This is a genomic window from Parviterribacter multiflagellatus (genome assembly GCF_056863265.1).
Genome location: NZ_JBXPIZ010000002.1, coordinates 1 through 112,399, shown reverse-complemented (window position 1 = coordinate 112,399; position 112,399 = coordinate 1). Strand labels below are relative to the sequence as shown.

102 protein-coding genes and 1 tRNA gene (1 of these 103 cut by a window edge) are annotated in these 112,399 nt (G+C 74.0%); 64 read left to right on the top strand and 39 right to left on the bottom strand.

Annotated elements, in window-relative coordinates:
• The 3 genes in view from AC1UE5_RS04025 to AC1UE5_RS04015 are tightly spaced (at most 13 nt apart) and all read right to left on the bottom strand, a layout consistent with a single transcriptional unit that may run on beyond the window.
• A protein-coding gene (locus AC1UE5_RS04025) for an alpha/beta hydrolase (protein ID WP_482920791.1) crosses the window boundary here: on the bottom strand, positions 1-791 show its 5' portion. 253 nt of this gene lie to the left of the window's left edge; only the first 791 of its 1,044 coding nucleotides appear in the window; the start codon lies at positions 789-791; the stop codon falls past the left edge of the window.
• 13 nt (positions 792-804) lie between these two features.
• On the bottom strand, positions 805-1,926 hold the full coding sequence (locus tag AC1UE5_RS04020) for a hypothetical protein (RefSeq protein WP_482920790.1): 1,122 nt from the start codon (positions 1,924-1,926) through the stop codon (positions 805-807).
• Positions 1,923-2,465: an RNA polymerase sigma factor gene (locus tag AC1UE5_RS04015; protein WP_482920789.1), complete on the bottom strand. Its 543-nt coding sequence runs from the start codon at positions 2,463-2,465 to the stop codon at positions 1,923-1,925. Before AC1UE5_RS04015 ends, AC1UE5_RS04020 begins: the two co-directional genes overlap by 4 nt.
• Before the next feature lie 85 nt (positions 2,466-2,550).
• Here AC1UE5_RS04015 and AC1UE5_RS04010 point away from each other — a divergent pair, with 85 nt between their 5' ends.
• Entirely contained in the window at positions 2,551-3,279 is a 729-nt protein-coding gene (locus AC1UE5_RS04010) for a hotdog fold domain-containing protein (RefSeq protein WP_482920788.1), read from the top strand.
• Here AC1UE5_RS04010 and AC1UE5_RS04005 read toward each other — a convergent pair.
• Both AC1UE5_RS04005 and AC1UE5_RS04000 read right to left on the bottom strand, forming a co-directional pair.
• The gene (locus AC1UE5_RS04005; protein ID WP_482920787.1) at positions 3,263-3,682 is read right to left on the bottom strand and encodes a PIN domain-containing protein; all 420 of its coding nucleotides are present in this window, start codon (positions 3,680-3,682) and stop codon (positions 3,263-3,265) included. The genes AC1UE5_RS04010 and AC1UE5_RS04005 overlap by 17 nt on opposite strands.
• On the bottom strand, positions 3,666-3,956 hold the full coding sequence (locus tag AC1UE5_RS04000; RefSeq protein ID WP_482920786.1) for a type II toxin-antitoxin system Phd/YefM family antitoxin: 291 nt from the start codon (positions 3,954-3,956) through the stop codon (positions 3,666-3,668). Before AC1UE5_RS04000 ends, AC1UE5_RS04005 begins: the two co-directional genes overlap by 17 nt.
• Before the next feature lie 54 nt (positions 3,957-4,010).
• Between AC1UE5_RS04000 and recC the strand changes: the two genes are divergently transcribed.
• The 4 genes from recC to AC1UE5_RS03980 are packed head-to-tail and all read left to right on the top strand — an operon-like array spanning position 4,011 to position 13,310.
• Complete coding sequence (recC, locus tag AC1UE5_RS03995; RefSeq protein WP_482920785.1) at positions 4,011-7,490, top strand: exodeoxyribonuclease V subunit gamma; 3,480 nt, start codon at positions 4,011-4,013, stop codon at positions 7,488-7,490.
• Positions 7,487-10,900 (top strand): UvrD-helicase domain-containing protein, encoded by a 3,414-nt coding sequence (locus AC1UE5_RS03990; protein WP_482920784.1) that lies wholly within the window; start codon positions 7,487-7,489, stop codon positions 10,898-10,900. The genes recC and AC1UE5_RS03990 overlap by 4 nt, the downstream gene beginning before the upstream one ends.
• Complete coding sequence (recD, locus tag AC1UE5_RS03985; protein ID WP_482920783.1) at positions 10,897-12,933, top strand: exodeoxyribonuclease V subunit alpha; 2,037 nt, start codon at positions 10,897-10,899, stop codon at positions 12,931-12,933. The genes AC1UE5_RS03990 and recD overlap by 4 nt, the downstream gene beginning before the upstream one ends.
• 32 nt (positions 12,934-12,965) lie before the next feature.
• Positions 12,966-13,310 (top strand): STAS domain-containing protein, encoded by a 345-nt coding sequence (locus AC1UE5_RS03980; protein WP_482920782.1) that lies wholly within the window; start codon positions 12,966-12,968, stop codon positions 13,308-13,310.
• A 40-nt stretch (positions 13,311-13,350) separates the two neighbouring features.
• Here AC1UE5_RS03980 and AC1UE5_RS03975 read toward each other — a convergent pair whose 3' ends face one another.
• The gene (locus AC1UE5_RS03975) at positions 13,351-15,651 is read right to left on the bottom strand and encodes a patatin-like phospholipase family protein (protein WP_482920781.1); all 2,301 of its coding nucleotides are present in this window, start codon (positions 15,649-15,651) and stop codon (positions 13,351-13,353) included.
• 84 nt (positions 15,652-15,735) lie between these two features.
• Complete coding sequence (locus tag AC1UE5_RS03970) at positions 15,736-16,476, bottom strand: MBL fold metallo-hydrolase (protein ID WP_482920780.1); 741 nt, start codon at positions 16,474-16,476, stop codon at positions 15,736-15,738.
• 118 nt (positions 16,477-16,594) lie between these two features.
• Here AC1UE5_RS03970 and AC1UE5_RS03965 point away from each other — a divergent pair, with 118 nt between their 5' ends.
• From AC1UE5_RS03965 to AC1UE5_RS03940, 6 genes are all read left to right on the top strand, one after another.
• Entirely contained in the window at positions 16,595-17,749 is a 1,155-nt protein-coding gene (locus AC1UE5_RS03965; protein WP_482920779.1) for a hypothetical protein, read from the top strand.
• Positions 17,746-19,260 carry a phytoene desaturase family protein gene (locus AC1UE5_RS03960; RefSeq protein ID WP_482920778.1) on the top strand — a complete coding sequence of 505 codons (1,515 nt, stop codon included), beginning with the start codon at positions 17,746-17,748 and terminating at the stop codon, positions 19,258-19,260. The genes AC1UE5_RS03965 and AC1UE5_RS03960 overlap by 4 nt, the downstream gene beginning before the upstream one ends.
• A gap of 98 nt (positions 19,261-19,358) precedes the next feature.
• On the top strand, positions 19,359-19,724 hold the full coding sequence (locus tag AC1UE5_RS03955; protein WP_482920777.1) for a response regulator: 366 nt from the start codon (positions 19,359-19,361) through the stop codon (positions 19,722-19,724).
• Positions 19,725-19,753: 29 nt separating this feature from the next.
• Positions 19,754-20,338, top strand: coding sequence for a hypothetical protein (locus AC1UE5_RS03950; protein WP_482920776.1), 585 nt, complete (start codon positions 19,754-19,756; stop codon positions 20,336-20,338).
• Between the two features lie 18 nt (positions 20,339-20,356).
• The gene (gene ybaK, locus AC1UE5_RS03945) at positions 20,357-20,818 is read left to right on the top strand and encodes a Cys-tRNA(Pro) deacylase (RefSeq protein WP_482920775.1); all 462 of its coding nucleotides are present in this window, start codon (positions 20,357-20,359) and stop codon (positions 20,816-20,818) included.
• Positions 20,818-21,210: a hypothetical protein gene (locus AC1UE5_RS03940; protein ID WP_482920774.1), complete on the top strand. Its 393-nt coding sequence runs from the start codon at positions 20,818-20,820 to the stop codon at positions 21,208-21,210. Before ybaK ends, AC1UE5_RS03940 begins: the two co-directional genes overlap by 1 nt.
• Positions 21,211-21,217: 7 nt before the next feature.
• On the opposite strand, the gene AC1UE5_RS03935 is transcribed toward AC1UE5_RS03940, so the two are convergent.
• The 7 genes from AC1UE5_RS03935 to AC1UE5_RS03905 form a co-directional block, all read right to left on the bottom strand.
• Positions 21,218-22,114 (bottom strand): hypothetical protein, encoded by an 897-nt coding sequence (locus AC1UE5_RS03935; protein ID WP_482920773.1) that lies wholly within the window; start codon positions 22,112-22,114, stop codon positions 21,218-21,220.
• 59 nt (positions 22,115-22,173) lie between these two features.
• Positions 22,174-22,701 (bottom strand): HNH endonuclease, encoded by a 528-nt coding sequence (locus AC1UE5_RS03930; protein WP_482920772.1) that lies wholly within the window; start codon positions 22,699-22,701, stop codon positions 22,174-22,176.
• A 45-nt stretch (positions 22,702-22,746) separates the two neighbouring features.
• Positions 22,747-23,418, bottom strand: coding sequence for a hypothetical protein (locus AC1UE5_RS03925; protein WP_482920771.1), 672 nt, complete (start codon positions 23,416-23,418; stop codon positions 22,747-22,749).
• Between the two features lie 407 nt (positions 23,419-23,825).
• Positions 23,826-24,551 (bottom strand): lysophospholipid acyltransferase family protein, encoded by a 726-nt coding sequence (locus AC1UE5_RS03920; RefSeq protein ID WP_482920770.1) that lies wholly within the window; start codon positions 24,549-24,551, stop codon positions 23,826-23,828.
• A 69-nt stretch (positions 24,552-24,620) separates the two neighbouring features.
• Positions 24,621-24,854 (bottom strand): hypothetical protein, encoded by a 234-nt coding sequence (locus AC1UE5_RS03915; RefSeq protein ID WP_482920769.1) that lies wholly within the window; start codon positions 24,852-24,854, stop codon positions 24,621-24,623.
• Between the two features lie 91 nt (positions 24,855-24,945).
• Positions 24,946-25,662, bottom strand: a complete 717-nt coding sequence (locus tag AC1UE5_RS03910) for a hypothetical protein (protein WP_482920768.1) — start codon at positions 25,660-25,662, stop codon at positions 24,946-24,948.
• 126 nt (positions 25,663-25,788) lie between these two features.
• A tRNA-Met gene (locus AC1UE5_RS03905) sits at positions 25,789-25,862 on the bottom strand.
• A 122-nt stretch (positions 25,863-25,984) separates the two neighbouring features.
• Between AC1UE5_RS03905 and AC1UE5_RS03900 the strand changes: the two genes are divergently transcribed.
• The gene (locus tag AC1UE5_RS03900; RefSeq protein WP_482920767.1) at positions 25,985-27,037 is read left to right on the top strand and encodes a GGDEF domain-containing protein; all 1,053 of its coding nucleotides are present in this window, start codon (positions 25,985-25,987) and stop codon (positions 27,035-27,037) included.
• Positions 27,038-27,049: 12 nt separating this feature from the next.
• Here the strand turns inward: AC1UE5_RS03900 and AC1UE5_RS03895 are convergent, their stop codons facing one another.
• Positions 27,050-27,856, bottom strand: coding sequence for a hypothetical protein (locus AC1UE5_RS03895; protein WP_482920766.1), 807 nt, complete (start codon positions 27,854-27,856; stop codon positions 27,050-27,052).
• A 177-nt stretch (positions 27,857-28,033) separates the two neighbouring features.
• Between AC1UE5_RS03895 and AC1UE5_RS03890 the strand changes: the two genes are divergently transcribed.
• Genes AC1UE5_RS03890 through AC1UE5_RS03880 form a run of 3 tightly spaced genes read left to right on the top strand, consistent with a single transcriptional unit; the run spans position 28,034 to position 31,862 of the window.
• Complete coding sequence (locus tag AC1UE5_RS03890) at positions 28,034-29,833, top strand: GGDEF domain-containing protein (RefSeq protein WP_482920765.1); 1,800 nt, start codon at positions 28,034-28,036, stop codon at positions 29,831-29,833.
• An 11-nt stretch (positions 29,834-29,844) separates the two neighbouring features.
• Entirely contained in the window at positions 29,845-30,798 is a 954-nt protein-coding gene (locus AC1UE5_RS03885; protein WP_482920764.1) for an aminopeptidase, read from the top strand.
• A complete protein-coding gene (locus AC1UE5_RS03880) occupies positions 30,795-31,862 on the top strand; it encodes a serine hydrolase domain-containing protein (protein ID WP_482920763.1) in 1,068 nt (355 codons plus the stop codon). The genes AC1UE5_RS03885 and AC1UE5_RS03880 overlap by 4 nt, the downstream gene beginning before the upstream one ends.
• 1 nt (position 31,863) lies before the next feature.
• Here the strand turns inward: AC1UE5_RS03880 and AC1UE5_RS03875 are convergent, their stop codons facing one another.
• From AC1UE5_RS03875 to AC1UE5_RS03865, 3 genes are read right to left on the bottom strand one after another with little or no spacing between them, the layout of a single operon-like run.
• Entirely contained in the window at positions 31,864-33,270 is a 1,407-nt protein-coding gene (locus AC1UE5_RS03875; RefSeq protein ID WP_482920762.1) for an APC family permease, read from the bottom strand.
• Between the two features lie 30 nt (positions 33,271-33,300).
• Positions 33,301-34,434: a Zn-dependent alcohol dehydrogenase gene (locus tag AC1UE5_RS03870; protein ID WP_482920761.1), complete on the bottom strand. Its 1,134-nt coding sequence runs from the start codon at positions 34,432-34,434 to the stop codon at positions 33,301-33,303.
• A 35-nt stretch (positions 34,435-34,469) separates the two neighbouring features.
• Complete coding sequence (locus tag AC1UE5_RS03865) at positions 34,470-35,801, bottom strand: M20 family metallopeptidase (protein WP_482920760.1); 1,332 nt, start codon at positions 35,799-35,801, stop codon at positions 34,470-34,472.
• Positions 35,802-35,930: 129 nt separating this feature from the next.
• Between AC1UE5_RS03865 and AC1UE5_RS03860 the strand changes: the two genes are divergently transcribed.
• Together AC1UE5_RS03860 and AC1UE5_RS03855 are read left to right on the top strand one after the other, a co-directional pair.
• Positions 35,931-37,172, top strand: a complete 1,242-nt coding sequence (locus AC1UE5_RS03860) for a cytochrome P450 (RefSeq protein WP_482920759.1) — start codon at positions 35,931-35,933, stop codon at positions 37,170-37,172.
• Positions 37,169-38,005 (top strand): glutamate formimidoyltransferase, encoded by an 837-nt coding sequence (locus AC1UE5_RS03855; RefSeq protein WP_482920758.1) that lies wholly within the window; start codon positions 37,169-37,171, stop codon positions 38,003-38,005. The genes AC1UE5_RS03860 and AC1UE5_RS03855 overlap by 4 nt, the downstream gene beginning before the upstream one ends.
• Here the strand turns inward: AC1UE5_RS03855 and AC1UE5_RS03850 are convergent.
• Positions 38,002-38,901, bottom strand: a complete 900-nt coding sequence (locus tag AC1UE5_RS03850) for a helix-turn-helix transcriptional regulator (protein WP_482920757.1) — start codon at positions 38,899-38,901, stop codon at positions 38,002-38,004. The two genes, AC1UE5_RS03855 and AC1UE5_RS03850, sit on opposite strands and share 4 nt — an antisense overlap.
• 73 nt (positions 38,902-38,974) lie before the next feature.
• On the opposite strand from AC1UE5_RS03850, the gene AC1UE5_RS03845 reads away from it, so the two are divergent.
• Genes AC1UE5_RS03845 through aspS form a run of 5 tightly spaced genes read left to right on the top strand, consistent with a single transcriptional unit; the run spans position 38,975 to position 44,455 of the window.
• A complete protein-coding gene (locus AC1UE5_RS03845) occupies positions 38,975-40,429 on the top strand; it encodes an MFS transporter (protein ID WP_482920756.1) in 1,455 nt (484 codons plus the stop codon).
• A 20-nt stretch (positions 40,430-40,449) separates the two neighbouring features.
• Positions 40,450-40,815, top strand: coding sequence for a hypothetical protein (locus tag AC1UE5_RS03840; protein WP_482920755.1), 366 nt, complete (start codon positions 40,450-40,452; stop codon positions 40,813-40,815).
• 3 nt (positions 40,816-40,818) lie between these two features.
• On the top strand, positions 40,819-41,445 hold the full coding sequence (locus AC1UE5_RS03835) for an MBL fold metallo-hydrolase (protein WP_482920754.1): 627 nt from the start codon (positions 40,819-40,821) through the stop codon (positions 41,443-41,445).
• Positions 41,442-42,692 carry a histidine--tRNA ligase gene (gene hisS, locus AC1UE5_RS03830; protein ID WP_482920753.1) on the top strand — a complete coding sequence of 417 codons (1,251 nt, stop codon included), beginning with the start codon at positions 41,442-41,444 and terminating at the stop codon, positions 42,690-42,692. Before AC1UE5_RS03835 ends, hisS begins: the two co-directional genes overlap by 4 nt.
• Entirely contained in the window at positions 42,689-44,455 is a 1,767-nt protein-coding gene (gene aspS / locus AC1UE5_RS03825) for an aspartate--tRNA ligase (RefSeq protein WP_482920752.1), read from the top strand. The genes hisS and aspS overlap by 4 nt, the downstream gene beginning before the upstream one ends.
• A 3-nt stretch (positions 44,456-44,458) precedes the next feature.
• Here the strand turns inward: aspS and AC1UE5_RS03820 are convergent, their stop codons facing one another.
• Positions 44,459-45,037 carry a hypothetical protein gene (locus AC1UE5_RS03820; protein WP_482920751.1) on the bottom strand — a complete coding sequence of 193 codons (579 nt, stop codon included), beginning with the start codon at positions 45,035-45,037 and terminating at the stop codon, positions 44,459-44,461.
• A 146-nt stretch (positions 45,038-45,183) separates the two neighbouring features.
• Here AC1UE5_RS03820 and AC1UE5_RS03815 point away from each other — a divergent pair, with 146 nt between their 5' ends.
• The 8 genes from AC1UE5_RS03815 to AC1UE5_RS03780 all read left to right on the top strand — a co-directional run bounded on the left by AC1UE5_RS03815 (position 45,184) and on the right by AC1UE5_RS03780 (position 56,481).
• Positions 45,184-46,752: a hypothetical protein gene (locus AC1UE5_RS03815; protein WP_482920750.1), complete on the top strand. Its 1,569-nt coding sequence runs from the start codon at positions 45,184-45,186 to the stop codon at positions 46,750-46,752.
• An 84-nt stretch (positions 46,753-46,836) separates the two neighbouring features.
• A complete protein-coding gene (gene mnmA, locus AC1UE5_RS03810) occupies positions 46,837-48,255 on the top strand; it encodes a tRNA 2-thiouridine(34) synthase MnmA (RefSeq protein WP_482920749.1) in 1,419 nt (472 codons plus the stop codon).
• 78 nt (positions 48,256-48,333) lie between these two features.
• Positions 48,334-50,985, top strand: a complete 2,652-nt coding sequence (gene alaS, locus AC1UE5_RS03805) for an alanine--tRNA ligase (protein ID WP_482920748.1) — start codon at positions 48,334-48,336, stop codon at positions 50,983-50,985.
• Positions 50,985-51,398 carry a Holliday junction resolvase RuvX gene (gene ruvX, locus AC1UE5_RS03800; protein WP_482920747.1) on the top strand — a complete coding sequence of 138 codons (414 nt, stop codon included), beginning with the start codon at positions 50,985-50,987 and terminating at the stop codon, positions 51,396-51,398. Before alaS ends, ruvX begins: the two co-directional genes overlap by 1 nt.
• Positions 51,395-51,610, top strand: a complete 216-nt coding sequence (locus tag AC1UE5_RS03795) for a hypothetical protein (RefSeq protein WP_482920746.1) — start codon at positions 51,395-51,397, stop codon at positions 51,608-51,610. Before ruvX ends, AC1UE5_RS03795 begins: the two co-directional genes overlap by 4 nt.
• Before the next feature lie 85 nt (positions 51,611-51,695).
• On the top strand, positions 51,696-53,894 hold the full coding sequence (gene mltG / locus AC1UE5_RS03790; RefSeq protein ID WP_482920745.1) for an endolytic transglycosylase MltG: 2,199 nt from the start codon (positions 51,696-51,698) through the stop codon (positions 53,892-53,894).
• A complete protein-coding gene (aroE, locus tag AC1UE5_RS03785; protein WP_482920744.1) occupies positions 53,894-54,673 on the top strand; it encodes a shikimate dehydrogenase in 780 nt (259 codons plus the stop codon). The genes mltG and aroE overlap by 1 nt, the downstream gene beginning before the upstream one ends.
• 38 nt (positions 54,674-54,711) lie before the next feature.
• Positions 54,712-56,481 carry a GspE/PulE family protein gene (locus AC1UE5_RS03780; protein ID WP_482920743.1) on the top strand — a complete coding sequence of 590 codons (1,770 nt, stop codon included), beginning with the start codon at positions 54,712-54,714 and terminating at the stop codon, positions 56,479-56,481.
• On the opposite strand, the gene AC1UE5_RS03775 is transcribed toward AC1UE5_RS03780, so the two are convergent.
• From AC1UE5_RS03775 to ftsH, 3 genes are read right to left on the bottom strand one after another with little or no spacing between them, the layout of a single operon-like run.
• On the bottom strand, positions 56,478-57,977 hold the full coding sequence (locus AC1UE5_RS03775; RefSeq protein WP_482920742.1) for a hypothetical protein: 1,500 nt from the start codon (positions 57,975-57,977) through the stop codon (positions 56,478-56,480). The genes AC1UE5_RS03780 and AC1UE5_RS03775 overlap by 4 nt on opposite strands.
• Before the next feature lie 43 nt (positions 57,978-58,020).
• Positions 58,021-59,511: a DUF6882 domain-containing protein gene (locus tag AC1UE5_RS03770; protein ID WP_482920741.1), complete on the bottom strand. Its 1,491-nt coding sequence runs from the start codon at positions 59,509-59,511 to the stop codon at positions 58,021-58,023.
• A gap of 8 nt (positions 59,512-59,519) precedes the next feature.
• Positions 59,520-61,595: an ATP-dependent zinc metalloprotease FtsH gene (gene ftsH / locus AC1UE5_RS03765; RefSeq protein ID WP_482920740.1), complete on the bottom strand. Its 2,076-nt coding sequence runs from the start codon at positions 61,593-61,595 to the stop codon at positions 59,520-59,522.
• A 157-nt stretch (positions 61,596-61,752) separates the two neighbouring features.
• On the opposite strand from ftsH, the gene AC1UE5_RS03760 reads away from it, so the two are divergent.
• From AC1UE5_RS03760 to AC1UE5_RS03745, 4 genes are all read left to right on the top strand, one after another.
• Positions 61,753-62,835, top strand: coding sequence for a type IV pilus twitching motility protein PilT (locus AC1UE5_RS03760; RefSeq protein WP_482920739.1), 1,083 nt, complete (start codon positions 61,753-61,755; stop codon positions 62,833-62,835).
• Positions 62,832-64,040: a type II secretion system F family protein gene (locus tag AC1UE5_RS03755; RefSeq protein ID WP_482920738.1), complete on the top strand. Its 1,209-nt coding sequence runs from the start codon at positions 62,832-62,834 to the stop codon at positions 64,038-64,040. The genes AC1UE5_RS03760 and AC1UE5_RS03755 overlap by 4 nt, the downstream gene beginning before the upstream one ends.
• Positions 64,041-64,101: 61 nt before the next feature.
• Positions 64,102-64,353 (top strand): hypothetical protein, encoded by a 252-nt coding sequence (locus AC1UE5_RS03750; RefSeq protein ID WP_482920737.1) that lies wholly within the window; start codon positions 64,102-64,104, stop codon positions 64,351-64,353.
• A complete protein-coding gene (locus AC1UE5_RS03745; protein ID WP_482920736.1) occupies positions 64,344-64,787 on the top strand; it encodes a type II toxin-antitoxin system VapC family toxin in 444 nt (147 codons plus the stop codon). The genes AC1UE5_RS03750 and AC1UE5_RS03745 overlap by 10 nt, the downstream gene beginning before the upstream one ends.
• Here the strand turns inward: AC1UE5_RS03745 and AC1UE5_RS03740 are convergent.
• Positions 64,784-65,491, bottom strand: coding sequence for a hypothetical protein (locus AC1UE5_RS03740; protein WP_482920735.1), 708 nt, complete (start codon positions 65,489-65,491; stop codon positions 64,784-64,786). The two genes, AC1UE5_RS03745 and AC1UE5_RS03740, sit on opposite strands and share 4 nt — an antisense overlap.
• A gap of 137 nt (positions 65,492-65,628) precedes the next feature.
• On the opposite strand from AC1UE5_RS03740, the gene AC1UE5_RS03735 reads away from it, so the two are divergent.
• The 4 genes from AC1UE5_RS03735 to AC1UE5_RS03720 all read left to right on the top strand — a co-directional run bounded on the left by AC1UE5_RS03735 (position 65,629) and on the right by AC1UE5_RS03720 (position 69,585).
• Positions 65,629-66,294, top strand: coding sequence for a cyclase family protein (locus AC1UE5_RS03735; protein WP_482920734.1), 666 nt, complete (start codon positions 65,629-65,631; stop codon positions 66,292-66,294).
• Positions 66,291-66,845 (top strand): helix-turn-helix domain-containing protein, encoded by a 555-nt coding sequence (locus AC1UE5_RS03730; protein ID WP_482920733.1) that lies wholly within the window; start codon positions 66,291-66,293, stop codon positions 66,843-66,845. The genes AC1UE5_RS03735 and AC1UE5_RS03730 overlap by 4 nt, the downstream gene beginning before the upstream one ends.
• 146 nt (positions 66,846-66,991) lie before the next feature.
• A complete protein-coding gene (locus AC1UE5_RS03725) occupies positions 66,992-68,611 on the top strand; it encodes a purine-cytosine permease family protein (protein WP_482920732.1) in 1,620 nt (539 codons plus the stop codon).
• Positions 68,608-69,585 carry a dimethylarginine dimethylaminohydrolase family protein gene (locus AC1UE5_RS03720; protein WP_482920731.1) on the top strand — a complete coding sequence of 326 codons (978 nt, stop codon included), beginning with the start codon at positions 68,608-68,610 and terminating at the stop codon, positions 69,583-69,585. Before AC1UE5_RS03725 ends, AC1UE5_RS03720 begins: the two co-directional genes overlap by 4 nt.
• A 23-nt stretch (positions 69,586-69,608) precedes the next feature.
• On the opposite strand, the gene AC1UE5_RS03715 is transcribed toward AC1UE5_RS03720, so the two are convergent.
• Positions 69,609-71,213 carry a SpoIIE family protein phosphatase gene (locus AC1UE5_RS03715; protein WP_482920730.1) on the bottom strand — a complete coding sequence of 535 codons (1,605 nt, stop codon included), beginning with the start codon at positions 71,211-71,213 and terminating at the stop codon, positions 69,609-69,611.
• 75 nt (positions 71,214-71,288) lie between these two features.
• Between AC1UE5_RS03715 and AC1UE5_RS03710 the strand changes: the two genes are divergently transcribed.
• Positions 71,289-71,789 carry an arsinothricin resistance N-acetyltransferase ArsN1 family A gene (locus tag AC1UE5_RS03710; RefSeq protein ID WP_482920729.1) on the top strand — a complete coding sequence of 167 codons (501 nt, stop codon included), beginning with the start codon at positions 71,289-71,291 and terminating at the stop codon, positions 71,787-71,789.
• Positions 71,790-71,794: 5 nt separating this feature from the next.
• Positions 71,795-72,742 carry a quinone oxidoreductase family protein gene (locus AC1UE5_RS03705; RefSeq protein ID WP_482920728.1) on the top strand — a complete coding sequence of 316 codons (948 nt, stop codon included), beginning with the start codon at positions 71,795-71,797 and terminating at the stop codon, positions 72,740-72,742.
• 7 nt (positions 72,743-72,749) lie between these two features.
• Here the strand turns inward: AC1UE5_RS03705 and AC1UE5_RS03700 are convergent, their stop codons facing one another.
• The 6 genes from AC1UE5_RS03700 to AC1UE5_RS03675 form a co-directional block, all read right to left on the bottom strand.
• A complete protein-coding gene (locus tag AC1UE5_RS03700) occupies positions 72,750-74,231 on the bottom strand; it encodes a sigma-70 family RNA polymerase sigma factor (RefSeq protein ID WP_482920727.1) in 1,482 nt (493 codons plus the stop codon).
• Entirely contained in the window at positions 74,231-74,488 is a 258-nt protein-coding gene (locus tag AC1UE5_RS03695; RefSeq protein WP_482920726.1) for an SH3 domain-containing protein, read from the bottom strand. Before AC1UE5_RS03695 ends, AC1UE5_RS03700 begins: the two co-directional genes overlap by 1 nt.
• 26 nt (positions 74,489-74,514) lie before the next feature.
• The gene (locus tag AC1UE5_RS03690) at positions 74,515-75,360 is read right to left on the bottom strand and encodes a hypothetical protein (protein ID WP_482920725.1); all 846 of its coding nucleotides are present in this window, start codon (positions 75,358-75,360) and stop codon (positions 74,515-74,517) included.
• Positions 75,361-75,458: 98 nt separating this feature from the next.
• Complete coding sequence (locus AC1UE5_RS03685; protein ID WP_482920724.1) at positions 75,459-77,711, bottom strand: heavy metal translocating P-type ATPase; 2,253 nt, start codon at positions 77,709-77,711, stop codon at positions 75,459-75,461.
• Positions 77,708-78,580 (bottom strand): DUF8832 domain-containing protein, encoded by an 873-nt coding sequence (locus tag AC1UE5_RS03680; RefSeq protein WP_482920723.1) that lies wholly within the window; start codon positions 78,578-78,580, stop codon positions 77,708-77,710. The genes AC1UE5_RS03685 and AC1UE5_RS03680 overlap by 4 nt, the downstream gene beginning before the upstream one ends.
• Entirely contained in the window at positions 78,577-78,789 is a 213-nt protein-coding gene (locus AC1UE5_RS03675) for a heavy-metal-associated domain-containing protein (protein ID WP_482920722.1), read from the bottom strand. Before AC1UE5_RS03675 ends, AC1UE5_RS03680 begins: the two co-directional genes overlap by 4 nt.
• A gap of 97 nt (positions 78,790-78,886) precedes the next feature.
• Between AC1UE5_RS03675 and AC1UE5_RS03670 the strand changes: the two genes are divergently transcribed.
• A complete protein-coding gene (locus tag AC1UE5_RS03670; protein ID WP_482920721.1) occupies positions 78,887-79,186 on the top strand; it encodes a metal-sensitive transcriptional regulator in 300 nt (99 codons plus the stop codon).
• Here the strand turns inward: AC1UE5_RS03670 and AC1UE5_RS03665 are convergent.
• Positions 79,183-80,193, bottom strand: a complete 1,011-nt coding sequence (locus AC1UE5_RS03665) for a bifunctional helix-turn-helix transcriptional regulator/GNAT family N-acetyltransferase (RefSeq protein ID WP_482920720.1) — start codon at positions 80,191-80,193, stop codon at positions 79,183-79,185. The two genes, AC1UE5_RS03670 and AC1UE5_RS03665, sit on opposite strands and share 4 nt — an antisense overlap.
• 65 nt (positions 80,194-80,258) lie before the next feature.
• Here AC1UE5_RS03665 and AC1UE5_RS03660 point away from each other — a divergent pair, with 65 nt between their 5' ends.
• Positions 80,259-80,582, top strand: a complete 324-nt coding sequence (locus AC1UE5_RS03660) for a DMT family transporter (protein WP_482920719.1) — start codon at positions 80,259-80,261, stop codon at positions 80,580-80,582.
• A 1-nt stretch (position 80,583) separates the two neighbouring features.
• Here AC1UE5_RS03660 and AC1UE5_RS03655 read toward each other — a convergent pair whose 3' ends face one another.
• On the bottom strand, positions 80,584-81,735 hold the full coding sequence (locus tag AC1UE5_RS03655; RefSeq protein WP_482920718.1) for a PucR family transcriptional regulator: 1,152 nt from the start codon (positions 81,733-81,735) through the stop codon (positions 80,584-80,586).
• A gap of 88 nt (positions 81,736-81,823) precedes the next feature.
• Here AC1UE5_RS03655 and AC1UE5_RS03650 point away from each other — a divergent pair, with 88 nt between their 5' ends.
• Positions 81,824-82,753 (top strand): acyl-CoA desaturase, encoded by a 930-nt coding sequence (locus tag AC1UE5_RS03650; RefSeq protein ID WP_482920717.1) that lies wholly within the window; start codon positions 81,824-81,826, stop codon positions 82,751-82,753.
• 4 nt (positions 82,754-82,757) lie between these two features.
• Here the strand turns inward: AC1UE5_RS03650 and AC1UE5_RS03645 are convergent, their stop codons facing one another.
• Complete coding sequence (locus AC1UE5_RS03645; RefSeq protein ID WP_482920716.1) at positions 82,758-83,513, bottom strand: MerR family transcriptional regulator; 756 nt, start codon at positions 83,511-83,513, stop codon at positions 82,758-82,760.
• Between the two features lie 58 nt (positions 83,514-83,571).
• Here AC1UE5_RS03645 and AC1UE5_RS03640 point away from each other — a divergent pair, with 58 nt between their 5' ends.
• Together AC1UE5_RS03640 and AC1UE5_RS03635 are read left to right on the top strand one after the other, a co-directional pair.
• The gene (locus tag AC1UE5_RS03640; RefSeq protein ID WP_482920715.1) at positions 83,572-85,464 is read left to right on the top strand and encodes a hypothetical protein; all 1,893 of its coding nucleotides are present in this window, start codon (positions 83,572-83,574) and stop codon (positions 85,462-85,464) included.
• Positions 85,465-86,063: 599 nt separating this feature from the next.
• The gene (locus tag AC1UE5_RS03635; protein WP_482920714.1) at positions 86,064-87,026 is read left to right on the top strand and encodes a LysR family transcriptional regulator; all 963 of its coding nucleotides are present in this window, start codon (positions 86,064-86,066) and stop codon (positions 87,024-87,026) included.
• Here the strand turns inward: AC1UE5_RS03635 and AC1UE5_RS03630 are convergent.
• The 3 genes from AC1UE5_RS03630 to gluQRS are packed head-to-tail and all read right to left on the bottom strand — an operon-like array spanning position 86,957 to position 91,563.
• Complete coding sequence (locus AC1UE5_RS03630; protein ID WP_482920713.1) at positions 86,957-89,476, bottom strand: SpoIIE family protein phosphatase; 2,520 nt, start codon at positions 89,474-89,476, stop codon at positions 86,957-86,959. The two genes, AC1UE5_RS03635 and AC1UE5_RS03630, sit on opposite strands and share 70 nt — an antisense overlap.
• A gap of 10 nt (positions 89,477-89,486) precedes the next feature.
• On the bottom strand, positions 89,487-90,653 hold the full coding sequence (locus AC1UE5_RS03625; RefSeq protein ID WP_482920712.1) for a ribonuclease D: 1,167 nt from the start codon (positions 90,651-90,653) through the stop codon (positions 89,487-89,489).
• Between the two features lie 19 nt (positions 90,654-90,672).
• The gene (gene gluQRS, locus AC1UE5_RS03620; protein WP_482920711.1) at positions 90,673-91,563 is read right to left on the bottom strand and encodes a tRNA glutamyl-Q(34) synthetase GluQRS; all 891 of its coding nucleotides are present in this window, start codon (positions 91,561-91,563) and stop codon (positions 90,673-90,675) included.
• A 317-nt stretch (positions 91,564-91,880) separates the two neighbouring features.
• Between gluQRS and AC1UE5_RS03615 the strand changes: the two genes are divergently transcribed.
• From AC1UE5_RS03615 to typA, 14 genes are all read left to right on the top strand, one after another.
• Entirely contained in the window at positions 91,881-92,276 is a 396-nt protein-coding gene (locus AC1UE5_RS03615; RefSeq protein WP_482920710.1) for a type IV pilin protein, read from the top strand.
• A gap of 197 nt (positions 92,277-92,473) precedes the next feature.
• Entirely contained in the window at positions 92,474-93,748 is a 1,275-nt protein-coding gene (locus tag AC1UE5_RS03610; RefSeq protein ID WP_482920709.1) for a hypothetical protein, read from the top strand.
• Positions 93,748-94,395 carry a PilW family protein gene (locus tag AC1UE5_RS03605; protein WP_482920708.1) on the top strand — a complete coding sequence of 216 codons (648 nt, stop codon included), beginning with the start codon at positions 93,748-93,750 and terminating at the stop codon, positions 94,393-94,395. The genes AC1UE5_RS03610 and AC1UE5_RS03605 overlap by 1 nt, the downstream gene beginning before the upstream one ends.
• 2 nt (positions 94,396-94,397) lie before the next feature.
• A complete protein-coding gene (locus AC1UE5_RS03600; protein WP_482920707.1) occupies positions 94,398-96,131 on the top strand; it encodes a hypothetical protein in 1,734 nt (577 codons plus the stop codon).
• The gene (locus AC1UE5_RS03595; RefSeq protein WP_482920706.1) at positions 96,128-96,886 is read left to right on the top strand and encodes a prepilin peptidase; all 759 of its coding nucleotides are present in this window, start codon (positions 96,128-96,130) and stop codon (positions 96,884-96,886) included. Before AC1UE5_RS03600 ends, AC1UE5_RS03595 begins: the two co-directional genes overlap by 4 nt.
• A gap of 61 nt (positions 96,887-96,947) precedes the next feature.
• A complete protein-coding gene (gene pilM / locus AC1UE5_RS03590; RefSeq protein WP_482920705.1) occupies positions 96,948-97,997 on the top strand; it encodes a type IV pilus assembly protein PilM in 1,050 nt (349 codons plus the stop codon).
• Complete coding sequence (locus tag AC1UE5_RS03585; RefSeq protein ID WP_482920704.1) at positions 97,994-98,860, top strand: PilN family protein; 867 nt, start codon at positions 97,994-97,996, stop codon at positions 98,858-98,860. The genes pilM and AC1UE5_RS03585 overlap by 4 nt, the downstream gene beginning before the upstream one ends.
• On the top strand, positions 98,857-99,585 hold the full coding sequence (locus AC1UE5_RS03580; protein ID WP_482920703.1) for a type II secretion system protein GspM: 729 nt from the start codon (positions 98,857-98,859) through the stop codon (positions 99,583-99,585). The genes AC1UE5_RS03585 and AC1UE5_RS03580 overlap by 4 nt, the downstream gene beginning before the upstream one ends.
• The gene (locus AC1UE5_RS03575; protein WP_482920702.1) at positions 99,585-101,054 is read left to right on the top strand and encodes a hypothetical protein; all 1,470 of its coding nucleotides are present in this window, start codon (positions 99,585-99,587) and stop codon (positions 101,052-101,054) included. Before AC1UE5_RS03580 ends, AC1UE5_RS03575 begins: the two co-directional genes overlap by 1 nt.
• Before the next feature lie 31 nt (positions 101,055-101,085).
• Positions 101,086-102,264 (top strand): chorismate synthase, encoded by a 1,179-nt coding sequence (gene aroC, locus AC1UE5_RS03570; RefSeq protein ID WP_482920701.1) that lies wholly within the window; start codon positions 101,086-101,088, stop codon positions 102,262-102,264.
• Positions 102,264-103,751 carry a bifunctional shikimate kinase/3-dehydroquinate synthase gene (locus tag AC1UE5_RS03565; RefSeq protein ID WP_482920700.1) on the top strand — a complete coding sequence of 496 codons (1,488 nt, stop codon included), beginning with the start codon at positions 102,264-102,266 and terminating at the stop codon, positions 103,749-103,751. The genes aroC and AC1UE5_RS03565 overlap by 1 nt, the downstream gene beginning before the upstream one ends.
• Positions 103,748-104,188, top strand: a complete 441-nt coding sequence (locus AC1UE5_RS03560) for a type II 3-dehydroquinate dehydratase (protein ID WP_482920699.1) — start codon at positions 103,748-103,750, stop codon at positions 104,186-104,188. Before AC1UE5_RS03565 ends, AC1UE5_RS03560 begins: the two co-directional genes overlap by 4 nt.
• A complete protein-coding gene (locus tag AC1UE5_RS03555; RefSeq protein WP_482920698.1) occupies positions 104,185-105,249 on the top strand; it encodes a M24 family metallopeptidase in 1,065 nt (354 codons plus the stop codon). The genes AC1UE5_RS03560 and AC1UE5_RS03555 overlap by 4 nt, the downstream gene beginning before the upstream one ends.
• 120 nt (positions 105,250-105,369) lie before the next feature.
• On the top strand, positions 105,370-107,214 hold the full coding sequence (gene typA, locus AC1UE5_RS03550) for a translational GTPase TypA (protein ID WP_482920697.1): 1,845 nt from the start codon (positions 105,370-105,372) through the stop codon (positions 107,212-107,214).
• Positions 107,215-107,226: 12 nt separating this feature from the next.
• Here the strand turns inward: typA and AC1UE5_RS03545 are convergent, their stop codons facing one another.
• Entirely contained in the window at positions 107,227-107,580 is a 354-nt protein-coding gene (locus AC1UE5_RS03545) for a hypothetical protein (RefSeq protein WP_482920696.1), read from the bottom strand.
• Positions 107,581-107,604: 24 nt separating this feature from the next.
• Positions 107,605-108,273, bottom strand: a complete 669-nt coding sequence (locus tag AC1UE5_RS03540) for a GNAT family N-acetyltransferase (RefSeq protein WP_482920695.1) — start codon at positions 108,271-108,273, stop codon at positions 107,605-107,607.
• Between the two features lie 207 nt (positions 108,274-108,480).
• Between AC1UE5_RS03540 and AC1UE5_RS03535 the strand changes: the two genes are divergently transcribed.
• From AC1UE5_RS03535 to AC1UE5_RS03515, 5 genes are all read left to right on the top strand, one after another.
• Positions 108,481-110,040 carry a M20/M25/M40 family metallo-hydrolase gene (locus AC1UE5_RS03535; RefSeq protein WP_482920694.1) on the top strand — a complete coding sequence of 520 codons (1,560 nt, stop codon included), beginning with the start codon at positions 108,481-108,483 and terminating at the stop codon, positions 110,038-110,040.
• A gap of 124 nt (positions 110,041-110,164) precedes the next feature.
• A complete protein-coding gene (locus AC1UE5_RS03530; RefSeq protein WP_482920693.1) occupies positions 110,165-110,992 on the top strand; it encodes an FkbM family methyltransferase in 828 nt (275 codons plus the stop codon).
• 36 nt (positions 110,993-111,028) lie between these two features.
• A complete protein-coding gene (efp, locus tag AC1UE5_RS03525) occupies positions 111,029-111,589 on the top strand; it encodes an elongation factor P (protein WP_482920692.1) in 561 nt (186 codons plus the stop codon).
• On the top strand, positions 111,589-112,005 hold the full coding sequence (locus tag AC1UE5_RS03520; protein ID WP_482920691.1) for a transcription antitermination protein NusB: 417 nt from the start codon (positions 111,589-111,591) through the stop codon (positions 112,003-112,005). The genes efp and AC1UE5_RS03520 overlap by 1 nt, the downstream gene beginning before the upstream one ends.
• A 40-nt stretch (positions 112,006-112,045) precedes the next feature.
• Positions 112,046-112,276 (top strand): hypothetical protein, encoded by a 231-nt coding sequence (locus AC1UE5_RS03515; protein WP_482920690.1) that lies wholly within the window; start codon positions 112,046-112,048, stop codon positions 112,274-112,276.
• Positions 112,277-112,399: the final 123 nt, after the last annotated feature.

Genomic DNA, 112,399 nt, shown 5'->3' with positions numbered 1-112,399 from the left:
GGCGAGGCGGGCTGCTTGTCCTCGGCGCGCGGGACGAACTGCGCCTCGTACCAGTCCATGTTGCGCTTGGTGAGCAGGAAGCCGTCCGCGAAGAGCCCGACGCTGGGCGCGTCGTCGACGAAGTCGGTGGCGGGGTAGATCAGCGCCTGCATCGCGGGGCGGGGCAGGTCCGGCGCGCGGCGGGCGGTGGCCAGCGCGACCATGGCGGAGAGGTGCCCGCCCGCGCTGTCGCCCGCGACGACGACCCGCGGACGCGGGCCGCCGCGGCCCTTCGCGACGTCGTCGAACGCCGCGATCGCGTCCTCGACCGCCGCCGGGTACGGGTGCTCGGGCGCGAGCCGGTAGTCGACGCTGACGATTTCGAGCCCGGTGAGCCGCGCGAGGTGGCGGCACGGCGCGTCGTGCGTGTCGAGGTCGCCCACGACCCAGCCGCCGCCGTGGAAGAACAGGACGAGCGCGCCCCGCGTCGCGTCGCGCGGGACGTAGCGGCGTGCGCGGAGCGCGCCGGCCGCGCCGGCGACCGTCGTCTCCTCGACCCGCTCGAGCGGCAGCTTCGCGCCCCCGACGAGCGACGTCGAACGGCGGATGTCCTGCCGCGCCTGCGGGGGCGTGCGCTCCTCCACCGGCGGCCGCGGGTTGAGCGCGTTGACGCGCAGGACGAGCTGGGCGTCGAGGTCGAGCTCCTGCCCGTCGCGCACGACCGGCGGGCCGGCGAGCGCGCGCTTGGCTCGCGGCGGAAGCGCCCCGAGCAGGCGGACGACGACGGCGGAGAGGCGGTCGGCGAGCGTCATGTGGCGGCGGAGGCTATGGCAGATCCACGCCCCACTGCCCGCACCCGAGGCCCTCGTCGACGTCGCCGAGGAGCGGGCGGCCGAACCAGTCGCCGGTGGGCATCGCGGCGGCGAACGCGACGAGCACCTCCGTGTAGCCGCCCTCGTCGGCCATGTCGCGCAGGACCGGCCAGTCCTCCGCGGTCGCCATCGCGCGCACGGCGGCCTGCTCGGCCTGCGCGTCGCCGCGCTCGCGCGCCTGGCCCCACAGGGCGAACCAGCGGCACGCGACCGTGCCCGCCACGAGCGCGCCGAGCTGATAGCGGTCCTTCGTCAGCGTGTCGCCGCGCAGGTCCGCCGCGGTGAAGCCGGGCGGGAGCGGGACCCCGCGCAGCATCTGCGCGACGACCGGGCCGCGGTCGGCGGCCTTGATGACGCTCGCGGGGAGCGCGCGCAGCCAGGTGTCGGCGTCGACCCGCTTCAGCGCGGCGAGGTGGCGCAGGAACGTCGCGCGGTCGCGGACGCCGTCCATGCGGAGCTCCAGGGTGCGCCCGTCGTAGGGGAGGAGCGCGGTGATCGTGCGGTTCCCGGGGCGGCCGCCCTTGTAGACGAACACCTGCGCGGTCGTCCCGAGCGCGGGCGCCTCGGTCGGCGGCGAGGAGCTGGCCGAGCGATCGCGGGCACGCATCTCGTGCAGCGCCGCCGAGCTCCAGTGGAGCGTCGCGTGGCGCTGCGGGTCGTCGGGCGCGGTGAAGCGCATCTCGCCCTCGTCCGCGCTCTGCTCGTCCGCGTAGTCGACCTTCCAGCCGGGGAGGTCGAGGAGCACGAGCGGCGAGGCCTCGGCGAAGCGGACGAGCTCGGCGGCGAACGCCGAGTCCGGGCCGGCGGGGCGGTCCTCGGCGGCGGGGAGGAGACCGGCCACCGCGACGACGGTCGCGGCCAGCGCCGTGGCGGCGGCGAGCACGAGCGCGGGGCGCCGGCGGCGAAGGAGGGGCGGCGCGACTGCGGGTGCGGTGGGCGCGGCGGGCGCGGGCTCGGCGGTGAGGATCGCGTCGAGGAGGTCGTGCTCGGCGCCGGTCAGCGGAAGACGCTCGGCGTCGGCGCGCGGGAGCGGGTTCGCGGCGCGGAGCGCGTCGTCGAGGGCGGGGCGGGTCATCGGAGCTCCTCGGCGGCCAGGAGGACGGGGATGTCGGCGTCGGCGGACGCGGTGAGCAGCGCGCGCAGGCGGCGGCGCGCGCGGTGCAGGCGGCTGCGTGCGGCGACGCGGCTGATGCCCAGCACGCGGGCGATCTCGACGGGCTCGAGCTCCTCCCAAGCGGCGAGCACGAGGATCTCGCGATCGTCGTCCGCGAGCTGCGCGAGCGCGTCGGTCACGGCGCCCGTGCCCGTCGTCGGCGTGTCCGCGGCGGCCAGCGCGGCGGGCAGCTCGTCGCGCAGGCGCTCGGCGAGGCGGCTCCTGCGCCGCTCGGCCCGCTGCTGGTTGGCGAGCGTGCGGCGCGCGACGCCGTAGAGCCACAGGCGCGCCTCGTCGCCCGGCGGGACGTCGTCCAGGCGCCGCCAGGCGACGAGGAACGTCTCGGCGACGACATCCGCCGCGTCCTGGGCGTCGGCCGTCCGCCGCACCGCGTACGCGAGCACCGCGCGGCCGTGCGCGGCGTGCAGCTCGCGCAGGCGACGTTCGGGGGTCGGGGGCATCTTCACGCTCCATCATGTCCGGCTCGGCGGCGGCTGTTGCACCGGCGGGAAGCGGACCGTAACCGGCGCTCGCTACAAGTTGACCATGGCCACCGACACCCTCACCACCGTCCGGATCCCCGGCCGCTTCAACGGGCCGCCGGCGTCTGCCAACGGCGGCTACGCGTGCGGCTACGTCGCCGCGCTGGTCGACGGGCCCGCTGCCGCGGTGCGGCTCCACGCGCCGCCGCCGGTCGACGTCGACCTTCCCGCGGACGTCGCGGAGGACGGCACGGTGACCGTGCGCAGCCCCGACGGCACGACGGTCGCGACCGCCCGGCCGGCGGAGCCGCTCGACGGGCTCGAGCCGCCGGTCCGTCCGTCGGTCGCCGAGGCGCGCGCGGCGATGCGCGAGCACCTGTGGCTGGGCGAGCGGCACATGCTCTCCGACTGCTTCGTCTGCGGCCCGTACCGCCACGACGGGCTCGGCCTGCACTTCGGCCCGCTCGCGTCGGCGCCCGACGTCAACGGCGCCGTGCTGATCGGCGACGCGACGCTGCCGCACGGCGACGGCGTGCTCGATCCGGTCAACGTCTGGGGCGCGCTGGACTGCCCGAGCTACGTCCCGCGCCTCGCCCGCATGGAGTCGCTGGCGCTGCTCGGCTCGCTCCACGCGGAGATCCTCGCGCCGATCGAGCTGGGCCAAACGGTCGTCGCGGTCGGCTGGCACGAGTCCTCGGAGGGGCGCAAGCACCGCACGGCCTCGGCGCTCCTGACGCCCGACGGCGACGTCCTCGCGCGGGCGCGCGCGATCTGGGTCACGCTTCCGGGCTGAGGACGTCGATGCCGTGCTCGGCGCACGCGCGCGCGAGCTCCGTGTCGTAGGTGAGGACCGCGTGGACGGCGTCGTTGTCGCGGAGGCGGAGGATCGTGGCGAGGTGGAGGGCGTCGAGCGCGCGGACGTACGGCGGCACGACGGTCTCCGCCTCCCGCAGCGTCTCGTAGGTGAGCGGCACGAGCCCGACGCGCGCGAGAAGCGCCTCGGCGATCCTGAGGCTGTCGCCCCCGCGACGCGTCGCCAGGCGGATCAGCTCGACGCGGAGCAGCTCGCTCGACGTCAGCACCTCGAACATGTCGAGCACGTCGAGCACGGGACGCCGCGCCGGGTCGTCCGTCACGATCCGCCCGAGCGCGGACGTGTCCAGGTAGAGGCAGGGATCGTCAGTCGTGGTGCTCACCGCGGACCCACTCCATGAGCTCGTCGGCCTCGCCCGGCCGGCCGTCGGGCCGCGCGAGCAGCTCGTCGCGGATGTCCGAGAACCTGCCCGTCGGCGGGCGCACGCCGAGCGCCGCGACCAGACGCGCGTAGGGGTCGACGGAGTCGCCGTGCGGGGTGAGGCGCGCGACGACGCGGCCGTGCTCGGTGACGTCCAGGCTCTCGCCCGCTTTGACGCGGGTGAGGTACTTGCTGAGGTTCTGCCGCAGCTCGCGGACGCCGACCGTCTGAGCCATGTGCGTCGGAACGTAGCACATTCCGTCCGCGGCCCACCGTAGGCTGCCCGAGGCATGCTCCACCTGCATCGAGCCGAACGTGCGGACCGCCTCGTCGAGGCCCTCAGCGGGCTGCTCGCGGCCGCGCCGGCGGACCCGTTCGCGGAGGACGTCGTGGCGGTGCCGACGCGCGGGATGGAGCGGTGGCTGACGCAGCGGATGTCCGCCCGCCTGGGGGCGACGGCCGGGCGCGCGGACGGCATCTGCGCGAACGTCGCGTTCCCCTCGCCGCGACGGCTGGTCCTCGGCGCGGTGGCGGCCGCGACCGGCATCGACCCTGACGCGGACCCGTGGCTGCCCGAGCGCGCGGTGTGGCCGCTGCTCGAGGTCGTCGAGGCCAACCTCGGCGAGCCGTGGCTGGCGACGCTCGCGACGCACCTGGGCGCGGCGGAGGAGCCCGACATCGGGCGAGACGACGCGCGGTCGACGGTGGGCGAGAGCGTCCGGCGGGCGCGGCGGTTCGGCACCGTGCGCCACGTCGCCGACCTCTACGACCGCTACGCGCTGCACCGGCCGGAGATGGTGCTGGGGTGGGCCGCGGGCGGCGCCGACACCGACGCGGCGTGGCAGGCGGCGCTGTGGCGGCGGCTGCGGGGGCGGATCGGGACGCCGAGCCCGGCGGAGCGGAGTGCCGCGGCGTGCGCAGCGCTGCGCGAGCGGCCCGAGCTGGTCGACCTCCCCGAGCGCGTCGCGCTGTTCGGCCTCACGCGGCTCCCGCGCGCGCAGCTCGACGTGCTGGCGGCGCTCGCTGCGCACCGCGACGTCCACCTCTTCCTCCTGCACCCGTCCCCGGCGCTGTGGGGGCAGGTGGCCGCGACGGCCGACGCCGGCGTGCGCGTGATCCGCCGGCGCGACGACCCGACGGCGGCGTTCGCGCGCAACCGCCTGCTCGCGACGTGGGGCCACGACGCACGGGAGTTGCAGCTCGTGCTGGCCGGCGCGCCGGACGTGCGGGTCGCCGATCACCACCATCCCGGCACCGAGGCGGCCGCGTCGACGCTCCTCGAGCGGGTGCAGGCCGCGGTCCGCGCCGACGAGCCGCCGCCCGTGGAGCGGCCGGTCCTCGATCCTGCCGACCGCTCGATCCAGATCCACGCCTGCCACGGCCGCGCGCGGCAGGTCGAGGTGCTGCGCGACGCGATCCTGCACCTGCTGGAGGAGGACCCGACGCTCGAGCCGCGCGACGTCATCGTCATGTGCCCGGACATCGAGACGTTCGCGCCGCTGATCCACGCGACGTTCGGCGCCGGGCAGGTCGCCGACGAGGACGACGACGCGGCGCCCGACGCGCCGCAGGCCGCCACGCCCGACCTCCGCGTCCGGCTGGCGGACCGCTCGCTCCGCCAGACGAACCCGGTGCTCGGCGTCGTCGCGCAGCTCGTCGACCTGGCCGAGCGCCGCCTGACCGCCTCCGAGGTGCTCGACCTCGCCGATCGCGAGCCCGTCCGCCGCCGGTTCCACCTCGACGACGACGACCTCGCCCGGATGGAGGACTGGGTCGCGACGTCGGGCATCCGCTGGGGCCTGGACGCGCAGCACCGCAAGCCGTTCAAGCTCGACGCGCTCGCCGCGGGGACGTGGCGCGCCGGGCTCGACCGCGTGCTGGCGGGCGTGACGATGACCGAGGACGACCGGCGCCTGTTCGCGGACGCCGTCCTCCCGCACGACGACGTCGACAGCGGCGCCATCGACCTCGCGGGACGGTTCGCGGAGCTGGTCGACCGGCTGCGCGAGGTGCTCGACACCCTCCGCAGGCCGCAGCCGATCGCGCAGTGGGCCGCGGCGCTGGCGACGGCCGCCGACGCGCTCACCGCGACCGCGAGCCGCGACGGGTGGCAGCGGGCCGAGCTGCAGCGCATCCTCGACGACGTGGTGCGCGAGGCGGACGAGGCGCCGACGACGCTCGCGCTCGCCGAGATCCGCGCGCTGCTCGCCCACCGGCTCCAGGGGCGTCCGACGCGCGCGAACTTCCGCACCGGACACCTGACGATCTGCACGTTGATGCCGATGCGATCGGTCCCGCACCGCGTCGTCTGCCTGCTCGGGCTCGACGACGCGGTGTTCCCCCGCAAGGCGCCGCGCGACGGCGACGACCTGATCCTCGACGACCCGCACGTCGGCGACCGCGACGCGCGCAGCGAGGATCGCCAGCTGCTGCTCGACGCGCTGATGGCGGCCGAGGACCGCCTGCTCGTCACGTACACCGGCAACGACGAGCGGACGAACGCCGAGCGCCCGCCGGCCGTGCCGATCGGCGAGCTGCTCGACGTGATCGACCGGACAGTGCGCGTGCCGGAGGAGCCGGAGGGCGCGCGTGTCCGTGCGCCGCGCGAGCACGTCGTCACGCGCCACCCGCTCCAGCCGTTCGACCCGCGCAACTTCGTCGCCGGCGAGCTGGCCCCCGCCCGCCCGTGGTCGTTCGACCGCGTGACGCTCGACGGCGCCCGCGCGCTGGTGGGGCCGCGCGGGCCCAAGCGCGCGTTCCTCGCCGGCCGGCTGGCGCCGCGCGAGGGCGGCCTGGTCGAGATCGAGGAGCTCGTGCGCTTCGCCGAACGGCCGGTGCGCGCGTTCCTCCGGCAGCGGCTCGGCATCTCGCTCGGCGACCTCGAGGACGAGATCGAGGACGCGCTGCCGATCGAGCTCGACGCGCTGGAGCTGTGGGGCGTCGGGGACCGGTTGCTCAAGGCGCGGCTGGACGGCACCGGCGCGGACGTCGCGGTGCGGGCCGAGATCGCGCGCGGCACGCTCCCGCCCGGCGCGCTCGCGCAGCCGGTCCTGGACCGCGTGACGCCGATCGTCGACCAGATCGCCGGTGCGGCGGACGTGGTGCTCGGCCACGGGGACGAGCCGACGTCGGTGGACGTCAAGCTGCGCCTCGCCGACGGCCGTTCGCTCTCCGGCACCGTCCCGGGCGTCTGCGGCTCGGTGCTGCGGTTCGTGACGTACTCGCGCGTGAGCCCGCGCCACCGGCTCGCGGCCTACGTGCGCTGGCTCGCGCTCACGGCCGCCGATCCGGCTCAGTCCTACCAGGCGGTCGTGCTCGGCCGCGCACGCCGCGACGCGGATCGCGGGACGGACGTGACGATCGCGCGGCTCGGTGTCCTCCACGCGGACCCGGACGAGCGGCGGCGGATGGCGCTCGACCAGCTCGAGTCGATCGTCGACGTGTACGACCGCGGGATGCGCGAGCCGCTCCCGCTGCCGTGCCTGGCGGCGGCCGCGTACGCGCACGCCGCGCTCAACGCGACCGGCGACCCGATGGTCGCGGGCAAGGCGGAGTGGGAGTCGGGCTGGCAGTACCCGCGCGAGGACAAGGAGCCCGAGCACGAGCTGGTCTTCGGCGGCGTCCGCTCCTTCGCCTGGCTGCTGGAGCAGGAGCCGTCCGCCGACGAGTGCGGGCCTGGGTGGGATGAGCGGGACACGACGCGCTTCGGCCGCTACGCGCTGAAGCTGTGGGGCGGCCTGCTGCGCTGCGAGGAGCTGATCGACCGGTGAGCGACCTCCTGACCGACAGCGTCGCGTTCAGCGTCACGGGCCCGCTTCCCCGGGGCGGCGTCACCGTGCTGGAGGCGAGCGCGGGCACCGGCAAGACGTTCACGATCGCCGCGCTCGCCGCGCGGTACGTGGCGGAGGGCATCCCGCTCGACCGCATCCTGCTGGTGACGTTCACGCGCATGGCGACCGGGGAGCTGCGCGAGCGCGTCCGCGAGCGGCTCGTGTCCGCCGAGGCGGGGCTGGAGCGCGTGCTCGGCGGCGAGGCGCCGGACGCGGGCGACGCGGTGGTCGCGCTGCTGGCCGAGGGCACCGCGGCGGAGGTCGCTGAGCGCCGCGGGCGGCTGGCCCGCGCGCTCGCGGACTTCGACGCCGCCACGATCGCGACCACCCACGGCTTCTGCCAGGAGGTGCTCGGCGGGCTCGGCGTCCAGGGTGACGCGGAGCCCGACACGCAGCTCGTCGAGGAGTGCGACGACCTCATCGAGGAGGTCGTCGACGACCTCTACGTGCGCCGCTTCCACCGCGGCGGCGCGCTCGACGTCTCCCGCGACGAGGCGCTCGCGATCGCGCGCGCGGCGATCGCCAACCCGACCGCGCCGCTGGAGCCGCGCGACGCGCCGGAGCACACGATCGCCGCGATGCGCGTGCGGCTCGCGAAGGCCGCGCGCGACGAGCTGGAGCGGCGCAAGCGGCGCGCCGGGATCATGACCTACGACGACCTCCTCACCCGGCTCGACGACACGCTCAGCCGCGCCGGGTCGGGGGAGGTCGCCGCGCACCGGCTGCGCGAGCGCTACGCGGTCGTCCTGGTCGACGAGTTCCAGGACACCGACCCGGTGCAGTGGGACATCATGCGCCGCGCGTTCGGCGGCGGGGACGTGACGCTCGTCCTCATCGGCGACCCCAAGCAGGCGATCTACGCGTTCCGCGGCGCGGACGTCTACGCGTACCTCGAGGCGGCGCGGGCGGCCGACGCGCGTGCGACGCTCGACCAGAACTGGCGCACCGACCAGGGCCTGCTCGACGCGTACGACGCGATGTTCGGCGGCGCGCGGCTCGGGCACGAGGGCATCGTCTACCGGCGGGTCGTCGCGGCCGAGGCGAACCACGCCCCGCGGCTGCTCGGCGCGCCCGACCCCGCCCCGCTGCGGATGCGCGTCGTGCACCGCGACGAGCGCACGATCACCCGCACGCGGGCGGGCTACGCGAGCAACGCGTCGGTCCGCGAGCACATCGCCAAGGACCTCGCCGCCGACCTGGTCCGGCTCCTGGAGTCCGGCGCGCGGATCGAGCGGCGCGGCTCGGCGGGGGCGGTGCTCGGCCACGAGCCGGTCCGGCCCGGGCACGTCGCCGTGCTCGTCCGCACGCACCGCAACGCGGCGCTGATCCGCGACGCGCTCGAGGCGGCGGGCATTCCGGCAGTGATCAACGGCGCGGGCTCGGTGTTCGGGACCGAGCCTGCCCGCGACTGGCTGCGGCTGCTGGAGGCGATCGAGCGCCCGAGCGCGACCACGCGCGCGCGGGCCGCCGCGCTCACGCCGTTCCTCGGCTGGACGACGGAGCAGGTCGCCGCGGCCGACGACGACGCGTGGGAGGAGCTCCACCGCCGCCTGCACCAGTGGGCCCGTGTGCTGCGCGAGCGCGGGGTCGCGTCGCTCACCGAGACGATCACGCTCGCCGAAGGACTGCCGGGCCGGGTGCTCGGCACGGTCGAGGGCGAGCGGCGGCTGACCGACCTGCGCCACGTGGGGCAGCTGCTGCACGCGGCGGCGACGACCGAGCACCTCGGCACGGCGGCCCTGACGTCGTGGCTGCGGGCGCGGATCGCGGCGGCGCAGTCGGAGACGAGCGACGAGGAGCGCTCGCGGCGGCTGGACTCCGACCAGGAGGCCGTCCAGGTGCTGACGATCCACCGGTCGAAGGGGCTCGAGTTCCCGATCGTCTACTTCCCGTACCTGTGGGAGCCGGGCTACATCCCGCGCGGGCCGCAGCCGGTGTTCTTCCACGACCCCGACGGCGGCGACCGGCGCACCGTCGACGTCGGGCTCGACGGGCCCGATTTCCCCCGCCACCAGCTCCAGCACCAGGTCGAGCAGCGCGGCGAGGATCTCAGGCTGGCGTACGTCGCCCTGACACGCGCACAGCACCAGGCGATCGTGTGGTGGGCGGGGTCGTGGGACTCGCGCGACTCGCCGCTCGGGCGGCTGCTGTTCGCGCGCGACGAGGACGGAAGCGTGCGGCCCTCCGGCTCCCAGACGCCGGCCGACGACGCGGCGACCGCGCGGCTGGAGGCGCTGGCGGAGGAGGTGCCGGGGTGCATCAGCGTGGCGCCGTCGACGCTCGGCCGGCATGCGGTGTGGTCGGGCTCGCCGCTCCCGCACGCGCAGCTGGAGGCCGCGACGTTCGACCGCGCGCTCGACCGCGGCTGGCGGCGCACGTCGTACTCGGACATCACCGCGGCGGCGCACGAGGTGCGGGTCGGCAGCGAGCCCGAGGAGGAGCTGCTGGCCGACGAGCCGTCGGCGGCTGCCGCGGGCGTCCCGGCCGCGACGGCGGAGGTCCCCGCCGAGGAGGCCGCGCTGCGGGCCGTGCCGTCGCTGCTGGCGGGGATGCCGTTCGGGCCGCAGGTCGGCACGTTCGTGCACGGCGTCCTGGAGGCGGCGGACTTCGCGGCGCCCGACCTCGACGCCGAGCTGGCCGCCCAGGTCGAGCTCGTGCGCGCGCGGCGGGCGGTCGACATCGGCGACGCCGACGCGACGATCGCGGGGCTGCGTGCGGCTCTGGAGACGCCGCTCGGGCCGCTTGTCGATGGTGCGCGGCTGTGCGACGTCGCGCGGGCGGATCGCCTCGACGAGCTGACGTTCGAGCTGCCGCTGGCGGGCGGCGAGTCGCCGCTCGGGACGGTCACGCCGGCCGTGCTCGCGGCGACCCTGCGCGCGCACCTGCCCGCCGGCGACCCGCTCGCGTCGTACGCCGACCGGCTCGAGGACCCGGCGCTGCGCGCGGAGGTCCACGGCTACCTGACGGGGTCGATCGACCTCGTGCTGCGGCGTGGCGGGCGGTTCCTGGTCGTCGACTACAAGACGAACTGGCTCGGCGCGCCGGGGGAGGAGCTGACCGCGTGGCACCACCGGCCGGCCGCGCTCGAGGCCGAGATGGAGCGTGCGCACTACGCGCTGCAGGCGCTGCTCTACGTCACCGCGCTGCACCGGTTCCTGCGCTGGCGGCTGGCCGGCTACGACCCCGACGTCCACCTCGGCGGGGTGCTCTACCTGTTCCTGCGCGGGATGGTCGGCGCGGACACGCCGCGCGTGGACGGTGTGCCGTGCGGCGTCTTCTCGTGGCGGCCGCCGGGTGCGCTCGTCGTGGCGCTGAGCGACGCGCTCGACGCGAGCGGAGGCGCCGCGTGAGCGCGCTGGCCGACGACCTCCACGACGTCCGCCGCGCGCACCACGCGCCCGGGCTCCTGCGCCCGTTCAACGACGCGGGCGTGCTCGCGGCGGCCGACGTCCACGTCGCCGTGCGGCTGACGGAGCTCGCGGCGGTCGAGGATCCGGACGGCTTCGTCGCGCTCGGGGTCGCCTTCGCCGTGCGCGCGCCGCGGCTCGGCCACGTCTGCGTCGACCTGCGCACGATCCACGAGCGCGCGACGACGGGCGAGGAGGAGAGCGAGGTCGACCTGACCGGTCTCCCGTGGCCCGACCCCGACGCCTGGCTTGCCGCCCTGCGCCGCAGCCCGCTCGTCGCCGACGGCGAGGACGACCCCGCCACCGCCCGCCCGCTCCGCCTCCTCGCCGCGGGCGGCGGCCCCGCGCTCCTCTACCTCGACCGGTACTGGCGGGAAGAGCGGGAGGTCGCGCGCGACCTGGTCGCCCTCGGCGCGAGCGGGCACGGCGACCCCGACGAGCTGCTCGCGCGCGGGCCGTCCGCGCCCGGCGGGACGCTCGACCTCGACCGCTTCGCCGACGGCCTCCAGCGGCTGTTCCCCGGCCAGACCGACAGCCGGCAGACGCTGGCGGCGGCGTCGGCGGTGCTGCGGCGGTTCGCGGTGATCGCGGGCGGGCCGGGCACCGGCAAGACCTGGACGGTCGCGCGGGTGCTCGCGCTGCTGATGGAGCAGGCCGCGGGGGCCGGCGCGCCGCCGCCGCTCGTCGCGCTCGCGGCCCCGACCGGCAAGGCGGCCGCGCGGCTCGAGGAGGTCGTGCACCAGGAGGCGCGCGAGCTGGGCGAGGGCGGGGCGATCGACGGCGCGACCCGCGAGCACCTGCTCGGGCTCAGCGCCTCGACGCTCCACCGGCTGCTCGGGTGGCGGCCCGACAGCCACAGCCGCTTCCGCCACGCACGCGGCAACCGGCTCCCGCACGACGTCGTCATCGTCGATGAGACGTCGATGGTGTCGCTGTCGCTGATGGCGCGGCTGGTCGAGGCCGTGCGGCCGGAGGCGCGGCTCGTGCTCGTGGGCGATCCCGGCCAGCTCACGTCGATCGAGGCGGGGGCGGTGCTCGGGGACATCGTCGGGCCGGCGACCGAGCAGCCCTACATGAGCGAGCCGGCGCGCGCGGTGCTCGGCGCGGCGACGTCGTCGCTCGTCCTCGCGGCCGACCCGCCGCCGGGCGCACGGGTGGCCGACGGCATCGTCGTGCTCGACCGCGTGCACCGGCACGGCGTCGAGATCGCGCGCGTGGCCGAGGCGATCCGGCGCGGCGACGCCGACGGCGCGGTGGAGGCGCTGCGCGCGCCGACGAAGGAGATCACGTGGATCGAGGTCGACGCCGGCGACCCCGACGTCGCCGGCAGCGCGGCGCTCGCGCCGGTCCGGGCAGCGGCGGTCGAGGCGGCGCGCGCGGTGACGCGGCACGCGCGGTCGCGCCGCGAGGACGCGCCGAAGAAGGCGCTCGACGCGCTCACCCGCTTCCGCCTGCTGTGCGCGCATCGCGAGGGGCCGCACGGCGTCGCGTCGTGGATGGCGCGGGTCGAGCGCTGGCTCGCGGACGAGCTCGACGGGTTCGGTGCGGGCGGCGCCTGGTACCCGGGCCGGCCGCTGCTCGTCACCGAGAACGACTACGGGCTGCGCCTCTACAACGGCGACACGGGCGTGGTCGTCGCCGGCACGGGCGGGCGCGTCACGGCGGCGTTCGAGCGGCGCGGCCAGGTCGTCACGTTCCGGCCGGCACGGCTCGGGCCGGTCGACACCGTCTACGCGATGACCGTCCACAAGTCGCAGGGCTCGCAGTTCCACACCGCCGCCGTGCTGCTGCCGGACCCCTCGTCGCAGATCCTCACGCGCGAGCTGCTCTACACCGCGGTCACCCGCGTGCGCGAGCGGCTCGTCCTCGTCGGCACCGAGGCGACCGTTCGCGCGGCGGTCGAGAGGCCGGTCGCGCGGGCGTCGGGACTGCGGGCGCGGCTTTGGGGCGCCGTTCCTTCTCAACAGGGGGACTGACGGAGAGTCACCGCGGCGACGATGCTGTCCACATGGCGATCGACCTTCCCCCGCACCACGACGAGCTCCGGGTGCATGTCGTGCCGGCGCGGGAGGAGGTCGTCGTCGCTCCGGTCGGCGAGATCGACCTTCACACGGCCGGTCTCGTCGAACTGGAGGTGGCCGAGCTGCGGGCGGCCGGGTTCGAGCGCGTCGTGGTCGACCTCTCGCGCGTCGGGTTCATCGATTCGTCCGGGCTGCGGATGCTGCTCAACCTGCGCAACGCCGCACGCCGCGACGGCCACCGCCTCGCGATCGTGCCCGGGCCGCGGACGGTGCAGCGCGTGTTCGAGCTGACCGCGACCGACGCGCTGTTCGACTGGCGTCCCACGCGCTGAACGCGCGGCGGCACGGGCGGCGCGGCGGTGCCGCGGCCCGCTAAGGCTCGACGCGGCCGATCGCGCTCCACCGCCGCCACGGCGCGCGGGCGTGGAGCGGCTTGAGGAACCGCTGGGCACCGACACGCAGCACGCGCTCCAGCTCCTGCTCGCGCGCGCCGCCGTCGAGGTGCGCGCGGATCTGGGCGAACCGCCACCGCGCGCCCGGGTCGACGTCGTCGAGGTCGGTGGCGAGCGGCAGGCCCTCGACCGGCGTCTCGCGCAGCTCGTCGGCGATCATCCGGTAGCCGCTCCACATCAGCGCGAACGACTCCATCTGGTTGAACGCGTCGAGGTCCGTGCGCAGCAGCGCCAGCCGCTCCTGGATGCGGGCCGGCAGCGGCGACGTCTCGGTCGGCGGCGCCGTCCCGGGCAGCGGCGTGGGGAGGCCGTCGGCGTCGAAGCCCGGCTCGGGCGGCGGCGTGCCGGTGGCCGTCGTCGGCGCGGCGAGCAGCCCGCGCCGCAGGTGCACCACGTCGAGCGCCCGCAGCGCGCTGGTCGCGCGCCGCACGGCCAGCTCGCGGAACTGCGACTGCCGCACGCGCGCGCCCTGGATCGACGAGGAGCGCTTGGGCACCGCGAGCAGCGCCGCCTTCGGGCGCGCCTGGGTGACCATCTGGCCGCTCGCGTCGCTGACGAGCACCGCGGTGCACTCCTGCTCGGCGAGGCTCGCGACGCCCTGGTTGTCGTGCACGCCGCCGTCGACCAGCCGCACCGTGTGGTCGGCGTACAGCCCGTCCACCACCAGCGGCTCGAAGATGCCCGGCACGCACGCCGACGCGGCGACCGCGTGGCCGAGGGGCATCCGCCGCTCCGCCCGCGACGGGTCGTAGTCGACCGGCGCGAGCCACGTCCCGCCGTCGACCTCGCGCAGGTCCGACGGCGCGGGCTCGCCCATCCGCCGCGCGGTGAACTGCCAGTTGCGGCCGGTGTTGAGCGACGTCGCGTTCAGGACGAGGATCGGGACCTTGTGCGCGCGCGGCCAGTTGTCGCGCCGCGGCGAGAACGTCGCGGCTCCGTCCGGATGGCCGTGCGGCGTGACGAGCAGCTCGTCCATGAACGCCGGGACGCGCGGGCCGGTCTGCGCGTAGAGGTACCGTGCGTACAGCTCGCCGGCGCGCAGCGTGCGGGTGTAGCCGCGGCTGACGAGCGCGCGGGCCGTCGCGACCGGGTTCGCCAGCACCCGCATGCGGATGTTCTTCGCGACGCCGGCGAGCAGCTCGCTCTCCAGCTCCCGCACGAGCTGCACGTAGCTGTCGCGCGACAGGTCCTCCTCCGGATGCTCCTCGAGCAGGCGCTTGAGCTTGAGGTAGTAGTGCGCGCCGACGATCGAGCCGCCCGACACGCACGAGAGCACCTGCACGTGGCGGAGCACGTCGAGCTCGGCGAGCCGGGCGAGGACGCCGACGTGGAAGAACGACGCGCGGAAGCCGCCGCCGGAGAGCGCGAGCCCGAGCCGCCCGGCGTACGCCGCGCCGATCGCCGCCTCGTCCTCGGTGCCGAGCAGCGCGCCGACGACGTCCTCCGGCGCGACCTCCGAGCCCCCGGCCGCCGCCTCGGACTCCACGCGGGCGAGCGCGCTGAGCTGCAGCGCGCTCGTCCGCCGCAGCCACGCCGGAGCGCCCGCAGCCACCGCCTCCTCCACCACCCGCTTGGCCGTCGCGTGGTCGCCGCGGCCGAAGTACGCCTGGGCGAGCGTCGCGACCCGCCACCACCGCGCGCCGCTGTCGCCGTCCCCGTCGCCAGGTGGGATCCGCTCCAGCCGCTCGATCAGCTCCGCGCGGATCGCGTCCGCTCGGTCGCTCAGCGCCCGGCACTGCGCGCGCAGCGTGGGGGAGCGGGGCGCCTCGCGCGCGTTGAGGTCCGCGAGCACGTCGAGCAGCAGCGCGGCGCCCGCGCCGCACTCGCCGTCGAGGTCGGGATCAGGGCTGGCGTGGCCGAGCTCGTACAGCTCGATCGCGCGCAGCAGCTCGACGGACTGCCCGGTCAGCTCCCACCCGCGCTTGTGGATCGCGCCGCCCAGCGCGAGCGCGTCGCGGCCGCTGTCGCCGTCGAGCGGGCCGGCCTCCTGGAGGATCGTGAGCGCCCGGTCGAGCGCGCGCCGCGTCGGCAGCTCGGCGTCCTTGTAGGTCGCGGCAGCGAGGAGGACCCGCGCGCGGCGCGTGAAGGCGGGGTCGAGCGCGCCGGCGCGCAGGCCGACGAGGACCCGCCGCGCCTCGCGGAAGCGGTCGCTCCGGACCAGCGCCTCGGCCTGGGCGAGCGCGGCGGCGGCGTCGGTCGGCGGTGGAGGGGCGATGCTCACGCTGGCGCAACGCTAACCGAGCGCGGACCCGCCGGTCCACCCCGCTCGATTGCGCAGCCCAGGTACGCCGGCGATCGCGCCCGATCAGGCCACCGGCGTCGCCTGCGCCAGCTCCACCGCCGCCGCGGCGCCCGCGCGCCAGGGCTCGCCGTGGCCGGTCAGCACCGTCTCCGCCCCGGTCGCCGCCAGCGCCGCCAGCGTGCGGCGGTTGCGGTCCACGTCCGCCGTCGCGGCGCGCGCGACCATCCGCGGGCCGGTGCGCGCCGTGTACGGGTCGAGCATCACGAACGCGTCGCCCGCGAACAGCACCCCGCGGTCCTCCAGCCACAGCGCGCAGTGGCCCTGCGTGTGGCCGGGGCAGGGCACCACGCGCGGACGTCCCGGCACGTCCAGCACGCCCTCCTCGTACCGGCGGACCTCCCGCACCGCCGGCGGGAAGAACGCACGGCTGCGGGCGAGCGCGAGGACGATCGGCAGCGCGCGCGGCTGCGTCGCCAGGTACGCGGAGCGCGGCCGCTCGTGGTCGTAGCGCCATGGGTGCATCGTCAGCGCCGCGTCGCTCTCGTGCACCCACACGGGCACGCCCAGCTCCTGCCGCGCGCGTTCCGCGAACCCGACGTGGTCGAAGTGCGCGTGCGTCAGCACCACCGCGTCGACGTCCGAGGCGGACCGGCCCAGCGCGGCCAGCGCCGCACCCAGCGACGCCCACGACGTCGGCACCCCCGCGTCCACGATCGTCAGCCGGCCGCCGTCCTCGACGAGGTACCAGTTCGTGAACGCGTCCTCGATCCGGTGGACGCCATGTGCGACGTTGGAGTGGAGCATGCAGAGGGCTACCCGGCCTGCGGTGGACTACCGATACGGTCGGGTAGGGAACGCCGAGGGGCGCGAGGGCACGGGCGCCGATCCTGATCGTGAGCCCACCGAAGGAGCAAGCGAACCGATGACCGACAACGATCCCACCACCACCACCCTCGACGTCGAGCAGCTCCCCGAGTTCATCGAGGAGGACGAGGCCGTCGACGAGGCCAAGCACGCCAAGCCGGGCGGCCCGCTCCGGTTCGCGCGGATGGCCGGCTCCTCGATCGCCGGCCGCGACGCCGCGCCGTGGGTCACCGACTTCCTCAACGCCGCGTACTACCGGCGCGCGGTCCCCGAGCGCGACGTGGACGACCTGCGGCTCGCGTTCTCGATCCTCACCACCTACTGGTACCGGAAGGCGCCCGACCGCCGGCTCCACCTGACCGACCTGCCCGCGTTCCACAAGGCGTTCGGCAGCGAGCGCTTCGCGACCGACCGCTCGGCCCGCGGCACGCTCAGCCGCGAGCAGCTCCTCGAGGGCGCGTCCCAGCTGCTCGGCGACTGGTTCCCGTCCGCGTACGCGGACGACGCCCGCCGCGGTTGGGGCATCGCGTTCGCGACGCCGGAGGACAAGGCCGCCTACGACCACGCCAAGCGGATGAAGCTCGCCAGGCTCGGCAAGCTCACGCCCGAGCAGGCGCCGCTCGACGAGCAGACCTGGCACACGTACCCGCCGGTTGCGATGCCCTCGGCCGAGGCCGTCATCGCCGCGCTGACCAAGCCCGAGACCTGGCCGGACTACGCGTCGGAGATCGGCCGCTTCACGCCGCTGCGGCCGGGCGGCCTGCCGGACCAGACGTTCGAGATCGAGGTCGCCGCCGGCACCGAGTCCGGGCGCCCGATCTTCACCCGCGGCTACGTGACGATCACCAAGCTCGTCACGCCCGACGACCCCGAGGCGCTCGCCGCGTGGTTCGCGGCGCTCGAGGACGGCATGGCCAAGTACGGCGAGGAGGAGCCGCGGGTCGTGCCGGAGGGCGCGACGCCGCTGGTGGGGTTCGACCTCACCACGCACCAGGGCCACTTCATGGGCGCCAGCCACAACCGGCTCGTCCTCTACACCGATGCCGACGGAAAGGCGTGGGTGCGGGCCGCGGGCACGTGGGACCCGATGCCGTGGCACATCGACAAGGCCTACAAGGCGGCCGGCCGCGACGCGCAGCACGCGTTCTGGGGCCAGGGCGAGGTCGAGCGGCTGAGCATGCTGCACCAGCTCGCCAAGCGGATCGCCGCGTGAGCCGCCGCGCCGTCGTCATCGGGAGCGGGCCGAACGGGCTCGCCGCGGGCATCCGGCTCGCCGAGAGCGGCTGGGCCGTGACGGTGCTGGAGGCCGCGCCGGTGTACGGCGGCGCTGTGCAGTCGGCGGAGCTGACGCTGCCGGGCTTCACGCACGACGTGTTCAGCGCCGTGTACCCGGCCGGCGCGGCGTCGCCGGTGTTCGGCCGGATGCCGCTGGCCGAGCACGGGCTGCAGTGGTCGCAGCCCGACGTCGCGTACGCGCACCCGCTCCCAGGCGGGCGCAGCGCCGGGCTCTACCCGTCGGTCGAGGAGACGGCGCGGTCGCTGGACCGCGCCGGCCAGCCCGGCGACGGCGAGCGGTGGCGGGCGTTCGCGCAGCCGTTCCTCGACGAGTTCGAGGCCATCCGCCACGTGATGCTCGGGCCGTTCCCGCCGATCGGGACCGGCCTGAAGCTGCTCGCGGCGCTCGGCCCGCTCAAGACGCTCGACTTCGCGCGCCTGGTGCCGGGCAGCGCGGTCGCGCTCGGGACGCGGCTGTTCCGCGGGGGCGACGCGCGGGCGTGGCTGTACTCGTCGGCGGGCCACGGCGACGCGGCGCCCGGCGACCCCGGCAGCGGCATCGCGGTGGCGTACCTGAACCTGCTCGGCCATGCGGTCGGCTGGCCGTCGCCGGTCGGCGGCGCGGGCAAGCTCGCCGACGCGCTCGTCGGCTACCTGCGGTCGCTCGGCGGCGAGGTGCGCTGCAACGCGCGCGTGACCGGTGTGACGACGTCCGGCAAGGGCGTCGTCGGCGTGACGCTCGCGGACGGCGACAAGGTCGGCGCCGACGTCGTGGTCGCCGACGTGATGCCGCACGCGCTGGCGCAGCTCGCCGACGACGCGCTCCCGGCGACGTACCGCTCGCTCCTGCTCCGCTACCGCTACGGCCCCGCGACGATCAAGGTCGACTGGGCGCTCGACGGGCCGATCCCGTGGCAGACCGAGGAGCTGCGCCGGGCCGGCACGGTCCACGTCGGCGGCGACGAGCACGAGCTGCTCGACACGATCGGGACCTCGCACTTCGACCTGCCGTCGCGCCCGTTCATGCTGCTCGGCCAGCAGACGGTCGCGGATCCCACGCGCGCGCCCGAGGGCAAGCACACGGCCTGGGCGTACACGCACGGCCCGCGGCTCGGCATCGACTACACGGCCACGCAGCAGGCCCACGTCGAGCGGATGGAGGCGCACATCGAGTCGTACGCGCCGGGCTTCCGCGAGCGGATCGTCGGGCGCCACGTGATGGGCCCGGCCGACCTGCAGGCGCGCAACGCGTCGCTCGTCGGCGGCGACGTCGGCGGGGGAACGTACGCGCTGCGCCAGGTCGTGTTCCGCCCGATGCCCAAGATCTCGCCGTACCGGACGCCGGTCCGCGGCCTCTACCTCGGGAGCGCGGCCGCGTTCCCGGGCGGTGCGGTGCACGGGGTACCCGGGGACGCGGCAGCGCGCGCGGCGCTGAAGGACTGCGGTTAGACGACGAGCTGCTTCGCGGACAGGGCCGGCGCGCCCTGCCCGCGATCGCGGTCGACGAGACCGCGCCGCGCCCGTCGGTGTACTAGCGTGCCAGGCCGATGTTGAGGGTCGTGCTGTGCGACGACGCGGTCGGGTTCCCGGATCTCGTCGCGGGGTGGCTGCAGGGAGACGCCGGCCTGGAGCTCGTGGCGACGACCGGCAGCGCGACGGAGCTGCTGGAGACGCTGCCAGGGCAGGACGGCGTGGACGTGGTGCTGCTCGACCTGATGCTCCCGGAGGGCACCACCTCGCCCGACCTCGTGGCGCGGGTGCGGGAGCTCGCCCCGGGCGCGCGGGTCGTCCTCGTCTCGAGCCTGCCGGTCGACCTGCTCCAGGGCGAGGTGCTCCGCACGGGCGCGGACGCCGCCGGGCCGAAGGCGACGACCGCCGAGCAGCTCCGCGCCGTCATCCGCGGGGAGGCGTAGGGCGCCGGGCGATCGGGGAGTGCCCCCGCATGGCCTCCCTGCTTCCTCCGAACCTCCCCGCGAGCCAGGCCGGCCGCGCCGCGCAGGACCTGGGCGTCGCGTTCCTGCTCGGCGGCAACCTCTTCGCGCGCTTCGCGCTGCACCCGGCGGTGACCGGGATCGCGGACGAGCGCGAGCGCGGCAAGCTCGTCAACGCCGCGTGGCGCCGGTACGGCGCGGTCAACTCGCTGTCGCTCGCCGCGATCGTCGGCGGGTGGGTCGGCGCACGCCTCGACGAGGCGCAGAACGGCAAGCTCTCCCTGCGCGAGCGTCAGCTCGCCCGCGCGAAGGACGTGCTCGTCGCGGCCGTCACGGTGACGGGCCTGGCCTCGGCCGCCGAGGGCGTGCGGTTCTCGCGCCTGGCGCCCGACGGCGCGGTGCCGCTGCGCGACGGCGACCACGCGTCGAACGTGGCGACGCCGGAGCAACGGGCGTCCAAGCGGCGTGTCCAGCGGCTCGGGACGGCGTCGCTGCTCGCCCAGACCGGGCTGGTCGCGGTGAACGCGGCGCTCGCGCAGCAGAACTTCCGCCGCCCGCCGGCGCGGCGCCTGATCCCGCACGTCGGCCGCGTCTGACAACCTTGCCGGCCGCAGATGGCCGGCCGCGAGACCCCAGCGACGAAGGCCGCCCGCGCCGCGGGCGTGCCGTTCACCGTGCACGAGTACGCGCACGACCCGAAGGCCGAGTCGTACGCGGGCGAGGCCGCGGACGCGCTCGGGCTGGAGCTGGAGCGCGTGTTCAAGACGCTGGTCGTCGACGTCGCGGGCGAGCTCGTCGTGTGCGTCGTGCCGGCCTCTGCGCGGCTCGACCTGAAGGCGGTGGGCAAGCGCGCGGCGATGGCCGACCCGGGACGCGCGCAGAAGGTCACCGGCTACGTGACGGGCGGGATCTCGCCGCTCGGCCAGCGCAAGCGGCTGCGGACGCTGGTGGACGCGAGCGCGCCGGCGCTGGAGACGGTGTACGTGAGCGCCGGGCGGCGCGGGCTGGAGATCGAGCTGGCGCCCGCCGACCTCGTCGCGCTGACCGGCGCCGACGTCCGGCCGCTGCAGGGCTGATGGGGCTCCGCCGCGCCGCCTCGCACGCGGTCGCGCGCCGCCTCTCGCCCGAGCGCACGCGCCGCGCGTCGTGGTTCGAGCGGCGCACCGTCGGCCGGCTCTCGTGGGACCGGCTGACGCGGCTCAACACGACGCTCGAGCTGGCGGGCAGGGCCGCGACGTTCATCTGGTGCGCGGTGATCGCGGCGGCGGTGATCGGCTTCGACTGGCGCGACGCGGTGGAGGACACGGTCAACTCCGGCAAGCCGATCGAGGCCGCCGCGGCGGTGGCGATCCTCGTCTCCGTCGTCGTCCTCGTCGCCGTCCGCTCGCTGCTCGGCTTCCTGCGCTGGCGGGTGCAGCGCGAGCTGTGGCGGCGGGACGTCGACCGGCTGCGGGAGGTGGCGCGCTGAGGCCGCCTCAGCCGGACGCCGCCGTCCAGCGCAGGCCGCCGGTCGCGCAGCGGGACTCGTCGGGGAACGTGACGCGGGCCGAGAACCGGCCCGACGCGGTCCGCGCCCCGATGCGGCCGCGCAGCGTGTAGGCGAAGACGTTCTCGCCGCCCGCCTCGGACGGGAAGGCATGGGTGAACGCGGCGCCGAAGCGACCGCCGCGGATGGGGAAGCGGGTGAACGCCTCGGGGTAGTCGACGTAGCCCCCCGGGCGGCACCGGGCGTGCCAGCCGACGGCGACGCGAGCGACGCGCGTGCGGTCGGGCGAGAGGCGCAGCACGAGCGGCTCGTTCTGGCCGGTGCTGCCGCCGTAGACGATGCCGGGCTCGCTGCGGAGCGTGAACCGGACGGCGCCGGTGCGGCAGCGGTCGAGCAGCGGGTCGGCGGGCGCCGCCTCGTCGCCGGGGCGCGTGCGGGCGGTGAGCGTGACCGCGCCGTGGAGCGTCCCGCGCGCGACCGGCCCGTCGAGCCGGCCCTCGAGCCGCATCGTCACCACGGCGTCGCCCTCCGGCAGGCGTAGGTGCTCCTCGTACGTACCGGCGAAGGCGGCGGCCTCGTTGCGCTCCATCCGCAGCCGGCGCAGCGGGGCGGCCGGGCCGGTGGCGGCCATCCGGTGGTGGAACGCGTAGAGCGAGCCGGACTCGCAGCTGCCCGTCCACGACGCGACGGCGCCGAGGATGCGGCCGGTCGGGTCGGTGGTGAGGACGAGCGGGTCGTGCACGCCGTGCAGCGCGCCGCCGTAGACCGCCGCGCTCGCGGGCGTCGTCGCGGCCAGCGCGAGCGTGGCGGCGGCGGCGAGCGTGGCCATGGCGATGGCGCGGCTGCCGTGCGGCGGCGGGCGCGGGGTGGCGCGGCGGCGGTGCACAGGCCGATGCTCCTCCTTTGGCGCAGCGCCGGTGCCGGTCGCGGGCGAACCTGGCGCGGCTAGAGGGTCGCGCCCTTCGCCTGGTTGCAGGGCGCGCAGAGGATCTGGAGGTTCTCGGCGGTGTTCGCGCCGCCGAGCGCGAGCGGGATGACGTGGTCGTACTGGAGGTCGAACGCCGAGCCGCACTCGACGCAGCGCCCGCCGTCGCGCTCGAACACCGCGGCGCGCACCTCGCGGGGGATCGTGTCGCGCCGCGGGCGGGGCGGGAGGTCGTCCGTCGCGACCACCGCGCGCGCCCGCTCAAGCTGCCGCGCACGGCGCCGCTCCCGCTCGTAGGCGAGCGCGAAGACGTCCTCCGGCTCGAGGTCCTCGTCCTCCCACCAGAACCTCCCGCGGGCCCACCAGTACCGCCGCTCGTCGGCCTCCAGCACGCAGACCGCCTCGCGCTCCTGCCGCGCCTCACCGGCGGCGAGCTGCGCGGGCCGCAGCCCGCGCTCCGCGCGGTACCTGCCCGCCTCGAACACGTACCGCTTCCACACCCACGCGCCCTGCGCGACGAACCCGGCGTTCTTCGCCTCTCTCAGCACGCGCGCGATGCTGGCAGCGCGCGCCGACGGCATGCACGCGACGTTTCACTCGCAGCCGACGCCGTTGCCGTCCCGGTCGAGGTCGTGCGGGTCATCGCCCACGACGTAGACCTCGCCCGTGTAGTCGGGGCCGTCGCCGCTCCCGCCCTCGCAGTCGTAGTCGGGCGAGTACGGGTCGAGGCACGCGCCCTCGTAGTTCGGGTCGCAGTCGTCGGTGGGCGCAGGCTCGGGCTCCGGCTCCTCCTCGCACCCGACGCCTACGCCGGCCCCGGTGACGTCGTGCGTGGCGCAGTAAGCCGCGGCCTGCTCACGGTCGTAGGCGTCGATCGCCGCCATGGGGAACCGGATCTCCGCCCCGTCGCCGGCCGTGCACACGACGGTGTCGCCGGCGGCGCAGTCGAGGTCGTACGTGCTCCCGCTCGCCCGGCTGTACGCGCTGACGACGTCGTCTCCTCGGTCGGTCGCGCGCCAGAACGCGTAGAAGACGTTCTGCGCGAACGCGCACGTGGTCGAGCCGCGGCGGGCGCGGATGTTCGCGTCGCACCGCTTGAACGGCGACGCGGCGCGTGGGGTGGTCGCGGCGCGCGACGTGGAGGTCACGACCGTCTCCGTCACGGTCACGGTCCGGGCGGGCGCGGCGGCTCGGTCGGGCGTGGTCGTGCCGCAGCCGATCAGGGCGACCGCGGCGAGGAGCGGAAGGTTTCGTGCGCCGTGCATGGCCGTTGACCCCAAACCCTCGCCGGGTGGACGTCCGACGCGCCATCCGACAACCGTCCACGCGGCTGAGCACGATCTCTGGCCTGAACGGCGCGGGCGTCTTCGTCCAGAGCTCGCCCGCCGACCGGGCCGCGGGCCACCGCGTGGTCGGCGACAGGCGCGAAGCGCTGAGCCGGGCAAGGTGGTCCTCGGGAGCGGCGCCCGCGACCTAGCCGTGTCGGGGCGATGGCCGCGCGCGGCCGCCGCCGCGTTCGCGCTCGGCTACCGGCACTGGGCGTTCCTGGCTCAGCCGGCGACGCTTCCCGAGCGGATGATCGGCGCGGATCCCGACGCGTTCTGGATCGCCGCCGCGCGGATGGGGCTGATGGCGGGCGATCCGCGGTTCTCGCCGGACGTGCTCGCGGCCTCTAGGCCGAGCCGGCGAGCGCGGCGTCGATGCGGGCGCGCGCCTCGTCGCGGAGCGCCTGCGGGGTGGCGAAGCCGGCCGGGTCGATCGGCTCGAGGATCTCGACCGTCGCCCGGACGTGCTCGCGCAGCACGAACGTGCCCTTCGCCAGCGCCCGCCCGGTCCCGTGCACGGCGATCGGGATGAGCGGCACGCCGTGCTCCACGGCCAGCTCGAACGCCCCGTCCTTGAACGCCTTCAGCTTGCCGTCGTGCGAGCGCGTCCCCTCGGGGAACATGAGGATCGGGCTCCCGCCGCGCAGCAGCTCCCCCGACCGCGCGAGCATCTTCACGACCGACGCGCGGTCGCCGCGGACGAGCGGCACGTACCCGTTGAGGTGCATGTTCCAGCCGATGAACGGGAGCTTGAAGTTCTCCGCCTTCGACACCCACTTGAACGGCCGCAGCAGCCCGAACAGGACGATGATGTCGATCAGCGACGCGTGGTTCGCCACCAGCACCGCCCCGCCGCGCCACGGCAGCCGCTCCCGCCCGACGACGTCCAGCCGCCACAGCGGGTTGATGACGACGAAGAACATCGCCCACCAGCACGAGTACAGGTGCAGCACGACCTTCCGCCGGTCGAACGGCGCGGTCACCGCCCACGTGACCACCGCCCCGGCGAAGAAGATCGGGCACGTGACGACGATCGACGCCCAGTAGGCGGCGGACCACAGACGGAGGAGCACGGCGGGTGAACCTACGACGGCCGCCCGCGCCACTTCGTGCGCGGAAGCGCAACCGCGCGCTGCGCGGCGCTACCCCTGCGGGGACGCGGGCTGCTCGAGCGCCGCGCAGCGGCGCTCGGCGTCAGCGATCTTCGCCTCGTCCATCGCCGTGAGGGCGTTGAGCGTGCGGATGTTGCAGGCGATGCGGCGGCCCTTGTCGTACTGCGAGGCCTTGATGTCGTCGACCTCCGCGCGCAGCGCGTCGCCGGCGGGGGAGAGCGACCCCGCAACGACGGCGGCAAGGGCAAGGAACCTGAAGCGCATGCGGCGCGGGACCGTACCGGTCGACCGGACATCTGTCCACCCGTGCGGTCCCGGGCTCAAGCCGCTCGTCAGGCGGCTGACATGGCGCGGCTCAGTGCCAGAGGTAGGTGCGGAAGTTCTCGATGTCGCACGCCGTGCCGGTGAGCTCGATGTCCGCCAGCGTGCGGAGGACCTCGCCGGTGGGTGCCCAGGCCTCGAAGGACGAGGGGTCGTTGGTCCGGTCGTAGACCAGGTCCGCGACGGGTGGGTCGGCGTCCATCGCGTGCGCGTTGTAGAGCGCGAAGTCGGGGACGCCGGGAGCGGACGCCGTGATCACGAGGCGGGTGTACCAGTGGAAGCCGGCGCCAGGCTCCTCGATGCACCGGGCCTTCACGGTGAATCCGCCGACCGTGCCGAGGGTGACTTCCGCGTCGCCGGGTGCGGGGGAGACGTTGGGGAGCGTGCCCGGCGTGACCTCTGCCGGCCCCGCGGGGCCCTCGGCGCCGGTGTCACCGGTGTCGCCCTTCGCCCCGGCCGGGCCCGCCGGGCCCGCCGGCCCGGCAACGCCGGCGGCCCCGGTCGCACCGGTCGCGCCCGTCGCGCCGGCGGGTCCCGCGGCTCCGCGCGCTCCGGCGGCGCCGCCCTGCAGCGCATCCGCACGGAAGTCCTTGGCCGTCAGGCTCCGGTCCTTGACGTCGGCGCCGGTCAGCGAGCCGTCCTTGACGTTCTTGCCGGTCACCACGAGCGCCGCGTACGCGCCTCCGGTGAGCGACAGGAACAGCGCGATCAGCGCGACGACCATCGGCGGGCTCTTCAACTGGCGCAACATGGGGTCCTCCGGAGACGGGAAACGGGACGAGCGCGTTCGCGCGAGAACGATAGTGACTCTTGCGCGAACAGGGGTCCCGACCTGCCCCAGAACGACGAGAGCCCCGCACGGGCGGGGCTCCAGAAGTGCCGAGGGGGAGACTCGAACTCCCGACCTCACGATTATGAGTCGTGCGCTCTAGCCAGCTGAGCTACCCCGGCGGGGTTCGCAGGAGGATAGCGGTGCGGCAGGCGGACGCGACCCCAGGCGCACCTGGCGCGACATGAGTCCTCTGGACACGTGAACGGTCAAGTCCGCGGGCGTCCACGCCGACGCTTCCGGCATGGCCGTCGCTCCCGCGCACTTCTCCGCATTCGTGCGCGTGCGTCGCGACATCCGGACGTTCGCCGGCAGCCTGTTCTTCCTCACGGGCGGCGCGGTGACGCTGCTCGGGCTCGCGGCGCCGCATCCGCCGGAGATGAACGAACGCGGGTACCTGGTGCTGGCCGCGGCGATGATCGCGATCGGGCTGTTCCTCGCGTTGTTCCTCCCGACGCGGCTCATCCCGACCGCCACACGGGCCGGGGTCCTGGTCGGGATCCTGGCTGCGACGCTCGCGACGTACTTCAACGGCGAGGTCGACGGCGGTCCGCCGCTGCTCAACGAGCTGTTCTACCTCTGGCCGGTGCTGTACGTCGGGTACTTCCTCACGCGCGCGCTGATCGTCGCGGCGCTCACGTTCACCGGCGTCGCGTACGCGACGGCGCTGCACTTCATGCACCTCCCTTTCGAGCATGCGATCTCGCGGTGGGTCGTCGTCGTGCTCGCGCTCACCGCCGGCGCGGCGGCCGCGCACGTGCTGCGCAACCAGGTCGACGCGCTCGTCACGCGGCTCCACCAGCTCGCGCGGACCGACGCGCTCACCGACCTGCTCAACCGCCGCGCGTTCGACGAGCAGCTCCAGCGGGAGATCAAGCGGACGATCCGCAGCGGGGAGCCGTTCGCGCTCCTGCTCGGCGACGTCGACCACTTCAAGGCGATCAACGACCGCGAGGGCCACGCGGCGGGCGACTGCGCGCTCGTGCGCGTCGCGGAGGTGCTGCGCGGGACGGCGCGCACCGTCGACACGGTCGCGCGGGTGGGGGGAGAGGAGTTCGCGCTCCTCCTGCCCGGCACCGACCTGGCCGGCGCGCTGGAGGCGGCGGAGCGCCTGCGGAGGGCGCTGAGCGACGGGCCGACGGACCTCACCATGTCCTTCGGCGTCGTCGAAGCCCCGCGCCACGGGCACACCCCTGACGACCTGCTGCGCGCCGCCGACCGCTCCCTCTACACGGCCAAGCAGCGCGGTCGCGACCGCGCCGTCGCCCCCGAGGACGCGACGGCGCGGACCGCGTGAGCCACTAGGCGATCAGCACATCACCTGGACGTTGACCGACGTGCGGGCGCCGCCTGCGAACGTGATGTCCACGGCACGCGCGTTGCCGTCGACCGGCGCGGCCGAGACCGCCACCGCGGACCCGATCGGGGTCGCCGTCACCGAGCAGGTCGCGACGTCGGCGCCGAACGTCACGCGGGTGACGTCGCCGCCGATGGCGGCCGCCGAGGTGCCGGACGGCCGGGCGCCCGCGAGGACGTCGGTGCCGTTCGACGAGATGCGGGCCTGCAGGAAGTTCGCGGTGCGGGCGAGGTCGGCGCCGTCGACGCCATCGACCTTGTCCGCGTCCGCGGCCTTCTCGGTCTTCTGCAGGAGGTTCGCGCCCTCGATGCCGTCGACGCGGTCGGCGTTGAGGCCGGTCGCCACGCCGGTGGCGTTCGTGGTGAACGGCTTGGTGCCGTCGCCGCCCTTGCCGACCGTGATGAGGCCGCCGAGGATGCCCGCGTTCGTGTTGAACTCGAACGCGAAGCCGTCGGCGAGGTTCGTGCCGCGCAGGCACGGCTCGTTGCCGGCGGCGGAGCCCCCGGCCTTCGAGCGGCAGCCGTACACGGCGCCACCACCGTTGTCGGACTTGTTCGACTGACGCGTGCCGTACGTGTTGACGTTCGCGATGACCTCGGTCTCGCGCGTGTACGACTGACGGGTGTCGTTCGACGGGTTGCGGCCGCCGCCGTCGAGCGGCTGACCCTCACCGGCCGCGCCTGCGACCGGGGCCGCGAGGATGGCGACGGCACCGCCGCCGAGGAGGATCTTCCGGGTCCTGGAGCCGAGCTTCGGCATGTGGACAGCTCTCCTTCGCTTCTGGGGTATCGCTCGTCCAACTCCCCGGCCGGCCGAGCGGAGCGCACGTTCCGGCCAACGTGTCAGCAGACGTACACGAAGGACGCAAGATCGGCTGCAGCGCCGGTTGCCATAAAGCGCACGACACGAGGGCCGATCAGTGGGTGAACCACCGTCATGCGCTCGCTCCTGCATCTCCACATCCGCGCCCGGTTCGCGCTGCAGCTCGCCGCGGCCGTCCTGCTCATGGGCCTCCTCGGCTTCTTCGCCCTCCAGGGCCTGAGCGACCTGCGCTCCGCCAAGGACCAGCTGCGCGTCGCCGTGCAGGAGACCGCGCTCGACGGGGACACCCGCACGAAGGTGCAGGACTTCAAGGGCCGCGTGATGCTGTGGATCCACGCGCCCGACGGCTACACGCGCGGCCGGATGCGGCCCGAGATGGCCGATCTCGCCGAGCGCATCGAGACGAACTTCGAGGAGATGCACCGGCGCTACCACCATCGGCCGGTCGACCACGCCCTCACCGTCGCGTTGCAGCGCCCGTACGAGCGCCTGCGCGACGTCTGGCGCTCGCGGGACGCCGACATCGACGGGATGAACCGGACCGCGGAGCTCAAGCGGCTGGATCTGATCGAGCAGCTCGAGCCCGTCGCCGCCGCGGCTGGGGCGGCCGGGATGCAGTTCGCCGTCCGCGACACCGAGCTCGGCAGCGAGGCGGCGCTCGCCGCCCAGCACCGCTACCAGGTCACCCACGACCGGCTCGTCCGCGGCGGCCTGCTCGCGTTCGTCCTCCTGGTCCTCGTGACGTGGATCCTCTTCCGCTCGGTCGTCCGCCGTCTGCGCACGTACGCCGCCTTCGGCCGCGACGTCGTCGAGGGCCGGCAGGGCGGGTCCCTAGCGGTCAGCGGCGGTGACGAGCTCGCCCGCCTCGGCCGCACGCTCCAGCGGATGGTCGACAAGTACGTCGCCGAGCGTGGCTACGACGAGCAGCAGGCCGAGCTGGCCGAGGCGCTCCAGATGGCCGGCGGCGAGCGCGAGGCCCACGCGATCCTCCACACGCATCTGGAGCGGTCGATCGACCACGCCGAGATCGTCGTCGTCACCCGCAACAACAGCGCCGACCGGCTCGAGGCGCGCACGCCGATCACGCCCGGCTCGCCGCTCGCGCCGCGGCTCGAGGCCGCCACGCCCCGCGACTGCATCGCGCTGCGCCAGGCGCGCGAGTACCGCCGCGAGGACGATGGGCGCCAGCCGCTGCTCGACTGCACGATCTGCGGCGGCACGCCCGGCACGTCGAGCTGCAACCCGCTCGTCGTCGGCGGCGAGGTGATCGGCTCGGTCCTGGTGCGCAGCGACGAGGGGATCGACGGCGGCGAGCAGGAGCGCGTCCGCGACTCGGTCAGCCACGCCGCGCCGGTGCTCGCCAACCTGCGGACGCTCGCGATCGCCGAGCTGCGGGCGGCCACCGACGCCCTCACCGGCCTGTCGAACACCCGCGCCGCGCAGGACACCGGCAAGCGGATGGTCGCCCAGTCGCACCGCACCGAGCAGCCGCTCGCGGCGCTGGCGCTCGACCTCGACCACTTCAAGCAGATCAACGACACGTACGGCCACGGGCGCGGCGATGAGGTGCTCGCGTCGGTCGGCGCGATCCTGCGCGGCGAGCTGCGCAGCAGCGACTTCGCGGGGCGGCTCGGCGGCGAGGAGTTCCTCGTCATGCTCCCCAACACCGACGTCGAGGGCGCGCTGGTCGCCGCGGAGAAGCTGCGCGCGACGATCGCCGAGATCTACGTGCCCGGCGTCGACCGCGACATCACCGCGAGCATCGGCGTCGGCGTGATCCCCGATCACGCGAGCGACTACGAGGGCCTGCTCCGCGTCGCGGACCGGGCGCTGTACGCGGCGAAGGGCGCCGGCCGCAACCGGGTCGAGCTGGCCGTGCCGAGCGAGGCGGGGGCCGCACGCGCGACGGCGTAGCCTCTCGCGTCGTGTCCTCCGATCTCACCACGGCCGCTCGTACCGTCGTCGAGCGCTGCCTCGCCGTGCAGCCCGACGAGAACGTCCTCGTCGTGTGCGACCCGACGCGCCTCGACATCGCCGAGGCGCTGCACGCCGCAGCGCTCGAGGCCGGCGGCGACTCCGTCATCCAGATCCTGCCCGCCAAGCCCGAGCGCGGGACCGAGCCGCCGCCCACCGTCGCCGCCGCGTTCGCCGCCTGCGACGTCTTCCTCGCGCCGTCCGAGCCGTCGCTCTCGCACACCAAGGCGCGCAAGGGCGCGAGCGAGAAGGGGGCCCGCGGTGCGACGCTCCCCGGCGTCGAGCGCAACATGCTCGCCCGCCTGATGAGCGCCGACTTCGCGCTGATGGCGGACCGCTCCAAGCGCGTCGCCGAGCTGCTCAGCGCCGCCAGCACCGCGCGCTTCACGTGCCCGCGCGGCAGCGACTTCACCTTCGACCTCACCGGCCGCGAGGGCATCCCCGACGACGGCTCGCTCACCGCCAAGGGCGCGTTCGGCAACCTGCCGTGCGGCGAGGGGTTCATCTCGCCGACGACCGGCAGCGGGACGATGGTCCTCAAGACGGTCGGGCACCTCGGGCTCGCCGACGACGACGGGGAGCTCGTCACGCTCACCACCGAGGACGGCCGCCTCGTCAGCGCGACCGGCGCGCTGGGCGAGCAGCTCCTCGCGCACCTGGACCGCTACGGCCCCGACGGGCGTCACCTCGCCGAGCTGGGCGTCGGGACGAACGAGCGCGCGCAGCTCACCGGCAACCTGCTCGAGGACGAGAAGATCCTCGGCACGGTCCACGTCGCCTTCGGCGCGTCCGCGGGCATCGGCGGGACGGTCAACGTCCCCGTCCACGAGGACTCCGTCGTCGTGGAGCCGACGCTCCACATCGGCGACACGCTCGTGATCGACGCCGGCCGCTTCGTGCTGTGACGCAGGCGGCGGTCCCGCTCGACGCCTGGCAGGTCGGGCCGCACAACCGCTGGGCGTACGTCCACGTCGACGAGGTGGTGCCGACGGCGCCGGTGCCGCGTGGGAGCGGGCCGGTGCGCGAGCTGCCGCGCGGCGACGCCCCCGCGGCCGTCACGGCGGCGGCGCGGCGCGCGCTGGAGGAGCTGGAGACCGACGGGCTCGCGATCCTCCACGACGGCGCGCTCGTCTTCGAGGCGTACGGCGGCGAGATGGACGTGCGCTCGCTGCACCTCTCGCAGTCGGTCGGCAAGTCGGTGCTCGGCCTGCTCGTGGGGGCGCTGGAGCTCGACGCCGACACGCCGGTCACCGACCTCGTCCCCGAGGTGCGCGGGAGCGGGTGGGAGGGCGCGACGCTCCGCCACCTGCTCGACATGCGCGCGGCGATCGGGTTCGTCGAGGACTACGCCGTCGACTTCTGGCGCTACGACGTCGCCTGCGCGTGGCACCCGCCGCACGGCGGGGCGGAGGAGACCGTGCTCGAGTTCCTCCCGACGGTGAAGCCCGCGGAGGGGTGGCGGCACGGCGAACGCTTCCACTACGCGACGCCGAACACCGACCTGCTCGGGATCGCGACCGCGCGCGCGGCCGGGGCACCGCTGCAGGACCTGATCGCGCGGGAGCTGTGGGCGCCGCTGGGCGCCGAGGCGGACGCGCTCCTCACCGTCGACCACGCCGGCACGGGCACGCCCGGCGGGGGGTTCTGCGCGACGCTGCGCGACTACGCGCGGCTCGGCCAGCTCGTGCTCGAGCGCGGCGCGGGCATCGTCCCCGAGGCGTACGTCGCGGAGCTGGGCCAGCGCGACATCGAGCGCAGCGACGTCAGCTCGGGCGCCGACGGCTACCGCGCGAAGTGGTGGCGCCGCGACGGGCGCGCGATGGCGCGCGGCATCCACGGCCAGATGATCGCGGTCGACCAGCCCACGCGGACCGTCGTCGCGGTCTTCAGCTCGTGGCCGGAGGCGACCGACGCGCGGCGCGAGGCGGCGCACCGCGAGCTGGTGACCCGCGTGTGCGCCGCGCTCTGAGCTAGGCCCGCGCGGGCTCCAGCTCGATGTCCTCCTCGCCGTCGTACATCGCCGGCGGGGCCTTGGTGAACATCCGCGTGAGGATGAGCAGGTAGACCAAGCCGACGGCCAGCCACGGCAGGCCGATCTCGAAGGTGTCGCGCGAGAGCTTGGTCCACAGGTAGATCGTGAACACGAAGCCCGCGAGCGGGATCAGCGCGTACTTGATCAGCGCCGCGCCGCTGCGCTCGCCGCGGTCGATGACGTAGGTCTTGACGACCGACAGGTTCACGAACGAGAACGCTGCCAGCGCGCCGAACGAGATCATCGACGAGACGGTCGCCAGCGAGATGAACAGCGCGGTGAGGCCGACGGCGCCGACGAGGATGTTCGCCACGACCGGCGTGCGGTAGGTCGGGTGCAGGCGGGCGAAGATCGGCTTCGGCAGCGAGCCGTCGCGGCCCATCGCGAACAGGATGCGCGACACCGACGCCTGCGCCGCCATCGCACACGCGAACGCGCCCGCGACGTACGCGGCGGTGAAGAACGAGTTGAGGAAGTCGTCGCCGATCTCCTTCATGACGTCCGCGCTCGCGACGTCGACGTTCTCCGCGAACGACTGCCAGTTCGGGAAGGCCAGGTGGCCCAGGTAGGACTGGAAGATGTAGACGGCGCCGCCGGCGAGGGCGCACAGCAGGATCGCCTTCGGGATCACCGACTTGGGATCACGCGTCTCCTCAGACAGGGTCGAGACCGCGTCGAAGCCCAGGAACGAGAGCGCGAGCACCGCGGCGCCCGCGAAGATCAGCCCCGTGTCGCCGCCGATGATCGGCTCGGTCCAGGACTGCACCTCGACGTCGTTGCCCGCGATGTGGACGATCGCCATCACCGCGAACACCGCGACGAACACGAACTGCACGGCGACGAACAGCAGGTTCATGTTCGCCAGCAGCTTGATGCCGAGGATGTTGAGCCCGGTCACCAGGACCACCGCCACGACGACCCACACGTTCGCGTGGATGTCGGGGAAGTAGTCGTTCATGTACAGCCCGATGACCAGGTAGTTGATCATCGGCAGGAAGATGTAGTCGAGCAGCAGCGCCCAGCCGACCATGAAGCCGAGCGGGCGGCCGAACGCGCGCGACGCGTACGAGTAGGCCGAGCCGGCGGTGGGCTGCGCGACGACCATGCGGCCGTACGACCAGGCGGTGAGCAGCATCGCGACCGTCGTGACCAGGTACGCGGCCGGCAGGTGGCCCTCGGTCGACGACGTGACGACGCCGTACGTGGTCCACACCGTGAGCGGGACCATGTAGGCGAGGCCGAAGAAGACGAGCGCGGGCAGGCCGAGGACGCGCTTGAAGTGCGTCTCCGGTCCGTCGGTCGTGGTGCCGGGGGCGGTGCCGGCGGAGTCCAGCGTGGCGGACATGGGTGGGGTCTCCTCCTCCAGGAGTGGGTGCTAAGCGGTGGTGGTGAGCAGCGTGCGGAGCGCGCGCCCGGCGGCGAGGTCGTCGAGCGCCTGCGCCGCCTCCTCGAGCGGACGGCGGCCCGAGACGAGGGCGTCGAGGTCCAGCTCGCCCTCCATGTAGAGGTCGACCAGGCGCGGGATGTCGCGCTGGGGGTCGACCGAGCCGTAGTTGGACCCGAGGATGCGCTGGTTCGCCTCGGCGAACGCGAGCGGGTCGAACCGGGCGGTCATGCCGGTCGGGGGGAGGCCGACGATGACGGCGGCGCCGCCGAGACCGAGCGCGGCGATCGCCTGCTCGGTCGTCTCGATGCGGCCGATGGCGTCGAAGACGAAGTCGAGGCCCTCGGGCACGGCGGCCTTGAGCTGCTCGACCGGGTCGCCGCTGGACGCGTCGACGGTGTCGGTGGCGCCGAGCCGGCGCGCGACCTCGAGCTTGTCGGCCTGGACGTCGACCGCGACGATGCGGCTCGCCTTGGCCAGCCGGGCGCCCTGGACGACGGAGAGCCCGACGCCGCCGCAGCCGATGACCGCGACCGTCGCGCCCTCGGGCACCTCGGCGGTGTTCTGCACGGCGCCGACGCCGGTGGCGACCGCGCAGCCGACGACCGCGACGACGTCGAGCGGCGCGTCGGGGCGGATCCTGATCGCGCCCGACTCGGGGACGACGACGCGCTCGGCGAAGCTGCTGACGCCGAGGTAGTGGTGCATCGGCGCGTCGTCGCCGGGCGTGGACCAGCGCGAGGTGCCGTCGTGCAGCACGCCGCCGGGGGCGACGACGCTCGCCACCAGCTCGCACTGCCACGGCCGGCCGAGTCTGCACTGGCGGCACTCGCCGCACTGCGGGACCCAGGAGAGCACGACGTGGTCGCCGGGCGCGAGCGACGTGACGCCCTCGCCGACCCGCTCCACCACGCCCGCGCCCTCGTGCCCGAGCACGACCGGCATGGGGAGCTCCCACTCGCCCTTGACGACGTGCAGGTCCGAGCCGCACACGCCGGCGGCGGTGATCTTCACCTCGACCTCGCCCGCGCGCGGCGGCGCGAGCTCCAGCTCGGCGATCTCGACCGGCGTGCCCGGCCCGTTGAACACGGCCCCGCGCACGCGCGTGGCCTCCTTGCCCGACATGTCTCCTCCTCGTCCTCCGGCTCGTGCGCCGCCGGTCACCGGCACAGCCGCCAGGCGGCGAGCGCGATGCCCTGTGCGGTGGCGACCAGGTCGTCGATCGGCACGTGCTCGCCGACCGTGTGGGCCCAGTCGATGTGGCGCGGCCCGTACATCACCGCGGGCGTCTTGGCCTCCAGCGCGTAGGTCGCGCCGTCGTACCAGCTGCCCAGGCCGCCGAGGTTCAGCGGGAGCCCGAGCGCGCCGTTCGCGGCCAGCAGCTCCTGCACGACCGGCGCGTCGGACGGCGTCTCCGACGGGTTGACCTCGGTGTGCCAGCGGAACGTGGGCGGGTTGGCGGCGAGCCACGGATCCGCGTCGCACCAGCGCCGCAGGAACTGCTCGACCTCGCGCTGCGCGTCGGTCGTCCAGCCGTTCGCGTCGGCCTGCGCGGGGAGGATCAGGACGGCGAGCGTGAGCGTCGCGCGGTCCGGGATCGTCACGTTCCAGCCGCTGTCGGCGTGCAGCTGGGTGCACAGGACGTCGGGCGGGTCGAGGAGCGGGTGGGAGGTGAGCGCGTGGCGCGAGCGCCAGTCGTCGCGCAGGGCGCGGACGCCCGCGAGGAGGTGGTGCGCCTTCTCGATCGCGTTGACGGCGCCGCCCTCGGTGAAGTGCGCGTGCTCCTGCTCGGCGTGGCCGGCGCGGCCGGCGATCGTGATCTCGCAGTAGACGCTGCCGCGGCAGGCCGGCCAGACCTCCAGGCCGGTCGGCTCGGGGACGATCGCGAAGTCGGCGCTCACGCCGTGGCGCGCGCACGCCAGGCCGCCGGCGCCGCCGGACTCCTCGTCGGTGTTCGTGCAGATGACGAGGTCACCGTTCAGCTGCCCGGTCGCGGCGAGCGTCTCCGCGGCGACGACCATCGCCGCGATGCCGCCCTTCATGTCGCACGCGCCGCGGCCGACGATGCGGTCGGCGGTGACCTGCGGGTCGAACGGGTCCTGCTCCCAGCCGTCCTCGATGGCCGCCGGGACGACGTCGATGTGGCCGTTCAGCAGCAGCGAGCGCGCGTCGGCGGGAGCGTTCCCGCGCAGGCGCGCAGAGAGCTGCGGCCGGCCCGCGAAGCCGATCCCCGGCGGGGCGAGCGGGTGGCCGGCGACGTCCTCGGGAGCAGGCTCCCACACGTCGACCTCGGCGCCCGCGGCGCGCAGCCGGTCGGCCAGCAGGCCCTGCAGCTTCGCTTCCTCGCGCGCGGGAGCGAGCGGGTCGAACCGACCCGTCGTGTCGCAGCGGATCAGGTCGCACGCGAGCGCGACGATGTCCTCGCGGCGTTCCGCGATCCGTTCGACGAGCGACCGCTCTTCGGCGGCCAGATCCGATCTCTCCGGCACCATCGCGGCGGGAGGGTACGGCGGATGTGCACGGACGCACAGATGTTCTTCGGATCGCGTTGTCCACATCGGTGCGCGCGCGCAGGCGCGGCCTGCCGATGCGGCGCGACGGTGGCGTGGGAGGATGGCGCGGTGGAGCTTCCGGCGGGTCCGCAGGCGCCGCGCGCGTGGCAGACGGTCGAGTGGATCGTGCGGCCGACCGCGTTCCTGCGCCGGTGCGCGGCGGCGTACGGCGAGGTGTTCACGCTGCGGACCCACTGGTCGGACGCGCCGACCGTGCTCGTCTCGCACCCCGAGGACGTGCGGCGGATCTTCACCGCGCCGGCGGGGACGCTGACGGCGGCCGGGGGCGGGTCGATCCTCGAGCCGTTCGCGGGGCCGCACTCGATCCTCGTCCTCGACGGCGAGGCGCACCTGGAGCAGCGGCGGCGGATGCTGCCCGCGTTCCACGGCGAGCGGATGCGCGCGCGGCGGGCGCTGATCGCCGAGCTGGCGCGGGCTGAGCTGGCGACGTGGCCGCGCGGGCGGCCGGTGGCGACGCACCGGCGGATGCAGGCGCTGACGCTCGACATCATGCTGCGGCTCGTCTTCGGCAGCGCGGACCCGCGCCTGCGCGCGGCGATCGAGCACGCGCTCGCGCTCACGCGCAACGCGCCGCGGCTGGTCGCGATGTCGCTGGGGGTGGACCGCGGGGCGTTCGCGCGGGCCGTCCGCGCGGTGGACGACCAGCTCTACGCGCTCATCTCGCGCGGGCCGCAGGACGAGGACGCGATCCTCACCGACCTCCTCGCCACGTCGTCGTCGGCGCAGGAGGTGCGCGATCAGCTCGTCACGCTCCTCGCCGCGGGCCACGAGACGACCGCGACCGCGCTCGCGTGGGGGTTCGAGCGGCTCGGCCGGCGGCCGGACGTCGTCGACCGGTTCCGCGAGGATGACGAGTACCGGGGCGCGACGGCGAAGGAGCTGTTGCGCGTGCGGCCCGTGCTGTCCGTGGCCGAGCGGCGTGTCGCGGCGCCGGCGGGGTTCGCGACGGCGAACGGGACGCGCGTGCCGCCGGGCGCGAACGTCGCCGCCTGCCTGTACCTCACGCATCGCCGCGCCGACGTGTGGGGCGACCCGCACGCGTTCCGACCCGAGCGCTTCCTCGGGGCCGAAGCTGCGGCGCTCCCGCCGTACGCGTGGATCCCGTTCGGTGGCGGGACGCGGCGCTGCCTCGGCGCGCCGTTCGCGCTGATGGAGCTGGAGACCGTCCTCCACGAGGCGGCCCGCGCCGGCCACCTCGAGCCCCCACCGGGCGCGCGCCCCGAGCGCGTCCGCCGCCGCGCGGTCACGCTCTCGCCTGCCCGAGGTGGCAGGGTGGTGCTCCGCCGATGACGCTCCTGCTCGCCGTCCCCAACGTCTCCGAAGGCCGCGACCCCGCCGCCATCGCCGCGATCGGCGCCGCGTTCGCGTCGACCGGTGCGCGCCTGCTCGACACGCACGCCGACCCCGACCACCACCGCGCCGTCTACACGCTCGCGGCGGCGCCGGGGGAGCTGGCGCCCGCGCTGGCGGCGGGCGTGGCGGAGGCGGTCCGGCGCGTGGATCTGCGCACCGAGCGCGGCAGCCACCCGCACGTCGGCGTGGTCGACGTCGCGCCGATCGTGCACCTCGACGACGTGCGGCGGGGCGCGGCCATCGCGGAGGCGCTGCTGACGGCGGACCTGCTGGGGGAGCAGGGCGTGCCGGTCTACCTCTACGGGCTGCTCGCGGGCGGGCGCACGCGCGCGGAGCTGCGCCGCGGCGGCGTTTCGGGGCTGATCGAGCGCGGGACGCCGCCCGACTTCGGCCCGCGGGCGCTCGACCCCGCCCGCGGCGCGACGCTCGTGGCCGCCCGGCCGCCGCTGATCGCGTTCAACTTCGAGCTCGCCCCGCCCGCGACGCTCGACGACGCCAAGCGCATCGCCGCGCGCGTCCGCGAGGGCGGCGCCGACGGCCTTCCGGGCGTCCGCGCGCTCGGCATCGCGCTGGCCGGGGGCGTCGCGCAGGTCTCCACCAACGTCGAGGACCACCGCGCGGTCCCGCTCGCCCGCCTCCTCGCGGCGGTCGAGGCCCACGCGCCGGTCGCGCGCGCCGAGCTCGTCGGCGTCCCGCCGGCCGCGGCGTTCGACGGGTGGCCGGAGCGCGTCCCGGTGCTCAACCGGACGACGCTCGAACAGCGCCTCTAGGCGCGCGCCGCGCGCCAGTCCGCGATGAGGCGCTCCACCTTCGCCGGCGTGTCGTGCTCGCCCGGCACCGGCGTGTAGAGCACGAGGCGGTGGTCGGTCGTGTCCGCGTGCCAGAACGACGCGTGCTCGAACTCCATCCGCCCGAGCCGCGGGTGGACGATGACCTTCTTGCCGTCGCCGTCGCCACGGACCTCGTGCTGCTTCCACCACGCGCGGAACTCGGGGCTCGTCGCGCGCAGGTCCTCGATGAGGTCCTCGAACCACGGGTCGCCGACGTGCCGGGCCGAGTACGCGCGGAAGCGGGCGAGCACGTTGCGCGCGCCGGTCTCCCAGTCGGGCGAGAGGACGCGCGGGTTGGGGTCGACGAAGACGCGCCACACGTGGTTGCGGCGGTGGGGCGGCAGGTCGGAGGGGTCGCCGAACACCGCGCTCAGCGCGTCGTTCCACGCGAGGTAGTCGCACCGGCGACCGAGGACGTACGCGGGGTTCGGGCCGAGGCCCTCGACGAGGCGCCGCACGGCGGGGGAGACCTGCTCGACGGGCGCGGGCGGCGGCGGCCCTTCGGCCCGCCCGAGCAGGATCAGGTGCTCGCGCTCGGCGTCCGTGAGCTGCAGCGCCGACGCCAGCGCCTCGAGCACCTCGCGGCTCGCGCGCACGTCGCGTGCCTGCTCGAGCCACGTGTACCAGGTGGTGCCGACCCCGGCGAGGAGCGCGACCTCCTCGCGCCGCAGGCCCGGTGTGCGCCGGCGCCCGCCCGCGGGCAGCCCGACGTCGCCGGGCTGCAGCGCGGCGCGGCGCTGCTTGAGGAAGTCGGCCAGCTCGCGCCGGCGGCGCTCGTCGTCGCCGGCGGGCGCGCGGCCGATGGCGTCGGTGGCGGTCGTCGCGAGGTCGAGCATGGTGGGTGGTGGTGCTGGTACCAGGATGAGCCCCTCTCTTGTACCTGGATCTCCACTGTCGCACCGTCGGGCTGTGACTTCAACCGCCCAGCCCACCGCCGCGCCGCCGTGGCGCGCCCTCCCGGTCGTCCTCACCGCCACCTTCATGGCGCTGCTCGACGTCTTCGTCGTGAACGTCGCCGCGCCCGCGATCCAGGCCGACCTCGACCTCTCGCCCGGCGCCGTCCAGTGGCTCGTCGCCGCCTACGTGCTCCCGTACGCCGTCCTGCTCGTCACCGGCGGGCGGGTCGGGGACGCGATCGGCCGGCGCCGCACGCTGCAGCTCGGCCTCGGCCTGTTCACGCTCGCCTCCGTCGCCTGCGGCGCCGCCCCGACGGAGGCGACGCTCATCGGCGCCCGCGCGCTGCAGGGCGCCGGCGCGGCGTTGATGGCCCCGCAGGTGCTCACGATCATCCAGGTGGAGTTCCCGCCGGTCGACCGCGCCCGCTGCATGGCGTGGTACGGCGTCGTCGCCGGTGTCGGCTCGGTGGCCGGCCAGCTCGTGGGCGGCGGGCTCATCGCGCTCGACGTGCTCGGCCTCGGCTGGCGCGCGGTCTTCCTCGTCAACGTGCCGGTCGGGATCGCCGCGATCGTCGCGGCCGCCCGGCTCGTGCCCGAGTCGCGCGCCGCGGACGCGCGGCGGATCGACCACGGCGGCGTCGCGCTCAGCGCCGCCACGCTGCTGCTCGTCGTGCTCCCGATCGTCCAGGGCCGCGAGGCCGGCTGGCCGTGGTGGGTCCCGGCGATGCTCGCGGCGGCCGTGGCCACCGGCGCGCTGTGGTGGCGCCACGAGGAGCGCGTCACGGCGCGCGGCCAGGCGCCGCTCGTCGACCTGCGCCTGCTGCGCCTCGCCGGCTTCCGCGACGGGATCGGCCTCGTCACCGCGATGTACTGCGCGATGCCGTGCGTCTTCCTCGTGCTGGCGTTCTACCTGCAGAGCGGGCACGGCCTGACGGCGCTCGAGTCGGCGGCCGTCTTCACGCCGCTGTGCGTGTCGTTCGTGGGCGCCTCGTTCGTCGCGCCACGGCTGCTCGCCGCCCACGGCCCACGCGCGCTCGTCGCCGGCGCCGCGTACACGGCGATCGCGGCCGCCGTCGTCGGCGCTGTCGTCCTCAGCGACCCGGACGGGCTGCCGACCGTCCCGCTGTGCGTTGCGCTGTTCGCGCTCGGCTTCGGGCCCGGCATGATGATGCCGAGCTCCGTCCGCGCGGCGCTGGAGACCGTTCCGCCGGCGCTGGCCGGCTCGGCTGCGGGTGTCGTGACGACGATCCAGCAGGTCGGGAACGTGCTCGGCGTCGCCGTCGCCGGCGTCATCTTCTTCGGCGTCGTCGGCGACGCGCCGACGACGGCCGACTACGCGCACGGCTTCGCCGCCGCGCTGGTGTGGACCGTCGCCGCCGCCGTCGGCGCCGCGACGCTCGCCGCCAGGATGGCGGGGGCGCCCGCGCGCGCGAGGGAGGCGCTCGCACCGGAGGGCCAGCGGACCTGACGAGCTTCTAGTCTCTGGCCATGGCCCAGACCCGCAAGCGCCGCAGCACCAAGCACCGAGGCAACGCGGCCGGCATGGTCGAGACCCGCGGACGCACGGGCCGCAAGCCGACGGAGGCCGAGCGCAAGCTCAGCGCCAAGGACGAGGCCCGCGCGCGGCGGATGGAGCGCCTCGACAAGCCGCCGACGTGGAAGGGCGCGATGAACCGCGCCGCCGTCGCCGCCGCGCTCTTCGTCGTCATCATCGCGATCATGCAGGGCAACATCGCCACGGCGGTGTCGCTCGGCGCGGTGATGCTCCTCATCTACATCCCGATGAGCTACTACACCGACCTCTTCATCTACCGCCGGCGGCAGAAGAAGAAGGCCGTCGGCAAGGCGGTCTGAGCCATGGAGGTCCGCGGGCTCACCGTCGGGATGCTGCAGGAGAACTGCTACGTCGCGCGCGCCGAGGGCTCCGAGAGCGTGATCGTCGTGGACCCGGGCGACGAGGCCGCGCGGATCCTCGCCACCGTCGAGGAGATGGGCGCCCGCGTCGAGGCGATCCTCCTCACGCACACGCACTTCGACCACGTCGGCGCCGTCGCGGAGATCGCGCGCACGACCGGCGCGCCGGTCACGTGCCCGAAGCTCGAGACGCAGGTCCTCGCGGACATCAACTCGTACACGTTCCCCGGCTTCGGCCCGTACGAGAGCTACGACGCGGACGCGACCGTCGAGGGCGGCGAGACGCTCCACCTCGCCGGCCTGGAGCTCGAGGTCGTCTTCACGCCCGGCCACAGCCCCGGCCACGTCACCTACGCGGCGTCCGGCGGGCTGCTGGTGGGCGACGTGCTGTTCCAGGGCTCGGTCGGCCGCACCGACCTGCCGGGCGGCGACTGGCCGACGCTCGCGCGCTCGATCCAGACGCTGCTGGAGCGGTACCCGGACGAGACGACGGTCTTCCCCGGCCACATGGGCGTCACGACCCTGGGGCAGGAGCGGGCCACCAACCCCTTCCTGGCCGAGCTGGTTTGAGCAACAAGATCACCGTCCCGAAGGGCACGTACGACGTGCTCCCGGATCAGCAGGCTGCGCGCGACCGGCTCGAGGCCGCCGCGCGGAAGATCCTCGAAGGCGCGGGCTACCGCCGCATCGAGACCCCGACGTTCGAGGCGACCGAGCTGTTCGCCCGCGGCGTCGGCGCGTCGACCGACATCGTCCAGAAGGAGATGTACTCGTTCGACGACGGCGGCGGACGCTCGCTGACGCTCCGGCCCGAGGGCACCGCGCCGGTCGCACGGGCCTACATGGAACACGGGATGCACAAGGCGCCGCAGCCGGTGAAGCTCTGGTACCTGTCGTCGTTCTTCCGCGCCGAGAAGCCGCAGGCCGGCCGCTACCGCCAGTTCTGGCAGGTGGGAGCGGAGGCGATCGGCTCGGACGACCCCGCCGTGGACGCCGAGGCGATCGTGCTGCTGCGCGATCTGCTCGACGAGCTGGGGGTGGAAGGAACGCGGCTGCGGCTCGGCTCGCTCGGGACGCCCGAGACCCGCGCGCGCTACCGCGAGCACCTCACCGCCCACCTGCGCGCGCACGAGGCGCAGCTGTCCGACGACGTCCGCGCGCGGATCGACCTCAACCCGCTGCGCGCGTTCGACTCCTCGCACCCCGGGACGCAGGAGGTCATGCGCGACGCGCCGCGGCTCCTCGACGAGCTGTCGCCCGAGGACGCCGAGCACTTCGCCACCGTGCGGGAGCTGCTCGACCTCGCCGAGGTGGACTACGAGATCGACACGACGCTCGTGCGCGGGATGGACTACTACACGCGCACGGTGTTCGAGTTCACGTCCGATGCCCTCGGCGCGCAGTCCGGCGTCGGCGGCGGCGGACGCTACGACGGGCTCATCGAGATGCTCGGCGGGCCCGCGACCCCCGGCATCGGCTGGGCGGCGGGGGTGGAGCGCATCCTCCTCGCGTCCGGCGACGACCAGCGCCACCCCGACCCGATCGTGGACCTGTTCGTGGCCTACGAGCCCGAGGCGAAGGCCGCGGCGTTCGGCATCGCGAACGGCGCGCGGCACGCGGGCATGACGGCGCAGCTGGAGCTGGCGGGCCGCTCGCTCAAGGGCCAGCGCAAGCAGGCCGACCGACTGCGCGCCCGCTGGCTCGCGGTCGTCACCCCCGAAGGCGCGACGTTGCGCGACATGCAGACGCAAGATGAGCTGGACGTGGCGCACGACGCGGTCGTGGCCCGTGCCCTGCGCGAAGGAGGACGCGGATGAACACGCCGCCCGCACCGAACGAGTACCGCGACACCTGGGCCGGGGAGCTGCGCGCGAGCGACGTGGATCGCACCGTCCGCGTGGCCGGCTGGGTCCACCGCCGCCGCGACCACGGCGGGCTCATCTTCATCGACCTGCGGGACCGGAGCGGGCTCGTGCAGCTCGTGCTCCATCCCGAGTCGGCCGACTTCGCGGTGGCCGAGTCGCTGCGCAGCGAGCACGTCATCAGCGCGTCCGGCAAGGTCGTCGCGCGCGAGGCCGGCACGGTCAACCCGAAGCTCGCGACGGGCGAGATCGAGCTGGCCGTCGAGTCGCTCACGCGGCTGGCCGAGGCGGAGACGCCGCCGTTCCCGCTCGACGAGGACTCCGACACCGACGAGCTGCTGCGCCTGACGCACCGCGCGCTGGACCTGCGCCGGGAGCCGATGCAGCGCAACATCGCCCTGCGCGCGAAGGTCGTCTCCACCATGCGACGCGTCCTGGAATCGCGCGACTTCCTGGAGATCGAGACGCCGATCCTCGGCAAGTCCACGCCCGAGGGCGCGCGCGACTTCCTCGTCCCGAACCGGCGTGAGGCGGGCACGTGGTACGCGCTCCCGCAGTCGCCCCAGCTCTTCAAGCAGCTGCTGATGTTCTCGGGCTTCGAGCGCTACTACCAGATCGCCCGCTGCTTCCGGGACGAGGACCTGCGCGCCGACCGCCAGCCCGAGTTCACCCAGCTCGACGTCGAGATGGCCTTCGTGACCGAGGAGGAGGTTATCGAGGCGATGGAGGCGGTCATCAGCGAGGTGCTCAAGCTCGCGCCCGACATGGAGCTGCCGGCGCCGCCGTACGAGCGCATCTCGTACGCCGACGCGGTCGCGACGTACGGGACCGACCGGCCGGACCGGCGGTTCGGGCTGGAGCTGCGCGACGTGAGCGACGCGTTCCGCGGGACGGAGTTCAAGGCGTTCAGCGGGGTGCTGGAGTCCGAGACCGGGGCCGTGCTCGCGATCAACGTCGGGCCGCGCGAGATGTCCCGCAAGGACCTCGACGGGCTCAACGACCTCGCCAAGCGCTACGGCGGCAAGGCGGTCGCGTGGGCGTTCGTCGAGGAGCTGGGCACCTGGCGCTCGCCGATCGCCAAGTTCTTCTCCGAGGAGCAGATCGGCGCGGCGACCGCGACGCTCGAGGGCAAGACGGGCGACCTGCTGCTGTTCGCCGCCGACGACCGGAAGGTCGCGCAGGGCGCGCTCGGCGGGCTGCGGCTCGAGCTTGCCGACCGGTTCGGCCTCCGGCCCGAGGGCGTCCACGACATCCACTGGGTCGTCGACTTCCCGATGGTCGAGTGGAACGCGGACGAGCAGCGCTGGGACGCGCTGCACCACCCGTTCACCGCGCCGTCCGGCGACCTCGACGGGGACCCCGGCGCGCTGATGTCGCGCGCCTACGACATCGTGCTCGACGGCACCGAGATCGGCGGCGGCTCGATCCGCATCAACACCGCCGAGGTCCAGACGAAGGTGCTGGAGATCATCGGGATGAGCGCAGAGGAAGCGCAGGAGCGCTTCGGCTTCCTCCTCGACGCCCTGAAGTACGGCGCGCCGCCGCACGGCGGGCTGGCGTTCGGCCTCGACCGCATCGTCGCGATGATGGCCGGCACCGACTCGATCCGCGACGTCATGGCGTTCCCCAAGACGGCGTCCGGGGCGGACCCGATGACGGGCGCACCGTCCGCGGTCGACCCCAAGCAGCTCCGCGAGCTGGGGATCCGGGTCGGCTGACGGCTACTTGACGGCGAGGGCGCGGTCGACGGCGTCGTCGATCTCGCCCTTGACCGTGAGGCCGCTGATGACGCGCGCCTGACGCTGGCTGTCGATCACGAGGACCGTGGGGGACTCGGTGATCGGCACGCCCTTGGTGATCGCCTCGTAGCTGGAGAGCTTGGCGAGCGAGACGACGTGGGTGCGGACCTTGCCGTCGTGGCGGTCGACGCGGCTGACGGCGCGGCGGACCGAGCGGTCGTCAGCGGACTTGCCGTCCCACACGAGGAGGACGACGGTGCGACCGGCGTCGAGGTCGGCGAGGACCTTGTCGGCGCCGGTCTTGGCCTTGGTCTCGGGCTTGGCGGTCTCGGCCTGCTTCTCGGCCTTGGGCTCCGCCTTCGCCGTCTCCGCGGGCTTCGCGGCGGGCGCCGGGGTCTCCGTCGCGGCCGACGACTGGGCAGGGGTGGAGGACTCGGCAGCAGGCGTCGCGGACTCGGCGGCCGGGGTCGGCGCGGCGGCGACCTCCTCGACCGGCTTCGGCTTCAGCGCGACGAACCAGAGCGCGGCGAAGACGAGCACCGCGCCGAGCGCGATTCGCATGGGAAGGCTGACCTGGTCCACGCCCCTTCTTTCGGCTGCACGCACCGGATCTTGAGAACCGGCGCATCCTCGTCGGCGGTCTGCCAACGTTGCGCTCGCTTCATCTCCAAAGGGACTTCAGGGGAAGGGAACGGGGAAGGGACAGGGTGCAGAACCGGAGACTCACTACCTCACTGGTCGTCGCGGGAGCGACGATCGGCGGCCTCGCCGCAGCGGCGCCAGGCGCGCACGCGGCGGGCTTCACGTGCTCGGCGACCGCCGTCAAGGGCTCCGTGCTCGGGCAGCAGCTGCCCGCGCCGGTGAGCGCGAACGTCGGCGAGACGAGCTGCAAGGCGGCCAGCGCCGGCGGCGACTCGATCATCCCCGAGCCGCTCGGCGTGTCGGCCGTCTTCGCGCGCACGGCGTTCAGCGGGACGACGCCGCAGACCAACGTCGCGACGGCCGAGGGCGGCCTGGCGGACCTGCGGCTCCTGCCGCTGCCCGACCTGCCGATCCAGGCCCAGCTCGACCAGCTGGCCGCCTCGATCCCGAAGATCGAGATCCCGCTTGGCCCGCTCGCCGTCCTGCTCCCGCAGGCACCGAACGGCGCGCTGACGATCGACGTCTCGCAGGCGCTCCGTCCGCTGCTGCAGCCCAAGGGCGAGCTGCTGCGGATCAAGGGCGGCACGGCGAGCGCGGTCGCGCGGTGCGACGCGGGCAAGATGGACTTCACGGGCACCTCGCGGGTCCTCGGAGTCAGCCTGCTCGGCACCGAGCTGCCGGTCGACGAGCTCGTCAAGCAGACCGTCAGCATCGTCGGCGGCGGGTCGGTCAGCCTCGCCGACCTCGACATCACCAAGCTCGTGCCGCAGGGCATCGCGCCGGAGCTGTTCGTCGCGCTGCAGGCGCAGCTCAAGCCGCTGCTGCAGGCGGTGCGGATCCCGATCCCGAAGCTCCTCGCCGACGTCCGGATCACCCCGGGCAAGCAGGTGCGGACGGCGACGGGCCTGACCCAGACCGCGCTCGACGTGAAGATCGCGCTCGGCGGGCAGCCGATCCTGGACGCCCAGATCGGTGAGGCGAGCGTCGGCGCCGAGGGCATCGACTGCGCCGGCACGCCGCCGCAGTCGGTCAGCGCCGCGGCGCTGCAGTGCACGACGCGCCGGCTCACGCTGATCGACGTGTTCCAGCGCAACGGCCGCGTGCAGCTGTACGGCGCGGCCGACAAGCGGTACGTCGGGCGGACCGTGGACATCTTCTTCAAGGACACGAACAAGCGCGTGGCCCGGGCGAAGGTGCTCCAGAACGGCACGTTCAAGACGACCGCGGCGCTCCCGAAGCGCAGCGTCCGCGGCACGAACCGCGCGCGCTACCAGGCGCGGCTGGCGGCCGACAACAACAAGACCGAGGAGTCGCTGGACCTCAAGCTCCAGCGCCGGATGGTCGTGGAGTCGGTCCGCGTCGGCTCCGGCAAGGTCCGGATCTCCGGCACCGTGGTCAAGCCGCTCGCCAACCCGACCAGGACGATCGAGGTCCGCCAGCGGGTCTCCTGCTCGAAGACCAAGGTCGTCGCGCGCGTCAAGCCCAACTCCAAGGGCCAGTTCAGCGTGACCGTCGACGCGCCGCCGTCGCAGCTCGCGGCCGTCTACCGCTTCGCGACGTTCGTGCGGAAGAACACGGACAACCCGAAGACCTACCCGACGTTCACGCTGCCGCGGTACGTCGATCTCTCCTAGGTCCCTCTAGGAACCACGCCGTCGCTCCGTCGCCCCGGCCCCTTTCCGGCCGGGGCGGCGGAGGGCGGCGTACTCTCGGAGCCGATGGCGGACGAGCGCTTCGAGGAGCACCTGCTCTCCCCGCAGGGCCGTGGCCGGGACGTCCCGGGCGCGCGTGACGGCAGCGCTGGCGGCGCCGCGTGCGGGGACCTCGTCCGCATCTCGGTGCGGGTGTCCGAGGACCGCGTCGTCGATGCGGGCTTCGAGGCGAGCGGCTGCGGCGCGGTGATCGCCGCGGGCTCCGCGGCCGTGACGCTCGTGCTCGGCGAGACGGTGCTCGACGCCGCGCGCGTGGGCGTGCGCGCGATCTCCGAGGAGCTCGGCGGGCTGTCGCCGGGCAAGCTCCACGCGGCCGAGCTGGCGTCCGACGCGCTGGCGCGGGCGCTGGGGGAGGCCGCGGCGCGGGACGCCGCTGCCGAGCTCGTGCCCGGACGGGTGCTCGTCGCGACGAGCGGCGGGGTGGACTCGAGCGTCGCCGCGCTGCTGCTCGCGCGCGAGGGCCGCGACGTCGCGTGCGTGACGCTGGAGCTGTGGCGGGACCCGGAGAACGACGGGGAGCGCTCGTGCTGCAGCGCCGGTGCGGTGCGGATGGCGCGGATGGTCGCGCACGACGCCGGGCTCCCGCACCTGACGCTCGACCTGCGCGACGCGTTCCGCGCGGGCGTCGTGGATCCGTACGTCGCCGACCACGCCGGCGGCCTGACGCCCAACCCGTGCATCCGCTGCAACGGCCACGTGCGGCTCGACGCGATGCTCGACCTGGCGACGCGGCTCGGCGCCCGCGAGCTGGCGACCGGCCACTACGCGCGCGTGGGGGAGGACGGCCTGCTGCGGCCGGCGGTCGACGTGCGCAAGGACCAGACGTACATGCTCGCCGCGCTCAAGCGCGAGTCGCTGGCGCGGATGCGGTTCCCGCTGGGGTCGTTGACGAAGCCCGAGGTGCGCGAGATCGCCGCGGAGGCCGGGCTGGCGGTCGCGTCCAAGCCCGATTCGCAGGACCTCTGCTTCCTCGCGGGGACGGGGCGGAGCGCGTTCCTCGCCCGCCACGGCGGGCTGCGCGAGCGGCCGGGGGACGTGGTCGACCTCGGCGGGCGCGTGCTGGGCCAGCACCGCGGTGCGCACGAGTTCACCGTCGGCCAGCGCCGCGGCCTCGGCGTCAACGCCGGCGACGGGACGCCGCTCTTCGTCGTCGCGACCGACGCGCGCGCGAACACGGTGACGGTCGGGCCGCGCGAGGCGCTGGCGACGTCGCGCGTGCCCGTGCGCGGCGTGCGGCTCCACGCGCACGAGGACGACGTCGCGCGCGTGAAGCTCCGCTACAAGTCGACGCCCGTGCCCTGCCGCCTGCGGGACGGGGAGCTGCAGCTGCTCGAGCCGTTCGAAGGCGCCGCGCCGGGTCAGACCGCGGTCTTCCTGCGCGCCGACGACGCGATCGTGGGCTCGGCCACGATCGCGCGCGCCTAGCTCGCTCCACGAAGGTCCGAGCCGCCAGTTCGAACCGCCGCGGCAGGACTTCCGGGCCGCGTGCGCCATCATCTAGGGGTGACCTCGGACCAGATCCGCGAGCTGTTCCTGAACTTCATGGTGGAGCGCGATCACAAGCGCATCCCCTCGGGGTCGCTCGTCCCCGCCGACTACGACCCGTCCGTCCTGCTGACGACGGCGGGCATGCACCCGCTCAAGCCGTACTTCCTCGGCCAGGAGAAGCCGCCGCACCACCGGCTGACCTCGGTCCAGAAGTGCTTCCGCACGCCGGACATCGAGGAGGTCGGGAGCACGACCCGGCACCTCACGTTCTTCGAGATGCTCGGCAACTTCTCGATCGGCGACTACTTCAAGGACGGCGCGGTCGAGTTCGCGTGGGACCTGTCGCTGAACGGGTTCGGGTTCGACCCCGAGAAGATCTGGATCACGGTCTTCGAGGGCGACGACGAGCTGGGGCTCGGGCCGGACGAGGAGGCGATCGAGGCGTGGCTGAAGGTCGGCGTGCCGCGCGAGCGCATCGTCGGCTGCCCGCGCAGCGAGAACTTCTGGCAGGCCGGCCCGATCGGGCCGTGCGGGCCGTGCAGCGAGCTGTACTTCGACCGCGGGCTGGAGTTCGGCAAGCCGGACGACCTGCCGGGCGGCGAGAACGAGCGGTTCCTGGAGTACTGGAACCTCGTCTTCATGCAGTTCAAGCAGGACCCGGAGAACGTCCTGACGCCGCTGCCGGCGCAGAACATCGACACCGGCATGGGCCTCAACCGCATGGCCGCGCTCCTGCAGGGCGTCGAGTCGGTGTTCGACACCGACCAGTTCGTGCCGCTGATCCAGCTCGGCGAGCAGCTCTCGGGCAAGCAGTACGGCGCCGGCGACGCCGAGGTCGACCGCTCCCTGCGCATCCTCGCGGACCACACACGCGGCTCGTCGTTCCTCATCGCCGACGGCGTCGTGCCCTCCAACGAGGACCGCGGCTACGTCCTGCGCCGTGTCATGCGCCGCGCGATCCAGCACGGCCGCCGGCTCGGCATGGAGCCCGGCTTCCTCGCGACGTACTCCGAGGTCGTCCGCGAGACGATGGGCGACGCGTACGGCGAGCTCGGCCGCGAGTGGGACGCGATCCAGCGCTGGCTGAAGGCGGAGGAGGAGCTGTTCGGCCGCACGCTCGAGCGCGGCACCAAGCTGCTCGACGAGCTCATCGCGCGTGCGAAGGAGAGCGGCGACGAGGGCATCCCCGACGAGGCGGCGTTCCAGCTGCACGACACGTTCGGCTTCCCCATCGAGATGACGATGGAGATCGCCGCGGAGCAGGGCGTCGGCGTCTCGCAGGAGGGCTTCGAGCTGCTGATGTCCGAGCAGCGCAAGAAGTCGCGCGGCGGCTTCGCGGAGGCGGGCCCCGGCAACGGCGGGCCGAACCTGCGCGATCGCGCGCTGGCGGTGGCCAAGTCCGTCCCGGCCGAGACCGAGTTCACCGGCTACGAGACGCTCGAGCAGCACACGACGGTCGGCGCCGTCGAGGAGCTGGGCGAGGGCACCTACATCGCCAAGCTCGCCGAGTCGCCGTTCTACGCGACCGGCGGCGGCCAGATCGCCGACAGCGGCGAGATCGAGTGCGAGGGCGGCGACTGCCGCGCGCGGGTGACCGACGTCGTGCGGCTCGGCTCCGACCAGGCGGTCGTCCTCGAGGTCGAGCAGGGCGTGCTGAAGCAGGGGGAGCGGATCGTCGCGCGGGTGTCGTCCGACGCCCGTCACGCGACGCAGGCCAACCACACCGCGACGCACCTGCTCCACGCGGCGCTGCGCGAGCGGCTCGGCACGCACGTCCGCCAGGCAGGCTCGTACGTCGGCCCGGACAAGCTGCGGTTCGACTTCACGCACGGCGAGGGCATGTCCGCCGAGGACCTCGCGTGGGTCGAGGAGAAGGTCAACGCGGAGATCCTCCGCGCCCAGCCCGTCCGCGCGCTGACGATGCCGCTCGAGGAGGCGCGCGCGCTCGGCGCGATGGCGCTGTTCGGCGAGAAGTACGGCGACGTCGTGCGGATGGTGCAGATCGGCGACGGCTCGTACTCGCGCGAGCTGTGCGGCGGCACGCACGTGCGCACGACGGCGGAGATCGGCGTCTTCAAGATCACGTCCGAGACCTCGTCGGCGGCGAACGTCCGGCGCATCGAGGCGCTCACCGGCCCCGGCGCCGTCGCGCTGCTGCGCGAGCACGACCGGCTCCTGTCGGAGGCCGCGACGCTCGTGCGCAAGCGCCCGGAGGAGGTCCCGGCGGCGGTCGCGGACCTGCAGGCCAAGGCGAAGGCGGCCAAGAAGGCGGCGGCCGCGGACGCCAGCACCGCGTTCGACGTCGACAAGCTCGTCGACGACGCGGTGCAGGTCGACGGCATCAAGGTCCTCACGGCGGAGCTGCCGCCGACCGACCCGAAGGCGCTGCCGGACCTGGCGGACAAGCTCAAGGGCAAGATCGGCGAGGGCGTCGTGGTGCTCGGCACGGTCAACGACGGTCGCGTCGGGCTGATCGTCACCGTCAGCCAGGAGCTGGTCGGCCGCGGCGTGAAGGCGGGCGACATCGTCAAGCAGGCGGCGCAGGTCGTCGGCGGCGGCGGTGGCGGGCGCCCGACGATGGCGCAGGCCGGCGGCAAGGACCCGGAGAAGCTCGGCGACGCGCTCGCCACCGCGCGCAAGGCCGTCGAGGCCGCGCTCGGGGCGTAGTGGCGCGCGTCCTCGCCCTCGACTACGGCAGCGCCCGGTGTGGGGTCGCGCTCAGCGACCCCACCGGGACGCTCGCGTCGCCGCTGCCGGTGGTCGAGCGGCCGGGCACGCGCCGCGGCTTCAACGCCGTTCTCGGGCTGGTGCGCGAGCACGGCGTCAGGACGGTCGTCGTCGGGCTCCCGCTCGGGCTGTCCGGCCACGACACCGACCAGACGCGCGAGACCCGCGAGTTCGCCGCCAGGCTGCAGGAGCGGGTCGGCAAGCGCGTGCGGGTGGTGCTCCACGACGAGCGGTTCACCACGCGGATGGCGGAGCGGTTCGGGGGCGCGGGCGACGAGGACTCGCGCGCGGCCGCGCACCTGCTGGAAGGCTGGCTCGCGGGACAGCCTGCGTCCCCTACCCTGGAGCCATGAGCCTCCACCAGCGCACCACGCGGGAGCAGCAGGTTCAGCCGGGCGGCGCACCGCCGCGCGTGACGTTCAGGCGCGACGCCGACGGCAACCTCGTCGCGGACGAGCCCAAGCCGGAGCTGAAGACGGCGGTCGAGGCGGCCGAGCGGCCGGTCACGCCGGACGATCCGCGCACCGGCCCGCTGCGCGACGTCCCACCGGTCGGGCCCGCCTGACCGGGCGCCGCCGGGCAGCCCGTTAGCCTCTGGGAGGCTTCGCGCCCCGGCTCCTGCCGCCGCCGCGCGCGAGCATCGCTTCTGCATGAGCCTCTTCGGACGACGAGACACCGGACCCCGCACGGCCGCGGATCGCGAGCGCGCACGGCGCGAGCGTGAGATCGCGCGCGCGGAGCGCGAGGGCCGTCCGATCCCCACGTTCGACGACGACCTCGACGCGGTCGACGCCGCGCCGGCGCTGCCGGAGTGGGAGACGCCGCCGCCCGCGGAGGCGCCGTACGAGCCGGTCGCCGAGGAGCCTGTCGCGCCGGAGCCCGAGGTCGCGCACGAGCCCGCGCCGCCCGCGGCGGACCTCGACTGGGATCCGTACGCCGCCGAGTGGGACCAGCCCGCGCCGCTCGACGCCGGGCACGACGCTCCGGCGCCGGCGCATGACCAGCACGACCCGTTCGCTCCTGAGCCGGCCGCGCCGCACGATCCGCACGAGCGCCCGGCGTGGGACCGCACCGATGCGTGGGACGTGATCCCGCCCACGCAGCCGCCCGCGAGCCGCGAGCCGCGGCCGACGCTGGGGGAGGAGCTGGGCGCCGTCGACCGCGGCGACGTCCCGCCGCCGCCTGCGGAGGAGCCGCGCGAGGAGGAGCCGCCCGCGTCCGCCGAGCCGCCCGCGCCCGCGCCGCCCGCGTCGCAGAGCTGGTTCGACGAGGACCCGCCGAGCGAGCGGCTCGCCGACGAGCCGGGCCAGGAGACCGTCGAGTGGGACGTCCTCGCCAACCGGCCGAAGGAGCGCCCGCAGCCGCCGACCGGCCCGGGCGACGCCGACCAGCCGACCGTCGAGTGGGACGTCACGAAGCACCTCGCGCGCGAGCCCGCGCCCGAGGCGCAGCAGCCGCCCGTGCCGAACGGCCGCAACGGCGCCGCGCACGACCACGAGGAGGCCGGCGAGCCCGCCGTCGCCCGCGGCCGCGAGCTCGAAGCGCCCGACCCCGTCGAGTCCGTCGGCCGCGCGACGCCGCGCGGCGACGCGTCCGCAGGCCCGTCGGCGGGTGCCGCGGGCGCAGCAGCCGGAGCCGGAGCCGCCGCGGGCGCCGCCGGCCGTCCCTCCGCCCGCGCCGCCGCGTCCGGTGGCGGCCGCTTCGGTGACGAGCACGTCCGCCCGACCCCGGCCCGCAAGGGCAACCGCGCGCGCACGCTCCCGCCGATCCCGCCCGGGCCCGGCGAGCGTCGCCGCCGCGCCGTCGGCCGCCCGCGCCGCGGGGCCATCGCCGCGGTGCTGCTGCTCGTGATCGTCGCGATCCTCCTGTACTTCGTCAACGCGATCTTCCAGCCGTTCAAGGGCGCCGGCACGGGCAGCGTCACGGTCACGGTCCCCGAGAACTCGAGCGTCGGCGACGTCGGCGAGCTGCTGGAGAAGGAGGGCGTGGTCGAGTCCGCGTCGTTCTTCACGCTCCGCGCGCGCCTCGACGGCGCGAGCCTCCAGGCGGGCGAGTACGAGCTCAAGCAGGACATGCCGTACGACGACGCGATCACCGTCCTGAAGGCGGGCGCGAAGGAGCCGGAGACGATCCGGGTCGCGATCCCCGAGGGGCGCGCGCGGCGCGAGGTCGTCCCGATCGTCGACCAGGCCGGGCTGCGCGGCTCGTACCTGCAGGCCAGCGAGAGGTCCAAGGACTTCAACGTGCGCAAGTACGGCGCGCCGAAGAGCACGAAGTCCCTGGAGGGCTTCCTCTTCCCGGCGACCTACGAGCTCGAGCCCAACTCCACCAGCCGCCAGCTCGTCGCCCAGCAGCTCCGGCAGTTCCGCACGGAGATCGAGAAGGTGTCGATGAAGCGGGCCCGCGCGCGCAACCTCGACACGTACGACGTGCTCATCATCGCGTCGATGATCGACCGCGAGGCGACGCTGGCCAAGGAGCGGCGGACCATCTCGGCCGTCATCCACAACCGGCTCCGGCAGAACATGCCGCTCGGCATCGACGCGACGATCCGCTACGCGACGCGCAACTGGAGCAAGCCGCTCAAGCAGTCCGAACTCGACATCGACTCGCCGTACAACACGCGCCGCCGCACCGGGCTGCCGCCGACGCCGATCGGCTCGCCGGGCCTGGCGTCGATCAAGGCCGCCGCGAACCCCAGCGACTCGGACGCGCTCTTCTACGTGGTCAAGCCGTGCGGCAAGGGCGCGCACAGCTTCTCCTCGACCTCGGAGGAGTTCGAGCGCGACGTCGCCGCGTACAACAAGAAGCGCGACGAGCTGGGCGGCAAGTCGCCGGTCGACTGCTAGTGGCGCGCTACGGCGTGCTCGGCTGGCCGGTCGCGCACAGCCGGTCGCCGGCGATGCACCAGGCCGCCTACGCCGCGCTCGGCCTCGACGGCTGGCGCTACCAGCGGCTGCCGGTCCCGCCCGAGGCGTTCGCCGAGACGGTCCGTGCGCTGCCCGGCGCGGGCTTCAGCGGCGCGAACGTCACGATCCCGCACAAGGAGGCGGCGCTCGCGCTGGCCGACGACGAGACGGAAGCCGCGCGCGCGATCGGCGCCGCGAACACGCTCACGTTCCGCTCCGACGGCACGATCCACGCCGACAACACCGACGCGCCTGGCCTGATCGCCGCACTCCCGGAGCCGCCGCGCCCCGGCCAGACCGCGCTGGTGCTGGGGGCGGGGGGAAGCGCACGCGCCGCGGTGTGGGCGCTCCGCGAGGCCGGCCTGCACGTCCGCGTGCACAACCGGACGCGCGCCCGGGCGGAAGAGCTCGCGGCCGATCTGGGGGCGGAGGTGGCAGGTGAGATCGTGCCCTGCGACCTGCTCGTCAACTGCACGAGCGTCGGCCTGCACGACCCCGACGCGAGCCCGCTCGCCGGCGCCCCGCAGGCCCCGATCGTCGTGGATCTGGTGTATCGGGAGGGTGGAACGCGGCTCGAGCGCGACGCGCGGGCCGCGGGCGCGCAGGTCGTGGACGGGCTGGAGATCCTCGTCCAGCAGGGCGCGCTCAGCCTCCGCGCGTGGTCCGGCCGCGAACCTCCCGTGGACGCCATGCGACGAGCTGCGCGGTCGTCCAGCTAAGGATCCGGCGCGAGCTGCCGATCAGCACGGGCAGTCGCATGCAGTACTCCCCCGCCGACATCTCCTCCCCGGACGCCGCCCAGTGGGACGGCGTCACGCCGCCGACGCGCCGCGGCGGGTCGGGCCGCCACGTCGTCGACGTGCTCGTCGAGCTCGGCTACGTCGACCGCATGAGCGCCGACCTCGCCATGGAGCAGGGCCGGGCGCAGGGGATCGGCCCGGAGAAGCTGCTGCTCGACCAGGGCCGCATCACGCAGGACCAGCTCGCCCGCGCGATCGCCGAGCGCCACGGCCTCGACCACGTCGACCTGACGCGCTTCCCGGTCGACATGGCCGCCGCGAACCTGCTCGGCACGACCGCCGCCAAGCGCTATGAGGCCGTGCCCGTCGCCTACGTGGACGAGCGCACGCTGCTCGTCGCGATGGCCGACCCGGCGAACGTCCTGGCGATCGACGACATCGCGATCATGACCGGCCTCGAGGTGCGCGCCGCCGTGGCGAGCCGCGAGGACATCACCGGCCTGGTCTCCCGCTTCACCCGCCTCGACGACGTCGTCGACGCGGTCTCGCTCGGCGATGACGACCCGCTCGGCAGCGACACCGCGGGCCCTGCGGACACGATGGACCTGCGCGAGTCGGCCGACGACCAGCCGGTCATCAAGCTCGTCAACCAGGTCATCGCCCAGGCCGTCGAGCAGGGCGCGTCCGACATCCACCTCGAGCCCGACGGCAAGGACCTGCGCGTCCGCTTCCGCGTCGACGGCGTGCTCCTGGAGTCGGCGACGATCCCCAAGCGGATGGTCAACGGCGTGATCTCCCGCGTGAAGATCATGGCCGACCTCGACATCGCCGAGCGCCGCGTGCCGCAGGACGGCCGCGTCGGCCTCACGATCGACGGGCACAAGATCGACCTGCGCGTCGTGACGCTCCCGTCCGTGCACGGCGAGTCCGCCGTCATGCGCATCCTGGACAAGGGCTCCGTGATCATGGAGCTCGACAAGCTCGGGATGGGGCCGGACGACCACAAGCGCTTCAGCCGCGCGTTCTCCCAGGCCTACGGCGCGGTGCTCGTCACCGGCCCGACCGGCTCCGGCAAGTCGACCACGCTCTACGCCGCGCTGGGCGTCATCAACACGCCCGAGAAGAACATCATCACGATCGAGGACCCGGTCGAGTACCAGGTCGGCGGCATCACCCAGGTGCAGGTGAACTCCAAGGCGGGCCTGACGTTCGCCGGCGGCCTGCGCGCGATGATGCGCGCCGATCCGGACGTGATCATGGTCGGCGAGATCCGGGACCGCGAGACCGCGCAGATCGCGATCGAGTCCGCGCTGACCGGCCACCTCGTCCTCTCCACGCTCCACACGAACGACGCGCCGGGCGCGATCACCCGCCTGATCGAGATGGGCACCGAGCCCTTCCTCGTGTCGTCGGCCATCGACTGCGTCGTCGCCCAGCGCCTCGCGCGGACGCTCTGCGAGCACTGCAAGCGCCCGACGACCGTGAGCGCCGAGGCGCTGCGCGAGAGCGGCTTCCAGATCCACGACGAGCACGAGGTGCACGTCCACGAGCCGGTCGGCTGCCCGCGCTGCGGCGGCTCCGGCTACAAGGGCCGCCTCGGCCTCTACGAGGTCATGACGGTGACGGACGAGATCCGCCGCCTGGCCATCGAGCGCGCCTCCGCCGACCAGATCGGCGCCGTCGCGGTCGCCCAGGGCATGCGCCGCCTGCGCGAGGACGGCCTCGAGAAGGTCCGCCAGGGCCGCACCTCGATCGCCGAGGTCGCGCGCGTCACCGGCACGTCCTAGCGCGGCGGCCCGCGGCGGACCGCCGGGTCCTCGCCGTCCGGCGGCAGCGTCAGCCGCTCGCCCGGCGCCACGCGGACGCAGCTCGAGCGCGCGAGCGACGAGGCCGAGTCATCCGGCGCGACTCGCCCTCCGCCGCGCCACAGGGGCATCCCCACCAGCGGGTCGGGGAGCACGACGTCGGCGCACTTGGGGACGCCGACCGCCGCGATGCCGTACGTCGTCCCGTCCGGCGCGAAGGCCGGTGGGTAGCGCTCGACCACGGTGATGCGCAGGCCCTGTGGCGTCGCTGCCGCGTCGACTCCGACGAACGGCGGCGGGCCGCCCAGCCACGCCACGCGCACGACGCGTCCGCCCTCGCGCGGCACCGCCACCTCGACGTCGTCGGAGTGGTCCTGGTCGCCGGTCGCGACCGGGACGACCAGCGGCCGTCCCCGATCGCGGGCGATCGTCAGCGTCGCCCGCTCGTTGGCGGTGCGCGCCACCGGCACGGCGGCGAGGAAGAGCCGGCCGCGGACCGCGACGCGCAGGGCAGCGCCGTCGGGACCGGTGAGTGTGACGCCCGCCTCGTCCGGTCGCAGCACGCCGGCGAGGACGTTCAGCCGCGGGCCGAGCTCGCGCATCACCAGCGCCCGCGGGTGCCGGCGCGAGTCGTCGTACCGGTTCGTGCACCCGTTCGTCCCGTCCGGCGGCGGGGCGAACGGCTGCCAGTCGCCGTCGTCGGGTGCGGGCGTGCCGATCAGCGTCGGGCCGTCGGTGAACGTGCCCCACGCCGGCGACCAGCTCCCGGTCTCTCCGGCCACGCGCCGCCCGGGCTCGACGCACAGCTCGCCGTCGATCCGGTAGGCGGTGAGTGCGACCGGCGGACCGCTGCCGGTCTGATCCGGCAGCGTCAGCGGGGCGCGGATCGAGCCCGGGACGACCGGGCGGAACGGTCCGTCGTTCGCGACCCGGCCGGTCGAGAAGTCGACGAGCCGGTCGCGGCCGCGCGCGTTGCGGAAGCGCAGCACGACGTCGCGCCGGCGGACCGCGCCGGACAGCACCGCCAGGTACGTCCGCGGGCTGCCCTGCACGGGCACGGGCCGCGGCGCCTGGCCGCGGATGGCGATCCGCACGCTCACCATCCCCTGGGGCATCACGCCGGCGACCACCGTCCGCGTCAGCCGCGTGGGGGCGGCGGCGCTGTCGGCGTACCGCTCGACGAGCAGCGGCGTCCAGGCGAACGAGCCGCGCAGCCGGCCGCAGATCACGCGGTCGCGCGGGCCGAGGGGGCGGGCGGACCCGTCGGCGAACCGCCGCACCAGGTGGCCGGCGTCGACCTGCCCGATCTGAATGCATCGGGCGGCGTCGTTGCCATCGCGCGGTTTGGGCGGCCGGACCCATGCGCGCGCCGCCCAGTCCGGTCCCCCGGCCGGGTCGGGGACGCGGGCAGTGAAGGCGTGCGCAGGCGCGGGCGCGACGGCGAGGGGCAGCAGGGTGGAGAGGACGAGGCGGCGCATGCGCAGGGCCTCCTTCCCGGCGGAGGCGCCTCTCACGCGCGGGTCAGGCGGGCGGGGCGACGGCGATCGTCACGTCGAACGGGTCCGGCCCGTCGGCCGCGACGACGCGGATGCGCGACGGGACGTAGGACGGGTCGTCGTACTCGGGCGTGACCTGACCGGTGACGTCGGTGCCCGACGCGGCGGTGGCGGCGAGCAGGCGACGATCGAGGCGCGCGAGGGCGCGGTTGGCCACGGGAGGGAGGAGGACCACGTTGTCCTCGTCCGGGCCGCCGCCCAGGGCGCCCGCGAGGAGCAGCGCGCGCTGCAGGCCCGGGCCGGGCGTGTCGCCCGGGGACGCCTCGTCGGACGGCTCCAGGTCGTCGAGCTCGTCGAGCTCCCAGCCGCTCAGGCAGTCGATCCCGACACGGACGAGCCGGTCCTCGCGGTCGTAGCCGAAGAGCACCCGCGCCTCGCCGTCGCCGAGCCCTGACGAGAACGCCACGACGCCGCCCTCGACCGCCGCGTGCTCCCACGTCTGGCGGGTGCTGGCGGCCAGCGCGGCGTCGAGCGGGCCGAGCACCGCCTCGTCGCCCGCCTCCAGCCGCGCGGCCATCGGCCCCGTCGCGAACGCGATCACCCCGCTGTCGACGAGCACGTCGCCGACCGGCTGCCAGGTCACCGGCTCGGCGTCCGGGTCGAGCAGCACGTAGGCCAGCTCGATGCGCTCGCCGCCGGCCGGGTCGTCGTGGAGCGTCACCGCGACGCGGCGCTGCCCCGCGAACGCGTCGCCCGGCAGCGTCCCGGCGCTGAAACCCCGGACGGCGACGAACGGGTCCAGCACCGCCAGGCGCCCGTCCGCCGGCACCTGCAGGACACCGACGTCGACGAGCCGCTCGGCCTCCTCGGCGCCCTCGTGCGCCACGAGGTCCGGCGGTGGTACCGCGTCGTCGGCCTCGAACGCGACCCGCTTGACGCGCCCGCGCCGGTCCAGCTCGACCACCGCGACGCCGCCGGGGCCCGCGATCTCGGCCGCCCGCCGGCCCAGCTCCACCGCGAACTCGTCCAGCCCGCCCTCGGCGAACGCCTCCAGCGCCGCTTCGGCGTCGAGACCGTCGAGCGCGCGCAGCGCCTCCAGCCCCGCGAGCAGGTCGGCGGCGACGAACGGCGCGTCCGCGATGTCGACGTGCCGGATGAGCCGCACCGTCCCGTCGGGCGCGTGGCGGAAGCCCTCGGCGCTCGCCTCGCCCGCGCCGGCGATCGCCAGCCACGCCGCCGGGACGTCCGCGACCTCCTCGGCCGTCAGCTCGTCGATCCCGTACCGCGTGCCGAGCTGCCACAGCAGGGCCGCGCTCAGGGTCTCGTGCCCGCGCCAGCGCTCCTCCGCCCACGCCCAGCGCCACCGCCCGTCGAGCGCGGCGTGGCCGAGCACGTCGATGCGGTAGCGCAGCTCGCCGCCCGCGGCCGCGGCGACCCGCTCGGCACGGGCCTGCCGGACGAGCATGGCGACCGCGTGCTGCTCGACCAGCTCGCGGAACGCGTCGGAGGGCGGCAACGGCGGTGCTAGAGGTCGCTCGGGGGCGCGACGTCGGCGGAGGACACGCCGTCCAGGTCGGGCGCGTCCCCCGACTCCAGCGCCGGCGGCTTGCGCTCGAACCCGGCCGCCTTGTAGGCGTCCTCCTCGTCGAGCGTCTCGCGCTCCAGCAGCTCGCGCGCCAGCGACTCCAGCTGGTCGCGGTGCTCGCGCAGCTCCTCGAGCGCCTTGACGTAGCAGTCGTCGATGATCCGCCGCACCTCGCGGTCGATCAGCTCGCGCGTCGCCTCCGACGGCCCGCCGTTCGTCCCCGGGAAGAACATCTGGTCGTCCTGCGGCCCGGGCAGCACCGAGACGAGGCCGATCTCCTCGTTCATGCCCCAGCGGCCGACCATCTGGCGCGCGATCCGCGTGACCTGCTCGAGGTCGGACTCCGCGCCGGTGGTGACGTTGCCGTAGATGATCTCCTCCGCCGCGCGGCCGCCGAGCGCGCCGACGATCCGCCCGCGCAGGTACTTGGCGTCGTAGCCGTAGCGGTCGGACTCGGGCGACTGGAACGTCACGCCGAGCGCGCGCCCGCGGGGGACGATCGAGACCTTGCGGACCGGGTCGGCGCCGGGCTCGAGCATGCCGAGCAGCGCGTGGCCGGACTCGTGGTACGCCGTCCGCTCGCGCTCCTCCTGGGAGAGCGTGATGCGGCGCTCGGCGCCGAGCAGGATGCGCTCCAGCGAGTTCGTGAAGTCCGCCAGGTTGGCCGACTGCGCGCCGCGCCGCGCCGCCGACAGCGCGGCCTCGTTGACGAGGTTGCGCAGGTCCGCGCCGACCATGCCCGGGGTGGAGGAGGCGATCGCCTCCAGGTCCACGTCCTTGTCGATCGGCTTGCCGCGCGAGTGGACCTCGAGGATCTTCTTGCGCCCGTCGCGGTCCGGCGGGTTCACCGTCACGCGCCGGTCGAAGCGGCCCGGGCGCAGCAGCGCCTGGTCGAGGATCTCGGGACGGTTCGTCGCGGCGAGGACGATGACGCCCTCCGAGCCGGTGAAGCCGTCCATCTCGGTGAGGATCTGGTTGAGCGTCTGCTCGCGCTCGTCGTGGCCGCCGAGGCCGCCGCCCGGGCCGCCGCGGGCCCGCCCGATCGCGTCGAGCTCGTCGATGAAGATGATCGCGGGCGCGGCCTTCTTGGCCTGCTCGAACAGGTCGCGCACCCGCGAGGCGCCGACGCCGACGACCATCTCGATGAACTCGGAGGCCGACAGGGAGAAGAACGGCACGTCCGCCTCGCCCGCGACCGCGCGCGCCAGCAGCGTCTTGCCGGTGCCGGGAGGGCCGCTCAGCAGCACGCCCTTGGGGATCATCGCGCCGAGCCGCCGGTACTTGTCCGGGTTCTTGAGGAAGTCGACGATCTCGACGAGCTCCTCCTCGGCCTCGTCGATGCCCGCGACGTCCTGGAACGTCGTGCGCTGCGCGTCGGCCTCGTAGCGCTTGGCCTTCGACCGGCCGAGGCCCGTCAGGGCGCCGCCGGCGCCGCCGGCCGCACGCCGCATGAGGAAGATGAACAGGCCGACGAGCAGGATCGTCGGGCCGAAGAAGAGGAGGAAGTCGAGGAAGACGCTGCGGCCGGAGTCGATCGGCTTCGCGTTGACCTCGATGTCCTTCGCGTCCAGCTCGTCCGACAGCTTGTCGCTGTTGACGAACGCCGGGAGCGTCGTCTCGAACTCCTTCTTGGCCTCGGTGTCCTCGTCGGCCGTCGGCGGCTTGAGCGCGCGCGTGAACTCGCCCTGGACGATGTCGCCCTGGGAGGTGACCTCCTTGACCGTGCCCGCGCGGACCTGGTCCTGGAAGTACGAGAACGGCACGTCGATCCGGTTGTCGTCGGGCACCTGGCGAGCGACGAGGATGTTGAGGAGGAGCAGGCCGAGGGTCAGCCAGAGCAACCACCGCGGGAACTTGAACCGGCCGAAGCGGCCGCCGCCGTTGCCGCCGCCTCCGGACGTCTTCTGCTGGGGCTCACGCCCGCCCTCGACCCGCCACGGCGTCTGGTCGGGGGCCTCCGGCCGCTTGGGCGGGCCGGGGGTGCGGGGGGTGGAGCGCGTGTTGGGCTCGGCCATGTGGGTCGGACCAGTGTGCCACGCCCACCGGCGATGGGCCTTAGCGGGCCTTTACCCGTGCACCCCCGGCCGCCGCGGCCCGCCCGTCCAACATCCGTCCAGCGCTTCTCGCGGGCCGGTCCAGGGCCCCCGCGCGCGTCCGATCAACCCGGGAGCCATGCACTTCGATTTCGCCGATCTCCTGCTGGAGGTCCTCGAGCGCCGCGCCTCGGACCTGCACCTCGCCGCCGGCTCCAAGCCGATGGTCCGCGTCCGCGGGCGCCTGACGCCGATCGAGGAGTACCCGGTGCTCTCGCCGACGGAGACCCGCGAGGTCGTGTACTCGATCCTCACGAACGACCAGCGGCAGCGGCTGGAGACCGACTGGCAGATCGACTTCGCGTACGCGGTGCCGGGCATCGCCCGCTTCCGTGTCAACGCCTACTTCCAGCGCGGCGCGCTCGGCGCGGCCTTCCGCCTGATCCCGCACGAGATCAAGTCGATCGACGAGCTAGGCCTGCCCGCAGCGGTGCACGAGCTCGTCCACAAGCCGCGCGGCTTCGTCCTCGTCACGGGCCCGACCGGCTCGGGCAAGTCGACGTCGCTCGCGGCGATGATCGACGCGATCAACCGGTCGCGCAACGACCACATCCTCACCGTCGAGGACCCGATCGAGTTCCTGCACCCGCACAAGTCGTGCTTGGTCAACCAGCGCGAGATCGGCTCGGACGCGCAGTCGTTCGCCCACGGCCTGAAGGCCGCGCTGCGTCAGGACCCCGACGTCATCCTCGTGGGCGAGATGCGCGACCTGGAGACGATCCAGACCGCGCTGACCGCCGCCGAGACCGGCCACCTCGTCTTCGCGACGCTCCACACCCAGGACGCGCCGCAGACGATCGACCGCATCATCGACGTCTTCCCGTCCTCCCAGCAGCAGCAGGTCCGCGTGCAGCTGTCGGTCGCGCTCCAGGGCGTCATCACCCAGCAGCTCCTGCCGACCGCCGACGGCCAGGGCCGCGTCGCCGCGTGCGAGGTCATGATCCCCACGCCCGCCGTGCGGAACCTGATCCGCGAGGGCAAGACGCACCAGATCCTCAGCTCGATGCAGACCGGCGCCGCAGCCGGCATGCAGACGATGGACGCCGCGCTGGCGACGCTCGTGCGGCAGGGCAAGATCACGCAGAAGCTGGCCGAGCAGCGCTCCTCGCACCCGGACGAGCTCCGCCGGCTCCTCGGCGCAGGCGGGCTCGTGGCCGCATGAGCACCTTCGCGTTCAAGGCGATCGACCTCGCGGGGCGCCAGTCGACCGGCGAGGTCGAGGCGGAGTCCAAGCAGGTCGTCGCCGACCAGCTGAAGGCCCGTGGCCTCGTCGTCCTGGACATCGCCGACAAGTCCGGGTCGAAGGAGATCAAGCTCCCCTGGTCGGACCGGATCAAGGCCGCCGACCTCACCGTGATGACCCGCCAGCTCGCGACGATGGTGAGCTCGGGCATGACGATCCTCAAGGCGCTGTACGTGCTGGAGGCGCAGACCGAGTGCAAGCCGCTCGGCGAGGTGCTCGTGAAGGTCCGCAAGGACGTCGAGGCCGGCCTGCCGTTCAGCGACGCGCTCGAGCGCCATCCGAAGGTCTTCAACCAGCTCTACGTGAGCATGGTCCGCGCCGGCGAGACCGGCGGCGTCCTGGAGTCGTCGCTGCTGCGCACGGCCGAGCAGCTCGAGGCCGACGACTCGCTGCGCCGCCAGGTCAAGGGCGCGATGGTCTACCCGGGCGTGATCATGACGTTCGCGTTCACGGTGCTGATCGCGCTGGTCGTCTTCATCGTCCCGGTCTTCGAGGGCATCTTCGAGGACTTCGGCGGCGAGCTGCCGGTCGTCACGAAGATCACCGTCTCGCTGTCGGACCTGCTGACGTCGCGCTGGTACGTCTTCATCGCCGCCGCCGTCGGCACCGTGTACGGCTTCCGCCGCTGGAAGGGGAGCGAGAAGGGCCGCCAGCAGTGGGACACGCTGCGGCTCAAGATCCCCTTCAAGATCGGCGACATCGTGCAGAAGGTCGCGCTGGCCCGCTGGTCGCGCACGTTGTCCGCGCTGACGTCCGCGGGCGTCCCGCTGATGCAGGCGCTGGAGGTGACCGGCAAGACCTCCGGCAACTGGCAGGTCGAGAAGGCGATGACCGAGGTCATCGAGTCGGTCCGCAGCGGCGGCACGCTCGCCGGCCCGCTGAAGGACTCCCCGGTCTTCCCGTCGATGGTCACGCACATGATCGGCGTCGGCGAGGAGACGGGCGCGCTCGACACGATGCTCGACAAGGTCGCGGACTTCTACGAGGACCAGGTCGCCGCGGCGGTCAAGGCCCTCACCTCGATCCTCGAGCCGGTGATGATCGTCCTCGTCGGTGCGATCGTCGGCTTCATCGTCGTCGCGATGTACATGCCGCTCTTCAAGGTCTACGACCAGATCCAGTAGCGCCTCGGGGCGCTCGGCCGAGCGCCCTGACGACGTCCTGCTGCTCGCGTAGGCTTTACGCATGGCTGTGGACGTAAAGCGGGAGCCGGTCGCGCGGACGCGGATCTCCTCCAAGCACCAGGTCACGATCGCCAAGCCGGTGTTCGAGGCCGCCGGGTTCAAGGCCGGCGACACCCTCGTCGTGCGGGCAGTGGGTCCGGGGCGGGTGGAGCTCACGCGGCTCGACGAGCTGATCGCCAAGTACTCCGGGTGCGTGGACACCGGTGGTGCCTGGCGGGCGGAGGTCGAGCGGCTCCGCGACGAATGGGACTGACGCTCCTCGACACCTCCGCGGTGATCGCGTTCCTCGACATGGGGGACACGTTGCGCCCGAAGGCGATCACGGCCGTGGAGGACTCGCTGCGCCGCGGCGACCACTTGGGGATCTTGGCCGTGACGTGGACGGAGACGCTGCTCGGAGCGCACCTCGGACACGTGGCGGAGCCTGTGCTGCGCGAGTTCGTCGTGGACTTCTCCGTCCGGATCTTCGCCGTCGAGATCGAGACAGCCGAGCGTGCGGCCGCCCTCCAGCACGCGTACCGGCGGACGCGGAAGCGCGCGCCCTGGCCGCGGCTGCGCACGCCCGACGCCCTGATCCTCGCCACTGCGCAGGTCCGCCCCGACGTCGAGCGGATCGTCTGCGGCGACGAGCAGTGGACGAAGGTGCCGGGCGTCGAGGCGGAGGTCGTGCTCCTGAGCGCTCGCTAGCGAGAGCCGCGCACGCGTGCGTCGAACGCGACGCGGACCTTGCCGCTGGTGAGCGTGATGCGCGAGAGGCCGCCGGAGCCGGGCGGGCCGGTGATGCGCATGCGGGCGGTGTAGGTGCGGCCGCCGGAGGTGAACCGGCAGGGGCGTGTGCCCCCGGGGACCCACTGCTCGACGTAGCAGGCGCGGGCCCAGCGGGTCGCGGCGGTGCGGGCGGCGGTGCAGGAGATCGCCGCTGCCCGCAGGCGATCGAGCGTGAGGCTGGCCGTCGAGCGCGGGTCGGGGCAGGAGCGTGCGCGTGCGGGCGCCGGTGCGGCGTTCTCTGGCTGCGCGCGCCAGGTCGCCTCGACGGACTTGCACTCGGTGCTGCGCAGCTCGACGGTGCCGGTCCGCTCGCCCTCCGTGGGCGCGTTCCCCTCGATGCGATAGGTCGCGCTCCCGCTGGCGAACTCGCCCTCGTCGAGGAACGCGCCGGTCTCGGTCAGCGTCGCCGTGCCCTCGATCGGGATTCGCAGCGGCTCGCCGCCGCACGTGGTGGAGAACGCGAACGCGAACCGCACGGTCCGCTCGCCGACGGTCAGCGTCAGCTTCGCGTCCTGCGACGTCATGCCGGTGAACCGCTGCTGCTGCGCGTGGGCGGGCGCGGGCGCCGCCGCGAGCACGAGCGCGAACGCGGCGGACAGGAGCAGGACGACGGCACGGCGCATGCGGACCTCCTCGAACGGACGACGACTCTCGCGCAGGCGATACCCGGCGGTTCGAACAATAACCGTGCGGGTGGGGACCCTGGCTCCCGGGCGCGCTGGAACGGGACGGTGGCGCCGGGCCGTAGGCTGTGCGCGCCGTGGAGCTGATCGACCTCTCCATCGCGATCGACGCGCGCACGCCGTACTACCCGGGCGATCCGGTGCCGCGCGTGTGCCCGGCGACGACGATCGCGGGGGAGGGCTACGCGGTGTCGCGGCTCGACCTCGGGTCGCACACCGGGACGCACTGCGACGCGCCGAGCCACTTCCTCGCGGACGGACTGACGCTCGACGAGCTGCCGCTGGAGCGGTTCGTCGGGCCGGCCGTGTACGTCGACGCGACCGGGCTCGGGCCGCGTGGACGCATCACCTGGGAGGCGTTCGTTCCTACCGAACCGGCGCTCAGGCCCGGCGCGATCGTGCTCCTCCACACCGGCTGGGACGCGCGGCTGCACGAGGACGACTACTTCGACCATCCGTTCCTCGACGGCGATGCGTGCGAGGCGCTCGTCGCGCGGGGCGTCCGGACGGTGGGCATCGACGCGATCAACCTCGACGAGACGCCGCGCGAGCACTTCGACCGTGCGACGTTCCGCTGCCACCACGCGCTGTCGAGCGCGGGCGGCGTGATCGTCGAGAACCTGACGAACCTCGGCGCGCTGCGTGGCCGCGACGGCGCCACGGTGTCCGTCCTCCCGCTGAAGGTCCCCGGCTGCGACGGCGCCCCGACGCGCGCGGTGGCGATGGTCGGAGGCGAGCGGTGACCGAGGCGCCGCACATCGGGCCGACGCTCCGCGCCGCGCGCGGGCGCAGGAACCTCAGCCTCGCCGCGCTGGCGGAGAAGGTCGGCGTGACCAAGGGCTTCCTGTCTGAGGTGGAGCGCGATCTGGTGTCGCCGTCGGTCGGCACGCTGATCCGGATCTGCCATGCGCTGGAGCTCCCGATCGCGCAGCTGTTCGAGGGTGCCGACCAGCCGCTCGTCCGCGCGGGGGAGCGGCCGCCGATCGCGTTCGGCGGCATCGGCGTCACCGAGTACCGGCTGACGCCCGCCAGCGAGCAGCGCGTGCTCGTGCTGCAGTCGGAGATCGCGCCCGGCGGCGGCAGCGGCGACGAGCCGTACGCGCTGGCCAACGAGGTCGAGGTCGCGCACGTCCTGGACGGGACGCTCGAGATCGACCTCGACGGCGTCGCCCACACCCTCGCCGCCGGCGACTCGCTGACGTTCGGCGGCGGCACCCCGCGGCAGTGGCGCAACCCCTCCGCCGCGCTCCCCGCGCGCGTCCTCTGGGTCCTCGTGCCCGGCGCACTCGAGTAACGCGCCGTCTGCCACGAAGATTCGCCGCTGGCGAACAGGCGACCGCTTGACAGGCCCAGCGACACGGCGTACCTTGCGCCGCGCGTTCGGCATCACCGAACGCCGGGCTGGGTCGCCGGGAACGACAGCGAGGATGGAGGAGCACGATGGCGACGGTGAACACGACGCCTGGGGCGGGCGGCGACGGCGGCATCACGAGCGCGCTTGCGGGCGCACCCGGCGCAGCGGCGCCGGCGGACGCGCCGCCGCCGATCACGGAGATCGAGCGGCACGGCATCGAGCCGATCCCCGACGCGGAGCGCACCGCCACCCCGTTCGACCTCTTCCGGATCGCGTTCGGCGGCGCGAACACGTTCGCGACGGTCGTCCTCGGCGCGTTCCCGATCCTGATCTTCGGCCTCAGCTTCTGGCAGGGCTTCCTCGCCGTCGTGCTCGGCATCGTCCTCGGCGGCCTCGTGCTCATGCCGATGGCGCTCTTCGCCCCGCTCACCGGCACGAACAACGCGGTCTCCAGCGGCGCGCACTTCGGCGTCGTCGGCCGCATCGTCGGCTCGTTCCTGAGCCTGCTGACGGCGGTCACGTTCTTCGCGATCTCCGTCTACACGTCCGGCGACATCCTCGTCGGCGCGCTCGACGAGCTGGCCGGGACCGGCCAGCCCGAGTGGCTGCTCGGCATCGCGTACGCGTTCTTCGCGGTCGTCGTGCTCGTGATCTGCCTGTACGGCTTCCGCTTCATGCTCGCGGTGAACAAGGTCGCGGTGCTCACCGCCACGGCGCTGTACGTCCTGGGTGCGGCGGCCTTCGCGGGCGACTTCGACGCGGGCTACGAGGGCGCGGTGGGCAGCGAGACCGCCGTGCTGATCCCGGCGCTCGTCGGGGCGACGCTGCTGGTGATGTCGAACCCGCTGAGCTTCGGCGCGTTCCTCGGCGACTGGGCGCGCTACATCCCGCGTACGGCGAGCCGCCGCTCGCTCCTCACCGCCGCCTTCGCGTCGCAGGCCGCGACGATCATCCCGTTCACGTTCGGCCTCGCCACCGCGAGCGTCATCGCCACCGACGCGCCCGACTTCGCGGAGGCCGGCAACTACGCAGGCGGTCTCGTCGCGGTGACGCCCGGCTGGTTCCTGCTGCCGGTCTGCGTCATCGCGATCATCGGCGGCCTGTCGACGGGCACGACGTCGCTCTACGGCACCGGCCTGGACTTCAGCAGCGTCTTCCCGAAGCTCTCGCGCCTGCGCTCGACGGCGTTGATCGGCGTGCTCGCGATCGGGATCATCTTCTTCGGCCGCTTCGTGCTCGACTTCGTCCAGACGATCACGACGTTCGCCACGCTGATCATCGTCTGCACCACGCCCTGGGTCGTGATCATGACCATCGGCTTCATCACCCGCCGCGGCCACTACCTGCCGGACGCGCTGCAGGTGTTCAACCGCGGCCAGCGCGGCGGCGCGTACTGGTTCACCGGCGGGGTGAACTGGCGCGGCATCGTGCCGTGGGTCACCGCCGCCGTCGCGGGCCTGCTGTTCGTCAACCTGCCGGGCCAGTTCGAGGGCCCGCTCCGCAACACCGCCGAGGACCTCGGCATCGAGCGCCTCGCCGCCGTCGACGTCTCGCTCGTCGTCGCGATCGGCCTCGCCGCGGTGCTCTACCCGCTGCTGCTCGCGCTCTTCCCCGAGCCGCGCGCGCTGTACGGCGACGACGGCCCGCGCGGCGTCCGCGCGGCCGACACGCCGCTCGCCCCAGTCACCACCCCGGAGACCGCATGACCACCGACCTGCACCAGACCCTCATGACCCCGGCGGCCGAGCCGCCGTTCCACGACGAGCTCGCCGCCGTGTGGGGCCGGCCGTGGGGTGCCTGGGACGAGGTCGGCACGCTCCGGAGCGTGCTCGTGCGGCCGCCCGGCCCGGCGCTGCGGCGCGTGCGCGCGGACGCGTGGGACGAGGACGCGCAGGCGCTGGTCGACCCCGAGGGCGGGTGGTACTGGACCGACCGCACGCCGCCCGACCTCGACAAGGTCGCCGAGCAGCACACCGGGCTCGTGGAGACCCTGCGCCGCGAGGGCGTCGAGGTGGTGGAGGCCCCGCCGCTCGGCGACACGTACACGAAGGCGATGTACATCCGCGACCCGCTCGTGACGATCCCCGGCGGTGCGGTGATCGGCCGCACGGCGGTGAAGATGCGGCGCGGGGAGGAGGCGGACGTCACGAAGGCGGTCGCCAACGCGGGCATGCCGATCCTCTCCACGATCACCGGCACGGGCACGCTGGAGGGCGGCTCGTTCGCGAAGCTGCGCGACGGCATCGCGGTGCTGGGCACGACCATCCGCTGCAACCCCGAGGGCGCCGAGCAGCTGCGCGAGGTGCTCGCCCGGCTCGGCTGGCGGCTGCACGTGATCGCACTGCCGGGCTACACGATCCACCTGGACCTGCACCTCGCGATGCTCGACCTCGACCTCGCGCTCGTCCACGCCGCCGGCCTGCCGTACACCTTCCTCGAGCTGCTGCAGAAGCAGCTGGGGATCGAGCTCGTGCACGTCCACGAGGACGAGGTCTGGGGGATCAACCTGCTGGCGCTCGGCCCGCGGAAGGTGCTGATGGCGGAGGGCAGCCCGCGGACGGTCGAGCGGCTGGAGCGCGCGGGCGTCACGGTCGTCACGACGCCGTACGACGAGCTGCACAAGAACGGCGGCGGCATCCACTGCTCGACGATGGAGCTCGTGCGGGACCGCGCGGGCTGACGCGCGCGGCGGCGGCGGTGCGGTCAGGCCGCCGCGGGCACGGCGGTCGTCCGTGCCTCGGCGTGGCAGACCGCGAGGAGCGCGAGGTCGTCGCGCGGCTCGCCCTCGCCGGTGACCACGGAGTCGCGCATCGCCGCGACGAGGCCCGCCGGGTCGGCGGCGAAGCGCGCGTGCTCGGCGGCCATCGTGGACGGCTCGATGAAGCGCGCCGGCGCGTGGGCGTCAGGGAGGCCGTCGGAGTAGAGGAGGAGCGTCTGGCCGGGGAGCAGCGTGCCGGTCGTGCGGGCGAACACCGGCGCGCCGCTCGCGCCCAGCATCGTCCCCGGCTCCCCGAGGTACGCCGCGCCACGGCGGTCGAGCACGACCGGCGGCGGGTGGCCCGCGAGCGCCACCTCGAGCGCCGTTGCGTCGTCGGCCACGTCGAGCGCGACGAGCGCCAGCGTCGACATCGAGTCCGGCGCGCCGGGCTGGCGGTCGTCGAGCAGGACGCGGTTCACCGTCCGCATCAGGTCGGCGATGTCGTCCTGCACGACCGCCGCGCCGCGCAGCGCGTGCCGCACCAGCGCGGTCACCCGCGACGCCGCGACGCCCTTGCCGCACACGTCGCCGAGGACCACGAGCCAGCGCTCGCCGTGCCAGCGGATCACGTCGTAGAAGTCGCCGCCCACGAGCGTCCGCGGGCCGGCCGGCCGCAGCACCGCCGACAGCGCCAGGCCGGGGATCTGGGGGAGCGCGCGCGGCACGAGCGACGCCTGGAGCTGCAGCGCGACCTGGTGCTCGTCGGCCAGCTCCCGCTCGAGCCGGACGCGCCGGCGCACGGTGTCCGTGACCTCGACGTACACGCCGAGCACGCCCAGCTCCCCCTCGCCGGCGTCCATGCGGGTGAACGTCACGTCGTAGTAGCGGTGCGCCTCGAACGCCTCCGGCCCGCTCCAGGGCAGCGCGAGCGAGGTCAGCGTCACGGGCTCGCCCTCGCCGTAGACGCGCGCGTAGATCTGGCGGCCGAGCTCGACCGTCTCCGGCGACCCGGCGAACACCTCCTCGACCGTGCGCCCGACCAGCGGTCCGGCCGCGGGGAGCGTGTCCAGCGCCGCCGCGTTCGCCAGGACGTACTCGTGGCGCGGCCCGCGGGTGAGCGCGATGCCGACCGGGACGAGGTCGACGAGCGCCTGCAGCAGCGCCTGCTGGCCGGAGAGGCGCCGCGCGAGCTGGCCGAGCTCGTCGTGCGCGCGGATGCCCTCGGTGATGTCGCGCGCGACGACCGCGAGCCCGATCACGTCGCCGGCCGAGCCCGCGATCGGCAGGTACGACGCGCGGAAGTGGCGGACGCCCTCGCCGCCCTGCATCGTCCCCGACGGCCGCGCGTCGACGACCGGCGCGCCCGCGCCCATGATCTCCAGCAGCCGCTCGGTCAGCCCTGGGATGCCCGGGATCGCCTCCGACGGCCGCTTCCCGGCGAGCGTGTGCGGCGGGACGCCGTGCCACGACGCGAGGACGGGGTTCGCGTGGACGTACCGCGCCTCGCGGTCCAGGACGGCGAACCCCAGCGGGCTCGCGTCGAACAGCGATCCCAGGAGGGCGGCGATCTCGGCGGGATCGTCGCTCGGCCACACGGGCGGCGTGGACATGATCGTCAATCGTAAGGAGCGAGATGGTCGTCCAACAAGCGGTGACCGCCGCCGCGGAGGTCATCATGTTGAGGAGTGACCGTCACTCGCCCCGCCCAGCCCGCCGACGCCGAGGCCGTCTGCGCGATCTACAACGAGGGCATCGAGGGGCGGCAGGCGACGTTCGAGACGCGGCTGCGCGAACCGCACGAGATCCTCGGCTGGCTGGACGATCGGCTGCCGTTCCTCGTCGCGGTCGACGAGGCAGACGGCGCGGTGCTCGGGTTCGCCCGCCTCACCAAGTACTCGGACCGCTGCGTCTACGCGGGCGTCGGCGACCACGGCGTCTACGTGGGGCGGGCGGCGCGCGGGCGCGGGGTCGGCCGGCTCCTGCTCGAGGCCCTCTGCGACGCGGCCGCCGCCGAGGGCTACTACAAGGTCACGTCGCGGATCTTCACCGAGAACGCGGCCAGCCGGGCAGCCCACCGGGCGGCGGGATTCGTGGAGGTTGGTATCCAACGGCACCACGGCCAGCTCGACGGCCGCTGGCTCGACTGCGTGCTGGTGGAACGTCTGTTGGGCGACGCGGCAGACTGACGCGCATGCGTGCCATCCAGATCACCGAGTTCGGTGGACCGGACGTCCTCGAGGTCGAGGAGATCGACGAGCCGACGGCTCCCGACGGGTTCCACCTCGTCGCCGTCAGCGCCGCCGGGGTCAACTTCGCCGACACCCACCAGGCGGAGAACACCTACCTCGCGCCGGCCGAGCTGCCGCTCGTCCCGGGCGCGGAGATCGTCGGCACCACCGCGGACGGCCGGCGGGTCGTCGCGATCGTCGCCAACGGCGGCTACGCCGAGAAGGCGGTCTGCCACCCGGCGCTGACGTTCGACGTGCCGGACGGGGTGAGCGACGGCCAGGCCCTCGCGCTCGTCCTGCAGGGCACGACCGCGTGGCACCTGCTGCGGACCGCCGCACAGCTCCGCCAGGGCGGGAGCGTCGTCGTCTTCGCCGCGGCCGGCGGCACCGGCACGCTGGCGATCCAGCTCGCCAAGCGGTTCGGCGCGGGCCGCGTGATCGGCGTCGCGTCGTCGGACGACAAGCGCGAGCTGGTCGAGCGCCTGGGCGCGGACGCCACGGTCGACTCGCGCGCGGAGGACCTCAACGCCGCGATCCGCGAGGCGAACGGCGGCAAGAAGGTCGACGTGATCCTGGAGATGGTCGGCGGCGACACGTTCGCGCAGGCGCTGCGGGCGCTCGCGCCGTTCGGACGGCTCGTCCACTTCGGCCAGGCCGGCCGCGAAGGCGCACCGAAGGTCGACCCCGGCCAGCTCATGGGCCGCAGCCAGGGCGTCATCGGCTTCTGGCTCGCGCACATGATGCAGCGCCCCGACCTCATGCGCGAGGCGGTCGAGGACCTGTTCGCCGCGGTGCTCGCGGGGGAGCTGGAGCCGATCGTCGGCGCGACGTACGCGCTCGAGGACGCGCGCAAGGCCCATGAGGACCTGCGCGCGCGCTCGACCGTCGGCAAGCTCGTCCTGACGCCCTAGCCCCGGGTCAGCACAGCACCGACGCGCGGACCCACCCGACCGCGCCGGTGTCGGCCGTGACCTTCCGCCAGCCCTCGCGCTCCGCCGTGACCGCGACCGGCTGGCGGCGGGTGAGCGAGCCCACGACGGCGCGGGCCCCGGGCCGCGCGCGCAGGTACGTCCGCGCCACGCAGACGGCGCTCGTGTCCCCGGCCGCGGCGGCACGCGCCCGCACCGGGTCCGCGAGCACCGAGCCGTCCGGCCCCGGCTGCTTGCACACGATCGCCAGCTCCAACGTCGCGCGCGACGACGTCGGCTCGGTGAGCACCGTCGCGCGCGTGCTCGCGCCGACGATGGTCTCGGGCGCCAGCGCATGCGAGGCGTGGCTCGTCGTCGGCGCGAGGCCGGCGACGCGCAGCCCCGGCGGGCAGTCGATCGCGTAGCGGCTGACCGGCAGCGCCGGATCCGGCGCGACCGTCCGCGTGACGACCGCGGTGCGCGGCGGCAGCGGCGCGCCGAACGGGATCTCGCCGCCGGGCACCGCCGGCCCGCTCACGGTCACGGGCGCGGGGTCGCCGGGGCCGAACACCCGGTCGATCCCGAGCGTTCCGCCGGCCACCGCCGCGGTCACCGCGCCCGCCGTCGCGAGCTTCGCGCCGGCACCGGCGCCCGCGCCTGCGGACCCGCCGCCGGGGAGCAGCGCGGCGCCCGCGGCCTTCAGCCCGACGAGCCCGCCGAGCACGAAGGGCACCGGCGAGAGCACGCGCAGGTCGTGGCGGCGGTGCTTGAGCGACGCGCGGAAGTCGCGGCACGCGCCGCACGTCGCCAGGTGCCGGTAGGCGTGGGCGGACGCGCGGCGGCCGGCGTCGTCGGCGAGCAGCAGCTCGTCGCGGATGTCGTCGCAGCGCGCGTCGCGGCCGGCGCGGGCCTTCACGAGGTTGGCCCGCGCGCGCAGCACGAGCAGGCGTGAGGCGGGCTCGGTGATGCCCAGCTCGCCCGCGACGTCGGCATGCGTCGCGCCCTCGACCTCGCGGCGCAGCAGCGCGTGCCGTTGGAGGTCGGGCAGCGCGGCGACGTCGGCGAGCGTGTCGCGGACCTTGGAGCGCGCGGCGCTCACGTCGGCCGGGTCGGAGCCGTGCGCGGCGGGCTCGGGCACCGCGTCGAGCGGCCCGACCTCGGCGCGGACGCGGGCCAGCTCGTCCAGCGCGCAGTTGCGGACGAGCTTGTAGAGCCACGGCCCGAGGTCGATCGCGCGGTCGCCGCGCCGGAGGACGAGCGAGGTGCGGAGCATCGCCTCCTGGACGACGTCCTCGGCGTTGGGCGAGCGGCTCCCGAGGATGCGCCGCGCGAACCGCAGCAGCTTGCGCTCGTGGCGCCGAAGGGCGACGTCCAGCGCGGCCTCGTCACCGGCGCGGAAGCGGGCGATGAGCTGCTGGTCGGTGAGCCGGTCCAAACCACGCGGAGCGGAGGAGAGGTCGAGCCGGGCGTCCGGCTGGGTGTCGACGGCCATCACTTGCCCTCGTCGCACAGCTGCGCGGCCTTGACCCAGCCGCGCGCGCCGATCGTCGTCTTCACGCGCACCCACTTGCCGCTCGCCGTCCGCTTGAGCACGAAGACCGTCCGGCCGCCGGCGACGAGCCCGATCGGGAGCCCGTTCGGGCTCTCGTACAGCCGCGCGCTGGGCGCGCAGACCTCGTCGACGTTCGTGCGGTCGGCCGCCGCCGCGGGCGGCGCGGCCGCGACGGCCGCCACCAGGGCGGTCGCCACGGCCGCTGCAGCGCCCGAGCGGTGCATCAGCGGCGGCCCTTGCGCGCGGCCTTCGTGGTCGCGCGGGCCTTCTTCGCGATCTTCGCGCGGGTCTTGGCCTTGAAGCCGGCCTTCCGGGCGGCGGCGCCGATGACCTCGTCCTCGCCCACGACCTCCTTGACCGTGATGCCGGGCTTGTCGGCGAACACCAGCAGCGCCTCGTTCTCGGCGGTGCGCGGCAGCGTCTCCACCGACACGAGCGTGTCGGTCGCGTCGAGCGTGTCGCGCGCGCCGGTGCGCGGGTTCGGCGGGGTCACCGCGTGGAGCTTGCGCTCGAGCGTGGCGTAGGTCGTGGGGTCGACGAAGAGCTCGGTCTGCGTGTTGTCCTTCGGGCTCAGCTCGGTCTCGACGAGGACGACACCGGCGCGGCCGCCGCGGGTCTCGTTGCGCTCCACGCGGTACCAGCCGCGGGCGACGGCCTCGCGGTTCATCGCGCCCTCGGCCTCGAACGTGATGTTCGACACCGGCCGCTTCGCCTTGCCGACGGTGAGCGTGTTGCTCTTCGAGGTCCACGAGAAGATCGTGCGGTCGACGGTCGCGTTCTCGGCGACGAGCGTGCCGGCCTGGTCGCGCCACACCTCGTGGTCGCGGTCGCCCGTGATGTACACGTGGGCGGTGAGGCAGCCCTGGTGCGACGTGCTGGCGTACCAGCCGGTGCCGCTCGCGCAGTGCTGGACCACGCGGTGCTCGATCGTGTCGGCAGGGAACGGGATCTCCGGCGGCGTGATGCGCGGCACGTCCGACGCGCCGTTCGCGACGGCGGCGGGCGCGCCGGCCAGCGCCGCGGTCACGCCGAGGGCGGCTGCGGCGGTGAGGGTCTTGGTCTTGTTCACGGTGCTCCTGTCTCGTGCGGTTTCGGTGCGGCGTCCGGGCCCTCGGACGCTCGTTCAACCGCACGAGACGGAGCATGTAACGGACTATGCGGCCGGGGTCACGCCTGTCGACCTTCGGACGACGCGCGACCGAAGCGCCGCAGGCGCAGCGCGTTCGCCACGACGGAGACGCTGGAGAGCGCCATCGCCGCGCCGGCGATGAGCGGGTTGAGCAGGCCCGCGGCGGCGAGCGGCAGGGCGGCGACGTTGTAGCCGAACGCCCAGCCGAGGTTCTGGCGGATCGTCCGGAGCGTCGCGCGGGAGAGGCGGATCGCGTCCGCCGCCGCCCGCAGGTCGCCGCTGACGAGCGTGAGGTCGGAGGCCTCGATCGCCACGTCGGTGCCGGTGCCGATCGCCAGGCCCAGGTCGGCCTGCGCGAGCGCGGGGGCGTCGTTGACGCCGTCCCCGACCATCGCGACGACCTTGCCCTCGGCCTGGAGGCGCTGCACGACGTCCGCCTTGTCGGCCGGGAGCACCTCCGCGATCACCTCGTCGATGCCGACCTCGGCCGCCACCGCGCGCGCGGTGCGCTCGTTGTCGCCGGTGAGGAGGATCGGGGTGAGCCCGAGCCCCTTCAGCCGCTCGACCGCCTCGCGCGACGTGGGCTTGACCGTGTCGGAGACCGTCAGGACCCCGCGCACCGCGCCGTCCCACGCGACCATGACGGCCGTCTCGCCGCGCCCCTCGGCGGCCTCGCGGGCGGCGGTGAGGCCGGCGGGGATCTGCAGCGACCACTCCGCCATCAGCGACGGCCGACCGACCTGCACGCCGTGGCCGTCGACGACGCCCTCGACGCCGAGGCCCTCGCGGTTGGTGAACGACTCCACCGGGGCATCGGAGCCCGCGGCCGCCGCGATCGCGCGGGCGACGGGGTGCTCGGAGGCGTCCTCCAGCGCGCCGGCCAGACGCAGGATCTCGTCCCGCGTCTCGCCGTCCGCCGGCACGACGCCGGTGAGCGCCATCCGCCCGGTGGTCACCGTGCCGGTCTTGTCGAGCACGATCGTGTCGACCTTGCGGGTGGACTCGAGCACCTCCGGCCCCTTGATGAGCAGGCCGAGCTGCGCGCCGCGGCCGGTGCCCACGAGGAGCGCGGTCGGCGTCGCGAGGCCCAGCGCGCACGGGCAGGCGATGATGAGCACGGCGACGGCGGCGGTCAGCGCGACCGACGTGTCCTCGCCGGCGCCGAGCCAGAAGCCCAGCGTCGCGACGGCGATCGCGATGACGACCGGGACGAACACGGCCGAGACGCGGTCCGCGAGCCGCTGCACGGGCGCCTTGCCCGACTGCGCGTCGGTCACGAGCCGCGCGATCTGCGCGAGCGCCGTGTCCGCGCCGACCTTCGTCGCCTCGACGACCAGCCGGCCGCCGGCGTTGACCGTCGCGCCCGCCACGGTGTCGCCCGGCGCCTTCTCGACCGGCACGGACTCGCCGGTGAGCAGCGACTGGTCGACGGCGCTGCGGCCCTCGACGACGGTGCCGTCGGTCGCGACCTTCTCGCCGGGGCGGACGACGAACCGGTCGCCGACCCGCAGCTCCTCGATCGGGACGCGTGTCTCGGTTCCGGTCCGCGGATCAAGCCGGGCGACGTCCTTCGCGCCGAGCTCGAGCAGCGCCTTCAGCGCCGCGCCGGCCCGCCGCTTGGCGCGCGCCTCGAAGTAGCGGCCCGCCAGCAGGAACGTCGTCACGGCGGCGGCGACCTCGAGGTACAGCTCGTCCATCCCGGTCTCACCGGGGAAGAGGTCGAGCTCCATCTTCATGCCGGGCTCGCCGGCGTTGCCGATGAACAGCGCGTAGAGCGACCACACGTACGCCGCGAGGACGCCGAGCGACACGAGCGTGTCCATCGTCGCCGTCGCGTGCTTGAGGTTCGCCCACGCGGCGCGGTGGAACGGCAGCGCGCCCCACACGACGACCGGGCTGGCGAGGGTGAGCGCGGCCCACTGCCAGTTCTCGAACTGGAGCGCGGGGATCATCGAGACGACGAACACCGGCAGCGTGAGCAGCGCGGAGACGATCAGACGCTCGCGCAGCGCGCGGGTCGGGTCGTCCTCCGCGGCACCCTCCGCCTCCGGGCTGGCCGGACCCGCGCTCTCGGGCGCGGGCAGCGTGGCGGTGTAGCCCGCCGACTCGACGGCGCCGACCAGCGCCTCGGGCGCGACCTGCGCGGGGTCGTAGTCGACCGTCGCCTTCTCGGTCGCGTAGTTGACCGACGCGCTGACGCCGTCGAGCTTGTTCAGCCGCTTCTCGATGCGCGCCGCGCACGACGCGCACGTCATGCCGGTGATCGGGAGATCCAGGTGCGTCGTGCTCATCGGACCACCTGCGTGAACTCGGCGGTGCGGACCTTGCCCTCGTGCTGGAACTGGAGGAAGAGCCGCGACTTGCCGGCCTTCGGGAAGGTCGCCATGAACGCGCCGTCGACGGGGTGGACGTGGAGGAACTCCAGCTCGCCCTCGCTGATCGCGACGAGGTGGCCGTCGGCGCCGAGGTACGGCTCCGGGGTGACCTTCTCGCCGTCGCGCGTGATGGCGAACGCCAGCCGCGCCTCCTGGCCCGGACGCGCGTCCTGGCCGCCGGTGCGGGTGACCGTGTAGCCGGCGCCGGCGTCCGCGGTGTCGGTCGCCGCGGGGAGCGGGTGGGCGTGCGTGTCGCCGGGGACGGTGACGTCGCCGTGCAGCGTGCCCTCGGCGAAGTCCGCGTAGACGCGGTACTGGCCCGCCTCGGCCAGCGTGAGCGGCACCGACCACGTGCCGTCCTCGCTCATGCGCGGGTGCAGGTGCAGGAAGCCGGTGAGGTCCTTGCGCACGACGATCACGTGCATCTTGCGCTCGTGCTCGACCGCGAAGTCGGTGACCGGCGTGCCGCCGGCGTCGAGGATGCGGAACCGCAGCGGCTCGCGCTCGCCGGCGGTGAAGGTGGTGTCGTCGAGATCGAGCCGGAGCGCGTGCTCGCTGTCGCCGGAGGCGTGCTCGTCCTCGTGGGCCGGCGCCGCGGCTGCGTCGCTCTCGGCGTGCTCGTCGTCGTGGGGCGTGGTGGTCGGCGTGGTCGACATGGCGTGCTTCTCCGCGGGCGCGTCGGCGCCCGGTGCGTCGGGATCGATGGCGTCGCCGGCCACCGCCGCGCCCCCGCCCACGAGGGCGAGGAGGGCGGCGAAGGCGGCGAGCTTCGCGGCGGCGTTCACGGCGTCACCGCGTATCCGGCCTCGTCCACGGCGGCGCGGACGGCCTCGTCGCTGAACCCTGCGCCGGCGACGGTGAGCAGGCCCGCGTCCAGGTTCACCGACGCCACCTCGACGCCGTCGACCCCGGAGACCTCCTCCTGCACCGACGCGACGCAGTGCGCGCAGGTCATGCCCTCGACGCGGTACTCGCGGATGTCGCTGTAGCTCATGTGTGCCTCCGGTGTCAGGTGGGAACGAATACGGGTGGGGGGTACCCGCTGAAGAGACCGTAGCATACCCCTGGGGGGTAGTGATAGACTTCTCGGCATGGCCAGTGAGACGTCGAACCCCAGCCGCGGCTACTCCGCTACGAAGGAGCAGCTCCTCAAGCGCCTCAAGCGCGTGGAGGGCCAGGTCCGCGGCATCGAGGGCATGGTCGAGGACGACCGGTACTGCATCGACGTCCTCACGCAGATCTCCGCCGTGCAGGCGGCGCTCGACAAGGTCGCGCTCGGCCTGATGGACGAGCACGCGCGCCACTGCGTCATGGGCGCGGAGGGCGAGGCGAAGGTCGAGAAGACCGAGGAGCTGATGGCCGCGGTCGGCCGGCTGATGCGGCGCGGCTAGCCGCGCGCGCCCGCGGCGGCGCCGAGCGGGCGGCGCCAGATCTGACCCTCGAGCTCGACGCCCCAGTCGGCGTGCCGCTCGGTCGCCTCGAGCGTGAACCCCGCGCGCTCGTAGATGCGGCGCGCATCGACGAGCGGGTGGTTCGTCCACAGGACCATCTCGCGGTAGCCGGCGCGCTCGGCGAAGCGGAGGCACGTCTCGACCAGGCGCGAGCCGAGACCGAGGCCGCGCGCGAAGGGCTCGACGAGCAGGAGGCGCAGCTGCGCGGTCGCCTCGTCCTTCGGGACGCAGAGGATGCAGCCGGCGCGCCGGCCGTCGACCTCCGCGATCCACGCGCGCGCCCGGGCCGGGTCCGGCTCGTCGAGGAAGTCCGCGCAGACGCGCGCGACGAGCGCCTCGAAGCCCGCGCCCCAGCCGTACTCGCGCGCGTACAGACGGCCATGCGCCTCGACGACCCAGCCGAGGTCGCCGGCCTCCGCGTCACGGATGAGGACCGCGCGGGAGCGAGCGGCCGCCCCGCCGCTCGCCCCGTTCGCGCCGTGCTCCGGTCCCGGGTCCGACGTGGGGTCCGAGGCAGGCGTGAGGTGCTCGTCGCCGAGCAGCGCGCGCACCGTCCGCAGCGCGCGGACGAGGTCGCTGCGGGCGTCGGCGGGGAGATGTTCGACCATCGCGCCGGCCGCGGCGACGGCGCGCGCGTCGAGGAGCGCGTAGGTCTCGTGACCGGCCTCGGTCAGGCGCGCGATCTGGCGCCGGCGGTCCTGCTCTGAGCGCACGCGCTCGACGAGGCCGTTGCCCTGCAGGCGCGCGAGCAGCCGGCTCAGGTGGCCGGCGTCGAGGGAGAGCCGGCGGCGCAGATCCGCGACGTCCGTCGCGGGCTGGCGCGACAGCTCGAGCAGGACGCGCGCCTCGGTCAGCGACCACGGCGTGTCGTGCAGGCCGCCGTCCAGCACGCCGATCGCGTGCGTGTAGAAGCGGTTGAACTCCCGGATCTCCGTCACCTCGTCCACGACCTTTGACAGCGTCAACGATTCCGTTGCGTCTGTCAACGGTGTCGGTGGGCATCCTGCCGGAGGTGTCCTGGTTGCTGCTCGTCCTCGCCGGTCTGCTGGAGATCGTCTGGGCCTTGGCCCTGAAGTCGTCGGACGGCTTCTCGAAGCTCGCTCCAACCGCGCTGTTCGCCGTCGCGGCCGTCGGCTCGATGATCCTGCTCGCTATGGCGCTCCGCTCGCTGCCGGTCGGCACCGCGTACGCCGTGTGGACGGGCATCGGCGCGGTCGGCGCGGCGCTTGCCGGGATCGTGCTGCTGGGGGAGGCGGCGACGCTCGCGCGGCTCGTCCCGATCGCGCTGATCGCGGTCGGGATCGTCTGGCTCGCGCTGGGCGAGAGCGCGACGTAGATCAGGCGCCGTCGCGGGCGCGGAGCGCGAGGGCGAGCGCGAGGCGCCCGTCGGGGTCCTCGAGGCGGTCGCCGAGCAGCTCGCGGAGCTGGCCGAGGCGATAGCGCACCGTCTGCGGGTGCACGCCGAGGTGGTGTGCGACCTCCTCGACCCGCGCGCGGTGGTCGAGCCACGCCCGCAACGTCGACAGCAGCTTCGCCCGTGGGCCGGGGGAGAGCGCGAGCAGCGGCGCGAGCTCATGCGCCGCAAGCTCCTCCGCCAGCGCCGGGTCGGCGTGGAGGACCAGCGCCGCGAGGTGCTCGGTCGCCACGACCAGCCCGTCGCCCGGTGCGACCTGCCCGCTCGTCGCGAGCCGGTGCGCGAGTCGCGCACGTCCGATCGACCGCGACGCCTCCGCCCACGGCACGCACGGCCCGAGCGCGACGACCTGGTCGGCGAGCGCCCGCTCGACCTGGCGCCGCCGGCCCGGAGCCTCGGGGTCCGGCACGAGCGCGACCACGACCCCATCGAACGACGCCGCGATGACGTCCGCGCCGAGCCGCGTCGCGAGCTGCCCGGGGTCGGCCGGCGTCGTCACCGCGCGCGGCGTGGCGGCGAGCGCAGCGAGCTCGGCGGGCAGCTCCCATCCGGCGGCCTGGGCCGCGCCGCGGACGGCGGGCTCGTCGACCGGGTCGGCGTCGAGCAGCACGACCAGGCGGCGCCGCGCCCGCTGGCGCTCGCCCGCGGCGTCGGACTGCGCGTCGGCCCAGCCCTCCGCGGACTCCGCCGAGATCGCGTCGATGTAGGCGAACAGCGCCTCGCCGAGCGCGTACAGCGCCGGCGGCTCGACCCCCGCCGCCTCGCCCGCCAGGTGCGCGCGCCGCCACGCCACCCGCGCGCCCACGCGGTAGGCCGCGAGCAGCGACTCGAGCGAGCGGCCCTCGCGGAACTCGCCGCGGCCCAGCTCCACGTACGCCCGCCGGCCGCGCTCGTCCGCCCCGTCCAGGAAGCGCGACAGCGCCACCTCGACGCCCATCCGCACGTTGCGGCCGAACACGCCCGCGAGCGGCCGGCGATACGCGTCGACCTCGTCCCGGATCGCGTCGATGATCTCGTCGGCCAGCGACGGAATCTCCGGGCGAAGTGCGTCAGCGGCGTCGCGGTAGGGCTCCATCTTTGTCAGAAAGCTACAAGAAGCCGTGCGACATCCGACAAGGATCCGTGCTCACCGGCGGGCAACCTCAACGACCATGGAACACGAGATGACTCGTGGCGAGAAGATCGTCAACATGATCGGGGTGGTGGTGCCCTTCCTCGGGTTCCTCACCGCCGTCGTCCTCCTCTGGAACCGCGCCATCGACTGGATCGACGTCGGGATCATGGTCTCGACGTACCTCGCGATCGGGCTCGGCGTCACCGTGGGCTACCACCGGATGCTCACCCATCGCTCGTTCCAGACGAGCAAACCCGTCGAGTACACGTTCGCGATCCTCGGCTCGATGTCGCTCCAGGGCCCGGTCCTCGACTGGGTCGCCGACCACCGCAAGCACCACGCGCACACCGACCAGGAGGGCGACCCGCACTCCCCGCACGTCGGGCACGGCCACGGCCTTCGCGGCCTGATCCACGCGCACGTCGGGTGGATCTTCGAGAACCAGGGCCAGGCGGACTGGAAGAAGTACGCCCGCGACCTCTACGAGGACGAGGGCATGAAGCGGATCAACCGCCTCTTCCCGCTCTGGGTCTTCCTCTCCGTCGGGATCCCGGCGCTGCTCGGTTTCCTGCTGCACGGCATGACCCTCGAGGGCGCGCTGCGCGGCTTCGTCTGGGGCGGCCTCGTGCGGATCTTCTTCCTCCACCACATCACGTGGTCGATCAACTCCGTCTGCCACTTCTTCGGCGCGCGCCGCTTCGACGTCGAGGACCACTCGACCAACGTCGCCCTGCTCGCGCTGCCGTCGCTCGGCGAGGCGTGGCACCACAACCACCACGCGTTCCCGCGCTCGGCCTCGCACGGCATGAAGCGCTGGGAGGCCGCGATGGACCCGTCCGCGTGGGTCATCAAGGCGATGGAGAAGACAGGCCTCGTGTGGAACGTCGTCCGCATCACGCCCGAGCGCCAGGCGCAGAAGGCCATCGGCGCGACCGCGCGCATCACGCGCGAGGACGAGCGCGAGAAGGTCCCGGCCTAGCGGCTCAGGCCGCGTCGGATGCGCCGCCGGCGAGGCGGTGCATCTGATCGCCGAGCGCCTGCTCGACGCGCTCGGTCATCGCGATCTGGAACAGCGCGAGGAGCGACTCCGCCGCCAGCGGCCGGAGTCGTTCCAGCGCGTCGAAGACCTCGGGCCAGCGGTCGGACGGCTGGCCGGCCGCCTCGAACGGCTCCCACACCTCGTCGAGGAAGAGCTGCACGAACGCCTCGGCGATGCCGTCCGCGTGGTGGCGCACCTGCTCGGCGACGTTGAGCGTCCGCTCCGGCGCCACGCCGAGCGCCGTCAGCTCCTGCGACGCCCGCGACAGGCGCGGTGAGCGCTCCTCGAACGAGTCCGGCCCCAGCGGCCGCAGCAGGCCCAGCTCCACCGCGCGGGTGAGCAGCTCGGGCCGTGGGCCCCACTGCTCGCGCAGCGATGCGAGGTCCGTGACCTCGGCCTGCTCCTCCTCGAACGACGCGGCCACGGCGCGCGTGAAGCGGAGCACCTGATCGGTCGAACCTCCCGCCGACTCGAGCAGCCGGCGGATCGACTCGAGGTTGAACCCCTCGGCCTGCAGCTCCTTGATGAGCTCGATGCGCGCGACGTGCTCGGCGCCGTAGTAGCCCGTCCGGCCGCGGACGTCAGGGGGCGGCAGCAGGCCCCGCGACTGGTGCGCGCGGATGTTGCGCACCGTCATTCCGGTGCGTCGGGCCAGCTCGTCGATCGTGAGGTCAGGTGCGCCAGGTGTGGGGTCCGTCACTTAGGGGGAGGATAGGGGTTGTCGTGTTCCACGGGTCTATGTGACACTGGGTGATGTCATGGTTTTCGAGCTCGTAGCCGCCAAGCCGGCGGGCGGGGCCGCGCTGGACCAGGTCGCGATCGCGACCGTCGGTGCGTCGGTCGTGACCGTCCTCCTCCTCTGGCTGATCAACGGACACCGCAACGGGAAGGTCGCGTACCTGACCCGGGCGTCGGACTTCGCCGGCAACCGCATGGGGTTGCCCGGCTGGGCCGCGCTGCCGAACGCCATCGGCGCGGCGTCCCTGCTGACCGCGCTCCTGGGCATGTACTGGGACATCGCGCTGCACATCGGCGTCGGCCGCGACGAGGGGCCGCTGGCCAACCCGGCGCACTACCTGATCCTCATCGGCCTGTACGGCATCTTCGCCGCGGGCATCCTCGCGGTCGCGCTGCCGCGCAAGGGCGAGCGTCCCGGCCCGGCCGCCGTGAAGATCCAGCGCGGCTGGTACGCGCCGGTCGGCGGCATCCTGATGGCCTCCGCGGGCGCGTTCGCGCTGATCGGCTTCCCGCTCGACGACGTGTGGCACCGGCTGTTCGGCCAGGACGTCACGCTGTGGGGCCCGACGCACCTGATGCTGATCGGCGGCGCGGGCATGACGCTCGTCGGCCAGGCCGTGCTGCTCACCGAGGGCATGCGCGCGCGGGCCGCAGCGGGCGGGTCGACCGACGACGGGCGCTCCTCGTCGCCGACGTTCATGACGACGCTGCGCCGCGCGTCGATCGCGGGCGGCTTCCTCATCGGCCTGTCGACGTTCCAGGCCGAGTTCGACTTCGGCGTGCCGCAGTACGCGGCCGTCCTGCAGCCGTTCCTGATCGCGCTCGCCGCGGGCGTCGCGCTGACCTGCGCGCGCATCTGGATCGGGCCGGGCGGTGCGGTCTTCGCGGCCGTCTTCTTCCTGATCGTGCGCGGCATCGTCGACGTCATCACCGGCCCGGCGGTGTTCGACGAGCCGTTCCCGGTGCTGCCGCTGTACATCGCCGAGGCGGCCGTGGTGGAGATCGCGGCGCTCGCGCTCCTGCGGCGCAACGCGCTGGCGTTCGGCGCGGTGAGCGGCGTGCTCATCGGCACCGTCGGCTTCGCGGCCGAGTACGCGTGGACGCAGGTCGCGTTCAAGCTCCCCTGGGAGGCCGACCTGCTGCCCGAGGGCGTGATCTTCGCGCTGATCGGCGGTGTCGCCGGCGGCGTGGTGGGCACGCTGATGGCGCTCGGCCTGCGGGGCGAGCTGCCCAGTCCGCGCGTGGCGCGGACCGGCGTCGTGCTGTCCGGCCTGGCCATCGCGGTCGCCGCGTTCGTCGGCCTGCAGACGACCGTGCCGGACGGCGTCCGCGCCCAGATCACGCTCACCGGCGAGCAGGGCGGGCCCGAGCGGCGCGAGGCCAACGCGCGCGTCCAGATCACGCCGGCGAGCGCGGTCGAGTCGACGAAGTGGGTCACGATCACGAGCTGGCAGGGCGGTGGCCTGCACGTCGACCGCCTCCGGAAGGTGAGCGACGGCGTCTACGAGACGACCGAGCCGATGCCGCTGCACGGTGACTGGAAGACGCTCGTCCGCGTCCACGCCGGCCGCGACCTCACCGCGGCGCCGATCTTCCTGCCGGAGGACCCGGCGATCCCGGCGCCGCTCATCCCCGCGACGCAGCAGATCGACCGGCCGTTCGTGGCGGAGATCGACCTGCTCCAGCGCGAGCGCAAGGACGACGTGGCCGGCTGGCTGTGGGCCGCGGCGTCGGCGACCGTGCTCTTCCTCTACGTCGTCTTCCTGGGCGCGCTGGCCTGGGGTGTCGGGCGGCTCTCGCGCCGCTGGGACGACGAGATCCCGCCGCCGTCGGCGTCGGTGGGCGCGGACGCGGGCGACGACCGGCGCTTCGAGCGCCCGCCGGCCACGCGCCCCGTCGCCACCGGCTGGTAGTCCCTTCCACGGAGCTGAGCGGTCCGGCGCCACGTCCGGGCCGCTCGGCCTGTGTGCGGAAGTCCGCTACGAGCGGGCGGAACGTGACGCTGACGTCCGGTCATGTACCAACGTCTTGATTTGCCACAAACCGCACGATCTGGTTATCTCTTCCGAGTCGAAATCTGCTCGGGGAGGGCGAGCGTGGATTCAGAGTTGGTCCAGGACCGGCGCAAGCCGGGGAGCGCTCCGCTGCGTGCGGGCGCGCTTCGTTGCGAGGACTGTGGGACGACGTGGTTCGACCAGCTGGCCGAGTACGTCGTGCGCACCGGGCGGCGCTGCAGGCGCTGCGGCGGGGCGCTCCACACGGAACGGCGCGACCGCGCCGGGCGGTCCTTCCGGGCCGCGTGACGCCGCGGTAGCGCGGCGCGAGGAGCGCGGAGGGCGCGCTCCTGCCACAGGGGCGTGCGGCCGAGCCGATGGGAGCCCGGCTCGGCCGCACGGATCACGCCCGGTGCGTTGGGGAGCACGGGGCGGCCGCCGGTCCGGAGGTCCCGGCGGTGACGGGGACGCGGAGCGGCGACACGTTGGAGGGTCGCCGCGAGGCGTACGCTGGCGCGGTGCTCGACCTCCGCAAGCTCCTGCTGCTCCGCGAGCTGCACGCGCGGGGGACCGTCGCGGCGGTCGCCGAGGCGCTGGCGTACACGCCGAGCGCCGTCTCGCAGCAGCTGTCGCAGCTCCAGAAGGAGGCCGGGGTCGCGCTGACCGAGCGCGTCGGGCGGCGGCTCCAGCTGACGGACGCGGGGCTGCGGCTGGTGGAGCACGCGGACGCGCTGCTCGCGCGGATCGAGCAGGCCGAGGCCGAGCTGCAGGCGACGGCGGGCGCGATCCACGGGCGGCTGCGGCTGTCGGGGCTGCAGACGCCGATGCTGTCGCTCGTGCCGCCCGCGGTGGCGCGCCTCGCGCGCGAGCACCCGAGGCTGCGCATCGAGGTCGTCGAGCGCGAGCCCGAGCAGGCGCTGCCCGACCTCGCGCTCGGGCAGCTCGACCTGGTGGTGGCCGAGGAGTACGACGACGCGCCGCGCCGTCCGATCCCCGCCCTCACCCGTGAGGAGCTGTGCCGCGACGGGATCGTGGTCGCGCTCCCGCTCGGCCACCCGCTGGCGGGCGCGGGGACGGTGCGGGTGGAGGCGCTGGCGCACGAGCCGTGGGTTGCGCCGCACCGCGGGACCGCGTTCACCGACGCGTTCGTCCGCACCTGCCGCCGGCTGGGCGGCTTCGAGCCGGACGTGCAGCACCGCGCGAACGACATCGCGGTGATCCTCGAGCTCGTGGCGTTCGGCGGCGGCGTGGCGATGGTGCCCGGCCTCGCGCGCGCCGACCGCGACCCGCGCGTCCATGTCAGCGAGATCGCCGGCGCGCAGCTCGGCCGCACGATCTACGCGTACGCGCGCGAGGCGGGCGCGCCTCGGCCCGCGGTGCGCGCGACGATCGACGCGCTCCAGGAGGCGGCCTACGCCATGTCCGAGGTGACGCGGACGGCGAGGAGCGCCTTGTCGTCGCGCGGCGGCCCGGACGCGTAGCCGCGCACCGCGCCGTCGACCGCGTCCAGCGCGCCCGTCGCGTCGCGGCCCGCCGCCGCGCCGAGCGCCGCACGGAGGCGCGCGTCGCCGAACTGCTCGCCGGACTCCGCCCGCGCATCGACGACGCCGTCGGTGTAGAGCAGGAGCAGGTCGCCGTCGGCGAGCTGCAGGTCCACGACGTCGAGCTCGGGCTCGGGCTCGACGCCGAGCATCGGCCCGCCTGCCGCGAGGACCTCGACCGTGCCGGACGACTTCAGCAGCAGCGCCGGCGGGTGGCCTCCCGCGACGATCCGCGCGGAGAAGCCGTCGCCGGCGGGGTGGAGCGCGGCGCACGCCATCGTCGCCAGCGCCTGCGGGGACGCCTCGCGCCGCAGCGCCTCGTTGACGCCGCGCAGCAGCGCCTCGGGCCGGTGCTCGAGGAGCGCCAGCGCGCGGATCGTCGTCCGCATGACGCCGGTGAGCATCGCCGCGGCGGTGCCCTTGCCGCAGATGTCGCCGACGACGACGAGCCAGCCGCCGTCGTCGAGCGGGACGACGTCGTAGAAGTCGCCGCCAACCTCGCTGCCGTCGCCCAGCGGCCGGTAGCGCACCGCGAGGTCGAGCCCGGGGATCCACGGCAGCGCGCGGGGGAGGAGGCCGTCCTGGAGCGTCCGCGCGACGTACGCGCGCTCCTCGTACAGCTCGGCCCGCTCCAGCGCCTGCGCGCCCTGGCGGGCCATCGCGAGGAGCATGTCGACGTCGGCCTCCTCGAACGCGCGGCGGTCCGCGAAGCCGAGCCCCATCACGCCCGCGACGCCGCCCTCGAACAGCAGCGGCAGCGCGGCGAACGCCTCGAAGTCGCCGCGCGGCGGGACGTCGGGGAACCGCTCCAGCCACGCTTCGCGCGAGTGCAGCAGGACCGGCGCGGCGTCGCGGGCGGCGGCCGGCATCGGCGCGTTGGCGTCGACCGGCAGCACGCGCGGCCCGTCGGGCGGCATCCCGAACCGGTGGCCGAGCAGCAGCGTCCGGCCGTCGCGGTCGGGCAGCGCGAGCACGCCGCAGCGGGCGGCGGTCGCGGCCATGCCCTCGGTGACGATGATCGTCGCGACCTCGTCCTTGGTCAGCGCCGCCGACAGCCGCTCGGTCACGGCCTGCAGCCGCGCGGTCCGGTCCAGCAGCCGCTCGCGCAGCCGGTCGGCGGCCTTGCGCTCGGTCTGGTCGACCACGAACGCGTTCCACTCGCCGTCGCCGACCGACGCGAGCCCGACGAGCACGGGCACCGTATGGCCGTCGCGGTGCAGGTACTCCTGCTCGAACGGCCCGGCCTTGCCGCGCTCGACCGACTCGCGGCCGCGCTCCCACGCGACGTCCGACCACCGCCGCGGGGTCAGCCGCGTCCAGGCCAGGCGGCCGCTGGCGACGTCCTCCTGCGTGTAGCCGAGCATCGACAGGAACGCGTCGTTGGCCTCGACGATCTGCTCGAACCGGCCGCGGACGATGCCGATCATGCCGGTGTCCAGCAGCGCCCGGTAGCGCGCCTCGCTCTCGGCGATCGCCCGCTGCGCGCGGTGGCGCTCGGTCGTCTCGATCACCGCGCCGATGACGCCGAGGATGCGGTCCTCGATCTCGACGGGCGCGTAGGAGACGAGGAACGCGCGGTCGCCGACGACCGTCTCCAGGTCCTCCGCGGCGCGGCCGGTCTCCAGCACCTGGCGGACGAGCCGGTCCAGGCCCGCGGCCTCGCTGCCCAGCACGTCGAGCACGCGCCTGCCGAGGTGGTCGGAGATCGAGCGGCCGTTCATCTCCGCCAGCCGCTCGTTGATGAGCACGTAGCGCAGCTCGGTGTCGACGAGCGTCAGCCCGACCGGCGCCGTCTCGAAGAGCGTGTCGAGCAGCGCGCGCGCCGACTCGGCCTCCTCGAACAGCTTCGCGTTGAAGATCGCCTGGGCGCAGCGGTCGACCAGCTCCAGCGCGACCGGCAGGTCCTGCTCGCCGTAGACGCGGTCGGGGTCGCAGGAGAGGAACGTGACCGCGCCGAGCGTCACCTCGCCGACGTGGAGCGGCACCGCGAGCCACGACACAGGGCCGATCTCCTCCCACAGCGTGCGCTCCTCGGCCGTGCGCAGCGGGGCTCCGCCAGGCGGCAGGGCGGGGAAGAACGTGGGCCGGCCGAGCGCGATCGCCTCCAGCGCGCCGAACGGCGGGGCGTCCTGGTCGGCCTGGGCGCGGCGCCGGCGGCGGACCTCGACGAGCAGCGCGTCCTTGGCGGGGTCGTCGTGGCCGGAGGAGATCTGGCGGATGGCGCCCGGGCCCTCGACGAGGTCGACGACCGCCCAGTCGGCGACCTCGGGCACCGCCAGGCGCGCGACCGTGCGCAGCGTCTCCTCCAGGTGGAGGGACGACGCGAGCAGGCGACCGGCCTCTGCGAGGAGCCCTTCGAACAGCGCGGCAGAAGCGGGACGGACCGCCACGCTGCGTACGCTACTCGGCCAGCTCGACGGCCAGGCGATGATCGGGCCGGAGGGAGAGTCGGCGGCGGCCCTGGAGGAGCTCCAGCAGCTCCGCCCCGACCAGCTCCCGGCGCCAGCCCTGGAGCGTGCGGACGGGCGGCTCGTCGGCGCCGGTGCGCAGCGCGCGGACGATGCGCTCCAGGTCGGCGCGCGCGGCGACCAGCTCGTACGCCAGCTCGGCCTCCAGCGTGCGCGTGCGGACGAGCGCCTCGGACAGCGCGACCGCGGGCGCGTCGAGCGGGTCGGAGCCGATCGGCTTCTCGCCGTCGCGGGGGATCGGCTCGCGCTCGCGCCCGCGCGCGACGGCGGCGAGGATGTCCTTGCCGCGCCGGCGCAGGACCGACTCGTTGAGGCCGCGGATCTGCCGCAGCCGCTCGGTGTCCTTGGGACGGCGGCGCGCGATCTCGATCAGCGGTGCGTCGGGCAGCACCGACGAGATCGGCTTGTCCTGCGTGCGCGCGGTGTCCTCGCGCCACTCGACCAGCTCGCGCGCGACGGCGCGGATCGACGGGTCCAGGCCGCCGACGCGGGGGAGGCGGTTGAAGACCGTGTCGAGGTCGCGCGTGTCGGTGACGCCCTCCAGCGCCTTGCACTCCTCACGCGCCCAGTCCAGCCGGCCGGACTTCTCCAGCTCCTGCTGCAGCGCGTCGGCGAGCTGGATGATGTGGAGCACGTCCTCGCGCGCGTAGACGATCTGCTCGTCGGTCAGCGGGCGCTTGTCCCACTTGGTGAAGCTCGCGGTCTTCTTCAGCCGCACGCCGAGCACGTCGCCGAGCAGCGGCTCGTAGCCCATCTGCGCGCCCCGCCCGGTGAAGCCGGCCGCCATCTGGGTGTCGAAGATGTTGACCAGCTCGGTGTTCCACGTGCGGCGCAGGATCGCGACGTCCTGGCGGCCGGCGTGGAGGATCGTCTCGACCTCGGGGTCGGCGAGCAGGTCGGCGATGGGCTGGGGGTCCCAGCTGTCCTCCAGCGCGTCGAGGACGTGGACCTCGATGTCGTCGGGGTCGTCGGAGCGCTCGACCGCGATCTGGACGACGCAGAGGAGCGAGCGGTAGCGCCCCTCGCCCATGAACTCCGTGTCGATCCCGAACCGCCCGGTCTCGCGGGCGCGGTCGGCGAAGGCCTCGAGGTCCGGCATCGCGCGGGGAGTCTAGGGGTCAGGCCGCCGTGAAGGTCGTGGGGGCTTGCGGGAGCATGGCCGGATCGAACGTGCGGGCGAGGTCCGCGAGGGGCTGCGGGTCGAGGCCGACGCTCGCGAGGAGCTCGTTCCGGACCTCCTCGGGTGTCTGGCCCTGGGTGGCGCGGTCCTGGAGGGTGACCGAGCCGTGGCGCTTGGCCAGGCGGGCGCCGTCGGGGCCGAGCATCAGCGGCACGTGGGCGTAGCTCGGGGTGGGGAGGCCGAGGACCCGCTGGAGGTGGATCTGGCGCGGGGTGCCCTCGAGCAGGTCTGCTCCGCGGACGACCTCCTCGACGCCCTGGGCCGCGTCGTCGACGACGACGGCGAGGTTGTAGGCGGGGGCGCCGTCGTTGCGGCGGATGACGAGGTCGTCGACGACGCCCTCCGCGTCGCCCATGACGCGGTCGTGGAAGCGGACGACGGCCGCTTGGGCGTCGAGGCGCAGGGCGGGGGCGCGGCCTTCGGCCTCCTTGGCCGCCCGCTCCGTCGCGGTGAGGCGGCGGCAGGTGCCGGGGTACGCGCCCTCAGGCAGCGGGCCGTGCGGCGCGGAGGCGGCCTCCTTGATCTCGCGCCTGGTGCAGTAGCAGGGGTAGAGGAGGCCTTGCTCATCGAGCTGCGCGATCGCGCGCGCGTAGAGGTCGTGGCGCTGCGACTGGCGGACCGGAGCGCCGTCCCAGTCGACGCCGATCGCGCGCAGGTCGTCGAGCTGCTCGGTGACGAACTGCTCGCGCACGCGGCCGGTGTCGAGGTCCTCCACCCGCATGAGGAAGGCCGATCCGGCCGACCGCGCGAACAGCCACGCGAGCAGCGCGGTGCGCAGGTTGCCAAGGTGCAGCGTGCCCGTGGGGGAGGGCGCGTAACGGCCGATCACCCGATTGACGGTACCCTCGCGCCCTCGATGAGCACGGACACCCCGGACGATCGACTCGAGTGCCGCGCGTGCCGCGGCACGGGCAAGGTCATCAGCAACCTCGGCGGCACGCCGCACGAGGTCACCTGCCCCTGGTGCGAGGGAACGGGCCGCTTCATACCCGGCCACACCGCTCAGACCTCTGAAGATCGGACAGACGTCCAGGCGCAATAGCGCTCCTCAAAGTTCCGGCGCGGCGGACGATGACCTGGGCGAGCCAGGACCCTCGGGGCCCGGCAGACCACATCATCAGCCATCCCCGAGGAGGGGCCAGCACAATGCTTCACAAGCTGCGCACGCGCATGCAGGAGGAGAAGGGCTTCACGCTCATCGAGCTCCTCGTCGTCATCCTGATCATCGGCATCCTCGCCGCGATCGCTCTTCCGGCGTTCCTCAACCAGCGCGAGAAGGGCTGGGACGCGGACGCGAAGACCAACGCCCGTAACCTCGTCACGCACGTCGAGGCCTGCTCGGTCGACGACGGCGGCCAGTACGACCAGTGTGGTTCGGTGGAGGGCTCCGGCGTTCCGGCCGACAAGGTGACGCTCACCGTCACGCAGGACACCTTCACGATCACGTCCGAGTCGGATTCCGGCAAGGTCTACACCTACGCCCGCAACGCGGAGGGCCAGGTCACGCGGTCCTACACCGGCGACGGCGGTGGCAACTGGTAGGCACGTCGGCTGACGACACCTCCGTCTGACCGAAGGGCGGGCCGAACGGCCCGCCCTTCGTCGTTCTTGTGTGGAGAACCTCCTGCACAAGCTCAAGTTCGTTCGCGCCAAGCCGACCCTGTGGACGAATGGTCCGAACGTTCCGACACGCCAGCGCGCGACTGCGCGCCGAGGAGGGGGCCTTCCTCGTTGAGGTGATGATCACGTGCCTCGTCCTCGCGGTCGCGAGCGTGAGCCTCCTGAAGGTCATGAACGCGTCCGGCAAGGCGTCTGGCATCGAGCGCCAGCGGAGCGTCGCCGCCGACCTGGCGCAGACCAAGCTGGACGAGCTGCGCGGCTCCAGCTACGAGACGCTCCGGATGCTGGGGACCGTCGTCGACCCGGTGAGGACCATCGGCGGGACCGCCTACACCGTCAAGACCGTTGCCACCCAGCACCCGGCGACGGAGAGCTCGACCGAGTGCACGGCGAGCCGCGGACGCGACCTCGTCCAGCTTGAGACGTCCGTCAGCTGGACGGGCATGGGAAGCGTCAAGCCGGTGCGGGTGGACACGTTCGTGGCGGCGCCGGTCGGCGGGTCGGGCGCGGTGCGCGCCTCGGTCGTCGATCGCAACGGCAAGGGCGTCCCCGACGCCACGGTCTCGTCCGGCGGTCGCGTCGCGACGACCGACCTCAACGGTTGCGCGCTGCTCTACCTCACTCCGGGCCAGCACGAGATCACCGCGCGCAAGCTCGACCACATCGCCCCGAGCGGCACGGACGCGCCGAAGGCGGCCGCGACCGTCGAGGCCGAGAAGACCGCCACCGTCTCCTTCACGCTCGATCGCCCCGGCGGGGTGAAGCTGCGCTTCCGCTACTGGCGGCCGGGCGAGCCGACCACGACGCACCACACCGGCGGCGATCCGAAGCGGCTGAGCATCAACAACTCCGGGATGGAGCTCCCGACCCGGGTTGCGATCGACAGCCTCGCGGCGGACGGCACGCTCGTGGTCAAGGGGCTCTTCCCGTTCACCGGCCAGTACTCGTTCTGGGCCGGTGGCTGCGACGACCGGATCCCGCCGCTCCCGAACCCTGGGTTCGTCGTCACTCCGGGCGTGATCCCGACGACGTCTGTCGACGTCAACCTCTACCCGCTGAACATCTCGGTCCGCAACGGCAGCCTCTCGACCTTCCCGGGGGACATGCGGATCAGGGTGCAGAACACGACGTGCGAGCCGGGCGTGACGTGGACGCCCGACATCATCCCGTTGCCCACCAACGCCAACCGGCGGACCATCGCGCAGAACGGTTTCCCGTACGGCGGCGGCTACCGCGTCTGCGTGTCGAGCGCGAGTCAAAGCCGCTACCACCTCGTCTCGAACCTCTCGACGGCGACGATCGCCTCCAACGGCACGTGGCCGCCGAACGCCGGCACCGCGACCGAGCTCAACCTGCAGACGTCGACCGGTTCGAACTGCCCCGGGTTCCCCTGATGCGCCGGGAGGACGGATACAGCCTGGTCGAGCTGCTCGCGGCGATCCTCGTCGGGATGGTCGTGCTGCTCGCCATGTTCGCGATGTTCGACGCGGGCACGAAGAACCACGCGCGCGTCGTCGACCGCGCGGAGACGACCCAGCGGCTCCGGACCGGGCTCGAGCGCATCACGACGTCGCTCAAGTCGGCGGTCTGCACCGACTCGGGCGAGCGGCCGGTGCTGACCGCGACGCCGACCGAGATCGCGTTCGTGTCCCGCACCGCGTCGCGACCCACCGGCGTCGCGTACACGGACGCCGCGCTCGAGAAGGTCTCGCTGGCGCTCGACGGCACGAACGTGCGGCGCCGCGTGTACCCGCTCAGCCCGACCGCCAACGGGACGCTGACGTTCGTCACGACGCCGTCGCGGAACGAGATCCTCCTGTCGAACGTCCGAGTTCCCGCGGGTGCGGACCTGTTCACCTACCAGGATCCCGCCGGCAACCCCATCGCCGTCGCGGCATCGAGGATCGACGCCGCGCGCGTGCGCGTCCGCCTGATCGCCAACGCCCGCGGCCGGGACCGCAACGTCGACGCGGCGGCCGACACCACCGTGCTGCTGCGGACCGACGACCCGACCGACCCCGACAACGTCCCGGAGTGCTGAGCATGGGTCGCTTCCGAGAGCTCGTCCGCGGCGAGCGCGGCTTCACGATGGCGCCGATGATGGCGTCCCTGCTCGCGCTGCTCATCATCGGCGGCGCGACTGCGGCGGCCGTCAGCCGGAGCAGCGGCCCGACGACGCACGACCGCGAGCGCAAGCAGGCGCTCGCGGCCGCCGAGGCCGGCGTCTCTGACTACCTCGCCCGCCTGCGCGTCAACGCGAACTACTGGTCGCTGTGCGCCGACCCGGCCAACAAGGCGCTGAACCAGCCGCGTCCGGCGACGCGCGGATGGTCCGACCCCCTGCCGGGGACGACCGCGCGCTACTCGCTCGAGCTGCTCCCGGTGAAGGACAGCAGCGGCAAGCAGTGGACGCAGTGCAGCACCGCCGAGCCGGACAAGAGCATGCTCGACGCCTTCGGATCGTTTCGCATCCGCGCGACGGGCGAGGCGGCGCCCGGCGGCGCACGGCGGTCGCTCATCGCGACCTACCGCCCGGGCGGCTTCCTGAACTACGTCTACTACACCGAGTACGAGACGTCAGATCCGGCCTGGTACGTGAAGGACTCGTGGGGCCACCCGACCAGCGGCCGCGGCAACACCACTGGCAGCACCTACTACAACATCAAGGACTGGGCGACGCTCGCCTGCAAGCGGCACTACTTCGAGAACCGCGCCGGGCAGACCTGGGCAGGTTCCGGCAGCAACCGCGGCATCTTCGGCGTCCGCGACTACTACGGCTCGGTCGTCGCTGACCCGGGCAAGTGGAACCCCTGGGACGCCAACTGCACGGAGATCCAGTTCGCCGACGGCGACAAGGTGCTCGGGCCGCTCCACACGAACGACTCGATCCTCCTGTGTGGCTCGCCGCAGTTCGGCGAGAAGTCGACCGACCGCATCGAGGTCAACGGCCCGGGGCAGGGCTGGCGCGGCTGCAACGGCAACGCGTCGCCGAACAAGGTGGGGCAGTGGGTGCCGAACAGCGGCTCCATCACGCTCCCTGACTCGAACTCGACGCTCAAGCAGGACGCCCCCGCGCGGCTGCGATTCCGCGGCAAGACGACGATCGAGTTCAAGGCCGGCGGCATGGTCGTCAACGGCTACCAGGACGACGGCACGAAGCTCGAGAACGTCACCGTCAACCTGAACGACGGCGAGGTCATCTACGTCGACGACGATCCGACGCGCCCGTGCGGGGAGACCTACGACCCGCTCGAGCCGTACAACGAGCCCGCGGGCTGCGGCAACGTCTACGTCAAGGGGACCTACGACCGGTCGCTCACCGTCGGCGCCAAGAACGACATCATCGTCAACGGCAACCTCAAGCGCGCGAACGACGGCGTCGTCTTCGGGCTGATCTCCGACAACTGGATCCGCGTCTACCACAAGTTCGACCTGATCCGGTCGAGTAACGAGGTCGTCGGTTGCCGGACGAGCGAGAAGCTGCCGAGCCCGGTGCAGATCGACGCCGCGATCCTCTCCCTGAAGCACTCGTTCACGGTGGACGGCTACTTCTGCGGGCCGGACAAGCTCGGCACGCTGACGATCCGTGGCGCGATCGGGCAGATGTACCGCGGCCCGGTCGGCACGGGGGGCAACTCGTCGGGCGGCACGGGCTACCTGAAGGACTACCGGTACGACCGGCGCCTGCAGTTCCGCTCCCCGCCCCGCTTCCTCGACCCCGTCCTCCCCAACTGGCAGATCCGGTCCGTCACCGAGCAGATCCCCGCAGAGGCATGACCCCCATCGTCCTGAGCACCACGACCTTCGGCCTTCTCCTTGGCTCCTTCCTCAACGTCGTCGCATACCGGCTGCCACGCAAGCGCTCGGTCGTGACCGGCCGCTCGGGCTGCCCGTCCTGCGGCGAGATGGTGCGGTCGTACGACAACATCCCGGTCGTCTCGTGGCTGCTGCTGCGTGGCAAGTGCCGCCACTGCGCGGCGCCGATCTCGCCGCAGTACCCGATCGTGGAGGCCGGGACGGCGGCGCTCATGGCGGCCGTCGCGCTCGTGCACCACGACGACACGGCGAAGCTCGTCCTCGGGCTCGTGCTCGTCGCGTTCCTCGTGCCGCTGACGCTGATCGACCTCGAGCACCGGCTGTTGCCGAACGTCCTGACGGGGCCGGCGGCCATGGTCGCGATCGTGCTCGGCCTCGCGCTCGACGCGGGCGGCGAGCCCGAGCGGCTGATCGCCGGCGTCGGGGCCGCCACGTTCTTCCTCGTCGCCGCGCTCGCGTACCCGGGCGGGATGGGGATGGGCGACGTCAAGCTCGCCGGCGTGCTGGGGCTCTTCCTGGGCGCTCCGGTCGTCGTCGCGCTGCTCGTCGCGCTCGTGACTGGCGTGGTCGCCGGGGCCGCCGTCATGGCCCGCAAGGGCGTGGCCGCGGGCCGCAAGACGAAGGTCCCGTTCGGGCCGTTCCTCGCCCTCGGAGGGGTCGTCGCGATCCTCGCGGGCGCCGAGCTGCTCGACGCATACACGTCCACGTTCGTGTAAGCGGCCAAGGGCCCTGCACGCGCTAAAGAAGCGCGTCAGGGTGCCGACTGATCGGTGCGACATGGCACGTCGCTCCCGCAACAAGTCCGTCGTCGGCGTCGAGATCGAGCCCGGCGCCGTCACCGTCGCCCGCGTCGCGGTCAACGGGCACCTCGCGGTCGAGCAGGCCGCCACCGCTCCGCTCGAGCCGAACGTCGTCCGCGACGGCGAGGTCGTCGACGCGGAGGCCGTCGCCGCCGCGCTGCGCGAGATCTGGAGCGAGCACAAGGGGCTCGCCAAGAACGTCCGCGTCGGCGTGGCGAACGCGCGGATCGTCATGCGCGTCCTGGACCTCCCCGAGCTCTCCAACCCGAAGGAGCTCGAGGCGGTCGTCCGCTTCCACGCCGAGCAGGAGCTGCCCATGCCGCTCGACTCGGCGGTCCTCGACCACCAGGTCATCGGCTCGGTCGTCACGCCCGACGGCCCGCGCCTGCGCGTCGTCATCGTCGCCGCACGCCGCGAGATGATCGAGCGCGTCGTCCAGAGCGTCCGCGCCGCGGGGCTGAAGATCGAGGGCATCGACCTCTCCGCCTTCGCGATGGTCCGCGCGCTCAAGCGCGACGACGAGCCGACGCTCTACGTCGCCGTCGGCGGGACCACGAACCTCGCGGTCGCCGACGACCGCGGCTGCCTCTTCACGCGCGTCACCGGCGGTGGCCTGGAGGCCATGGTCCACGCGCTGTCCGAGCGCCTGAGCGTCTCGGTCGAGACCGCGCGCGACTTCGTCACGCGCGCCGGCTTCGAGGGCAAGGGCTTCGACATGGCCGAGGACGGCGAGGCGGTCGCGATGACGCGCACCACGCTCGCCGCGGGCGTCCGGCAGATCGCCGGCGAGATCCGCTCCTCGCTCGACTTCCACCAGGCGCAGTCCGGCGACGAGGCCGCGGTCCAGAAGGTCGTGCTGACCGGGCCCGCCGTCGCCGTCCCCGGCTTCGCCGAGACGCTGTGCACCGAGCTCGGCCTGCCGGTCGAGACGCGCGGCGTCGCCGAGGTCGGCACCGACGTGGACGACATCGACCCCGCGCGGCTGAGCATCGCCGCCGGGCTGGCCGTGACGGAGGTCCCGGCATGAACGCCGTCAACCTGCTTCCGCCTGACCTGCGCCGCGGCTCGGGCGCGCCGAACCGCTCCGGCGCCGGCGTCTACGTCGCCCTCGGCGCGCTCGCGCTCGTGGTCGTGCTCGTCGCCGTCACCACGGTGATGAAGGGCCGCGTGTCGGACCGCGAGGCCGACCTGGTCCAGGCCGAGGCGGAGGCCGCCGCCGCCGAGCAGCAGGCGAGCGCGATCGCGCACTACCGCGACCTCGCGGCGCAGACCGGCTCGCGCGTGGAGAGCGTCCGCTCGGTCGCCCGCGGCCGGGTCGACTGGGCCGGCTCGCTGACCGAGGTCGGCCGCACGATCGGCACCAAGGTCGTCTTCAGCTCGCTCAACGCGACGTCGTCGCCGAGCGTCGGGGGCGGGGGCGGAGGCGGCGTGGCCGCGTCCGGGCTCCGTGCCGCCGTCACGGCGCCCGCGCTCGAGATCGTCGGCTGCGCCGAGAACCACCCGGCCGTCGCCCGGCTCATGGCCCGCCTGCGCGCGATGAACGACGTCAAGCGCGTCAGCCTCGCGTCGACCGAGCGCGAGGAGCCTGTCGGCGAGACCAACGTCGCCGAGGCCGGCAGCGGCGGGGGCGACGGCAGCGGCTGCACGACCAAGCTCCCGGCCAAGTTCACGATCGTCATCTGGCTCGAGGGCGGCCCGGACGCGAACGGGACGACCGCTGCCGCGACCGCGACGGCGACCGGCACCGCAGACGCCTCGACGGGCGCGAGCGGGACGTCGACCACCCCGGCCGAGACGTCCGGTGCGACCACGGCCGCGCCGACCACCACCACGCCGGGCACGGCGACGGCGCCGTCCACCACGTCGAACGCGAGCGGAGTCACCGAATGACCAAGCGCGACCGGATCGTCCTCGGCGTCCTCGCCGCTGTGGCCGTCGTCGCCGGGTTCTACCTGGCCGTGCTGAAGCCGACCTCGACCGAGCTCAACGACCTCGACGAGCAGGTCACGCAGGCCGAGACCCGCCGCGCGAACGCCCTGGCGCAGCTCAGCAGCGCGAGCACCGCGCGCGAGCAGTACAAGCGCGACCAGTCCACGCTCGCGGTGCTCGGCAAGGCCGTGCCCGCGGACGACGGCACGCCGTCCCTGCTGTACCAGCTGCACAAGGCCGCGCGCAGCGCCGGTGTCGACTTCGACGACATCACCGTCGGCGGCGCCGGGAGCGGCTCGAGCACCAGCGGCACCACTGATGGGACGCCGGGGGCGACGCAGGGCCCGTCCGGCCTCGAGCAGCTGCCCCTGCAGATCACCTTCCAGGGCGACTTCTTCAAGCTCGACAAGTTCCTCCGCGCGCTGCACCGCTTCGCGAGCATCGGCGACGAGAAGGTCGACGTCCGCGGCCGCCTGCTGACCGTCGACGCGGTCGAGCTCACGCCGTCCGAGGACGGGCTGCCGAAGCTCCAGGCGAAGGTCACCGCGAACGCCTACGTCGCGCCGAAGAGCACCGGGGGCGGCACGGCCTCCGCGACCTCCACGTCCACCGCGACCGCGACGAGCGGCAGCACGTCCACCGACGCCGCTGCGACGCCGTCCACGACCACCTCCGGAGCCAACTGATGAGCGTCCTGCGCAACATCCTGAGCGACCTGATCGAGAAGCGCCTGTGGCCGATCGCGGTCGCGCTCCTGGCCGCCCTCGTGGCCGTGCCGGTGGTGCTGGGCGGCGGTGACGACAGCGAGCCAATCGCGGCGATCCCGCCCGCCTCGGCAAGCGTCGGCGAGACCGTCGACGGCGCGGTCACCGAGACGGAGCTGCAGGGCGCGGCGACGCCGGGCGTCAAGCACGACCCGTTCCGCAAGCGCGAGTCCGCGCAGAAGAAGACCTCCACCACCCCGACCGGCGGCACGTCCTCCGGCGGGTCGGACGGCGGCTCCGGCTCCACCGGCGGCACGGCGTCCGGCGGCGGGACCGGCTCGGACGACACCGGCCTCGACGACGTGGGCGTCGTGCCCGTCGGCGGCGACGACGGCGGCAGCGGCTCCGGTTCCGGCAGCGGCTCAGGCTCGACGAAGTCCAACGACAAGGACTCGTGGCGCGTGGACCTGCGGTTCGGCAAGGACGGCTCGCTGAGCGCGAAGACGAACGTCGCGCGCCTGAGCCCGCTCCCGAGCCAGACCGACCCGTTCTTCATCTTCCTCGGCGTCCAGGCCGACGGGAAGACCGCGCTCTTCCTCGTCTCGTCCGACGCGACGGCGACCGGCGACGGCACCTGCAAGCCGACCCCGCAGAACTGCGACCGCGTCGAGCTGCAGGAGGGCGAGACCGAGTTCTTCGACGTCGTCACGCCGGACGGCCAGACCGTCCAGTACCAGCTCGACCTCGTGAACGTCGAGCGCGAGACCAAGGCCAGCGCGGCGGACGCCAGCGCCGCCCGCGAGCGCGAGTCGAAGGCCGGCCGCGAGGCGCTCCGCAGCGCCGTCAAGACCGGCCAGGTCGAGGTCGCGGACCTCGCGTACTCGACCAAGCTCGGGCTGGTCGTCCCGTCCGGCACCGTCACGGCGAACGCCTCGGGCTCGCTCTTCGGCGGCTACCGCGTCGACCTCCAGTTCGGCGCGCCGGGCGAGCTCGTCAAGCGCTACAACCTCGCCCGCCTCACGCCGCTGCCGTCGATCGACGACCCGTCGTTCATCTACCTCGGCGTGCTCGGCGACGGTGACACCGCGCTCTTCCTCAACCCGTCCCGCGCGGTCGCCGCCGGCGACGCCGTCTGCGAGCCGACGCCGGAGCAGTGCGACCGGGTCAAGCTCGCCGCCGGCCAGCGCGCGACGTTCGCGGCTCCCACCCTGAACGGCGCGACGAACGACTACGAGCTGCAGATCGACGGCATCGAGCCGATCGAGGCCGAGTCCGAGGAGGCCGCCGCCGCGTCCCGCACTCGCGAGTCGCCCGCCGGCCGCGTGATCCTGCGCCGCCTGATCACCGAGGTCGGCACGCTCGTCCAGGGCCTGACGTTCTCCGGTGAGGCCGGCACGCTCGAGCAGGAGCCGCCGACGGCCGCTCCCGCCCCCGCCACACCGGCCGGCTGAGCGCGAAGCCGCCCAATATCCTCAGCGCCACATGGCGCTGAGGATGACCACCGCCGGCGAGTCGCACGGGCCCGGCCTGACCTGCATCGTCGAGGGCCTGCCCGCAGGCCTCGAGCTGGACCGCGAGGCGATCGCGCGTGACATGGCCCGCCGCCAGCTGGGCCACGGCCGCGGTGGCCGGATGAAGATCGAGAAGGACTCGGCGGAGGTCAAGAGCGGCGTCCGCCACGGCAAGACGCTCGGCGGCCCGATCTCGCTGTGGGTGGTGAACCGCGACTACCAGAACTGGGAGGAGCGGATGAACCCGTGGCCGGTGGAGTCCGAGGTCAAGGAGGTCCACCTCCCGCGCCCGGGCCACGCCGACCTCGTCGGCGTCTGGAAGTACCGCCAGACGGACGTCCGCAACATCCTCGAGCGCGCGTCCGCGCGCGAGACCGCCGCGCGCGTCGCCGGCGGCACGCTCGCGAAGGCGTTCCTCCGCGCGCTCGGCGTCGAGGTCGTCTCCCACGTCGTCCAGATCGGCCCGATCCACGCCGACGTCCCGCACGACGTCGCGCTCGAGTCGTTCGAGGGCGTCGACGACGACCCGGTCCGCTGCCTCGACGCGGGCGCCTCGGCCGAGATGGTCGCCCACATCACCGCGCAGCGGAAGAAGAACGAGTCGATCGGCGGCGTCTTCGAGGTCCGCGCGTTCGGCGTCACGCCCGGCCTGGGCTCCCATGTCTCGTGGGAGGAGCGCCTCGACGGCCGCCTCGCGGGCGCGCTCGCGTCGATCCAGTCGTGCAAGGGCGTCGGGCTCGGCGAGGGCTTCGATCTGGCCGGCAAGCCCGGCTCCCAGGCGCACGACGAGATCTTCTTCGACGAGGAGCGCGGCTACTACCGCGAGACCAACCACTCCGGTGGCCTGGAGGGCGGCATGACGACGGGCGAGCCGCTGGTCGTGCGCGCCGCGCTCAAGCCGATCCCCACGATGACCAAGCCGCTGCGCTCGGTCGACATCGAGACCCACGAGCCCACGCAGGCGCTGCGCGAGCGCACCGACTCCTGCGTCGTGCCCGCGGGCGCGGTCGTGGGGGAGGCGATGGTGGCGGTCGTGCTCGCCAAGGCCTACCGCGACAAGTTCGGCGGCGACCACATCGACGACGTGCTAGAGGCGCTCGACCGCTACGAGGAGCGCATCGGCTGGACGCGCCGCCGCGCGCGGGCCTAGTGGGCGCGCCGCTCGTCTTCATCGGCTTCATGGGGGCGGGGAAGTCGACCGCCGCCAAGCACGCTGCCGCCGCGCTCGGCGTCGACGCGATCGACACCGACGCGATCTTCGAGGAGCGGCACGGCCCGATCGACGTCTACTTCCGCGAGCACGGCGAGCCCGACTTCCGCGCGCGGGAGGAGGAGATCGTCGTCGAGGCGCTCGGCCGCGACGGCTCCGCGCCGCCGGTCGTCTCGCTCGGCGGCGGGAGCGTCGAGATCCCCGCGGTGCGCGAGGCGCTCGCGGGGCGGACGGTCGTGTGGATCGACGCCGACGCCGACGTGTGCTGGCGCCGCTGCCGGGGCACTGGCCGGCCGCTGGCCGCCGACCGCGACGAGTTCCTGCGCCGGCACGTCCGCCGGCGCCCGCTCTACGAGACGCTGGCGACGGTCGTCCTGCCCGCCGCGAGCGCGGTGACGGCCGCGCTGCCGACGATCCGCGCGCTCCCGCCCGGCGCCCGCATGGCCTGGGCGCACACCGCGGGCGGCGACTACCCGGTCGTGGTCGGCCACGGGGTGCGGACGCTCGACGTCGGCGCGCCCGGCCGCGCGTTCACCATCACCGACGACAGCGTCGGCCGGCACTGGGCCCCCGACGCGTCGTTCAGCGTCCCGGCCGGCGAGGCGTCCAAGTCGATCGCGACCGCGACGCAGCTGTGGGCGGCGCTCGCGGAGGGCGATGTCACGCGCGGCGACCACGTGCGCGCGGTCGGCGGCGGCGTGGTGGGGGACCTGTCGGGCTTCGTCGCCGCGACCTACCAGCGCGGGATCCCGGTCGTGCAGGTGCCGACGAGCGTGGTGTCGCAGGTCGACGCGGCGATCGGCGGCAAGACCGGCGTCGACATCCCCGGCGGCAAGAACTACGTCGGCGTCTACCACCAGCCGACTGCGGTGCTCGCCGACCTCGACACGCTCGAGACGCTCCCCGAGAGCGAGCACAGCGCGGGCTACGCCGAGGTCGTCAAGACGGCGCTGATCGCGGGCGGCTCGCTCTGGGACGCGGTCGCGAGCGGCGGGCCGGTCGACGCGGACGTGATCTTCGCGTGCGCGCGCACGAAGGTGCAGGTCGTCGGCGCGGACGAGCGCGACGGCGGGCGCCGGCAGGTCCTCAACCTCGGGCACACGGTCGCGCACGCGCTGGAGACGCTGAGCGGCTACACGCTCTCGCACGGGCGTGCGGTGGCGCTCGGGCTGCTCGCGGCGCTGCGGCTGAGCGGCCAGGACGCGCTGCGGGCGCAGGTCGCGGAGCTGCTCGCGGCCCGCGGGCTGCCCACCACCATCGAGGGCTTCGACGCCCGCGCGGTCGTGGACGCGACCCGGCGCGACAAGAAGCGCACGGGGGACACGGTGCCGTTCGTCCTCGTCGGCGGGCCGGGCGACGTGACGCACGGTCACCGCGTCGAGGACGCCTCCGTGATCGCGGCCGTGGAAGAGTTGGGCCGCACATGAAGAACCGGATCGCGGTCCTGCACGGCGTCAACCTGGATCAGCTCGGGCGGCGTGACCCCGGCCACTACGGCGGCCTGAGCTTCGACGAGCTGGAGCGCAAGATCGGCGACTTCGCGCGCGAGCTGGGGCTCGACGCGCGGTTCTTCCAGACCAACCACGAGGGCGAGCTGGTCGAGCACCTGCACCGGCTCGACGGGATGGTCGACGCGATCGTGTTCAACCCGGGCGCGTGGACGCACTACTCGTACGCGATCCGGGACGCGCTGGAGCTGACCGGGCTGCCGTGCGTGGAGGTGCACCTGTCGGACGTGATGGCGCGCGAGGAGTTCCGCCGTGTGTCGGTCATCCGCGACCTGTGCGTCGAGACGGTCTCCGGGCAGGGGCCGGACGGATATCGCGCCGCGCTGGTGCGGCTGAAGGAGGAGCTGGGAGCATGAGCACGCGCGTCGCGTCGGTGTTGGAGTCGTTGGCCGAGCGCGAGCTGGACGCGCTGATCGTCACCGGGCTGGTGAACGTGCGCTGGCTGACGGGCTTCACCGGCTCGTCGGGCCTCGCGGTGATCGGCCACGACGTCTGCCGGTTCGTCACCGACTTCCGCTACCTCACGCAGGCCGACGAGGAGGTCTCCGAGGGGTTCACGCGCGAGATCGCGCAGGACCTGCTGGAGAAGGGCGCCAGCGCGCTCCCGGCCGGGCGGGTCGGGTTCGACGACACCGAGATGAGCGTCAAGACGTTCGCGCGGCTGCAGGAGCTGGTCGGCGACGGCGTCGAGCTGGTGGGCGCGGGCGGCCTGATCGAGGAGCTGCGGCTCGTCAAGGACGCCGAGGAGATCGAGAAGGTGCGCGCGGCGGCGCGGCTGGCCGACGAGGCGCTGACCGAGGTGCTCGAGGGCGGGATCGTCGGCAAGACCGAGCAGGCGGTCGCGCTCGAGCTCGAGTTCGCGATGCGCCGCCGGGGCGCGTCGGCCGTCTCGTTCCCGCCGATCGTCGCCGCGGGCGCACACGGCGCGCTCCCGCACGCGCAGCCGCGCGATGTGGTGATCCCGTCCGGGACGCTCGTCGTGATCGACTGGGGCTGCGTGCTCGACGGCTACGCGTCGGACTGCACCCGCACGTACGCCACGGGCGACCTGGATCCCCGCGACCGCGCGGTGTACGACAAGGTCCTGGAGGCGCAGGAGGCGGCGCTCGCCGCGGTGAAGCCGGGCCCGCTCGGCAAGGAGGTCGACGCGGTCGCGCGCGACATCATCGCCGCTGCCGGCCACGCCGAGCACTTCGGCCACGGCCTCGGCCACGGCGTCGGCCTCGAGGTCCACGAGGGCCCGCGCCTGAGCGTCAAGGGCGAGACCGCACTCGCGGCCGGCCAGATCGTCACCGTGGAGCCCGGCATCTACCTCCCCGGCCAGGTCGGCGTCCGCATCGAGGACCTCGTCGCGGTCACGCCCGACGGCCACGACGTCCTCTCCTCGCTCCCCAAGGCGCTCACCACCGTCGCGTAGAGGTCACAGGTCGGGCGGCAGGGGGCCGATACCCTGGGTCGACGCGGTTCTTCCGTGCGCATCCGCGCGCGCGTGACGCCAGAACGGGCCGCTCTCCCGCCTCCTCACGAAGACGCACAGATGACCCAGAACCGCTCCGACCTGCGCAACGTGGCGATCATCGCCCACGTCGACCACGGCAAGACCACCCTCGTCGACGCGATGCTGCGTCAGACCGGCGCGTTCCGCGAGGGCGCGGAGGTCGACGACCGGGTCATGGACTCGATGGACCAGGAGCGCGAGCGCGGGATCACGATCCTCGCCAAGAACGCCGCGATCCGGTACGAGGGCACGAAGATCAACATCGTCGACACGCCCGGGCACGCCGACTTCGGCGGCGAGGTCGAACGCGGGATGACGATGGTCGACGGCGTGCTCCTGCTCGTGGACTCCTCGGAGGGCCCGCTCCCGCAGACGCGGTTCGTGCTGCGCAAGGCGCTCGAGGCGCGCCTGAAGATCGTGCTCGTCATCAACAAGGTCGACCGCCCCGACGCGCGCGTGGAGGAGGTCGTCACCGAGGTGGAGGAGCTGTTCCTCGACCTCGACGCCGACGAGGACCAGATCGACTTCCCGGTCGTCTACTGCAACGCGAAGGCCGGCCACGCCTCGACCGAGTCGCCCACCGACCTCGCGCCCAACCTCCGCCCGCTGCTCGACCTGCTCGTCGAGACCATCCCGCCGCCGGAGTACGACGAGACCGCCCCGCTGCAGGCGCACGTCACGAACCTCGACGCGTCCCCGTACGTCGGCCGCCTCGCGATCTGCCGCATCCACAACGGCACGATGCGCAAGGGTCAGAACGTCGCGTGGATGCGCGCCGACGGCACGACCGAGACCGCGAAGCTCACCGAGGTCTACGTCAACGAGACGCTCGGCCGCGTCGACGCGGAGGAGGCCGGCCCGGGCGAGCTCGTCGCCATCGCCGGCATCCCGGAGGTCATGATCGGCGACACGCTCGGCGACCCCGCCGACCCGCGGCCGCTCCCCGTCATCACCGTGGACGAGCCGTCGCTCTCCGTCGTCGTCGGCATCAACACGAGCCCGCTCGCCGGCCGCGACGGCACGAAGCTCACCGCGCGCCTGCTCAAGAACCGCCTGGATCAGGAGCTGGTCGGCAACGTGTCGCTGCGCGTCAACGACACCGATCGCCCGGACGCGTGGGAGGTCCAGGGCCGCGGCGAGCTGCAGCTCGGCGTGCTCGTCGAGGGCCTGCGCCGCGAGGGCTTCGAGCTCACCGTCGGCCAGCCGCAGGTGCTCGTCCGCGAGATCGACGGCAAGCGCCACGAGCCGTTCGAGCACGCGACGATCGACGTCCCGGAGGAGCACGTCGGCGTCGTCACGCAGCTGCTCGCCGAGCGCAAGGGCCGCATGACCGAGATGGTCAACCACGGCACCGGCTGGGTCCGGATGGAGTACCGCCTGCCGGCCCGCGGCCTGATCGGCTTCCGCACCGAGTTCCTCTCCGAGACCCGCGGCACCGGCGTGCTGCACCACGTCTCCGACGGCTACGAGCCGTGGGTGGGCGAGCTGCGCACCCGCACGACGGGCTCGCTCGTCGCCGACCGCGCGGGCGCCGTCACGGGCTACGCGTGCTTCCAGCTGCAGGACCGCGGCTCGCTCTTCGTCGAGCCGACGGACGAGGTCTACCAGGGCATGATCGTCGGCGAGCACGTCCGCCCGGAGGACCTGGACGTCAACGCCGTCCGGCCGCGCAAGCTCACCAACCACCGCTCCTCGACGGCGGAGGAGCTCGAGCGGCTCATCCCCAAGCGGACCCTGTCGCTCGACCAGGCGCTGGAGTTCCTGCGCGAGGACGAGTGCGTCGAGGTGACGCCGGCGGCCGTCCGGCTGCGCAAGGTGCAGCTCGACCCGGTGCAGCGCCAGAAGGCCGCGCGCCAGGCCAAGCAGGCCGCCGGCGTCTCGTAGCGCAGCGCCGGCTCAGGCCGTCTCGAAGCGGCTCGTGCGGTCGCGGTAGCGGGCGAGCTCCTCGGAGCTCTCGCCCGCGCCGATCCGCGCGACGCCGATGTCGCAGCCGGCCTCGGCGGACGCCTCGGCGAGCACGGTCGCGCCGGCCGCGATGGCGGCCCACCGGGTCGGCGCCCAGATCGGGAACGTGCACTCCACCCAGCCGTCGTCGTTGGTCGCGACCTGGCTGGGGTACGGGGACGTGTCGTCGCTCCCGTACTTCTCGAGCGCGGTGAACAGGCGCTCGCAGCGGCTCTCGGTTTCAGACGCCGGGTTGCGGATCTCGAGCTCGGCCTCGACGATCCACAGGTGGTGGAAGTCCGCCATGCGGCGGAGACTACGCCTCTCGCGCTACCGCTTCATCCACACGCGCAGCCGCTCGCCGGGCTCGAAGCCCACCGAGCGGTAGAGCTGCTCGCCCTGCTCGGTCGCGACGACGCACGCGGCCGTGAGGCCCTCGAGCGCGTAGTGGCCGAGCACCGCGCGGAGCAGGTGCGCGCCGTGGCCGCGGCGCTGCGCGGCCGGCGGCGTGGCCATCGACCAGATGCCGAGCAGGTCCGGGTCCGCCGTGGCGACGAGGGCGGAGACCGCGTGGCCCTCCTCGTCGCGCAGCAGCCAGCCGTCGGCGCCGCGGGCGTCGTACAGGTCGCGGCCGATGACCTCGCTCCCGTCCAGTCCGAACGCGGCGGCGACGAGCTCGGCGACCTCCTCCAGCGCGTCCGGATCGACGACCCGCTCGACACGGGCGCTGGGCGCCTCGGCGTGGTGCGTGTCCAGCCGGCACGACATCAGCGTCGCCGCGCCCGCGGGGGTGAGCCCGAGCTCCTCGGCGACCCGCTGGACCTCGGGGGCCGCGTCGGCGCAGACGGCGATGCGGGCGGGACGGCGGCCGAGCGCCGCGACGGCGGCGCGCAGCTCGGCGGCGGCGTCCGGGCCGGTGGCGAGCAACGTCGCCAGACCGGTCGGCCGGAGGGCGTGCTGCCGCGCGCGATCGCGCAGCGGGGCCGGCGACATGAGCATGTCCGCGACGGTAGAGCCGGATGGCACGTGCTTGTGTGACGCGCCTCAAGTTCGTGGCGCGCGCGGGCTCGTGCCGGGGCGAGGCTGGCCCATATCTCTCACCGACCTTGCGCGTTCGGGGAACGGGGCATAGGGTGACCCGCGTTCGGCCGCCGGTAGGGGTACTTGCGCGGGCCGGACGACACGTTCCCGAGCAGGAGGAGGGACATGACCTCTCTGAGGACGAGGGCCGTAGCTGCCCTTGCCGTAGGCGGCGCCGCGCTGGCGCTGCCGGCGTCGGCGTTCGCGATCGACGAGATCAACACCAAGAAGCTGCGCGACCAGGTGACGGTCAGCGGCATCATGCAGCACCAGCGGACCTTCCAGGCGATCGCGAACCGCAACGGCGGCACGCGCGTCTCCGGCACGGCCGGCTACGACGAGTCGGCCGCGTACGTGAAGCAGCGGCTCGAGCGGGCCGGCTACACGGTCACCCAGCAGCAGTTCACGTTCCCGAAGTTCACCGAGACGTCGTCGTCGATGGCGCAGGTCTCACCGACCCCCGCGACGTACGAGACGGCGCTGTACGAGTACTCCGGCTTCACCGACGCCGACGGCGTCACCGGACGGGTCGTGCCGGCGCTCAACAACGTCATCCCGGCGACGCCGACGCCGTCCTCGGACGCCGGCTGCGCGCCTGAGGACTTCGCACCCGCGTCGGCGACCGAGGACGAGATCGCGCTCGTCCAGCGCGGCGGCTGCAACTTCCGCGTGAAGGCCGAGAACGCCGCCGCCGCCGGCTACGACGCGGTGATCATCTTCAACGAGGGCAACCCGGAGCGGACCGAGCTCTTCGTCGGCACGCTCGACCCGCCGCAGATCACGATCCCGGCGCTCGGGCTCTCCTACGCCGACGCCGTCGAGCTGATCGAGGCCACGCAGACCGGTGACGTCGTGCTCACCGTGACCGCCGCGGGGACGTACGACCCGGAGGTCGAGACGAGCAACATCATCGCCGACTCCAAGCAGGGCGATCCGTCGAAGGTGCTCGTCGTGGGCGCGCATCTGGACTCGGTCGACGACGGGCCGGGCATCAACGACAACGGCAGCGGCTCCTCGGGCATCCTCGAGATCGCCGAGGAGATCGCGGAGAACAAGATCAAGCCGCGGCAGAAGCTGCGGTTCGCGTTCTGGGGCGCGGAGGAGAGCGGCCTGCTCGGCTCCTACCACTACGTCGAGTCGCTCGGCGACGAGGGGATCCAGGACATCTTCGCCAACCTGAACTTCGACATGATCGGGTCGCCGAACTACGTGCGCTTCGTGTACGACGGCGACGGCTCGCACACCACCGACCCGGCGACGGGCGAGCCGGTGATCGGGCCGCCCGGCTCGGCGCAGATCGAGACGCTGTTCAACTCGTACTTCTGGGGCCAGGGCCTCGGGACCGAGCCGACGGCGTTCGACGGGCGCTCGGATTACGGGCCGTTCATCGAGGTCGGCATCCCGGCCGGCGGCCTGTTCTCCGGCGCGGAGGGCGTGAAGACGGCCGAGCAGGCGGCCGAGTACGGCGGGACCGCGGGTGCGCCGTACGACCCGTGCTACCACCAGGCCTGCGACACGATCACGAACCTGAGCACGGCCGCGCTGTTCGAGCTGGGTGACGGCGCCGCGCACGCGGTGCAGACGCTGGCGCAGACGAAGACCGGGTTCTACGAGGACGGGTCGCGCGTCGCGACCCGCAAGGCCGGCGTGCGGCTCGGGCACCACGCCGACCACGCCGTCCGCTAGGGGGTGGGCCACGACCGCCGCGCGCCGGGCCGGAACCGGCGCGCGGCGGGCCGTGTGCGTCTCGAGGGGTCGCTTCGGCCACCTGAGGTTGCAGAGTCGCGCGCGGTGTCTGTAGCGTCGCTCCATGACCGTGAGTCAGAGGCGCGCCGCGGGGGCCGCGCAGCTGATCCGGCGCCGCGCCGGGACGCTCGCCTACCTCGCCAAGCTCCAGCGCCTGTCCCCCGACTGGCCGCGCATCGCGCGCGCGAAGCTGCGGCCCGAGACGCCGCTCCCACCGATCCGCCTGCGGGACGGGACGGTGCTCCACCACGGACCGCTCGACGACCCGGTTCTGATGCTGCACGAAGTTCACGTCGCGCGGTTCTACGGCATCGACGAGCCGGCGCCCGACGGTGCGCTGCTGCTCGACGTCGGCGCCAACATCGGCGCGGTCTCGCTCTACCACCTCGCCCGCGCGCCCGGCCTGCGCGCGCACGCGTACGAGCCCAACCCGGCCACCGCCGAGGTCCTGCGCGAGAACGTCCGCGCGAACGGCCTGGCCGACCGCGCGGCCGTGCACGCCGAGGCGATGACCGGGGCGGTCGGGGAGGTCGAGCTGTGGGTCGGCGGCCCGTCCCACCAGTCGCGCGCCTACGGCCATACGCCGACCGACGGCCAGACCCACCGCGTCACGGTGCCCACGGTCGGACTCGACACCGCGTGGGAGCGCGCGGGCGCCCGCCCGATCTGGCTGCTGAAGATCGACACCGAGGGCGCCGAGCGCGACATCCTCGAGGGCGCCTCCCACGAGACGCTCGCCGCGGTCCGCCACGCGATCGTCGAGACCCACGACGACATCGTCCCCGGCGCCCGCGGAGCCTGTCGCACCCTCCTGCGGGACGCGCACCTGACGATCACGCGCGAGACCCGCTTCCCGTGGAACGAGACCCTGGTCTACGCCAGCCGCATCTGACCGCCCGCGTGCCGCGAAGTACCCTCCCGGGCGGTCATGATCAGCACGAACCAGCTCAAGAACGGGAACCACATCGAGGTCGAAGGGACGATCTTCAAGGTCCTCGAGTTCCAGCACGTCAAGCCGGGGAAGGGCGGCGCGTTCGTGCGGACGAAGCTGCGCCGCGCGTCGGACGGCAACGTGATCGACCGGACGTTCCGCGCCGGCGAGAAGTTCCGCGCGGTGCGCACCGAGGCGCGCAAGATGCAGTTCCTCTACGGCGACGGCACCGACGCGCACTTCATGGACGCGGAGTCGTTCGAGCAGATGGCGATCCCGGAGGCGTCGCTCGCCGAGAAGCTCAAGTGGACCAAGCCGAACGACGAGGTCGACGTCCTCTTCATCGACGACGTCCCCGCCGACCTGCAGCTGCCGGCGTCGGTCGAGCTCGAGGTCACCGAGACGGAGCCGGGCCTGCGGGGCGACACGGCGTCGGGCGGCGGCAACAAGCCGGCCACGCTCGAGACGGGCGCGACGATCCAGGTCCCGCTGTTCGTCAACATCGGCGACCGCGTCAAGGTGCAGACCGAGACCGGCTCCTACATCAGCCGGGCGTAGTGTCGCGGCGCTCCGACCAGCGCCGTGAGGCCGCGTTCGCGCTCTACCAGCACGATCTGACGGGGCGCGAGCTGAGCGACGTCCTCCCGCGGGACGCGTCGTCGTTCACGCGCGCGCTCGCGTATGCGGCCGACGACTACACCGACGAAGCCGACGCGCTGATCGCCAAGCACTCGCGGGGTTGGTCGCTCGACCGCATCGCCCCGCTGGAGAAGGCGATCATGCGCATCGCGCTCACCGAGATGCTCCACCCGGACGCCGTGCCGGGGGAGACGCCCATCCCGGCCGAGGGCGCGATCGGCGAGGCGGTCGAGACGGCCAAGACGTTCTGCGGCGCCGACGCCCCGAAGTTCGTCAACGGCGTCCTGGACGCGGTGCTGCAGGAGCTGCGGCACGCGCCACCGGCGCAGGGCTGACGGCAGGAGGGACGAGCGCGATTATGTCGAATCGACCATCGTGCTCACCCTCGTCCCCACCTTCGCCACGATGACCGACGACCTCGACAACCTCATCGACCGCCTCGAGCGGGCCGCCGAGCAGCTGCGCTCCGGCGACCTGTCCCAGGACGCGGCGGCCAGCCTCGTCGAGGACTGCGCCGCGCTGGCCGGGCAGGCGGGTGCCGAGCTCGAGCGCCGCGCGCGGCAGGCCGCCGTCGAGCCGCTCCCGGGCCAGGAACCGCTCCTCTAGATGTAAGTCCTGAGGACGTTGTTTCGTCCGGGCCTCTTCGGAGGCTGGGTGGTGCCAACCACGCCCAGCTCTCCGAAGGAGGCACCGGATGCGGCTGCACGCTAACGCGGCGCTCAGTCTGAT

Excerpts from the sequence above, each read along its gene's own strand:
- AC1UE5_RS04020 (WP_482920790.1), bottom strand. The coding sequence starts at position 1,926 with ATGACCCGCCCCGCCCTCGACGACGCGCTCCGCGCCGCGAACCCGCTC.
- AC1UE5_RS04015 (WP_482920789.1), bottom strand. The coding sequence starts at position 2,465 with ATGCCCCCGACCCCCGAACGTCGCCTGCGCGAGCTGCACGCCGCGCAC.
- AC1UE5_RS04010 (WP_482920788.1), top strand. The coding sequence starts at position 2,551 with ATGGCCACCGACACCCTCACCACCGTCCGGATCCCCGGCCGCTTCAAC.
- AC1UE5_RS04000 (WP_482920786.1), bottom strand. The coding sequence starts at position 3,956 with ATGGCTCAGACGGTCGGCGTCCGCGAGCTGCGGCAGAACCTCAGCAAG.
- recC (WP_482920785.1), top strand. The coding sequence starts at position 4,011 with ATGCTCCACCTGCATCGAGCCGAACGTGCGGACCGCCTCGTCGAGGCC.
- AC1UE5_RS03980 (WP_482920782.1), top strand. The coding sequence starts at position 12,966 with ATGGCGATCGACCTTCCCCCGCACCACGACGAGCTCCGGGTGCATGTC.
- AC1UE5_RS03970 (WP_482920780.1), bottom strand. The coding sequence starts at position 16,476 with ATGCTCCACTCCAACGTCGCACATGGCGTCCACCGGATCGAGGACGCG.
- AC1UE5_RS03965 (WP_482920779.1), top strand. The coding sequence starts at position 16,595 with ATGACCGACAACGATCCCACCACCACCACCCTCGACGTCGAGCAGCTC.
- AC1UE5_RS03955 (WP_482920777.1), top strand. The coding sequence starts at position 19,359 with ATGTTGAGGGTCGTGCTGTGCGACGACGCGGTCGGGTTCCCGGATCTC.
- AC1UE5_RS03950 (WP_482920776.1), top strand. The coding sequence starts at position 19,754 with ATGGCCTCCCTGCTTCCTCCGAACCTCCCCGCGAGCCAGGCCGGCCGC.
- ybaK (WP_482920775.1), top strand. The coding sequence starts at position 20,357 with ATGGCCGGCCGCGAGACCCCAGCGACGAAGGCCGCCCGCGCCGCGGGC.
- AC1UE5_RS03940 (WP_482920774.1), top strand. The coding sequence starts at position 20,818 with ATGGGGCTCCGCCGCGCCGCCTCGCACGCGGTCGCGCGCCGCCTCTCG.
- AC1UE5_RS03925 (WP_482920771.1), bottom strand. The coding sequence starts at position 23,418 with ATGCACGGCGCACGAAACCTTCCGCTCCTCGCCGCGGTCGCCCTGATC.
- AC1UE5_RS03915 (WP_482920769.1), bottom strand. The coding sequence starts at position 24,854 with ATGCGCTTCAGGTTCCTTGCCCTTGCCGCCGTCGTTGCGGGGTCGCTC.
- AC1UE5_RS03910 (WP_482920768.1), bottom strand. The coding sequence starts at position 25,662 with ATGTTGCGCCAGTTGAAGAGCCCGCCGATGGTCGTCGCGCTGATCGCG.
- AC1UE5_RS03900 (WP_482920767.1), top strand. The coding sequence starts at position 25,985 with ATGGCCGTCGCTCCCGCGCACTTCTCCGCATTCGTGCGCGTGCGTCGC.
- AC1UE5_RS03895 (WP_482920766.1), bottom strand. The coding sequence starts at position 27,856 with ATGCCGAAGCTCGGCTCCAGGACCCGGAAGATCCTCCTCGGCGGCGGT.
- AC1UE5_RS03890 (WP_482920765.1), top strand. The coding sequence starts at position 28,034 with ATGCGCTCGCTCCTGCATCTCCACATCCGCGCCCGGTTCGCGCTGCAG.
- AC1UE5_RS03875 (WP_482920762.1), bottom strand. The coding sequence starts at position 33,270 with ATGTCCGCCACGCTGGACTCCGCCGGCACCGCCCCCGGCACCACGACC.
- AC1UE5_RS03870 (WP_482920761.1), bottom strand. The coding sequence starts at position 34,434 with ATGTCGGGCAAGGAGGCCACGCGCGTGCGCGGGGCCGTGTTCAACGGG.
- AC1UE5_RS03865 (WP_482920760.1), bottom strand. The coding sequence starts at position 35,801 with ATGGTGCCGGAGAGATCGGATCTGGCCGCCGAAGAGCGGTCGCTCGTC.
- AC1UE5_RS03855 (WP_482920758.1), top strand. The coding sequence starts at position 37,169 with ATGACGCTCCTGCTCGCCGTCCCCAACGTCTCCGAAGGCCGCGACCCC.
- AC1UE5_RS03850 (WP_482920757.1), bottom strand. The coding sequence starts at position 38,901 with ATGCTCGACCTCGCGACGACCGCCACCGACGCCATCGGCCGCGCGCCC.
- AC1UE5_RS03840 (WP_482920755.1), top strand. The coding sequence starts at position 40,450 with ATGGCCCAGACCCGCAAGCGCCGCAGCACCAAGCACCGAGGCAACGCG.
- AC1UE5_RS03835 (WP_482920754.1), top strand. The coding sequence starts at position 40,819 with ATGGAGGTCCGCGGGCTCACCGTCGGGATGCTGCAGGAGAACTGCTAC.
- aspS (WP_482920752.1), top strand. The coding sequence starts at position 42,689 with ATGAACACGCCGCCCGCACCGAACGAGTACCGCGACACCTGGGCCGGG.
- AC1UE5_RS03820 (WP_482920751.1), bottom strand. The coding sequence starts at position 45,037 with ATGCGAATCGCGCTCGGCGCGGTGCTCGTCTTCGCCGCGCTCTGGTTC.
- mnmA (WP_482920749.1), top strand. The coding sequence starts at position 46,837 with ATGGCGGACGAGCGCTTCGAGGAGCACCTGCTCTCCCCGCAGGGCCGT.
- AC1UE5_RS03795 (WP_482920746.1), top strand. The coding sequence starts at position 51,395 with ATGAGCCTCCACCAGCGCACCACGCGGGAGCAGCAGGTTCAGCCGGGC.
- mltG (WP_482920745.1), top strand. The coding sequence starts at position 51,696 with ATGAGCCTCTTCGGACGACGAGACACCGGACCCCGCACGGCCGCGGAT.
- AC1UE5_RS03780 (WP_482920743.1), top strand. The coding sequence starts at position 54,712 with ATGCAGTACTCCCCCGCCGACATCTCCTCCCCGGACGCCGCCCAGTGG.
- AC1UE5_RS03775 (WP_482920742.1), bottom strand. The coding sequence starts at position 57,977 with ATGCGCCGCCTCGTCCTCTCCACCCTGCTGCCCCTCGCCGTCGCGCCC.
- ftsH (WP_482920740.1), bottom strand. The coding sequence starts at position 61,595 with ATGGCCGAGCCCAACACGCGCTCCACCCCCCGCACCCCCGGCCCGCCC.
- AC1UE5_RS03760 (WP_482920739.1), top strand. The coding sequence starts at position 61,753 with ATGCACTTCGATTTCGCCGATCTCCTGCTGGAGGTCCTCGAGCGCCGC.
- AC1UE5_RS03755 (WP_482920738.1), top strand. The coding sequence starts at position 62,832 with ATGAGCACCTTCGCGTTCAAGGCGATCGACCTCGCGGGGCGCCAGTCG.
- AC1UE5_RS03750 (WP_482920737.1), top strand. The coding sequence starts at position 64,102 with ATGGCTGTGGACGTAAAGCGGGAGCCGGTCGCGCGGACGCGGATCTCC.
- AC1UE5_RS03745 (WP_482920736.1), top strand. The coding sequence starts at position 64,344 with ATGGGACTGACGCTCCTCGACACCTCCGCGGTGATCGCGTTCCTCGAC.
- AC1UE5_RS03740 (WP_482920735.1), bottom strand. The coding sequence starts at position 65,491 with ATGCGCCGTGCCGTCGTCCTGCTCCTGTCCGCCGCGTTCGCGCTCGTG.
- AC1UE5_RS03725 (WP_482920732.1), top strand. The coding sequence starts at position 66,992 with ATGGCGACGGTGAACACGACGCCTGGGGCGGGCGGCGACGGCGGCATC.
- AC1UE5_RS03720 (WP_482920731.1), top strand. The coding sequence starts at position 68,608 with ATGACCACCGACCTGCACCAGACCCTCATGACCCCGGCGGCCGAGCCG.
- AC1UE5_RS03715 (WP_482920730.1), bottom strand. The coding sequence starts at position 71,213 with ATGTCCACGCCGCCCGTGTGGCCGAGCGACGATCCCGCCGAGATCGCC.
- AC1UE5_RS03705 (WP_482920728.1), top strand. The coding sequence starts at position 71,795 with ATGCGTGCCATCCAGATCACCGAGTTCGGTGGACCGGACGTCCTCGAG.
- AC1UE5_RS03700 (WP_482920727.1), bottom strand. The coding sequence starts at position 74,231 with ATGGCCGTCGACACCCAGCCGGACGCCCGGCTCGACCTCTCCTCCGCT.
- AC1UE5_RS03685 (WP_482920724.1), bottom strand. The coding sequence starts at position 77,711 with ATGAGCACGACGCACCTGGATCTCCCGATCACCGGCATGACGTGCGCG.
- AC1UE5_RS03675 (WP_482920722.1), bottom strand. The coding sequence starts at position 78,789 with ATGAGCTACAGCGACATCCGCGAGTACCGCGTCGAGGGCATGACCTGC.
- AC1UE5_RS03670 (WP_482920721.1), top strand. The coding sequence starts at position 78,887 with ATGGCCAGTGAGACGTCGAACCCCAGCCGCGGCTACTCCGCTACGAAG.
- AC1UE5_RS03655 (WP_482920718.1), bottom strand. The coding sequence starts at position 81,735 with ATGGAGCCCTACCGCGACGCCGCTGACGCACTTCGCCCGGAGATTCCG.
- AC1UE5_RS03650 (WP_482920717.1), top strand. The coding sequence starts at position 81,824 with ATGACTCGTGGCGAGAAGATCGTCAACATGATCGGGGTGGTGGTGCCC.
- AC1UE5_RS03640 (WP_482920715.1), top strand. The coding sequence starts at position 83,572 with ATGGTTTTCGAGCTCGTAGCCGCCAAGCCGGCGGGCGGGGCCGCGCTG.
- AC1UE5_RS03625 (WP_482920712.1), bottom strand. The coding sequence starts at position 90,653 with ATGCCGGACCTCGAGGCCTTCGCCGACCGCGCCCGCGAGACCGGGCGG.
- AC1UE5_RS03615 (WP_482920710.1), top strand. The coding sequence starts at position 91,881 with ATGCTTCACAAGCTGCGCACGCGCATGCAGGAGGAGAAGGGCTTCACG.
- AC1UE5_RS03610 (WP_482920709.1), top strand. The coding sequence starts at position 92,474 with ATGATCACGTGCCTCGTCCTCGCGGTCGCGAGCGTGAGCCTCCTGAAG.
- AC1UE5_RS03605 (WP_482920708.1), top strand. The coding sequence starts at position 93,748 with ATGCGCCGGGAGGACGGATACAGCCTGGTCGAGCTGCTCGCGGCGATC.
- AC1UE5_RS03600 (WP_482920707.1), top strand. The coding sequence starts at position 94,398 with ATGGGTCGCTTCCGAGAGCTCGTCCGCGGCGAGCGCGGCTTCACGATG.
- AC1UE5_RS03595 (WP_482920706.1), top strand. The coding sequence starts at position 96,128 with ATGACCCCCATCGTCCTGAGCACCACGACCTTCGGCCTTCTCCTTGGC.
- pilM (WP_482920705.1), top strand. The coding sequence starts at position 96,948 with ATGGCACGTCGCTCCCGCAACAAGTCCGTCGTCGGCGTCGAGATCGAG.
- AC1UE5_RS03585 (WP_482920704.1), top strand. The coding sequence starts at position 97,994 with ATGAACGCCGTCAACCTGCTTCCGCCTGACCTGCGCCGCGGCTCGGGC.
- AC1UE5_RS03580 (WP_482920703.1), top strand. The coding sequence starts at position 98,857 with ATGACCAAGCGCGACCGGATCGTCCTCGGCGTCCTCGCCGCTGTGGCC.
- AC1UE5_RS03575 (WP_482920702.1), top strand. The coding sequence starts at position 99,585 with ATGAGCGTCCTGCGCAACATCCTGAGCGACCTGATCGAGAAGCGCCTG.
- aroC (WP_482920701.1), top strand. The coding sequence starts at position 101,086 with ATGGCGCTGAGGATGACCACCGCCGGCGAGTCGCACGGGCCCGGCCTG.
- AC1UE5_RS03560 (WP_482920699.1), top strand. The coding sequence starts at position 103,748 with ATGAAGAACCGGATCGCGGTCCTGCACGGCGTCAACCTGGATCAGCTC.
- AC1UE5_RS03555 (WP_482920698.1), top strand. The coding sequence starts at position 104,185 with ATGAGCACGCGCGTCGCGTCGGTGTTGGAGTCGTTGGCCGAGCGCGAG.
- typA (WP_482920697.1), top strand. The coding sequence starts at position 105,370 with ATGACCCAGAACCGCTCCGACCTGCGCAACGTGGCGATCATCGCCCAC.
- AC1UE5_RS03545 (WP_482920696.1), bottom strand. The coding sequence starts at position 107,580 with ATGGCGGACTTCCACCACCTGTGGATCGTCGAGGCCGAGCTCGAGATC.
- AC1UE5_RS03540 (WP_482920695.1), bottom strand. The coding sequence starts at position 108,273 with ATGCTCATGTCGCCGGCCCCGCTGCGCGATCGCGCGCGGCAGCACGCC.
- AC1UE5_RS03535 (WP_482920694.1), top strand. The coding sequence starts at position 108,481 with ATGACCTCTCTGAGGACGAGGGCCGTAGCTGCCCTTGCCGTAGGCGGC.
- AC1UE5_RS03530 (WP_482920693.1), top strand. The coding sequence starts at position 110,165 with ATGACCGTGAGTCAGAGGCGCGCCGCGGGGGCCGCGCAGCTGATCCGG.
- efp (WP_482920692.1), top strand. The coding sequence starts at position 111,029 with ATGATCAGCACGAACCAGCTCAAGAACGGGAACCACATCGAGGTCGAA.